Source organism: Paenibacillus sp. J22P277 (genome assembly GCF_059383675.1).
The window spans coordinates 1-114753 of the sequence record NZ_JBXENS010000009.1; the positions used below are offsets into that span (position 1 = coordinate 1).

The following is a 114753-nucleotide window of genomic DNA, read 5'->3' on the forward strand; positions in this document are numbered from 1 at the left end:
ATTGGCGATCGTGCCGACGCTCACGGTTCCCCCCGAGATCGCTACCGTACCTGCCGTGATCGTCGCGCCCATGACGCTCGTGATCGTTCCGTTCAGCAGGTTGGTCAGCGTGCCCGCCGTGATCGTTGCGCCAAGCACGCTCGTAATCGTTCCGTTCAACAGATTGGTCAGCGTGCCGGCCGTGATTGTCGCACCAAGCACGCTCGTGAGCGTCCCCGCCGTGATCGTCGCGCCCATGACGCTTGTTAATGTTCCGTCGAGCAGGTTATCGATCGTGCCCGCCGTAATCGTCGCGCCCATCACACTGGTCAGCGTGCCATCCAGCAAATTGGCGATCGTGCCGACGCTCACGGTTCCCCCCGAGATCGCTACCGTACCTGCCGTGATCGTCGCGCCCATGACGCTCGTGATCGTTCCGTTCAGCAGGTTGGTCAGCGTTCCCGCCGTGATCGTTGCGCCAAGCACGCTCGTTAGCGTTCCGTTCAACAGATTGGTCAGCGTGCCGGCCGTGATTGTCGCACCAAGCACGCTCGTGAGCGTCCCCGCCGTGATCGTCGCGCCCATGACGCTTGTTAATGTTCCATCCAGCAGGTTATCGATCGTGCCCGCCGTAATCGTCGCGCCCATCACACTGGTCAGCGTGCCATCCAGCAAATTGGCAATCGTGCCGACGCTCACGGTTCCCCCCGAGATCGCCACCGTACCGGCCGTGATCGTTGCGCCCATGACGCTCGTGATCGTTCCGTTCAGTAGGTTCGTCAGCGTGCCCGCCGTGATCGTCGCGCCAAGCACGCTAGTCAGCGTGCCATCCAGCAAATTGGCAATCGTGCCGACGCTCACGGTTCCCCCCGAGATCGCTACCGTACCGGCCGTGATCGTTGCGCCCATGACGCTGGTGATCGTACCGTTCAGCAAGTTCGTCAGCGTTCCCGCCGTGATTGTCGCGCCGAGCACGCTGGTCAATGTACCTGCCGTAATCGTCGCGCCCATCACGCTTGTCAATGTTCCATCGAGCAGGTTGTCGATCGTACCGACGCTTACCGTTCCGCCCGAGATCGCCACCGTACCAGCGGTGATCGTCGCTCCCATGACGCTCGTAATCGTACCGTTCAGCAGGTTCGTCAGCGTGCCCGCCGTAATCGTCGCGCCGAGCACGCTAGTCAACGTACCAGCCGTGATCGTCGCGCCCATCACGCTCGTGAGCGTTCCGTCCAGCAGGTTATCGAGCGTGCCCGCCGTAATCGTCGCTCCCATTACACTTGTTAATGTTCCATCCAGCAGGTTGTCGATCGTACCGACGCTTACCGTTCCGCCTGAGATCGCCACCGTACCGGCCGTGATCGTCGCGCCCATCACGCTCGTAATCGTTCCGTTCAGCAGGTTCGTCAGCGTTCCTGCCGTAATCGTTGCTCCGAGCACGCTGGTCAACGTTCCCGCCGTAATCGTCGCGCCCATCACGCTCGTAATCGTTCCGTTCAACAGATTGCCGATCGTGCCGACGGACACCGTTCCGCCCGTAATCGTCACGCCGGAGATGCTGCTGATCGTACCGTCCAGAATAATATTCAGTATATGGCCTGCCGTATCGGTTGCTACCGGCTGCGGCGTCAGCGTGTCGTCCTGCCCGAATATCAACGTGCGCAATTTGTCTGGATTCGGGTTAAAAGCTGAAAAATTCGGCATCTTTCCTCACTCTACTTTCACTAGATAGTTCGCTCACTTCCGGTTCTCATGGTTTAGGTGACCCTTTGCGACTGAAAATAAACGATGACTCCCGTCGGCTTGCCCTCGTGCATGGATTTCACGAGCAGCCGGGTAAACGCTTGAAAGCGTGCCGGAACGACCACGGCCGTTCCCCCATTCGGCACGATTTCCTCCACGTCGACCGTGTAATCCATGCCGTTCGGGCCGATTTCCACCTGCGCCAGCGCCGGCTCGCTTCCCCGATTGACGACGGCATACGAATACACGGATTTGTTCGAGGTATCCTGTGCGGGCAGCGCGACGAAATCATCCGTCGTGGAGACCTCCAGAAAAACCTGTTCCGAAAAGATGCTGCTTGCCGGGCGGTTTTTCTTTCTTTTGCAAGGATGCTTTGATGCGCCGTTCTTGTTGCAACGCAGGGGAAAGATGCTGCTTCTCTCCTGCTGGTGACAGCGCCGGGACTTTTTTTTCATATCATCTTCCCCTTAGCGTAACGCTTCTCTACTTTATGTTTTCAAGTCTTCCAAGGAAACGGCAGATGTCCGCGGGTTGAGAGGCCCCTTTTTGCCGAATTCCATACTTCCCCATGTCGGGAAAGGAGGCACGCCCCATATACTGCATAAGAACCGCCTTGCCCCGCGGCAAGCCCACTTGACGAATAAGAGGTGCTGCATGAACAATTACAACGTGTTTAATACCGAACATAATCCCGTCTATATGCAGCAAAACAACGTCTTTACCGCGCCCGGCATTAACGGCCCCCCTGAACTCGACGCCGCCAAGAGCGGCTTTCTCTTCCTATTGAATACCGGGAGCGTCGCCGTCGGCGCCGGCAACTCGCTGCTGCTTCAGGCGACCAATCCCTTAGGCAGCGGAAGAAGGCTCTATATCTCCCGCATATCCGGCGGCACCACCGCCGCGGCGACGCTGACGATCGCCTCCGGCGGCACGATCGCGGGCGGCACGACGCCCGTCCCGTTCAACGCTTTATTCGGCAGCGCCACGACGAGCGTCGCCACGACCAGGCAGAATACGGGAACGCTCGGCGGCACGCCCACGACGGTCATGCTCATGCAGATTACGTCGGGGATGTACGTAATCGACTTCGCGGGCGGCCTCGTCGTGCAGGCCAACCAGACGATTTCGATGACGCTCGGCACCGTCGCGATGACCGGGTCGATCAATCTCACCTGGTGGGAGGCGTAGCGCGTGCCGAACCATTTTATCTTCGACCAAAGCAACAGCAATTTCTTCGGGCGGTTGGTGAATACGTATGCCGCGCCGGGCGTGGTCGCTCCGCCCGACAACAACGCGACCGTCAACGCGCGGGAATTCATCTCCAGCTTCTCCACCTCGTCTTCGCTGGGACTGCTCGGCGGTTCCGTCGTCGCGGCCATGCAGGTCTCCAATCCGGCCGGAAGCGGCCGGACGCTCTACGTCTCCCGCATAACGGGCGGCGTCGGCATCTCGCTCAACCTGCTCTCATCCTTCAGCGGATCGCTGACGCTGACGCGCGCCGGAACGATCGCGTCCCCGTCGACGCTGACGCCGTTCAATACGCTGTTCAGCAGCGCCGCGACAAGCGTCATGACGGCGAGGTCCTCCACGAGCGCGATCACGGCCGGCACGAACTTTCTCGCGTTCCCGCTCAACCCGGGCATGTTCAGCTTCGATTACGGCGGCGGTCTCATCGTTCCGCCGAACCAAAGCATATCCATCACGGTCAGCGCTTCGCTCAGCATCGCCGGCGTGTTGGCGTGCTTCACCAACATAACTTGGTGGGAAGGCTGACGGCATTCTCCGGAAGCCAGCTTCGATATCCGCGCAAACAAACAGCGGCTGCCCCGTCGAACACGGAAGCAGCCGCTGTTTGTTTGCCATATGCGATTGGCGGCCGAAGCCTAAAGCCCGGCGTCGCAGGATTGCGTGTGCGCTTCGACCGTCAGCTTGCGCAGCTGGTCGCGCAGCGATTCGATCCCCTCCGGGGTCAGGCTCGTCTGGCAGAAGACGCGCTCCGGAATCTCCGCGGCCCGCTCCTTCAGTGCCCGCCCTTCGGGCGTCAAACGGACAATGACGCTGCGCTCGTCCTGCGGGTCGCGCTCGCGCCTGAGCAGCTTCAACCCTTCGAGCTTCTTGAGCAGCGGCGTCAGCGTGCCCGAATCCAGGTACAGCCTGCGCCCGAGCTCCTTCACGGCCACTTCGTCCTTCTCCCACAGCGCGAGCAGGGTGACATACTGCGTATACGTAATGCCAAGCTCATCCAGGAACGGACGGTACAACTTCGTCACCTCGCGCGAGCAGGCATAGAGGGCAAAACAGAGCTGATTGTCCAGCTCAAGCAGCGCGCTCTTATCCATCTTGTCTATCCCTCTTTCCGCGGCATTCATCTATCGACTAATAAATGCAATTTAATTGCATACAATTTATGTGGTTAGAATATCAGCTGACGGCAGGACTGTCAACTGTATTCCGCAGCGGTTTCCCGCTTCAATTTCATGAATTCCCGCAGCATCGCTACGCGCCACACGACGATCATGCCGAACGCGAGCACGAAGAACAAGGCCCCCGTCTGCGGAATCGACACCTTGGACTCCACCGCGTTATGGATCAGCAGCCGGAAGATCAGCAGGCCGAGCAGGATGAACACGAACATTTTAGACCGTTTCAGCACGATCTCGTCTCCGATCCGCTCCAGCTTGGATGTCCGGATCAGCGGATAAGCGAAGACCGTGGCGCCCGCGGCGAACGCGATCAGCGCCCACGTCCACGGCACGTGCGTCATCGGCACGACGAACATGAGAAACCCGGTGGACATGCCGAGCGGCGGGATGATGATTTTGCGCATCGTCGTGGGACGATTGCTGGCGCGGAGCCGCAGGAACAGGACCGCGACGCCGGAAAGCAGCGTGACGACGATCGACGCGACATGGCCGAATGATACCGAGTTCGGGAGAAAGCTCATCATGGCGCACTCCTTTAGAGCAATGGCTTGGTCGATTCGACGACTTCTCTCTTATCCTACCTATTTTGCGTCGCCGTTGCAAACGCCGCCATTCGCGGATCAATCGCCGGCGAGCGCGTCCCGGTGAATTTTCACGACCGCCTTGCGGATCGGCACGTCTTCTTCCGCGGAGCAGTTCGGACGGTGGATGTCCGTCGGGAACAGCACGACGAAATCGCCCGGCCGCAGATAGATCGCGTTCTCGCCCAGCACCTCGTCGTAGAACGCGATATCCTGCGCCTCGTAGCGGTCGTCCGTGACGATCTGATCCTCGGATACTTTGGCGACTCGCATCTGCTCGCGGCCCTGCAGCAGCAGTTGGATGTCCGTATGCAGCAGATGCGTCTCCGGCTTGATCTCCCGCCACGGCCGCGTGACCGGTTCATTGATCAGCAGATGCATGCCCGGCTCGCCGAATTCGTGCCGCCCTGCGGGCAGCGCGTCCAGATCCGTGCTTTGCAGCCGCTCGATCGCGCGCCTGACGGCCGCGGGAAACGTATGCTTTTCCCGTTCCCAATTGTTCATGTCGCTGAAAATCATCGCATTTAGCCTCCTTGGGGAATGATCGCCTTGACCCTGCCCACGTCGCCGCTCTGCAGGCGTACCTTGATGCCGTGCGGATGGTTCGGCGAATTGGTCAAAATGTCCTTGACGATGCCGCGGGTCAGACGGCCCGTCGCCTGGTCCTTCTTCAATACGATATCGACCGTCAAGCCCGGCCTAATGTTGGCGCGTTGTTGTCCGTTTAAGCTCATGGGGAGGGTACTCCTTCTCGTTTGCGTTTTTCTGCTCCCCATCATAAGCCAGCGGGCAAGGGAAGTAAAGGATGGGCAAGCGCGCCAATTTTCCGGTTGACAGTGAGAATGAGAATTACTATCATTAGAACTAGAAAAGCGCGCTTCAAGCAGAGAGGCAGGTTCCGGACGCATGAAGAAAATCAAATACTGCTGCCGCAACTTCAAGCATGGCTCCAAATCCGTGTTCAAGTCGCTGAAACAGGAGTTTCCCGATTTGAAGCAGAAGAAGAAGGACTGTCTCGGCAACTGCAGGCTGTGCGCAAAGCAATGCATGGTTCTGATCGGCAAAACCGAAGTCGTCGTCGCCCCGACCGCGGACGTTCTGTATGCGAAGCTGAAGCATCGGATAGGCTAATATGGCATAGTATGGTACGATAAGAGAAGAAGCGCCGGATCGCTGGGACTGGGATCGGGCAGTCTTCTTCTCTTTGCGTTTACCTGCGACCATATTTGAAAGGGAGGTGCGGCCGATGATGAACGAAACGCTCAGCGAGGCTTTGAACGAGCAGCTGAACTTCGAGTTTTATTCCGCGCACGTGTATCTGGCGATTGCCGCCTATTGCTCCGGCGAAAGCCTGGACGGCTTCGCGAACTTCTTTATCGTGCAAGCCGAGGAAGAACGTTTCCACGCGATGAAAATGTACAAGTATCTCAATGACCGCGGCAAGCGCGTCAAGCTGGACGGCATGGGCACACCCAACAATGACTATAGCTCCGTTCTAGAGGCGTTCGAGCACGCCTATCACCACGAGCAGGAAGTCACCAAGCGCATCTATCACCTGTCCGATCTCGCCATGAACGACCGCGAGCATGCGACGATCCAGTTTCTGAAATGGTTCATCGACGAACAGGTCGAGGAAGAAGCGATGTTCGACAGCATCATCAACAAGCTGAAGCGCATCGACACCGACAGCAACGCGTTCTTCATGCTCGATACCGAGTTCGCGGGGCGGACGTTCGTGCCGCCGACCAACGCGTAACGCTTCGAATCCCATGCGAAACGCACGAAAGGACAGCCCCCGGGGGCTGTCCTTTTTACATGCCGTTAGACGGTCCGGCCGCGGTCTCCCGGCCTGAAATTCCGCATCTATCCCGTAACGTTCAGCGGCGGCGGGTCGTCAGAATGGTAAGCGCGAACTTCGGCAGCACCAGCTGGCGGCGCCAGCGCGATGGCTGCTTCAGCAGCCGGTACAGCCACTCGACGTTCAGCTTCTGCCAGATGACGGGGGCGCGCTTCACCTTGCCCGCGATGACGTCGAGGCTGCCGCCGACGCCGAACGCGACCTTCGCCTTCAGCCGGCTCTTATGCTTGTAGATCCAGCGTTCGGCATTCGGCGCGCCGAGCGCCACGATCAAGAGATCCGGCTGCTTCCGTTCGATATCCGCCACGAGCGCCTCTTCCTGGGCGCCCTTGAAGTAGCCGTTCTGCCGGCCGACGATCTCCACGCCGGGGTACTTCGCCTCGATGATGCCGACGGCCTTCGCGTTCGTCTCTTCGTCCGCGCCGACGACGTACAGCGAGAAGCCGCGCGTCGCCGCTCCCTCCAGTAGACGAATCAGCAGATCGTAACCCGTTACGCGTTCAGGAATCTGCACGCCCTGCCACTTGGCCGCGAGCACGACGCCGATGCCGTCCGGGGTAATCAGGTCCGCCCCGTCGACGATCCGCTGCAGCTCCGGCTGCTGCTTTGCCGCCATCACGATCTCGGGATTGGCCGTAATCAGATGGAACGGTCCCGGCTGCGACCTATGTTCGCCCGCGAGCTTCCCCTGCAGCAGCTTCACCGTATCCGAAAGCGTCATTTTCGAGAATGGAACGCCCAGAATCTTGACGTTATCCATGCCTTCACCTTCCTCTTCACACTCATGCTGTCCCTTATTGTAGCATAAAGGCGGGATGGCTCGCATGCCGGCGCCCGTTCGCGCGCAAATCCGATCGCCCGTGTCGGAATAGCCCTACCGGAACCTATCCGCCAGCCAGCGGATGAAGTCCCCGATTATCGGCACGAGGCCGAAGCCGTGATCGCCGATGGCGACCAGGCCGTAAACGCGTTCGCCGATCGCCACCGCCCCGACGACATGCTCCCCGATGGCCACCGCGCCAAGGGCGTTCTCGCCGATCGCGACGGCGCCCAGCGCGGACTGCCCGATGGCCACAGCGCCGAGGGCCAGGTCGCCGATCGCTACCGCCCCGGCGGCAAGACCGCCCGAGAGCGCGACGGCCCCAAGCGCCAGCATGGCGCCGACCGCTACCGCGCCGAACGACAGGATGCCGACCGCCACCGCGCCGCCGGCGACCAGCCCGACCGCGATATCGCCGAACGCGACGAGACCGAAGGCGACTTTCGGTTTTCCCCTTCCCGCGCTGGTGCGGATGCTGATGACGGGGAACTTGGAGGTTGGCCATTGATAGTCGATCTCGTTACGTCCATTATTCCCCAAATAGCGGTTGAATCGAAGCAGCCGGCTCCACTCGAACATGACGCGCCATCACTCCCTCTCGGTCCCATGGGTGATTCAAACCTTTCTTTCAAGCGTATACTAAATGCAAGAGCGCAGGCAACCATAAGAGCCTGTCGATGAGAGATTTATTTCGCCGCGAATACGCGGATTCGCATTCCAGAAAGGCGGGTGGATGCTAGATGACAAGGAAACTTGCTTTGCCGATCGGCACGATCGTCCTCATGTTGGCTTTGACCGTTCTCGCGGGTTGTTCCGGCAAGCCGCGCGACGTCGCCGACGCCCCGGGCAGAGAACCTGCGGTCAATCATGAAAGCGGCGCCGAAGCGGCGACGGCCGCGCCCGATGCTTCGAGCGCGGGGCACGCCGACGATTCGGTCAGCAAAGCCGGACCGGGGGACGGCGGAACGTTCGCGAAGCCGCCGGAGCAGCCGGATAGTGGCGGAGTTTCCGGAGCCGAATCGTACTCCGGCGCTGGCGCAAATGCTGGTACGGGTGCTGCGAAGGATGCAGAGAAAAAAACGGGCACGAAGCCGGACAATGACGGTGCTGCCGGGACCGGATCGAACGCCGGCGCGGGCACAAATGCCGGAACAGGTGCGGCGAAGAATGCAAAGAAGAAACCGGACACGAAGCCGGGCAACGAAGGAGCTACCGGAGCCGTATCGAACGGCGGCGCGGGCGCAAATGCCGGAACAGGTGCGGCGAAGAATGCAAAGAAGAAACCAGACACGAAGCCGGGCAACGAAGGAGCTACCGGAGCCGTATCGAACGGCGGCGCGGGCGCAAATGCCGGAACAGGTGCGGCGAAGATTGCAGAGAAGAAGCCGGATACGAAGACGGAGAATGACGGCGCTGCCGAAACCGGATCGAACGCCGGCGCAGTCAGCGGGGAGCCGAAAATCGCCGTCGCTAACGAGGCGTTTCGCGTCTACGCGCCCGCGGAGGACAGCGTGGTCGGCCAATCGTTTACGGTCAAGGGAGAGGCGCGCGTATTCGAAGCGGCCTTCGGCTACACCTTCGAGGACGGGCACAACGTGCTGGCGGAGGGTCATGCAATGGCCGATCAGGGTGCGCCGGAATGGGGGAAATTCGAGCTCAAGATAGCGCTGAACGACCTGCCGACCAGCCCGACCGGCGTGCTGACGATCTACGAGTCAAGCGCCAAGGACGGCGCCCATGTCCACGAACTGCATATTGCCTATACTTTCGAGAAAGGGATATTGAATCTCGGGGAGTATGATGCGGCCTGACGGGGCGGACGAAGCTTTCCTGCCGCCGTTCCGCAGCTCCGTCCAATCTGTTCGATTAACGTTCCGCACCGCCGACGCAAGCGGTATCGGGACAACGACAAAGGCGGCTGCGCATCGGCGCAGCTAATCGGCGCCATGCAGCGCGTCGAGCGCCTCCGCGGTGTCGGCCAGGAAGAAGAACTGCTTCCCCTTATTGCACTCGTAAATGAAATCCCGCAGGCTCTTGCTCTCATACCCGCTGAAATCGCCGACGATCGCGAGCTTGACGCGGTAATTGGTATACTTCTGCAAAATATCCCCGGCAAGCTTCGTCCGCAGCTCGAAGAAATCCTCCGCAACGTTCTCTTTGCGGATAAGCAGCTTATGGGCGCCTTCGGCATAGTTGACCGAAGCCATCATATCCAGCGCGTCCTGCACGCCGCCGATGACGATGCCGTCGCTCGCGATGACGGCGACCTTGGACGCGCCCCTTTCATCGATCGTAATGTTCATCTTGCGCCTCCTTGTTCTGCAATGAAATATTCAGAAATTAAAGTTGTCCGGATCGGCCCCGAACCGCTTGTTTTGATTCAGCGCATCCAGCTTCGCCATGTCCTCGTCCGACAAGGCGAAATCGAAAATCGCCATGTTCTCGGCCATCCGATTCCGATTCGCGCTCTTGGGAATCGTCACCGCGCCGTGCTGGATGTCCCAGCGCAGGACAATCTGGGCGGCGGTTTTGCCGTATTTGCCGGCGAGCTCCGCTATCGCCGCCTGATGCAGATTGCCGGACAGGAGCGGACCCCATGCTTCGATCCGGGTTCCCGTCTCCGCCGAGAAGGCGCGCAGCTCCGATTGCGTCAGCAGCGGGTGGAATTCGACCTGGTTCACCATCGGGACGATGCTGCTATGCTCGAGCAGTTCGCGAAGATAGAAGGAAGCCATATCGACCGAGCGGTAGCCGACCTCAAGCGCCGTACGCACGGCCTCCGTCACCTCGGGTCCGTCCTGCAGCTGTCATACGCCGTAACCGAGCAGCGGCATCGCAACGCCGTTCCGTAGGCTGACCTGCCGATCCGATCCGCATATTCCCCACTCCTCATCCCTGCGAGTATGTTTCTATCATAGCGCCGGCGTCCGCCGGATGAAAGACGTATTTTCGCCCCGCTGTTTCGCGATTTGGCTGTCGGGCTTTCGACATCCGGCCTTTGCGGCGGTGCGCCGCTAGTGCCTAACCGGTAGGCAATAGCCGACGGTCCGGCCCGTATGGAAAAACAAAGACCGGCGATCGCTCGCCGGCCCTTTATCGTGTATCCGCGGCCGCACCGCCGGCATTCGCGCTTCGGACGTTCGCATTCCGTTTGCGCGGCTTCGCCGCCCTCTTCGGCAAGGACGCTCCGCTGACGTTGAAACGATCAGCCGCCGAGCAGCCCCGCTTCTTTCAAATTCAAATAGCTGGCCATGATCGTTTCGACCGGCGACAGGTTGCGCAGCCGATCCTGCTCGACGATCATCCATTCCACGCCGATCTCGCGGGCTTTATGAATCGCAGGCGCGATGCGGACGATGCCGGTGCCGACGGCCGTCCAGCGGTCCGGCTCTTCGGTCGTCGTCACGTCCTTCACGTGGATGGCGGGCACGCGGCCGGCCATGTTGCCCAGCACCCGCACGGGATCGGCCCCGCCCATCGTGATCCAGGCGATATCGAGCTCGAAATGGACCGCTTTCGGGTCGGTGTTCTCGGCCAATATATCCATCGCGCATATGCCGTTCCACGACGTCTTGAACTCATGGGCGTGGTTATGATAACAGAGCTTGATGCCTTCCGCGGCCAGCCTGGCTCCCGCCGCGTTGTACAGCTCGGCATCGCGCAGCAGCTCCTCCTCGGAGTCGCACGGCCCCCACCAGACGGAAACATGCGAGGTTTGGACCGCCGCGGCATTCGCGATCAGCTTGTCCAGCTCCCCGCGCAGCGACTCGCGGCTCGCGCTGAGCGTGACCGCATGCAGCCCGAGCGCCTGGAACCGCCGCATATTGCTGCCGACGTCGCCCTCCAGCAGCCATCGTTCGGCGCCTTCGATCCCCTGGTAGCCGATCGCGGCCGCCGTGCTCATCGCGCCCCAAAAGTCGGTCTTCGCCTCCTCGGTCAGGATCCCGATCAACCCAAGCTTCGGATTCGTCATTACGTCCTTCACGCTCCTCGCCCCGCTTCCGGCGCGGAGTGGCCGGCTTCCGGCAGCCCACGGAACGAATTGTCCGGCAGCGCCGCGTCGCGGGACAACGCTCTATTCCCGCATCCGATGCAGGCATCACGATCTATCGACAATTTCACAGCCTCCTCCGCATCATTCAAATAAGCGTATCACAAGATCGGGAAATGCCGGGTTAGACGGATGTACGCATGACGTAAGAATTCTGTACGATACGGCCACGCGAATATGGAAAACTTTCTCGAACGCATTGAAACTTTCATGTTCTCTATGTAGTCTAAATAGGTACATGGATGGCGCTACGAGGAGGTTTTTCGCGTGAAATTGCAATCGTTATTCGCGGCAGGGCTGACGGCGTTGATGACATTCGCCATCGGCGCTGCTCCCGCAGGGGCGACCGCGGCCGTACCGTTCGCGCATACGGTCTCGGCCACGCCGGCCGCGATCGACGCGGAGGCGGACGAAGCCGCCGTGCCGGCCGCGCCTGCCCTGCCCCCCGGCGGCATCGCGGCCGCCGACATCGCGCAGGTGCATTTCCAGCAGGCGGATGAGCTTTTCGTCCCGCTGTTCCGTTCGCGCGAGGCGGATTCGGCCGCCATCGCGAAGACGGCGGCGGTCGTGAACCGGTTGATCGGGAAAGCGGCGCTCACGAAAGAGCGGCTGGACGGCGACCAGCATTTTTTCGCCATGAGCGCGGACGTCGAGCTGGACGACGGCATGGACGTGTCGCTGGAATTCATGGACGGACAGAACGTGCTCTTGTATTACGGGCCCGACGTTTATTTGGCTACGGACAGCATGGCCATGGATGAGCTGAAGAAGCTGATGATCCTGCCGCCGCGCACGAAGATCAACACCTTGCGGCCCGCCATCGGGGGCGTGGTCGCCATCAAGGGCAGCGACGGATACGGGCAGAACGGCGTCGTCAACGTGTTCGTCGAGACGGCCGGTTCCTCCGGCGGCTACTCGACCCCGAAGGGCACGTATTTCCCGTCCAAACGGGCGCTGCTCGTCTATTCCGCGCCGCTCAGCGAGGCGCGGTACGATTTTCAATTCGTCATGCCGGCCTACGGAGAAGCCATCGACGGCACCTTCAAGCCGATCGCGCCGGGCCAATACGACCTGGACCTGATTTCCGACACGGGCGGTCCTACGTTCGACATCGACATTGCCGCCCCTTCGTCGCCGCAGCTCGCAATCAACGGCGTACCCGTCGCCAGCCCGGCCTTGAAGCCGATCATGCAAAACGGCGTCATGCTGCTGCCGATGCGCGCGCTCGCGGAAGCGTTCGCCTGGAACGTGACCTGGGACGCGGCGCATAAAGCGGCGATGATTACGTCCTTGCCGAAGACGCCGGACGTTCATCTTGACGGAGGCAGTTCCCTCGCGATCTGGGTCGACGGCAAGCGCCTCACCGGCGCGAACGCGGCTCCCGTCATCGTAAAAGGCAGCGTCTATCTGCCGCTGCGCGCGACGGCGCAAGCCCTCGGATTCCAACTGACGTGGACGCCGAGCGTGAACAGCGCGCTGCTCGCGTTCGAGCCGCGGCACCTCGACGAAAACGAATATGCGGGCGACGCGAAGAAGCTGGCTGCCGCGAAACTCGTCAACGACTACGTCATCGCGCTGAACGCGCGCGACGGCGCGGCGCTCGAGAAGCTGTTCGCCAAAGAAAGCGTGCCGGCTCCGCCGTTCGGCGCGATCGGACAGCGGCTTATCACGGGCATCCGCTCCGTGACGTTCCAGGACCGTCCCGGCGGCGCGCTGCTCGCAAACGCGACCTTCTCGTATCTGTTCGATCCGAACGGCAGCCGGACGGGCGGCGCCGGAATCGTGTTGACGCAGGAGAATGGCGGCTGGAAAATCGCGGACGTGGATTAAGCAGCGGATCGAGGATCGTTGGACCGCCGCGACGGCGGATTCGGGATTAACCTGTCCGGCGGACATGGCTTCCCTGCCGAGGAGCTCGCTTGAATAAGCGGCTCCTCTTTTTCATGGTTTGAATTCGGGCAAGATTTGGAAGGAAACGGAAGAACGTCATCGAATTCATTAGCATGGACCATAAACGACTCTTGGATCACTACAGCCTGCGAATAGCAGGCAGCCGCTGGGATGCGGAGGACCTCGCGCAGGAGGCTTGGCTGAAGCTGGCCGAGGCTATCCGCCGGCGCCCGGACCGGCCGGTCTCGCGGGCATTCCTGTACCGGATCGCGACGAATGCCTGGATCGATATGCAGCGAAGACGCCGGAACCGGACGATACCGTTCGGACCCGAACATGAAGCGGCGGCTCCGGATTCGATGCTGGCCGGCCGGGAACTGCTGGAACAGCTCGCGGAGCGGCTCGCGCCCAAGGCTGCCGTGATCCTGCTGCTGATGGACGTATTCGATTTCACGGCCAAGGAAACCGCCGCATTCGTCCATATGAAGGACTCCACGGTCCAAGTGACGCTAGGGCGCGCCCGCGCGAGGCTCAAGCAACTGGCGCAAAGCGGCTTCGCCGCGGAACCGCCGGCTGCCTCGAATCGGGACGACGGCACGGCTCCGGCCGATTTCGACGCCCTCGTGGACGCGTTCCGCAGACGCGACCCTCATGCGATATATCGTGCTTATGTCGGACTTGCCAAGGATGACATCCGGCTTACGCGGCTGCAGGCCGTCGGGGCGCGGCTGCAGTTTACGTTTCGGGACCCGGACGGCAATCTGTTCCGCATCGTATCCGATTAAATGTCCGGCGATTGTTTGATTCGGGGCCGCGGCTGCGTTACTTAGAGGAAACCCCACAATTAAGGAGATGATCCTCATGTCCGTATCGCGGAATGACGTTCAAGGCAATGCATTGAAGGCGGTCTGTTCGGTCTACGTGCCTGTCCGCAACCCGGTCGAGTCGGCGAAATGGTGGCAGCGCAATTTCGGATTAACGTACGCGGTGCCCTTCAATGCCGCGGAATCGCAGGCGATCCTGAAGCTCGCGGACGGGCAGTGGCTGCACCTGATCGAAACCGGGGGCGACGCGGACAATCAATTTCCCGACAAATCCGGCTACGAGATGTTCCGGTTCACGTTCGAGGTCCGGCAGATCGAAGTGCTGCACGATGATTTGAAGGCGAACGGCGTAGCCATCGAGAACCTGCAAGACCGCGGCTCCTGCGGCATTAATTTCGTCTTCTACGACCCGGACGGCAATAAATTCGACGTGAACGAAGTCGTTCGCGCGCATCGCACGCCGGAAGAAGCCGAGAAAGTCCGCGCGCATCTGTTCGGCGTAGCGAACTGACGAAAGAAGCGGCAGCCTTGGACGCGCGTGTCCGGGGCTGCCGCTTTGTTTTTGAAGACGCGACTATTAGGAAGTGGTTCCCTCGAATCGGCAAGGAATGGATATGCTCTGCCGATCGCGGTTAATGGCCCTCCGGCGCGGTGGCGATCTGCCAGCGCACGCCGTACGGGTCGATCAGCCGTCCGAACATGCTGCCCCAAAACATCCGCTCGAACGGCATAAGCACCTCTCCGCCCGCAGCCAGGTTGTCGAACGCCTGCTCCGCGGCTTCCGCAGTCTCGAACTCCAAAGTAAGATCCAGACCGTTGCCGCGCTCGACCGGCCCGGCATCGGCCAGGAAGAAGGTCAATCCCGCGGCTTGGAGTACCAAATGCATCACGCGTGCGTCGTCCGCCGGATTGCCGCCGGGCATATCGCCGAAAGTTTGCACGCTCACGATCTCGCCGCCCAGCGCCTTTACATAGAATTCCGCTTGCCGGCGGGCATTGCCGCTATACAGATAAGGGGTTAACTTGGCCATCGCGATCCGCTCCTTGTCCGTGTGGGTTCCTCGTGCGTCTTGCTGCCTTGGGCGCCGATGAAGGGGTATGCAGCCTGTCCGTTTCGAAACGCGGGCATCGGGTCCTGCGGCTGCGCAGTTAAAGCCGTCAGCCTCCCGGTTCCGTGCATCGGCCGATGTGCCTGCTTGGATATCCGGGGCTATGGCTCCCGGCGAATCCGGAAACGCTTGACGACATTGCCGTTCGCTTCGGTGAATTCGGAGTCGAACTGCCCGCCATTGCCGCGGATCGTCCGCTCGGACCCGATATTGCCGCGGTCGCAGACGACCAGCACCTCCCGAATGCCGAGCCGGTCCGTATGCCGGAGCGCCTGGGCGAGGATGGATTTGGCATAGCCCCTGCGTCTCTGCGACGGCACGATGCCATAGCCGATATGTCCGCCGCTCTCCTCCAGCTTCCGGTTCAGACGGTGACGGATATTGACCGCCCCGACGATTCGCCCCGCTTCGTCCGCGAGCCAATACGTCGAGTGCGGCACCCACCCTTCCTGCACATGCGCCTCGTCCTCCGCCTCCAGCAGAAAAGCGACGTAAGCCGGAAAATCGGACGGGTCCTTCTCGACGACCCAAGGCACGATGTCCTCGCCGCTTGCGATCCATTCCTCGTAGAAAGACATATAGGCGGGCCGCCACCCAATCTCCGGCCTCACCAGACGTACGCCGGCACTGCCGGCTGCCGTTTCAGATCCATCTGTCATCCCTGCTCATCCTCCTCGAAAAAAAAGGCAAGGCATCAGTACGTTCTCTGCTGCCTTGCCTTGTTTGCCTTTAACGCGTGCGGCTGCGCTGCGGCCTGCCGCCAGCACCCTGCTTGCCGCCCGGGCGGCCGCCCTTGAAGCCGCCGGACGGACGACCGCCGGAAGCCGGGCGGACGGACCCGCCGCCACGCGGAGCCGAAGCCCCGCGGCCGCGCGGAGCCGAGGCCCCGCGGCCGCGCGTTTCGCCGCCGCTGCGCGCGCCGTACTCCGCGTCTTGCCCTGCTCCGCCGCGGCTCTTATCGCCGCTGCCGGGGAACTGCGGCGCGCCTGCGCGCCCCGCTCCGCCGCGTGCCGGAGCCGATGCTCCGCGGCCGCGTGCCTCGCCGCCGCCGCGCGCGCCATACCCCGCTTCGCGGCCCGCTCCGCCGCGCGCGGAGGCCGATGCTCCGCGGCCGCGTGCCTCATCGCCGCCGCTGCGCGCGCCATACCCCGCTTCGCGGCCCGCTCCGCCGCGCGCGGAAGCCGTAGCTCCGCGGCCGCGCGGTTCGCCGGTCGCTTCGCCTGCCGGCGTGCTGTACCGCGTGCGTCCGCCCCGCGGAGCGTCCGCGCGGCCGGCGCCCCATTGCGGCTCATCCGTGCCGGAGCCGCGTTTCGCCGCGGCCGCATATGCACCGGCCGCCCTGCCGCCGCCTGCGGCGGTACGCCCGCCGCGGCCGGCTTGCCCGCTGCGGCCGCCCTGCGCGCCGCGCCCGAATCCGCCGCCGGGGCCCGCGCCTCGGCGGCCCGCGCCGCGGCCGCCGCTCGGACGGTCGCTATCCGGCCGTCCTCCCGATTCGCGCGAAGGACGAGCCGGCGCGCCGCCCGCGCGTCCTTCGCGCGGGATCGACATCTGGATGCCCCGTTCGATGGCAGCCAGCTCCAGACGGTCATGCGGCGAGACGAGCGTGATCGCGAGACCCGATTCGCCCGCGCGGCCCGTCCGTCCGATGCGGTGAATGTAGCTCTCCGCGTTTTCGGGAATGTCGTAGTTGAACACATGCGTCACGCCTTCGACGTCAAGCCCGCGCGCCGCCACGTCCGTCGCCACGAGCAGATGCAGCTTCGCGTCGCGGAACCGCTTCATGACCTGCTCCCGCTTCGCCTGCGACAAATCGCCGTGCAGCTCGTCGCTGTTGAAGCCGTTCTCCTGCAAATACTCGTTCAGCGCGCTCGCGCGCTTCTTCGTCCGGCAGAAGATCACGCCCAAATACGGGTTATGCTCCTCCAGCAGCCGTTTCAACTGCTCCTGCTTGTTCTTCGCGTCGACCTCGACCGACAGTTGGCGAATGCCCTTCACCGTCACCTGCGGCGCGCGTACCGTAATGTCTTTCGGCTCGATCATGAACCGCGCCGCGAGCGAGCGGACGCCTGCCGGCATCGTCGCCGAGAACAGCATCGTCTGTTTGCGGTACGGCATCTGCGTCAGAATTTCCTCGACCTCGGTCAGGAAGCCCATGTGCAGCATTTGATCCGCTTCGTCGAGCACGAGCATCTTCACCGCGCCGAGCGCGATCGTGCCTCTGCGGATATGGTCGAGCAGCCGTCCCGGCGTGGCCACGACGAGATGCACCCCGCGCTTCAGCTTGCGCAGCTGCGACTCGACGTCCTGACCGCCGTAAACCGCGAGCACGCTGAATTCTTCCTTGTCCGCGAGCCGGTTTTTCAGCTCCGTCGTAATTTGCAGCGCGAGCTCCCGCGTCGGCGTCAAAATCAGCCCCTGCACGTTGTCCCGGTCCGCGCGCGTCTTCTCGAGCATCGGCAGCAAGAACGCAAGCGTCTTCCCCGTCCCCGTCTGCGCCTGGCAGATAACGTCGCTGCCCTGCATGATGACCGGTATCGCGCCTTCCTGGATCGGCGTCGCTTCCGTAATGCCCTCGTTCCGGAGCGATTCCGCCCGTTCCTTCGCGATCCCTAACTGTTCAAAACTTGCCAATTCTTCCACCTCATTCAATTATAAAAGCCATCCCGTCTCTTCAACCGGTATTCCTATACTACCACATTCGCGCGCCTCTCATGTACCGAATGTTCCCAGCCGCCCCGCTCGGCCGGGATATCGCCCCGTTCTCTCCAGCTTCTATCGGCCTTCGCGCACATTCTCTCTACGCTTATTTTAACCAGATTATCGCATGCTTAAGTAGATAAGCCGCAGGAAAGCCGAAAATAGCCCAAAAGGGCATTTGACACCGTGTTCCCTTCCCCGGCTGTCCGCGTTGCCAGGTCCGTAAGATCCTGGCAAGAAAAACGAAAAAAGAGCTGCCGATCCGGTCATCTTGCCATGACCGGCGGCAGCTCCTGCTGGACTCGCGCGCGCATTTCCGATTCGCATTATAGGTTGCATCCGCCGACTATCGCATAGACCGGCAGTATCGCTCTATCCAACTCAGCCTTCGAATGGCGCCGGCTGGTAGAAATAGTTCGGCTTCTTCTCCGTATCGTCGTAACGCGTGTGGAAGACTCCCGTCGTGGCCGGCGACAGCGGCGGAATCAGCCACGACCAACGGCCCGTCGGCGTGCGGCCGCGCTGCCGCTCCTTCTCCGCGAACAGCGCGAATTGCTTGCTCGCCGTATGGTGGTCGACGATCGTCACGCCCTTCGCCTTGAACGAATGCAGTACCGCGACGTTCATCTCCACGAGCGCCCGGTCCCGCCACAAGGTGGCTTCGCGCGCCGTGTCCAAGCCCATTAGCGCGGCCAGCTTCGGCAGCAAGTCGTAGCGGAAAGGATCGGCCAGATTGCGCGCGCCGATCTCCGTGCCCATGTACCAGCCGTTGAACGGCGCCGCGGTATAATGCAGGCCGCCGATCTCGAGCCGCATCCCGGAAACGAACGGCACGGCGTACCATCGCAGCCCCAGTTCGCCGAAGGAAGGGAAATCCGGATGGACGAGCGGAACCTCGAGCACGATGTCTTTGGACACCTCGAACCAGCGCGGCGGGCGGCCGTCCGCCTGAATAACGAGCGGAAGCACGTCGAACGCCGTGCCTGCCCCGCGCCAGCCAAGCCCTTCGCAGGTTGCCGTCAGCTCCGCCGAGACCGGGTCTCCGATGACGGTGCCGTCCGACTGGCGATAGCCGGCGTACCGGATCAGCTGCTCGTTCCAGATCCGGATCCGCGGGCGCTCCGCATCGGCCGAAGGCGCGAAGATCGTGATCGTCGGCAATATTTTCCCGCCGTTGGTGGCGTAGTCGATATGGCGAAAGACGGCGTCCGCGATCTCTTCTTCCGTCACCGCCGCGCGCGCGTCCTGCACGATCAGCGACTCCCAGAACAGCCGCCCGATGCAGCGGTTGCTGTTGCGCCAAGCCAGCTTGGCGCCGTACGCCAGCTCCTCGGACGTATGCGAGTACGTTCCGGTTGCTTCGATCTCGGTCCTGACCTGCGCGATCCGCGCTTCGAGGTCAGCGTCCTTAACGCCAAGCTCGCTGCCGTACTGGCAGATAAAATTTTCGGCCTCTTGCAGCAGCGCGCGGCAGCTGACGGCCGTCGAATGACTTCGCATAGTTGTGATCCCTGCCCGCTTCGTTAATCATGAGATCTATTATACCGGATTCGCCGGAAGATTTCTCGGTAAGTAAGTGATTTAATTATTTATACTTTATATTAGTAAGTAACAAGGTTTATAATACCGGATAGGCGGCCCATGCTGCCATGCGAATAGAAATCGGGACGATAAAGGAGTGACGTGGTTTGAGTCGAAACCGGCTTTACACCCCCTATGAACTGAAAGGCTTGTCGCTGCGCAATCGAATCGTGATGGCGCCCATGTGCCAGTACGCGGTCGAGGCCAAGGACGGCATTCCGAACGAATGGCATTACGTGCATTATGTTTCCCGCGCCGTCGGCGGCGCCGGCCTAATATTAATAGAAATGACGGACATCGAGCCGGACGGCCGCATCACGGACAACTGTCTCGGCTTATGGTCGGACGCGCACACGCCGGCTTTCGCCCGCATCGTCTCGGAGGTCCACAAGCAGGGCGCCAAAGTCGGCATTCAGATCGCCCATGCCGGACGCAAAGCCCAGGATGCCCCGCAGCCGGTCGGCCCGTCCGACATCCCGTTCAGCGCCGCTTCGCGCAAGCCCCGCGCGCTGAGCACCGAGGAAGTCCGCGACATGGTCGGCAAGTATAAAGACGCCGCCGGCCGCGCGGTGGAAGCCGGCGTCGATACGATCGAGCTGCACGGCGCCCACGGCTACCTCATCCACCAATTCCATTCGCCGCTCGTCAATAACCGCACGGACGAATACGGCCGGGACCTCGCGCTGTTCGGCAGCGAAGTCATCCAAGCGGTCAAGAGCGTCATGCCGGCAGATATGCCCCTTATCATTCGCGTCTCCGCGGCGGAATACGCCGAGGGCGGCTACGACCTGGCCCGGGGCCTTGAAATTTTCCGGCGCTACCGGGACGCCGGCGCCGATCTGTTCCATGTCTCGAGCGGCGGCGAAGGACCGGTCGGCGCTCAAGGGTCGGCGGTTTATCCCGGCTATCAAGTACCGCTCGCCCGCGGGCTGAAGGCCGCGCTGGACGTGCCGGTCATCGCCGTCGGCCAGCTCGACGACGCGAAGCTCGCCGATGCCACGGTGGCCCACGGCGACGCGGATCTGGTCGCCGTCGCCCGCGGCATGCTGCGCGACCCCTACTGGCCGCTGCATGCCATCCAAGCGGTCGCGACGGACAAAGTCGCCGTCGCCGATGCGGCCGGACTTATTCCGGGCGCCTACAAGCGCGGATACTGATCGCGCCGGTAACCGGCCCCTTGCTCATGCCAAACGGGACGAAGCGGATATCTTCCGCCTCGTCCCGTTTTTTTCGAGTTGCTGGCTGCATGCGCCCTCGTGGCGTGGTGCATTCGCGAATCCGGGCTCGCCGATAGCCGCCCTCATAAGACAGACGAAGTTTGCGTACCGGACTTTTCGCGTGCCTATCCATGCGCGCTTTATGCCACCGAAGCGCCGTGCATCTGATCGCGGCACGATTGCGGCGGTCGCGACAGACGCCCGTTCGGTCAGCCTTAGCCGAAACGCTGGCGTCATCATTCCGGGCGGTATGTTCATTTATCTTTCGCAATCCGTCATGGCCGCGTAGCTCGCCGCGACCGCCCGGGCTTCTTCGGCGATTCGCTCTTGCAGCTCCTGCGGCGCGAGCGCTTTTGCCTGCCTCCCGTACCCGAGCATAATCTGCACGGCCGATTCCAGCGTATTGAATTCCGCCGCGGCTTCCACCCATTCGTCCCCGCCGTCCGCATGGGGCCCGATCGTAACGTACCTTTCTTGGCTGAACCGGTTCCACGCGGTGCCCGCGATGCGGACGTTCGCTTCGTATCGGGGCAGCCGATCGCGAAAACGAACCAGCGATGCGTTCCAAGCGGCCGCTAAGTCAAAGCCCTGCGGACGCTCGAACGATTCGGGCGACAGCCGCGCCTCCCGCATCCGGGAAACCCGGTACGTCCGCATCTCTTCCTCCGGCCCGGACAGCGCCATGACATACCAGACGCCCGATTTCGCGACGAGGCCTAGCGGCCGGACGAGCTTGTCCGTGCCGGGCTCCCCGTCGTTCGACCTGTAGACCATGTGCAGCTTTCTTGCCGCCCAGACCGCTTCCTGCACGACGGCCAGTTGCGCGCTTCCGGTATCCCGCGGCCCCGTATCCCGCCAACCCGCGCCGTCGACATGGATGCGCTCGCGGGCGATTTGCGCATCGCGGCGAATATCGGGCGGAAGCGCGGACATCAGCTTGTTCATCGCCGAACGCGTGCTTCCCGCCAGCCCGAGATCCTGTACGACGCTCGTCGTTTGCATGAACAGCAGCGACGATATTTCACCCGTCGTCATTCCCGTCAACCGGCTGCGATACCCCTCCGGCAGCGACCAGCCCCCGCCGTTCCCGCGGTCCGCGATCACCGGTATGCCGGCTACCCCGAGCGCCTGCATATCCCGGTGGATCGTCCGTTCGGACACCTCGAGTTCCTCCGCGATTTCCTTCGACGACATTTTGCCGTGCGCTTGAAGCAATGCCAGTACCGCCAACAGCCGATCCGCGCGCATGCTCCGCCTCCTCCCTGATTTTTCTCCATTGTAGCATGCAAATAAGACAATAGCTGTCATGTTTGAAGGCTATACTGAAAACGTCTTGAATATGTAAGGCATGCGGCAATTCCGAGCGGTTCATCGAGAAAAATTCATTGTTCCAAGGAGGCAGTTATTTATGCAAACATTAGCAGGCAAGGTCGCCGTCGTGGCGGGCGCGACGCGGGGCGCCGGAAGAGCGATCGCCATGATGCTGGGCGCCGCGGGCGCGACCGTATACGCCACGGGCAGGAGCGTGCGCGGCAATCCGTCCGATCTCGGGCGCGGAGAGACGATCGACGAAACGGCGGAGCTCGTAACTCAGCAGGGCGGACGCGGCATCGCGGTGCGCGTCGACCATACCGTCCCGGAGGACGTGAAGGCATTGTTCGAACGGGTGGACGCGGAGCAAGGCGGACGGTTGGATATTCTCGTCAACGACGTCTGGGGCGGCGAATCGCTGACCGAATGGGGAACGCCTTTCTGGGAGGGCTCGCTTGACAAAGCGCTGCTGATGCAGCGGCGGGCCGTGCATTCCCACATGATTACCAGCCGCTACGGCGTGCCGCTGATGGTCCGGCGCGGATCGGGGCTGGTCTTGGAAATCACGGACGGCTTCGACTACCGGTACCGCGGCAACCTGCCTTACAGCCTGGCCAAAATATCGGTCATCCATCTGGCCGAAGCCCAAGCGGCGGAGCTCCGGCCGCACGGGGTTGCGGCCGCGGCGGTCACGCCGGGCTTCCTGCGCTCGGAGGAAATGCTGGATCATTTCGGCGTCACCGAAGCGAATTGGCGGGACGCGGCGGCCAAGGAGCCGCACTTCCTCCAATCGGAGACCCCGTTCTTCGTCGGGCGCGGCATCGCCGCTTTGGCCGCGGACCCCGACTTGCTGAGCAAATCGGGGCGCATCTTCACTTCCTGGGGCCTGTCCGACGATTACGGCATCGAAGACGTCGACGGACGCAAGCCGCATTGGGGGCGCTATGCGGAAGAACAGGGATTTTATAAGTAAGGCGGGCGCCTGGAGGCTCTACGGTCATTTCGATCATGACCGCGGAGCCTTTTTCATCCCTCGGAGTCGATTCTCCTCCTTCCGGTCCTCGCCGACATTCGCATTGCCGGCAAAACATGATAAACTGGTGCTAATCACATCGAATCGGAAAGGCTGGGTATCGGATGGAACACAACTTTACGATCGAGCCGGGCGCCTTCACTGCTTTCGCGGACGAAGCGGCGCTGATCGAGCAATGCAAGGTATGGGGACTGCTGTCCGACAAGGCGGTCAAGTCCAAGGCGTTCGTCTATAAACGGGGCAGCGGCAGCATGCCCTGCGCCATCATCGGCTTCGTCGATTTCATGACGGCGGTCATTGAATTCGAAAACAAGCAGCGGCATCTCATCCACCCTTCGCTGCTGAAAGAAATGCAGGCGTCCACCTTCGGACAGCGCACGTCCTCGGCGACGGAACAGCGCAGCGCCGAACCGGATGAATCCGGCGCGATTTCGGAAGAAACGGCCGCAATCGCGGACGCCGTTACCTCGAGTGAAGCTAGCGCCCCCGCGGCTGCGGTTGCGGCGGCTCCGGCGGACAAGCCTCGCGCGGTCGCTCAGCCCGCGTCGCCCGCGGACAAGCCCGCCAAGAAAAAGTCGTCCAAGCCGCAGCTCCCCGAGGAGAAGGTCAAGCTGACCGCGGTCGTCAAGGAATTCACCACGGTGCCGAACCATTTCGCCGAGGAAGACGACGAAGTCATCATTTACGGGGACGTCGCGATGACGGAGCCGGAGCTCGAGCTAGGCGACGCCTGGTCCAGCTACAGCAACACGCTCAAGAAATTCGAGCTGGAAGTCGGCGATACGATCACGTTCGAAGCCAAGATCGTCGCGAAGAAGCTGACCAAGCACCCGGTGCCGTATAAGATCAATAACCCGAGCAAGATCGCGAAGATTTGACATGAGCTCGGCGCGGCCATCATTCGCGACCGAATAATACAGTAAAAAGCGACAGCCGAGGATGCCAGTTCATCCATTGCTGTCGCTTTTTACGTTGGTTCTGCGAGCACGCCTCCGCGAAAATGCTCGCTTAAACATACGGCATTCGTTCGCGTAACACCGCGCTGCCGGAACCCTTACCCGCTCATCGCATTGCGCACGGCCAGGATGTACTTCGCCTGGTCCAACGGGTTGACGCCGCGCCGTTGGCGCGAGACGTCGACGTCCGGCGGGCACTCGCGGTAGCCGGCGAAGAAGGTCGTGAGCGTGCCGCGACCCTTCGTCATCGCGCCGAGGCGAGCCGGGAAGTCCAGCGTCGTCGCGACGGGCAGCAGCCCTTCCAGCTCCATCCGCTCCCCGCGCAGCACCGGCGCCTCGAACTCGCCGCGCAGGACGACGAGCTCGTTCATGATCTTGCCGCCGAATTCCTCCGGCACCGACATGCGGAAGCGGAGCATCGGCTCCAGCAGCTTCGTGCCGACGTTCGCGAGCCCGTTCATGATGCCCATCGGCGTCGCGATGACGAAGTCGAGCGGATGGGTGTGCCAGACATGATGCTCGCCTTCCGCGAGCGTCACGGACAGGTCCGTTACCTCCCAGCCCCGCAGCCCCTGCTGCAGCGCCTCCGGCACGCGCCGCGCCACCTCGTTCTGGTAGCTTTCCAGCAAACGCTCGTTCCGCTCGAGCGATTTGTACACGAGGCCGCTGCCCCGCTCGCCGGGTTCGATGACGAACCGCAATATTGCCCAGCACGGCTTCGGCGCCAAGTACGCGACGAACCCTTCGCCTGCCGAGGCCGGCGTTTCCTTATAAATGACCGACGGCGCGCCGAAGGACACCGCGAGCTTGAAGCGGCTCAGCAGAATCGAGGTCAGCACCTCCATCTGAATCGGCCCCATTACCTTCAGATGCAGCTCCCGCTCGTCCTGCAGCCACTGCAGATCCAGCAGCGGATCCTCGTCCGCCAGCTCCTGGAAGGCCGCGACGACCGCGGGATAATCGGCCTCGCTGCCCCACTGCACCTGCACGGTCAACAGTGGCACCGCGAGCCGCTTCTCGCCGGGCACGCCCTCCGGCGCGCCCAGAACGTCGCCGATGCGCGCGCGGCTCAGCCCGTACACGGCCGCGATGTCGCCCGCTGACAGCACGCCGATATCCTCCGATTTCTGCCCGTGCACCCGGCGGATCTGCGTGATCTTGTCCTGTACGTCGCGCGAATGGTTATGCAGAATATCGCGGTTGCGGATAATGCCCTCGTACAGGCGCACGTACGCGATTTTGCCCATGACGGGATCCCGCTCCATCTTGAAAATGACGCCCGCGACCGGCGCCGACTCCGATCCCGAAGGCGCAGGCAGGTACGTGACCACCGCATCCATCAGCTCCCGTACGCCGATGCCGCGATTGGAAGCGCCGAAGAGCACCGGGAACAATGCCGAACCGCGCGCCCCCGCCGCGAGTGCCTCCGCGACTTGCCCGTTTTCCAAAGGACTGCCCTCCAGATAGGCTTCAAGCAGCGCCTCGTCTTGCTCCGCCGCCGCTGCCAGCGCTTCTTGCCGGTAGGACTCCACCCAAGGATTCGCGGCAATCGCCTGCGGATCCAGCAGGTCGACCGTCCCGGCGAAATCCGCTTCCGCGCCGATCGGCGCCGCGATCGGCACGGCCCCCGGCGACAGCAGCCGGCGCAGCTCGGCGAGCACGCGCGCGGCTTCCGCGCCGATGCGATCCATTTTGTTCACGTAGATCAAGGTCGGAATGCCGAGCTCGCGCAGCGCCTGCCAGATGATCTCCGTCTGCGCCTGCACCCCTTCCACCGCCGAGACGATGAGCACCGCGCCGTCCATCACGCGCAGCGAACGCTCCACCTCGGACAGAAAATCGACATGCCCCGGCGTATCCACCAGATTGATCGGCGTGTCCTTCCAAGCAAAACGCGTCACCGCCGCGCGCACCGAGATGCCCCGCTCCCGTTCCACGTCCATCCAATCCGTCTGCGCCGTGCCCGCGTCGACGCTGCCGAGCGCCCGGATATGCCCGCTCTGGTACAGCATCTGCTCGGTCGTCGTCGTCTTGCCCGCGTCGACATGGGCGAAGATCCCCACGTTGCGCAGCATTCCCGTATGTTCAGCTTTTATCGTCATAGTAGATGTGTTCCGCTTGAACCAGCCGGCCTCCCGTTATCGTAAAAATGCCGAAGGAATACTTCGGCTGCTTGCGCTTGTCCGCCGCCGACCCCGGATTGAACATCAGCACCCCGTCCCGCTCGCGCTTGACCGGCACGTGGGAATGGCCGAATACGATGACGTCGACGCTCCCGCGGGGAAACGATTTGAACGCGTTCGTCTCCGTATCCTCGCGCTTCCCCGTCCCGACATGCCCGTGCACGAGCCCAATCCGCACGCCGCCGAGCGTGACGATCTTGCGGTGGCCGAACTTCTTCTCGATGTCCGCCCCGTCGTTGTTGCCGGTCACGCCGTCCGTCTCCGCGTAATCGCGGAGCATGTCCCAGACCGCCATCGTCATCCAATCGCCCGCGTGCAAGACGGCATCCGCGTCCGCCAGCTCCCGAATGAGCCGATCGGGGAGCTTCTTGGCCATGCGCGTCATATGCGTGTCGGACACCACGACAACCTTCATGGCAGCTCAACTCCTTCGCCGTTTCGCCGTGAACCGCCGCTCCGATCCGGGCGGCAGCTCATGGCGCTTATAAGCTTCATTATTGTGCAAAACCGTCCCCGGTTCAATAGAAACCGCTCTCGCGGACACTACCTCACACGGATTTATCATCCACAGCGAACCGAACGCTTTTTAAGAGCGCGCATACGGAAAAACCATTCCCTCACGCGGTAGTATATGTTAGATTATATTACATAATATCGTATTCACCCATTCCGGCACAGTGAAGGAGAGATTGCGATGCTGAAAATCCGCCGCTATTCCACCGCGGACCACGATGACCTCTGGAGACTGCATCTGCTCGTGATTGCCGCCGCGGGCGTCGAGCCGACGCATCAGCATTACCACGATATTTTCCATATCGAGGAGCAATATTTATCGGGCGGCGGCGAGTTTCTCGTCGGCACGGCGCAGAACGGCATGGTCGTCGCCATGGGCGGCCTCAAGAAGCTCGACTTCGATACCGCCGAGATCAAACGGCTGCGCGTCCATCCCGATTTCCAGCAGCGCGGCCACGGCCAGCAGCTTCTCTCGAAGCTGGAGGAACGGGCAGGCGAGCTCGGCTTTCGCCACATCTACCTGGATGCGCTGACCAACCAGCTCGGCGCCAAGAAGCTGTTCATGAACAACGGCTACGCCCACAAAGGCGCCTCCGTCATCGACGGCTTCTGGGTCAACGTCTACGAGAAGTCGCTGACCGGAAGCGAGTAGCGGCTGCATGAAGCCTATGGGCGCCGCCCCTATACGATCGTGTAATCCAGCCATTCCTGCGGAAGCAGCCGCTTGTACGGGGTCTGCAGGTAGCGGTCGTCGATCAACAGCAGGACGCCCCGGTCCCGCTCCGAGCGAATGAGACGTCCGCCAGCCTGCAGCACCTTGTTCATGCCGGGAAACAGGAACGCGTAATCGAAGCCGTTTCGCCCCGTCCCGTCGAAATACGCCTTCATGATATCCCGCTCGAACCCGACCTGCGGCAGCCCGACGCCGACCACGGCGACGCCCGTCAGCCGGTCCCCGACCAGATCGATCCCCTCGGCGAATATGCCGCCCATCACCGCGAATCCGATCACCCGCTGCCCGGAGCCGCTTTGGAAGGCGGCCAGAAACCCTTCCCGTTCCTCCTCCGTCATGCGCGCGGCCTGAAGGATGATCTTCGTCCCTTCCCCGTCCCCGGCTTCCGGCCGCAGCGCCATGAACCGTTCGTAAGCATCCTCCATGTATGCGTAAGAAGGGAAAAACAGTAAATAGTTGCCCGCTCGCTCCGCCGTGATCCGGCCGAGCAACGCCACGATCGGCTCCTTCGTCCGTTCCCGGTCCTGATACCGCGTCGACATCGGGCTGATGAACACGTCCAGCTGCTCCCGCGAAAACGGCGACGGAATGACGACGGAATAGTCCGCCTCGCCGCTGCTCCCCAGCATGTCCATGTAGTAGGGCAAAGGCGTCAGCGTCGCCGAGAAAAACACCGTCGAGCGGTAGCCCTTGCCCATCGTCCGCAGCAGATGCGACGGATCCAGGCAGAACAGCTTGATCCGCGCCTCGCTTCGCGCGCATTCGACGTACGTTACGTACCGTTCGTCGTACAGCTTCGACGCGCGGACGAAATTCTGGCTGGCGAAGTACAGCTCCAGCAACTCCGGACCGCCCGGAACGGGACTTGCGCCGACGCCGACAGCCGACTGACCCGCTTCCGCGCTTGGGCCGACCGGGAAGCCGTCGGCATGACCAGCGCCCCCGCCAGCTCGAACCGGGGCATCGCCGCGATCGGCGGCGCCGGGAGCTCCGATCCGGATATGACTCGCATCGTCCGCTCCGCGGACGGAGATGCCTTCGGAGCGCGAGCCGCCGACACCGGTCCCCCCTGCGCGACCGCCGCCGCCCTCAAGCCCGTCGACACTGGCGGCATCGCCGGCCTCCAAGCGGCTCATGCTCTCCTCAGGCTCCAGTAAATCGCCTTGACTCATCGTCTCGAATACGCGCCCGGACGCACCGAAGTCCAAGGCGCCGCCAGTCCCGGAGCCGCCCGCTCCCGTCAGCACGCGCTCCGCCTCGGCGACGAATGCCTCCACCAGCGCCGCGAGCTCCGCCGGCTGCTCCGCGACCGCTTCCCTCTGCGCTTCTCCGATCCGCTTGCGCTGCGCGAGCAAATAATCGTTCACGGCCTTGGCCGAACGATGCACGCCGGCATGCACGCCCTTGCTCGCGCGCTGCACCTCCAGGAAGGCGCTCTTCTCCAGCTCGGCGGAATACATGTCCCTCGCCCGATCGACCAGGTTATGCGCCTCGTCGACGAGCACGGCCGTATGCCGCTTCTGCTCGTCGAACATGCGCTTCAGGTTGACGCGCGGATCGAAGACGTAATTGTAATCGCAGATGATCGCATCCGCTCCGTAAGCCGCGTCCAGCGAGAATTCGAAAGGGCATACCTGGTGCTTGCGCGCATAAGCCTCGATCACGCCCCGCGTGATCAGCGTCTCGTGCGCGCGCAAATCGAGCAGCGCCGCGTTGATCCGGTCGTAATACCCGTCGGCGAACGGACAATGCTCCTTGCTGCACCGGACCTCCTCCCGGAAGCAGATCTTCTCCTTGGCCGTCAGCGTAACGACCTGCAGGCGCAGCCCCTTGGCCTGCAACAGCGCATAGGCGTCCTCCGCGGCCGCGCGGGCAATCGTCTTTGCCGTCAGATACAAGACGCGCTGCAGCAATCCTTCCCCGATCGCCTTGACCGCGGGGAAGATCGTCGAGATCGTCTTGCCGATGCCCGTCGGCGCCTTCGCGAACAGCTTGTGGCCGTCCGCGATGCTCTGGTACACCGCGCCCGCCAGCTTGCGCTGCCCCTCGCGGTAAGCGTCGAACGGAAACGGCAGCTCCTTGATGCTGCGGTCTCTCGCCTCGGCATGGCGCACCTGCTGCAGCGCGCTGGCGTAATAGGCGCGGAGCATCTCGTCCACGAACCGCTCCAGCGCCTCCCGCGTCCAGTCCTGCCGGAAGCGGCGCTCTTCCTCGCTCTGCACCTGCACGTACGTCAGCTGCACGGTGACGGCATCGAGCCCCCGATCCGCCGCGATCATGTACGCGTAGCATTTGGCTTGCGCCCAATGGACAGGGTACGTCTCCGCCATCCCTTCCGGCAGCCGGCCGGAGGTGGACTTGATCTCGTCGACGACGACTTCGCCTTCCCCGTCGCCCGCGAGCAGCCCGTCGCAGCGGCCGTCCACGACAAAGAGGAGATCGTCCATGACGATCTCCGCGCTGACGTATACTTCCCGTTCGTCCTGCTCGCCGTACTGCTTCTGCACGCGCTGATGCGCCTTCGTGCCTTCGGTCAGCGCCGTGACCGCGCGGAAGCCGGATTCAATATCGCCGCTCCGGTGCGCGTATTCCACCAGCGCGCGCACCGAGAGCTGGATTCTAGCATTCATCGCGCGCTTCCACCTCCCGCCGGAACATTCGTTCCTCTATTGTACCAGCAATCGCGGCCGGGATGAAGTGCCGCCGTGTCTCGCCGCATGGCCGCAAGGCGCTTGGCGCCCAACCATTCCGACGGAGGCCGAGATTTACGTGTACAGCCATACTTTAAGCAGGGAAAGCAGCTTCTCGATGTCGATCGGCTTGCTGATGTAATCGGAGGCGCCGGCATCCAGACAGCGCTGGCGGTCTTCCTTCATCGCTTTAGCCGTAAGCGCGATAATCGGCAGCTTCTCGAAGCGCGGCATGGCGCGAATCGCCTTCATCGCCTCGTAGCCGTCCATGTCGGGCATCATGATATCCATCAGGATCAGATCGAAATCCGGCTCCCGCTCCAACAGCTCCAGCGCCTCGCGGCCGCTCTCGGCGAAGGAAATCCGCATGTTGTACGATTCCAGAACATTGGACAAAGCGAAAATATTCCGGATGTCGTCCTCCACCAACAGCAGCTTCTTGCCTTCGAAAGCCGTCTCGTTGTCGTACAGCCGCTCCAGGATTTGCCGGCGGTCCTCCGGCATGTTCGCTTTGACCCGGTGCAGGAACAGCGCCGTCTCGTCGAACAGCCGCTCCTGCGACCGGACGTTCTTGATGATGATGCTCTCCGCGTACTTCTTGAGCTCCAGCTCCTCGCGCATGTCCAGCTCTTTGCCGGTATAGATGATGATCGGCAGCTGCTTCAGATGCTCCGACTTGCGGATGGTGTCGAGCAGCTCGAAGCCCGAGATGTCGGACAAGCCCAGATCCAGCACCATGCAGTCGAAGTGCTCCCGTCCCAGCTCCGCGAGCGCCTCCGCGCCGGTCGCGACGGCGGTAATCAACACGTCGTCATGCCCGATCAACTCCACCATGCTGTTCCGCAGCACCACGTCGTCTTCGACGATGAGCAACCGTTTCAGATCGCGGTCCATGAACGATTCCACCCGCGAAAGCGCCTGTTCAATATGCGTCTTGTTCACCGGCTTCTTCAGGAACGCCAGCGCGCCCATCGTCAGCCCCTTCTGCGGCTCGTCGACCACGGTGATCACATGAACCGGAATATGCCGCAGCTCGGGATGTTGCTTCAGCCGCTCCAGAATGGACCAGCCGTCGATGACCGGCACCTGGATATCGAGCAGGATGGCATCCGGCTTGTACGCGTTGGCGAGCGCGAGGCCCTTGTCGCCTTCCAGCGCGACCAATGCCTTGAAATGGCGCGCGCGGGCCATCTCGAGCAGGATCTTCGCGAACCGGACATCATCCTCGATGATTAAGAGCACGCGGTCCCCCGTTCGAATCGCATCGCGGTCGTCCTCCAGCGAGGAAGGCGTCAGCAAGTCGGGACTTGTCCATTCGATGCTCGGCGCGAGGAGCTCCTCTTTCTTGGCGGCTTCCCGCTTGACCGCCGCCTCGCCCGTCTCGGATGCGGCTCCGGTTTCCGCCAGCTCCGCACGAACGCCGGACTCCGATTCTCCGAATCGTTCGGGCAGGTACAGCGTGAATTCGCTGCCCGCCCCTTCCTCGCTTTCGATCGCGATATGCCCGCCGATCAGCGCGGACAATTCGCGGCTGATCGTCAGCCCGAGTCCCGTCCCGCCGTATTTGCGGCTCGTCGAGCCGTCGGCCTGCTGGAACGCCTCGAAAATAATCTCTTTCTTCCCGGCGGGAATGCCGATCCCGCTGTCGATCACGGAGAAGGCGATCGCGCCGTTCCGTTCGTCCGAAACGTCAAGTCCGCCCGGCCGAATCGCAATATCCGGTACGGCGGTTCCTCGGATGCCTCCCGTGCCGCCCGCGGCTGACGCCGGCCTATCGTCCGCTTCCGGCCGGTGCATTCGCAGCGTTACATGGCCCTGATGCGTGAATTTGAACGCATTGGACAGCAGGTTCTTGAGAATTTGCTGCAGGCGGTGTCCGTCCGTGAAGACCGACGCCGGCATATCGCGCTCGATGTCAACATGGAAGGCGATGCCTTTCTTGGCGGCCAGCGGTTCGTAGGCGCGCCGCATGCTTTCCCGGATATCGCCCAGGAAGACCTGTTCCATCTCGATCTTCATCTGTCCGGCTTCCACCTTGGACAGATCAAGGATCTCGTCGATCAGGCGAAGCAGGTCGGTGCCGGAGGAATGGATCGTATGCGCGAATTCCACCTGCTTCGGCAGCAGATTGCCCGGCTTGTTGTCCGCCAGCATCTGGGACAAGATCAGCAGGCTGTTGAGCGGGGTCCGAAGCTCGTGCGACATGTTGGCCAGAAACTCCGATTTGTACCGGGACGCCGTCGCCAGCTCGTTCGCCTGCTTGGCCAGCGTCGAGTTCTGCTCCTCGATCTGGGAATTAAAAGCCTCTGCACGGCGCATCTGCGCCTCCAGGCGCCGCGAACGCCTCGCCAGCTCCGTATTGCTTTCCTCGAGCTCTTCCTGCTGGCGCTGCATCCGCTCCTCCGAGCGTATCAGCGCGTCGTTCGACGCGCGCAGCTCCTCCTGCTGCGCGAACATTTCCTCGGACTGCGTCTGCAGCTCCTCCGACTGCTGCTGCAGCTCTTCCGTCTGCGCCTGCAGTTCCTCGGTGAGCAGCTGCGACTCCAGCAGCAGCCGCGCCACTTCCATCTGCGCCTTGACGTTGTTCAACGCCGTGCCGACGTTGTCCCTGCTCCGTTCGATCAGCTGCACGTGCAGCGGCGAGAACGGCTGCAGCGAAGCGAGCTCCACCACGCCCTCGACCCGTCCCTCGAATTCGATCGGAAAGACGAGAATGCTCGCCGGCTCGGAGTCGCCGAGCCCCGTCGTAATCCGCACGTGACGTTCCGGCAGCCCGTCCAGCATAAATACCCGCTTCTCGAGCGCGCTTTGGCCGACGATGCCTTCGCCCATGGCAAACTGTTCGGCGCCGAGCCGCGAGCCGTCCGCGGCGTACGACGCACCCCGGACCAGCTTGTCGCCCTCGCGGACGTAGAAGACGCCGTAGCTGGCGCCCAGCAGCAGCGCCGTCCGCGCCATGAACGCCTGGGCCAGCTCGCTCACGTGCGAGGCGCCTTGGCTGGCGACGGCAATCTCGGCGATGCCGGATTGCAGCCAGTTCGCTTTCTCCTGCGTCTCCAGCAGCCCGTTCGTCGCCTCGCACAGATCCCGTACTTCGTCGCGCGTCCTGACCTCGATCCGGTTAAGCTCCTGCCTGCTGTCGGAGGCCGCGATATCGTTGATCGCCTTGATGACCTGCTTGATGCTCCGCACGATCGTGCCGGAGATCACGAGCGACACGGCGACGGCCAGCACGGTCACGATCAACAGCACGATGTACAAACCGATTTTGAAGCTGCGGTTCTTCTCGTCCAGGTCGTCGATCCGTTGCTGCGTCAGCCCCTTCTCGACGTTCAGGAAATCGCCCAGTTGAAAACGCAGCGCGTCGATGATCTTCTTGCCCTCGTCCAGCTTGAAAAATTGCGCGACCTGTGCCGTGTCGCCTTCCTTCTTCGCCGCGATGACGGGGTCGCCGGCGACCTCGATCCATTTCTCCACGTTCGCCTTGATATCCCGCAAATTCGCCTGCTGGCCCGGGTTATCGGCAACCAACTGGTACAGCTGGCTGTAGATCTCCATCCACTCCGCGCGGGACGTCGTGTATGGATCGAGATAGGAATCGTCTCCCGTAATGACATAACCGCGCTGACCCGTCTCCATATCCAGCACGCGGCTGTCGATCTGATTCGCCAGATCATGCACCGCCATGTCGTGGCTGTTGATGAAATCGATCTCCCTGTCCATCGAGTTCATTCGTCCGTCCAGAATCGCAATCGATATCCCCACGCTGATCAGCACGACGAGATAGCCGAGAATGATTTTGGATCTAACCGTAAATCTGATCTTGTTCCACATTACCGTCGCCCTCCAACGTCTTCAGCGCAACTAGCATGGCTATTGTTTAATATGCTATCAATTCTAGCACAATCGATTCTAGCGGAATACAAGCCAAAAGAAGGCTTGCTCCCTCTCTCGCGCTTGCCCGCCCCGTCTCAGATCGCGGCCTTCGTCGCCTCGGCCGGGCGCAGCAAAAAAAGACGTAGATTCGCTCAGCGTCTTCATCCTTGTTCAACCATATGTGACGATCATGCTTCAATAGGAAGCTGACCCGTAAACGAATCAGCGAACTACCGGAAGGCTCCGCGTCGTTCGCAAAAAAGCAACGGTTCATTCATCGTACAATGAACCGTCGCTACCCGTTGCTGCAAATGGCGCTAATCGACCAACTCTTCTACTTTCTCTGCCAAAAATAGCCGATAGACGCGCACCACGATGATTTTGACGACCATGTACGCCGGAATCGCCAAAATGATGCCGAGGAAGCCGGCGACCTCGCCCGCCACCAAGAGCAGCACGATCGTCGTCAGCGGGTGAATGTCGAGCCGTCTGCCGTAGATGCTCGGCGACAGGACGTTTCCTTCGATCTGCTGCGCGATCAGCGTCACCACGACGACCCAGAACACCATCGTCGGCGACACGGTGAAGGCGACGATGATCGTCGGGATCGCGCCCAAGAACTGCCCGATATACGGAATGATGTTGAGGAAGAACGCCGCGATCGCCAGCAGCAGCGAATACGGCAGCCCGATGATCAGAAATCCGACGTACAGCATGATCGCGAGCAGGCACGTAATGATGACGCGTCCGACGATGAAGCCGCTGAGCGCCGAGTCGATATCGGCCAGCACGTCCTTCCCGTCCTTCCGGTACCGCCGCGGAATGACATGCAGGATCGAAGTCGGGATATGGTCGCTTTCCTTCAGCATATAGTAAAGGATGATCGGCACGGTCGCGATGATGATGAAGAAATTCGTCACGATCGAAACGATGTTCGACACGTAATTGGAAGCCGCCGTAATCGCGTCGTTCAAGTACTCCGACAGCTTCGCGCTGACGTCCGTATCCTTGTCGACGAACGAGGAGAGCATGCGGTTGTCCTGCAAACGGTTCAACTGCCTCTGGAAGCTCTCGATCAGATCCGGCGCGCCTTTCACGAAATTCTCTACCTGCGTCTGCAGCGTCGGCCATACGACCGCGACGAACAAACCCAGAATCGCGGCGACCAGCACGTAGATAAGCAAAATCGAGAACACTTTGTTCAACCGCCGCCGCACCATCGCGTTCACGATCGGGCGCAGCAAATAATAACAGAAGCCCGCCAGCATGAACGGCACGATCAGGATGTTGAAGATCGTCAGCAGCGGGTGAAAGATAAAACTGATCTTCGCCGTCAAATATACGATGAGCAGCAGGGCGATAATCCCCAGGCATACCCGGAAAAACCCTTTCTGAACCGACATGGCCAAACCTCCCGGCATCTATCCCCACGGACTGCAATGCATTACCCCTTTATTAAACGCGTAGGCAATTGGTTGAATCAGGGAATGGCCATCCGTCGAATATTTTTTGTGGAGGTTCATTCTATGCGGTTTCGGAACGGATCATGTCCGGGCAAAACAAAAAGCCCTGCGCAAGCGCAGGGCTTTTCGAAAGAAAACGGTAAAACTACAGTTTTACAACGTTTTCTGCTTGTGGTCCACGGTTGCCTTGAACAACGTTGAACTCAACGCGTTGGCCTTCGTCAAGCGTTTTGAAACCGTCGCCTACGATTGCGGAGAAATGTACGAATACATCGTTGCCGCCTTCAACTTCGATGAAACCGAAGCCTTTTTCTGCGTTAAACCATTTAACTGTTCCTGTTTGCATGGGGAATTACCTCCAAAATTAAATTAACATGTACTTTTTATTCGTGTTTGCGAAATAAAAAAATCACACATTGAAAAAGGTACCATTCACAAAATGACAACCCTTTTCAATATGTGAATTCAGGTTCTTTTATGACTAAGGCCATAGTATCATATCTAATTTTGAATTGCAATGAGCTTACAAGACTTTACATAAATTTGATGTTTCTTCCGTTATTCGCACGGAAGCCAACGACCGCTTGCTTCTGCTATTATACACGACCGTTGGCATTTATATACACCATTCGCCAAAATTTGAATCACGAGCCGATGTAACGATCGTACAGCGACTGCGCGCGCGCCAGGTCCTCCGTGCCCTGCACGAGCACGCGCCCGTCGGGGAAGATCACGAGCCGCTCGCCTTCGGGCAGCTCCGCCCGCAGCAGGTACGGATTCGAGGTCAGCGCGCAGGAACGCGCCAGCTTCTCCTTCAATGCATCCAGATCAAGCCCCCGGCGTCCGCCGATCTGCACCGTCTCCCGGCCGCACAGCGTGACGGGCAGCGCGGCGTCCGCCGCGTTCAGGGACGGATACTGCTTGAGCCCGCACGTGGGGCAGGTCGGGCTGGGCGGCGGCAGCTTCATGTCGAGCGTGCCGTTCCGCCAGACGTCGATGGACAGCAGGCCTTGCCGCCGCGCGGAATCGGCGCCGACGAGGATCTTCAGCGCCTCCACCGCCTGCAGGGAGGCGACGATGTCGACGATCGGCGAGATCACGCCCGCCGTGTCGCACGTGTCCCCCGCGCTGTCGCCGCTGCCGAGCAGGCAGCGCAGGCAGGAGGTCTCGCCGGGAACGAACACCGCGCTCATCCCGTTCGAGCTGACGGCTCCGCCGTAGATGAACGGAATGCCGTGCTTGAAGCAGACGTCGTTCAGCAGCAGGCGCGTGCCGAAGTTGTCCGTGCCGTCGAGGACGAGATCAGCACCGGCCAGAAGCTCCTCGGCATTGGCGGCCGTTAGATGCGAGACGATCGGCTCGACGGCGATGCCGCCGTTGATCCGCTTCAGTCTCCGCTCCGCGGCGATGACTTTGGGCCGAACCTCCAGCACGTCGTCCTCGTCGTACAGCATTTGCCGCTGCAGATTGCTCCGCTCGACGTAATCCCGGTCGATGATCCGCAGCCGCCCTACGCCAGCCCGGGCCAAATGATTGGCGATGACGGTGCCGAGCGCGCCCATGCCCACGATCGCGACCTGCGCGGCTTCGATCCGGCGCTGCCCGCTCTCGCCGATCGGCGCGAACAGCATTTGCCGCGAATAGCGTTCCCGCCGCTCCCGATCCGCCTGTTCCTGGCTTTCCCGCAGCTCCGCAGCGGATGTATCCATGCTCATCTTTTCCGCAGCTCCTCTCCCTCGCCTGACCGGGCGTTCCGGCCAGACCGAATGGTCGTCTTCCGTAAGTATAAGGGAGAAACGCGCTTGAAGTCGACCGGACGGGGTTACGCCTATGATTACCGTTACGCTCACGCGGCACGCGCTGCCGCTTCATGCTATAAGTTCAACGCCGCCAGGTCCGCGTCGATGCGCCGCATCAGCGCTTTTTTCTCCGTGTCCCCCAGGAACGCCGCTCCCGCTCCGTTGCGGATCAGAACGGCCAGCTCCCTGTCGGTGAAGCCGAATTTCTCGGCGACGATGCGGTATTCCCGCGTGATATCCGTCCCGGAGACGCTCGGATTGTCCGTGTTCAACGTAATCGACAGCCCTTGCTCGAAGTACTCCCGGATCGGATAGTCGTCCCAGCCGGATACCGCCTTGGTCTGGATGTTGCTGACCGGGCACATTTCGAGCGGAATGCGCTGCTCCTGCACCATCCGCAAAATGTCCGGATTCTCCCGCAGGCGGACGCCGTGCCCGATGCGCGACGCGCCGAGATGCTTGACCGCCTCGTAGACGTTGGCCGCTCCGCCCGCTTCGCCCGCATGGATGGTGACCGGCAACCCGCGCTTATGCGCGAGCGCGAAGACGTCGCGGAACAGCTCCGGCGGATACGAGGACTCGTCGCCCGCCAGGTCGACCGCCGCCAAGCCGCGCCCGGCGTATCGGGCCGCCGCTTCGATCACGGCCAAATTATCCGCGCGGTCGTGGTTGCGCATGCAGATCGCGATCGCCCGGCCTTGAATATCGAACTGCCGCTCCGCGCGCTTCAATCCCTCGATGACATGATGGATGGCTTCTTCCGCATGCAGCCCCTTAAGCCGGTGCAGCTGAGGCGCGAATCGCACCTCGATATAGCGGCAATTGTGCGCGGCCGCCTGCTCCAGCGTCTCGAACGCCACGCGCTCCAGCGCCGCGCCGGACTGCAGGAAACGGGTCGTAAACGCGAATTTGCTCAAATATTCAGGCAGGCTGCGGCAATCGTCGTCCACCTGCATGTAGGGAATGAGCTCCGCCTCGGTCGAGACCGGCAGCCCGATGCCTTCGGCCTCGGCGATCGCGAGAGCCGTATCCGGCCGCAGGCTTCCGTCGAGATGGACATGAAGGTCGACTTTGGGCAGCAAATGCCATGGATTCATTGGCGGCTCACTCCTTTATTCGCGAAGATTACCTCTTGTATTCGCCCGCGGGACGGCGGAAACCTGCCGGGAATCTTTCCCGGCCCCAGCCGTTAGTGTAGCCGCGGACGGCTTTTTCAACTCACGCTGGCCGTTTCTAGCAATCCTTGGAGGAATTTGTCGATTTATGCCGAAATACTACCAGGAGCCGATCATTTCCAGAACCTTCCGTCGTTTGTGAAAGGAGCCCGCACATGCACGATTGGCCCAAGAAGTCCCATGCACGCTTCACGCATCCCCGCAAAATCCGATTGATTTTGCTCGTTGTCACGCTCGTCGTCGGCGTCTGTTTCTGGTGGATTACGGACGCTTATAACCATATGCTGCACAAGGAGGACCGGCAAGAGACCTCCGCCATGCTGAATACGCATGCCGCTTCGCTCAAGCTTACCTTGGAACGGCGCCTGCTGCTCGCGGACGGCCTCAAGGCGTACGTCGACGCCACGCTCGCGGAAGGGCGGACCTTGGATCAAGCCTGCTTCGACACCTTTGCCGGCAGCTTCATCGGCTCGACGACCGGCGTGCGGTATTTAGCCGTGTATCCGGACGGCATCGCGAAGTTCATCTACCCGCTCGGGTCGAACGAATCGGTTCTCGGCATGAACCTGTTCGCGAGCGCGGATCCCGCCATCCGCCGAAACGCGGAGCAGACCAAGGATAGGGGCGGCCAGTCCATACTCGGCCCCATGACATTGAAAAACGGCGGTCTCGGCATGATTTCCCGCCAGGCCGTCTTCGACGAGGGCCGGTTCTGGGGCTTCGTCTCCGTCGTGCTGGATATTCCGCCGATGCTGGACGACGCCGGGCTTGCGGGCGACGGCGGCATCGACATGGCCGTCCGAGCAGGCGGCCGACAGGTGTTCGGGCGGAGCGATCTGTTCGCCGATTCGTCCGTACATGCGGCGATCGGCGTGGCCGGCAGCCGCTGGGAGCTCGCCGCGCGGCCGGGCAAGGCCAAGCTGAACGCCATCGATGCGCGCGTGCGATTAACCGCGCTGAGCGGTTTGCTCGTGCTCGTTTTGCTGAATTATTTGCTGTATGTGCTGCTGACCAAGCGCCAAAACCTGCAGAGGATGGTCAAGGACCGTACCGTCCACCTCACCGAGGCCAATCAACGGCTGGAAGCCACCCACGGAGCGCTGATCGCGACGGAGGACGAGCTCCGCCAACAGAATACGCTGCTCGAGCACAGCGAACGGAAGCTGCGGCAGGTCGCTTACCGCGATGCGGTGACGGGGCTGTACAACCGGACGTACTTTCAGGAGCGGCTCGAGGAGACGATCGCGCTGGCCCGCAGCCGCGGCCAATCGTTCGCGTTGCTGTTCCTCGATCTGGATCAATTCAAGCTGATCAACGACACGCTCGGCCATGCATGCGGCGATTTGCTGCTGCAGGAGGTCGGCAGCCGGCTGGCGGGCTTGCTGCACGAGGACGAGCTGTTCTCGCGCATCGGCGGCGATGAATTCACGATCATTGTGCCGGCGATCGCGGACGCCGCCCAGCTGCAGGAGGCCGCGCAGCAGGTCGTCGACCTGTTCCAGCAGCCTTTCGTCCTGAACGAAATCGACTACTTCGTCACGGCCAGCATCGGCGTCACGCTCTTCCCCGACCATGGGGAAGACGCCGCCCAGCTGATGAAATACGCGGATGCCGCGATGTACCGGGCCAAAGAAGAAGGCAAGAACAATTACCGCCTCTACGACGACTCGCTGATCGCGAACGCCGACGAGAAGATCTACATCAAGAATAGCCTGCGGCGCGCGCTCGACAACGGCGAATTCGAGGTCCACTACCAGCCCCAAATCGAGATCGAGAGCAAACGCATCGTCGGCTTGGAGGCGCTCATTCGCTGGAACCATCCCAAGCGCGGCAGCATCCCGCCATCGCTGTTCATCCCGATCGCCGAGGAAAGCGGGCTTATGGAGCCGATCGGCGAATGGGTGCTCCGCAGCGTATGCCACCAGAACAAAGCGTGGCAGGACGCCGGGCTGCCGCCCGTGCGGACCGCGGTCAACCTGTCCGCGCGCCAGTTCAGCCGGCGCAACCGGCTCTCCGACCAGATCAAGGGGATTCTCGCCGAGAGCGGACTCGATCCCGTCTATCTGGAGCTGGAGATCACGGAGAACACCGCGATGCGCGACGACAACTCCCTGACGCTGCAGGAGCTGCGCAATTTGGCGATCACGATCTCCATCGACGACTTCGGCACCCATTATTCGTCGCTCAACTACTTGAAGCGGCTGCCTGTCGACAAAATCAAAATCGACCGCTCGTTCGTGAACGGCATCCGCAAGGAACCGAAGGACGAGGCGATCATTCTCGCCATGCTGCTGATGGCAAGCCATCTGAACCTGACCATCGTCGCGGAAGGCGTCGAGACGCAGGAGCAGCTCGATTTCCTGCAGGACAACCGCTGCAACGACATTCAAGGCTACCTGTACTATCCGCCCCAACCGGCAGCCGCGATGGCGCGCATTCTCCGCGAGCATGGGCCGGACGCGGCGTAAGGACGGGAGCCCGGGCGAAGCGACTGGCCTCCTCCCGGGACGGCGGAATTACTTGGAGTCATATAATAGAAGAAGCTTCGGCAAGAACAAGAAACCGCCCTTTCGTGGGGCGGTTTTTTTCATGCGTTGCGGCAGGTTCAGGCGAGCTGCGTCTGCGGACTCTCCGTCAGCAGCTGGATGAGGTATTTCATCGACGGCGTCATATATTTGCGCTTGCGATAGATCAGCTGCGTGTAGAAGGAGAGCCCCTCCATGCAGAGCGGCACCGTGCAGAGCATATCCTTCTCCAGCTCGGACAGGATCGCGATCCTCGGGATAAGGGCGATGCCGAGGCCGTAGTATACGCACTGCTTGATCGCCTCCATGCTGCCGAGCTCGAAGGCGAGCCGGTACGGAATCCGCCGCGCCCGCAGCTCCCGCTCGAACGCGCCGCGATAGGTGCAGTCCTGCTCCGTCATGATAAAGGACTCCCCGCTCAGCTGCCCCCACTCCACGACGTCGAGTCCCGCGAACGGATGGTCCTTGTTCGCCGCGATGACCATTTCCTCCTGACGAATGATGATGCTGTCCAGCTCCGGATCCGACAGCGGTTCGTCGAGTATGATGCCCATGTCCGCCTCCCCGTCCCGGATCGTCTGCTTCACCTGTTCCTCCTGGGCCGGTTCGAGCATGACCTGGATATGGGGAAACACCTGCCGAAACCGGTGCAGATACTTGGGCAGGAAAAAGGCCGCCATCGTTTCGATCGTCGACAAGCACAGCGTCCCGCCTTCCTGATTCCCGATGACGGCCTTGGATTCCTGGAAGAGGTCGGCGATCTGATTCGCGTAGAGCAGCATCTGCTCGCCGGATTGGGTCAGCCGCATCCTGCGCCCGAACCGTTCGAACAAGACGACGCCGTATTCTTGTTCCAGCTTCTGGATTTGCGTCGTAACGCTCGACTGCGCATAGCCGAGCCGTTCTGCCGCTTTCGTGAAGTTCTGCCACTTGGCCACCTCGCGAAACGTGAGGAAATGCTGAATGTCTATGCCCGTCACACCCTTTTGCATCGAAAAAACCGATTGTAGTTATCGAATATTATAGATAACTGAGAAGTCGAAGTACATGATAAACTTTCACTCAAGCAGCGAAAGGGAATGAGTACCAGAACTGCAATAAAAGAGGCAACGGAGTGATCCACGATGTTAAATCATTACGAGCAGCAAAAGCTGGCGGAATTCAAGGAAGAGGAGCTTCGCAAACGCGCGGTCGAACAATGGATGTTCGAAAAGGAAATCCCAACGGCCGCCAAGCCGAAAGGCCTTCTCAAGCGGATACGGACCGCGCTGGCGGCGTTCTTCGCATGAGGGCGGGCCGACGCGCAAGCCGTAGAACCAGCCGACGATTCCACACAGACCGCTAACGCCGCTTTCCTGTACAAGACGTACACGGGAGGCGGCGTTTTCTGCATAAATAATGGGATTCCATGCAACTTTTCGGAGAAGGCAAGCGTTTGAAAGGGCATACCCGGTGCAGCAAGCTCGGAGCCTTAACCACAACCTATGGAAACGGAAGGTGCCTTATGCAAACTAAACGTCGCCTCGTCATCAAATCTTTCGCCGCGCTCGGCCTTGCCGCAGCCGTCGCCATCGCCTCGCTGCCGGCCGGCGGATCGCCGGCGCATGCGGAGACATCCGTCTTGACCAGCTCGACGCCGATCTACGGCGCGGTATCCGCGCCTGCGGCGAAGCCGCTGTGGCAGGTGAAGCTTGCGCAATTCGAACAGGACGGCAGACCCTTCACGTCGGCGATCGCCGAGGAAGGCCGCGTGTTCGCGCTCGCGACCGGCGGGCAGCTCGCCGCCTACGACGGCGCAGGCGGGCGGAAGCTGTGGACATACGGCGCCGCCCTCAAACCGCTGCTCGTCTACGGGCAAGGCGTCCTCTACGGCCAGACGAAGGACGGCGCGATCTATGCGGTCGGCACGAACGGCAGCAAGAAATGGACGGCGCCCATCCGCGCGGACAAGGCGGAAAGCATCGCGCCCATCGGCGATACGGTCTACGTGACGCAGAATCTGACGCTCTTCGCGCTGGACCGGGCGACCGGCAAGCTGCTCTGGAAAACGACCGAGACCGCTCCCCAATACGAAGGCGGCTTGAACGGCGTGACGGAGACGGACGGCGTCGTGCTGCGCGGCTACGTGGTGCAAGGCGCGCTGTCGTCGACGCAGATCAATGCCTACGACAAGAAGACCGGCAAGCAGCTGTGGACCTCGTTCCACCAGCTCGCGCCTCTCGCCGTCAGGGACGGGCTGGTCTACTCCGTCATCGATGAATTCATGGTCGGCGACAATGATCCCGCCAACAAACGGCTGCGCATCGCCGTGTTGAGCTTGAAAACCGGCGCCAAGAAGGGCGAGCGCGTGTACGCTTGGACGAACACGCCCGATACGCCCGGCCACTACCAGTTCGGCGGCGCGAGCGGCTCCGCGTTCCTGGACGGCAACGACCTCTATATCTATCAGGATCAAGCCGTCGCCAAATACGACTTCGCCGCCTACAGCGCGAACGGCAAACCCGCGCAGCGCTGGGCTGCCCCGAACGCGAGGGATTACCAGCCGCTCTATACGGTCCACGGCGGACGGCTGCTCTATCAGAACATCCACGACAACGGCATCGGGGTGCTCAAGACGGCGAATGGCCAATTCGCGGAATTCCCGAACGGCGTCCAACCGGTGCAGACCGACCTGTACGGCAACGGCCTCTACGTCGCCCGCGCCGACAGTACGATGGACGCCTACGATTTCGCGTCGTTCAAGCCGGCATTCAGCGTCAAGCTCGGTTCTCGCGCGTTCGAATCCACGCTGAAATCAGGCGGGATGATCTATATCCGCTCCGGCGGGACGCTGTACGGCGTGAAGCTGCCGGCAAGCTTGAAGTAATCCGGTCGGTTGCCGCGGCTTCGCCAAAAAACCGCTACGCTCATGCCAAAGAAGACCCTCCGCGTTCCGCCTGCCGGCGGCCGTGGAGGGTCTTCTCGTCTGTCGGCGCGAATCGGGCTGCTCTTCAGCCATTCGCGATAAAGCAACGCCGTTCAGGAGCAGCTTGCCCTGCAGCGCTTCACTTAACGGCGTGCGTCCGTTCGAGCGGCGGCTGCGTCGACGCCCGCACGACCAGCTCCGGCAGCAGCACGACCCGCTGGCGGGCCGGCTCTTCCCCGCTCATCTGCTTGTGCAGCAGATCCACCGCCTGGCGTCCCAGCTCGCGGATCGGCTGGCCGACCGTCGTGAGCGCGGGATCGATGATGCCGCACAGGAACGTATTGTCGAAGCCGACGACGGACAGCTCGGCCGGCACCGGAATTCCGCGGGAACGGGCGGCCTGGATCGTGCCGATGGCCAGCAGGTCGTTGCAGGCGAACACCGCCGTCGGGCGGTCCGGCGCGTCCAGGATGCCGCCGGCGATTTCCATCCCCGAGGCGACCGTGAAGTCGCTGACCGCGACCCGCTTGGCGTCGAACGCGCAGTCATGCTCCTCGAGCGCCGCCCGGTAGCCCTTCAGCCGTTGGCGGGAGCTTTCGAGGTCCATGCTCTCGACGATGATCGCGATCTCCCGGTGGCCGAGCTCCAGCAGATGCGACGTCGCCAGGAAGCCGCCCATGAAATCGTCGACGAGCACGGTGTTCACCGGCGTACGCGGCACTTCGCGGGCAATGACGGTGATCGGCAGCTGCCGGTCCGTGACCAGGCCGAGCGACTCCGGGTGGGCAAGCCCGGTCGCGAGCAGGATGCCGTCGACCCCTTTCTGCTGGAGAAAGGTCAAGTATTCGCGTTCCTTGTCCACGTGATTGTCGGTGTTGCAGATGACGATATTGTAACTCAGCTCATGCGCCCGATCCTCGATATTGCGCGCGAGCTCGGCGAAATAAGGGTTCGATATGTCCGGAAGCAGCAGGCCGATCATGAACGTCTTCTTGCTCGAAAGCGCCGTCGCCACGAGATTGGGCGCATAGCCCATCTCGACCATGATGGCGGAGATGCGTTCTCTCGTTTTCTCGCTGATTTTGCCGGTCCGATTGATGACCTTGGACACTGTGGCGATGGATACGCCCGCCTCCCGGGCAACGTCGTAAATCGTCGGCTTCATGCTCATGTCTCCCGCTTTTTTATGCCCATCGTATCATAACCCGGATACGGTCTGCTACGACTAGTAACGGGCCACGATCATTTTCTTGCGCGTGTAGAACTCGACGCCGTCCTTGCCGTTCGCGTGCAGATCGCCGTAGAACGACTTCTTGAAGCCGGAGAACGGGAAGAACGCCATCGGCGCCGGAACGCCGACGTTGATGCCGAGCATGCCCGCGTCGATCGTCTCGCGGAACTGGCGCACGGCTTGGCCGCTGCCCGTGAACAGGCAGGCGCCGTTCGCGAATTCGGACGCGTTCGCCCAGGCGATCGCCTCCTCCAGCGTATCGACGCGCACGATCTGCAGCACCGGCGCGAAGATTTCGTCCTGCCAAATCGCCATGTCCTTCGTCACGCCGTCGAAGATCGTCGGCCCGACGAAATAGCCCGCGCCCTGCGCCGCGGCGGCTTCCCGGCCGTCCAGCACGAGGTTCGCGCCCTGCTCGATGCCTTTCTGGATATAACCGAGCGTCCGGTCCTTATGCGCGCCGCGAATGACCGGGCCGAGGAAGACGCCTTCGTCCAGGCCGTTGCCGATGCTCAGGCTCTCGGCGCGTTCCTTCAGCTTGGCGACGAGCGCGTCGCCCGCGCCGCCGACGGCGACCACGACGGAGCACGCCATGCAGCGTTCCCCGGCGGAGCCGAACGCGGCGTTCGTGATTTCCTTGACCGTCAGGTCCAGATCCGCGTCCGGCAGGACGATGGAATGGTTCTTCGCGCCGCCGAGCGCCTGCACGCGCTTGCCGTGGGCGGCGGCGGTTTTGTACACGTATTCCGCGACGGGCTGGGAGCCGACGAAGGAGATCGCTTTGACGTCGCCATGCTCCAGCAGGCCGTTCACGACGTCATGCGCGCCGTGGACGACGTTGAAGACGCCGTCCGGCAGGCCGGCTTCCGTGAACAGCTCCGCCAGGCGGTTCGCCGTGAGCGGCGTGCGCTCGGACGGCTTCAGCACGAACGTGTTGCCGCAGGCGATCGCGAGCGGGAACATCCAGGACGGCACCATCATCGGGAAGTTGAACGGCGCGATGCCGCCGATGACGCCGATCGGATAGCGGTACATCGCGGATTCGATGCCCGTCGCGATGTCCGGCAGCACGCTGCCCATCATGAGCGTCGGCGCGCCCGCCGCGAATTCCACGCATTCGATGCCGCGCTGCACTTCGCCGTACGCTTCGCCGTAGCTCTTGCCGTTCTCCAGCGTGACCAGCTTCGCTAGCTCTTCCCAATGCTCCACGAGCAGCTGCTGGTATTTGAACAGGATGCGCGCCCGGCGCGGCACCGGCGTCTGGCTCCAGGCCGGATAGGCCGCCTGCGCCGCTTGCACCGCCGCTTCGAGATCGCCGCGGGTGGACAGCGGCACCTTCACGAGCGTCTCGCCCGTCGCCGGGTTCGGCACGTCCTCCGTGCGTTCGGATCGGGACGGGACGAAGCGCCCGCCGATGAAGTTGGATACCGTTTGAATGTCAGCCATTAGTCTTCACTCCTAGTTTCGGGATGTCGTTCATGCATGATGGATGAGGTCAGGCTTCCAAAGCGCCGACCGACCGCAGGACGTCCTCGACCTGCGCCCGCGTCGGCATGGCGTCCGAGCAGCTGTGGCTCGATACGACGATATGCGCGGCCGCCGCGCCGTAATCCTGGCAGCGGGGCACGTCCCAGCCTTGCAGCAGGCCGTACAGGAACGCGCCGGCGAAGGAATCGCCCGCGCCGAACGTTTTGACGACGTTCGCGGGGAACGTGCGTCCCGGATACGCGGAGCCGTCCGCGGTATACGCGACCGAGCCGTCGCCGCCGCGTTTCACGACGACCAGCTGCGCCTTGCAGCCGAGCCAGCGGGCGGCGACGGCCGCTTCGTCGAACGGCGCGTCCGTCTGCGGCTCGAGCAGCGAGAACTCCTCGATGCCGCCGAAAATCACGTCCGCCTGCTCCGCCGCGAGCGCGCAGTACACCTGGATCTCGTCGCGGTTCGCCCAAGTATACGGACGGTAATCGATATCGTAGATGATCTTCGTGCCATGCTTGCGGGCATAGCCGATGGCGGCGAACACCGCTTCGCGGGAAGGGCTGGCGGCCAGCGCCGTGCCCGACACGACGAGCGCCTTGGCGGAGGCGATCAGCGATTCGCTGACCTCGCCCGGCTCGAGCTTCAGGTCCGCGACGTTGTCGCGGTACATCAGGATGCTGCAATCCGTCGGCGACTTGATCTCCGTGAACGCAAGCCCGGTCACCGCGCCCGTCGTATCGTCCACGACCGATGTCGCGTCGATGCCCGTTTCTTCCAGATAGCGCCGAATGAAGCGGCCGAAGCCGTCATTCGCGATTTTCCCGATAAAGCCCGTCTTCGCGCCCAACCTGGCCAGCGCGACCGTGATGTTCGCGGGCGAACCGCCCAAGTAGCGGGTAAACGTAACCGTCTCCTCGAGCGGACGATGGATCTCGTTGGCGTTTAAATCGATGCATAACCGTCCGATGCTGACGAAATCCAGCGCGCGATCGGCCGGGAAGCTCACTCCGTTGCCCATGGTTTACGCCTCCTCCTTCGGTTTCGGGAACAGCCATTCATGCGCCGGATCGTTGTGGAACTTCCACGTGCGGACCGGACCGGCCATGACGTTCAGGTAGTAGCTGTCGTACCCCGGCGCCGCGGATACGGGATGGTAGCCGCGCGGCACCAAGACCGCTTCCCCGTCGCGCACCGTCAGCGTCTCGTCGAGCGACAGATCGTCCGTATAGACGCGCTGCACGGCGAAGCCTTTGCCGGGATTGACCCGGTGATAGTAGGTTTCCTCGAGGTACGACTCCTCCGGCAGGTTGTTCTCGTCATGCTTGTGCGGCGGGTAGCTGGACCAGTTGCCGGCCGGCGTGAACACTTCCACGACCAAGAGGCTGTCCGCGGCTTCGCCTTCCGGCAAAATGTTCTGCACCCGTCGCGTCATGCTGCCGTAGCCGCGAGGCTCGACGCCGACTTGTTCCGGCGCGATCAGCCGGGCTGGATGCCCGCCGCCGAGTCCCGGGGCCGAGCATACCGCCAGCTCCACGTCCGTCAGCGCCGTGATGCGATAGCTTTGCCGTTCGGGCACGTACACCGAATACGGCGGGGTGCCTTCGAAGACGTTCATGCGGCCGCCGATGCGGCTCCAGCTGGAGCCGCCCGCTTCCGCGTCGGCCAGTCCGCTCAACAGTACGAGGCATGCCTCCATGCCTTCCGTCTGCCGCTCCAATGTTTGTCCCGGCTTCAACCGGTAGACCTCGAAGCCGACATACTGCCAGCCCGCGGATGCCGGCGTGATGCGCAGCACGTTGCCTTCGCCGTCGGGAAGCGACGGCCGTACGATCAAGTCGCTCATGCGGGCACGCCTCCTTCGCCGAACAGGGCCAGCAAATGCGCTTTGCCCTTCGTCGCGTAGCCGACGGGTTCGGCCACGGACGGATCCTGCTCCGCTTCGAGAATCATCCAGCCTTCGTAGCCGTTCTCGTCCAGCTGTCCGAGCACCGCGGCAAAGTCGACGCAGCCGTCGCCCGGCACCGTGAACACGCCTTGCTTGACGCGCGTGAGGAAGTCCCAGTTCTCGCGGCGCGCCTGCTCGAGCACGTCCATGCGGACGTCCTTCAGATGCACGTAGGCGATGCGATCCTTGTACTGCTTCGCATAGACCGCCGGATCGCCGCCGCCGTACACGGCATGCCCCGTATCGAGCAGCAGGTTCACGAGCGCCGGATCCGTCATCGCCATCAGGCGTTCGATCTCCTGCGGGGCCTCCACGACCGTGCCCGCGTGGTAATGGTAAACGAGCTTCATGCCGAGCTCGCGCGCGATCTCGCCGGCGGCGTTCAAGCCCTCGGCCAGATGGCCCCATTGCTCGTCGTTCAGGATGACGCGTTCCCGGAAGGCGGGATCCGCATGCGGCGCGCCCCAAACTTCGCAGGTCACGATATGGCTCGCGCCCGCTTCCTTCAGAAACTCCGCGTGGCTGCGGTATGCCGCGAGCTCTTCCTCGCGGAAAGCCGGGTCCGAGAACCGGACGCCGCGCCACCAGGAACCCAGCTGCAGGCCGTGCGAGCCCAGCGCCTCGCGGACGCCGGATGCCGTTTGCGGAAATTTGCGGCACATCTCCGTGCCTTCGAATCCGAGCGACGTGAAGTCGCGCATCAAATCCTCGAATGTGTAATGGTCGCCAAGCTCGTGCATGTCCTCGTTCACCCAATTGATGGCGGAAATGCCGAGCCGTACCCGTTCTGCGATCGGACGCATGTATCCCTCTCCCTTGTCGTATGCGGAATGTAGGCGCCGCGGCGGTTATGGCTCGCGGCGCGGCGTATGGACGGTTAGCTTCGCGCGGCTCCCCGAGCGAGACGCTTGGGCGGCGCGTGATTGCGATTGCTGCCGACCGCGATGGACGGCAGGCTTACTTGGAAATCTTGGCGTTTCCAGCTACGCGGCGCACAGCCCCAAGCCGCAGCGAACCTTAGATCGGCCGCGCGGTTTCGCGGATCTGCGCGTTGGCCTTGGCCGCTTCGACGACCTTCGGACTGACGGACACCGTCGCGCCGTCGACGCGCCACCAGGATTCGTAGCCGTCCGTGTTCGTGCCCGGCAGCACCGCGATGTGCACGAGCGACGAGCGCTCCTCCGCCGCGGCTTTCCCGAGCGCTTCGCGGAGCGACTCCGCGTCCGTCGCGGAGAAGGACGCGCAGCCGAGGCTCGCGGCCAGTCCGCGGAAATCGATCGGCAGCGAATCGCCGGCGAGGACGCCGTCCTGCTTATAGCGGAATTCGTTGCCGAAGCCGTCGCTGCCATGGCCGCGCTGCAGGTTGTGAATGCATTGGAAGCCGTGGTTGTCGAACAGCAGCACGGTGATCTTGCGGCGCTCCTGCAGGCTCGTCACGAGCTCGGAATGCAGCATCAGGAAGCTGCCGTCGCCGACCAGCGCGTAGACTTCGCCTTCCTTGCGGGCCAGCTTCGCGCCGAACGCGCCGGACACCTCGTAGCCCATGCAGGAGAAGCCGTATTCCATATGGTAGGTTTGCGGCTTGCCGGGACGCCACAGGCGATGCAGGTCGCCGGGCAGGCTGCCCGCCGCGCACACGACGACGTCGTCCTCGCCGATGAAATCGTTGATGACGCCGAGCACGCGGGTCTGCGTCAACCCGTCCTCGCGCTCCAGCGCGTACAGCGCATCCACTTCCGCGTTCCACTCCGCTTTGCGCGCGGCGAGTCCCGTGCTGTCGTGGTCGGCGCGGTAGCCTTGCTGCGCGAGCGCCCCCGTCAAGCTTTCGAGCGCGAGCTTTGCGTCGGCGATCAGCGGCGCGCCTTCGAGCTTATGGGCGTCGAGCGCCGCGACGTTGATGCAGAGCAGCTCCGCATCCGGGTTCGCGAACGCCGTCTTGGACGCGGTCGTGAAATCCGACAGCCGCGTGCCGACCGCGATGACGAGATCGGCTTCGGCTGCGGTGCGGTTCGCCGCGAGCGTGCCGGTGACGCCGACGGCGCCCAGGTTCAGCGGGTGGTTCCACGGCAGGGCGCTCTTGCCCGCCTGCGTCTCCGTCACCGGGATGCCGAATTGCTCCGCGAACTTGCGCAGCGTATCCGTCGCGAGGGAGTAATGAACGCCGCCGCCCGCCACGATGACCGGACGCTTCTTGCCCGCGATCAGCTTCGCGGCCCGCGCCAGCGCCGAGGCTGCCGGCGGACGGCGGTCGATGCCGTGCACCCGCTTGCGGAAGAAGGCTTCCGGGTAGTCGTACGCTTCGGCCTGCACGTCCTGCGGCAGCGCGATCGTGACCGCGCCCGTGTCGGCGGGGTCCGTCAGCACGCGCATCGCCTGCGCCATGGCGCTCATCAGCTGCTCGGGACGGGTAATCCGGTCCCAATACCGGCTGACCGGCTTGAAGGCGTCGTTGGCCGAGATCGTGTAATCCATCGGATGCTCGAGCTGCTGCAGCACGGGATCCGGCTGGCGGTCGGCGAAGATATCGCCCGGCAGCAGCAGCAGCGGAATCCGGTTGACCGTCGCCGTCGCGGCGGCCGTGATCATATTGAGCGCGCCGGGTCCGATGGACGAGGTGCAGGCGTAGATCGCGAGCCGGGAGCTCTGCTTGGCATAAGCCGCGGCGGCATGCGCCATGCCCTGCTCGCTCTTGCCTTGAATGAAGTCGAGCGAGCCTCGGCCGCGCTCCAGCGCTTCGCCGATGCCCGTCACGTTGCCGTGGCCGAAGATGCCCATGACCCCCGTGACGAATTTCCGTTCTTCGCCGTCGATCTCCACGTACTGGGCGTCCAGGTAGCGCAGCAGCGCTTGCGCCATCGTTAAACGAATCGTGCTCATTGGGCAGAAGCCTCCTTCAGGGATTCGGTCACTTCCGAGATCGTCACGGGACGGCCTTCCAGCAGGGAAATGCGCGCGGCGTGCGCCGCCAGCTCCGCCTGCAGCCCGTCGCGTCCTTGAACGGGCACTTCGCGTTCGCCGCGGACCGCGGCGATGAAATCTTCGATCTCCTGCACGTAAGAGGCGCTGTAGCGCTCCAGGAAGAAATATTTCGGTTTCTCGCTGTGAATGCCCGTGCCGTCGGAGACCCGGACGTTGTTCGGGTATTCGTTGTCCGCCGTCAGGCTGCCGCCGGCGCCGAACACTTCCACGCGCTGGTCGTAGCCGTAGCAGGCCTTGCGGCTGTTGTCGATGCTGCCGAAAGCGCCGTTCGCGAACTTCAACGAAATCATCGCGGTGTCGATGTCGCCCATCTCGCCGATCGCCGGATCGATGAGCACGCCTCCCATCGCGTATACTTCCGTGATCTCGCTGCCGCTCAGGTAGCGGGCCATGTCGAAATCGTGAATCGCCATGTCGAGGAACAGGCCGCCGGACGTCTTCACGTAATCCGGGGTCGGCGGATTCGGGTCGCGGGACGTGATCTTGACGGAGTGGACGGCGCCGATGCGTCCTTCTTCGATAAAGTCCTTCACTTTGCGGAAGTTCGGGTCGAAGCGGCGGTTAAAGCCGATCTGCAGCGGCACGCCCGCGCGCTCCGCCGCTTCGATGGCGGCGTACGTGCGCTCCAGCTCCAGCGATACGGGCTTCTCGCAGAAGATCGCCTTGCCGGCCTGCGCCGCTTCGGTGATAATGTCCACGTGCGTGCCCGTCGGCGAACAGATCAGCACCGCGTCGATCGACGCGTCCTGCAGCAGCTCGCGGTAATCCCCGCTTACTTTGGGAATGCCGATGGAGGCCGCCCATTCTCTTGCCGGCTCCGGGAACAAATCCGAGATCGCCGCGATCCGGACGCCGTTCATCCGGACCAGATTTTCCGCGTGCAGGCGGCCGATGCGCCCTGCGCCGATAATGCCGATTTCAATCGGTTTCATGTTGTTTACCGCACCTCTCATAAGTAGTGTCGCGAGTCGTACTCGCGTTAGGCCCTTAGGACCGGCAAAGCTTCAATGTCACGATTTCGAATGGCCGGACAGCAAACGTCACGCGGCCGTCACGCACCTCCAAGGGCGCGAGCTCCCGCTCGACGCCGCTGCAGCGGATGACCGCCGCGTAGTCGCCGTTCAGCGCCAGCGTCGTCTCCCGGCACTCGTCGGTCGCGTTCATCCAGCGGATCACGACCGCGTCCTCCCCGCTCTCGGCAGGCTTGACCGCGAGCCAGCGCACGTCGCGGAGCGGCTCGCGCAGCAGCGGCCGGTTCGCCGCGGCTTCACCGAGCGCCGCGACCAGCGGACGGCGGAGCTCCTCCGCGTCCGCTTCGAGGCCGGCCGTTTTCCAATCGCCGGCATGAGGCCGCAGGCGGAAACGGTACGCCAGATCGCCGCCGATCCATTGCGGGAAGTTCGTGCCCCACTGGTTGTTGAACAAATTGAAGAACAGGATGGGCTCCTCCGGCATGTATTCCTCATCGTACTGGAAGATGCCCGGCTCGCCGATGGAGCAAAGCGGCGTATCCAGCGGGAACACCGCGAAGCCGTTGCCGTCTTCTCCGGTCACGTCGATCCATTGATCGACGCAATGCAGCCGGACGTTCGCGCCGCGGGCGATGTCCCGGACGGGATCGACGACCGCTCCGAGCTTCTGCAGCCGGTACTGCGGACCGCTAACGTTCAGCGGGAGCACGAAATATCCCGCCTCCGCGAAAGCCGTCTCCCGCTTGCCGTCGAGCTTCCACTCGAAATCGGCGTGGGGCGCATCGCCGTCCAGCGTCACGACGAGCTCGGCCGCCGCCGCGTTGCCGAATTCTTCGCGGCTCTCGGGATCCGTGCCGTAGAGAATCCGGATCTGCTGCCTGCCGCCCTCGCGGACCAGCTCCGTGCGCGCTTCGCCGTTCTCGAACAAGCGCCCGCCGATGCGCGGATAGCCCGGCTTGCCGAAGTCGTTGACGTACCAGTCGCGCAGGTCGTACGCGTAGCGCTTCACGAAGCGCAAAATATCCGATTTGCCGAATACCTCGTACTGATAGTCGCCGAAGCCGCCTTCGGCCGCCCACTCCTTGCCGGCGCGCTTGTCGTAGAAGCTGACGATCCGGCCGCTCGCGCCATCCACTCGGATACGCAGCGCTTCGTTCTCGATGACCGCTTCGGCTGCCCCGACGCGCTCGCGGAACGCCGTATCGCATGCCGGCCGCCGGATCTCGCCGGCAGCTTCCGCCTGCCACGTCAGCGCGCGCGTCTCCAGCGGCGCGATCTCGTCGATGACCGCGCGCCCCGCGGCATCGACCGGGTACTGCTTCTCCGTCGCCGGATCGACCAACCGGCCGCCGGCCAGCGCAGCGCCCAGGTCAACGGCAGCCGCCTGCCGGACCCGCGGCAGCGGGTTATGCACGGCGATCGTCACGCCGTCCGCCGCAGCCGCGCCGGGAGCCGGCATCGCCGCGGCCAACTCGCGCCGGGCCGTCCGCACGTAGTCCCGCTGCTCCTCCCAGGATTGCTCCGCTTTCCGGTAGCTGTCCGGGAACGTCGCCCGGTCCTTCGCGATGTCCTTCGCCCAGAACGCGCGGCCGTCGGGACGTCCGGGCAGCAGATTGGACTTCACGTCGATGCCCCACGTATGCTCGCCGAAGAGCAGCGTCTGCTCGTACCCCTTGGCGATGTGCCGCACGGCTTCCGCGCCGCCCGGCTTCCGCTGCGTCGCGAGCAGGCTCTCGGCCGACGCCAGGTCGTACCGAAGGCCGCGCACCTGCGCGACCTCCGGCGGATACGTGCCGACGCCGTGTATCCACGAATCCGCCAAATCCTTGGCGATGACCGGGATGTCGTCGTAGCCTCGCGCGATGAAGTCGCGGGCGAAATCGTCCATCGTGCCGATATGAACCTCGGCATCGGGGTATTTCGCGGCCACGTCGTCCAACAGCTCCTGCACGACGACGCTGCTTTGCGGCCCGATGTTGTCGTGCGTCTGCAGGAGCGCGAACCAGATCGGATAATTCCAATCGTCCGACGGCAGCAGGCTCGTGCCGTATTCGCCGGCGGAATACCACGTGAGCACGCGGCTGCCGTCCGGCCCTTCCCACCAGAACAGGCGGGGCAGATCGACCGGCGCCGAGCACGCGTTGACGCCCAGGTGTAAGAACCGGACGCCCGCTTGGGCGAGCAGCGACGGCAGCATCCAAGCGTGGCCCGGCACGTCCGTCATCTTGGCCGCGATGACTTCCTTGCCGTACTTCCGGTTCAGCTCCTCGCTCATGTACAGGCCGCGCACGTATTCCTCCACGCCGCAAAATTCCGTATGCGTGGTGAAGGGCAGCGCGTGCCAGCTCAGCTGGCCGGCTTGAACGAGCTGCTCCAGGCGCGCGCGGCGCTCCGCGTCCGGTTCGTCCAGGCACTGCTGCAGCATCCAGGCGGGCAGCGTCCACACGTACCGGTGGCCGGGCGGATTCGCCGACGTCGCCTCGCACACGTTCAGCACGTCCTCCATCATGCGTTCCTTGTACTGGCGGACAACCCCGCTCGGCAGATCCGTAAAGCCCAGATCGACATGCGTTTTGAACACGACGTAAATTTTCTCGGGTTTCATCGTCAACGAAGTTCCTCCCCGGGCGTAGAGCCCACGCCCCAGATGATGCGATACTAAGAGAAAACGGTTTCCTTTCTAATGCCATAAATCCAGCCAATTCGATGAACGGCGCGCCTTGGGTACATTTCCCTAGCAAGCGATAATAAGTGCTGAAAATGTCGAATAATCAGCGTTTTTTTTGAACCCGCCGGACAAAGCGTTCTTGCGCTCAACATAAGGTTAAGCGCTTACCCTATTATTCAAACATGAAAGCCCTTTCGCTGTCAATGACTTCTCCGACTGCTTTCCTCTTTTTCTCGAAATGCCGCATGCCGCCTTCCGGCTCAAGCCCCTCCTCCCCGATGGCTTCGATCTCCGGCGCCGACTCCGAAAGCCAATCGACGTCCGCATAAGCCGCCCGTCCCGGCGATGCCGACCGGGCATGCGAAAAACGCCCTTGCCAACAAGGCAAGGGCGTTCGATTCGTTTCGAAATCCGAACCGCCTCCGCTGATTAGCCAAAGCGCCGCCCGGGTAATACATTCCTGCAAGCCATGGCCTAACAGGCCGTAAAAGGAGTCGTTTCACGCATGAATTACAAGGATTTTGCGTTTGTCGTGCATTTCAACCATATGATGACCTTCGGTACGCTGACGCCGCTCGTTCAGAGCCGCGGCGCGGTGCTCGAGCTGATGAAGGACCGCCTTCAGCGGGCTGCCGGCGCATGCGCGCTTCAATCGCGCCCACCCCATACAGGACGCGCGATCGGAACGGCTTGCAGGCCGATATCGTAACCGCCGTCCGGCATACGAAAAGCCGCATCCCCGAAAGGATGCGGCTTTTCGGCATTCATAGGCTCCGCTCCATGATCAGCGACAGGAACTGCCGGGTCCTCGCCTCGCGGGGCTGTTCGAACAGCTGCTCCGGCGGCCCTTCCTCCACGATGACGCCGCCGTCGAGCAGGATGACGCGGTCGGCCACCTCGCGGGCGAACTTCATCTCGTGTGTGACGATCATCATCGTCCGTCCTTCCTCCGCCAGTTCGCGGATGACCTTCAGCACCTCGCGCACGAGCTCGGGGTCGAGCGCCGAGGTCGGCTCGTCGAACAGGAGCAGCTCGGGGTCGATCGACATCGCCCGCGCGATGCCGACCCGCTGCTGCTGGCCGCCGGAGAGCTGATGCGGGTAAACGTCGGCCCGGTCGGCCAACCCTACTTTCGCGAGCAGCTGCATCGCCTTCGCCCGCGCCTCGCGCTTGGGCGTGCGCCGCACCGTGAGCTGCCCCTCCATCACGTTCTGAAGCGCGGTGAAATGCGGAAACAGATGATAGGCTTGGAATACCATGCCCGATTGGCGCCGCAGCGCGAGCACGTCGGCCAGGCGCGGCTTCGCGTCCGGCCGGAATTCCAGCCGCGCCTTCCCGATCGCCACCGTGCCCGAGGTCGGAACCTCAAGCACGTTCAGGCAGCGCAGCAGCGTCGACTTGCCGGACCCGGACGGGCCGATCACGACGAGGACGCTGCCCTTCTCCAGCGTCAGGTCGATGCCGCGAAGCACGGACGTTTCGCCGAAGGCTTTGGTCAAGCGGCGGACTTCGATCATGCGGGCTTATCCTCCTCCTTTCGCTAAGCTCTCCCCTAAACTTTCGCTCCGTTCGGAAGGCTTTTTCCGGGCCGCCGTGCGCCGGCCGGTCGCAACCGGCTGCGGACCCGGCTTCGCGCGTCCGCTAGACCGCGGAATACCGGTCGAAATACCGTTCCAGCTGACGCTGAAGCGCCGCCAGCACCGTGCAGAAGATCAAATAAACGAGCCCGACCTCGCTGTAGACCAGCAGCGGCTCGTAGACCGCCGCCGTGATTTGCTGCCCCTTCTGGAACAGCTCCGTGACGGTCACCGTCGCCGCCAGCGACGTATCCTTCACCAGCGAGATGAACGAATTGGACAGCGGCGGCACCGAGACGCGCGCCGCCTGGGGCAGGATGATCCGGCGCAGCGCCTGCAGCCGCGTCTCTCCCAGCGCGTACGCCGCTTCCCACTGCCCTTTGGGAATCGAGACGATCGCCGCGCGGATGATCTCCGACCCGTAGGCGCCGACGCTGAGCGTAAAGCCGATGACCGCCGCCGGGAACGCGTCGATGAGGATGCCGAGGCTCGGCAGCCCGTAGAAAATGATGAACAGCTGGAGCAGCAGCGGCGTTCCGCGGATGATCCAGACGTAGAACCCCGCGACCCAGGCCAGCGGGCGGAATTCCGACAGCCGCGCGAGCGCCGTGAGCAGCGCCAGCGCCAGCCCCAGCGCGAACGAGATCAGCGTGAGCGGGACGGTAAACAGGATTCCCGCTTTCAACAGCGGCAGGAAGGAATCGGTGAAAATATCCAGGTTCGTTCGTTCGCTCATGATGCCAACCCGCCTTCTTTACTTCGAGACATCCTCGCCGAAATAGGTTTTGGAGATTTCCAGGTACCTGCCGTCCGCCTTCATGTCCGCCAACGCCTTATTGGCCGCGGCGACGAGCTCCGGGTTCCCTTTGCGGAAAAGCAGGCCGCTCTGCGACACGTTGTCCGTCTCCGCCACCACCTTGATCGGCACGTCGGGACGCGCTTTCTTCAGGTCCAGGAAGGACAGCTTGTCGTTGATGGTCGCGTCGATCCGCCCGGACGCGAGCAGGTCGATCGCTTGGTTGAAGCCATCGACCTGGACGAGCTGCGCGCCGTTCGCCTTCGCGATGTCGCCGAGATCGCTCGTGAGCGACTGGCCGGATTTTTTGCCTTTGAGATCGGCCAGACTCTTGATGCTGGTGTTGTTCTGCTTCACGATCAGCACCGCTTTCGAGAGAATGTACGGCTCGGAGAAATCGTATTTCGCCTTCCGGTCGTCCCGAATCGTCACTTCGTTGGCGACCATGTCGAAGCGCTTCGCGTCCAGGCCCGCAAGCATGCCGTCCCACTTCGTCTCCATGAATTTCGCCTTGACTCCGATCCGCTTGGCGACCTCCTCCGCGACGTCCACGTCAAAGCCGGTCAGCTTGCCGCTCTTGTCGTGGAACGTGAACGGCGCGTACGTGCCTTCCGTGCCGATCGTAATCTCGCCGGCCGACTTGATCGCCGCGAGCGAATCGCCGGAAGCCGCATTGCCGCCGCCTGTCGTCGCGTTGCCCCCGCCTGCGCCAGCGTTGCCCGCACCGTTACCCGCGTTGCCGGTGTTGCCCGTGCCGGTGCCGGCATTGTCGGTGCCGGCATTAGTGCCGTTGTCGTTATTTTTGGCGCCGCATGCCGTTCCCGCGAGCAGAATCGCCGCGGACAGCATCGTGACGCCGATGCCTCGCTGCCAAGTGTGCATGGCAAATCCCTCCTTTTATTCGAGGCTAGTATGCCGGCTTTTCCCTTGGGCTATCCGCCCGGCGCGGCGCATAGTCGCGCGCCCGGCCTCCGCGCGCGAGAAAATCCCCTCGGGCGCCGCCCAAGGGGATCGATTCGATGCAATAACGCGGTTATCGTCTGCCGCTCACGAGCGCGGCTCGTTCGAGCGCTCGCGCTCGCCTTCTTGGTTTCGCCATTCGTTCAAGCCTTTGTAATTCAATTCGCGCCCCCCGTCAATTCACGGGTTCCCTCGCGATGCGAACGCCGTAGACCGCGCCGGCCGCCTTGCCCGCCTCCGAGGAGAACCGCACCTCGACCCGCGTCTTGCCTGCCGTCAATTCGCGCGGAATGGCATAGCAGACGTCCACCGTGCCGTCGCCCGCCTCCCCGTCGAGCCGGGGACTCGCGATAACCGCGCCGTCCACGGCGATGACGAATTCCCGGCGGTAGAACAGGCCGTCGGCATGGAACGCTTTATCCCGGCCGTGGTAAGCGACGAGCAGATACATCGGCCGATCCGGCTCCACGGCCATCCGGTAAGCGAAAAAGCCTTCTCCCCGGCTATCCCGCCAGCCCCGCTGCGCCACGTTGTAGTAACCCGCATTCGACCCCGCGCTCGCGATTCCGTGCTCGACTTCGGGCTGCTGCTCGTTCGGCTGCACCTCGTCGACCGTGATCGCCCGGAGCCGGTCGAGGGCGGCCTGTTCCCGGTCCTCGAAGGTCGCGTACGCCGCCTCGTCCATCAGCTTCCAATACAAGGCGTACCGCTGATGATGCAACGCGTAGAACGGAATGAGCGTCAGCCGGACCCCGCCCGGCTGTCCGATCGCCTCCGTCTCGAAGGTAAGCGGCTTCCCGCCCGCCGCGGGCTTCAGCCATTCTCCGAGCCGGTCCCGCTCCGCCACCAGCGTCGGCACGTCGACGAGCGGGTGATTGTTCAGCTTCAGATGGTCTCCCAGCACGTCGCTCTCCGGAAAACCCTTCGTCCCGAGCGCGCCTGCCAGCACGACGGGTCCGTACAGGAACCCGACCTTGCGGGGGTCGTCCTTCGCCTCGTACAGGCGCAGCTCCATCGGAAGATGCACGCGCACGGTATCTCCGGCGCTCCACTTCCTGGCGATCGCAAGGTAACCTCCGCCCGCAGGACCGATCAGCTCCTCGTGCCCGTTGATGACAGCCGTCACCGCGCCAGCCGCCCATTCCGGTACGCGGATATGCAAGGTCAGCTCCTCGCCGTCCGCTTCGTCGACGACCAGCGTCGTCCGGTCCTCCTCCGGAAAAGCCGTCGCCTGCCGAAGCGCGAACGCGCGGTCCTCGAGCTTCAGCTCCGAGGCGATGAACAGATTCACGTAGACATCGTTCCCGTCCCGGTAGTAGATGTTTCGCGCATACCGCGCCGGATTCTCCATGCCCGTGCCCGTGCAGCACCAGAACGAATCGTCGTGCGAGCAGTACACTTTGAAATGCCCGGGCTGCGTCGAGACGAAGTACGTCTTCATCCCGGAATCCGGGTCCTGCGAGGCGAGGATATGGTTGTACAGCGCCCGCTCGTAGTAATCCATGTACGCCGCCTCGCGCGACCAGCGGTACAAGTGCTCGGTCAGCTTCAGCATGTTGTACGTATTGCAGGTTTCCGTCGTCGTGATGCCGAGCCGTTCCTGGCCGGCGGGTCCGAAATGCTCTCCGATGCTGTTGCCGCCGATGATGTAAGAACGGCGCTTCGTCACTTCGTCCCAGAAGAACAGCGCCATGTTCTTGTACGCTTCCCGCCCCGTCAGCTCGTACAGCCTCGCCGCCCCGACGACCTTGGGAATCTGCGTGTTGGCATGCTTGCCCTCCAGCTCGTCCGCGCCGGCCGCGAGCGGCTCCAGGATCGCCCGGTGGCAGAAACGCTCGGCCAGCGCCAGATACTCCGCCCTGCCCGTAACGGCGTAGAGCTCGGCCAGCGCGTCGTTCATGCCGCCGTGCTCGCAGACCAACATCCGCTGGAACTGTTCGTCGGTCAGCCGGTCGGTGCCGCGCTTCGCCCAGTCGGCGAGCTTCGTCACCGCGTCCAGCGCCTGCCCGTTCCCCGTGATCCTGTAGGCGTCGAGCAACCCGGCATAAATTTTATGAATGCTGTACCAAGGCACCCAGGCGCCCGACAGGCTGAAGGGCTCCACCTCGAACTCTCCCGTGAATACTTGGTCGAAGCAAGCGCGCGGGAAGCCGCTGACGTACCCTTCCGAATCGAGCGACTGGATGCGCGCAAGCTCGTCCACCGCATAATCCAGCTTCCGCTTGAGCGCCTCGTTCCCCGTCGCGTCGTACATGGCCGCCGCGGCGGATAGCCAATGGCCGATGGAATGCCCGCTGATTGGCGTGGACTCCCATCCGCCGTAGCGCGGCTTCTTCGCCTCATGCCCGGCCGCTTCCCAGCACGGGGCCGCCAGCCTGTCCACGTCCAAGGACAACAAAAATTGCTGCCCGATCATCTGCGATCGTTCGAACATGCCTTCCGTCAGCATTACCCCATCCATGCCCATCACTCCTTCGAATTCAATGCTTGATCATTTATTAATAGAAATATATATTATTAATACAATAATTAACTTTCAGGCAACCGATTACGGAGGTACACGATGAATCTCGACGTAAGCGAAAACTCGCTGCCCTTCTACGAAGCCATGGCGAGCAGCGTCCGGCTGGAGCTGATCCAGCTTCTGGCCAAGCAGCCGATGAACATCCGCCAGCTGGCGGAAGCGGTCGGCCTCAGCAGCGCCATCATGTCGATGCACGTGAAGAAGCTGGTCAAGGGCGGCATCGTGCGGACCGACATGCAGCCCGGACGCGGCGGCATGCAAAAGCTGTGCACGCTCATGATCGATCACGCGGACATCATCTTCCCGAACAAAATGGAGCATATCCGCGAATACCATCAAAGCTTCATCCCGGTCGGCCATTACACGGATTTCACCGTGGAGCCGACCTGCGGCCTCGCGACGACGGAGAAGATCATCGGCGAGCTCGACGATCCGCGGTATTTCCTCGACGCGGAGCGGTTCCAGGCGAACATACTCTGGTTCAGCGAAGGCTTTGTCGAGTACAAGATCCCGAACTTCCTGCTCGCCACGGAGAACCCCCAGGAGTTGCTCATCTCGATGGAAATTTCCTCGGAAGCGCCGCTTACCGACGAGAACTGGTCCTCCGACATCTCGTTCTACCTGAACGGGGTCAAGCTCGGCACGTGGACGAGCCCGGGCGACTACGGCGACAAGCGGGGCAAATTCAACCCTTCCTGGTGGCCGGACGACGTGAACCAATACGGCCTGCTGAAGCATCTGACCATCACGAACCAGGGCACGCGCGTCGACGGCAAACCGATCTCCGACGTGACGCTCGAGCAGATCAACGTCCGGGACAAGCAGTGGACGTTCCGCATCGCCAGCGAGAAGGACGCCCGCAACGTCGGCGGCGTCACGCTGTTCGGGAAGGGCTTCGGCAACTACAATCAGGACATCGCGCTGCGGCTCTATTACGACAAGGTCGTGCCCGCCGTCCACGCCGCCCGAAGGTAAGAACGGAACGGCCGCAGGGCAAGAAAAGAACCGCCGAAGACGCGATGAACGCGTCTTCAGCGGTTTTTTCTATGACGCAGCCGCTATCAGCCTTTGACGGAGCCGATCAGCACGCCTTTCTCGAAATACTTCTGCATGAACGGGTAGACGAGCAGAATCGGCAGCGTCGAGACGATGATGACGCCGTATTTGATCTGATCCGCGTATTTCTGCGCGTAGCCGCCCGCCGCGCCGCCGGCCCCCGCCCCTTGGGAGAACACCTGGTTGGAGAGCAGGATGTCCCGCAGGACGATCTGGAGCGGCTGCAGGGCGTTGTCGCGGATATAGATCAACCCGGTGAAGAAATCGTTCCAGTGCGCCACCAGATAATACAGCCCGATGACCGAGATGACGGCTTTGGACAACGGCAGCGCCACCTTCCAGAAGAAGCCGAAATGCGTGCAGCCGTCGATCGACGCCGCCTCGTACAGCTCCTTGGGCAGCGAATTCTCGAAGAACGTCCGCGTGATGATCAGGTTGTACACGTTGACCGAGAACGGCAGGATGAACACCCACATGTTGTTCGTGAGGTGCAGGTCCTTCATCAGCAGGTAGGTCGGAATGAGGCCGCCGCTGAAGAACATCGTGACGACGAAGACGAACATGAGGAACCGTCTCGCCCGGAATTCCGGACGCGACAGCACGTACGCCGCCGGCAGCGTGAACAGCAGGTTGACGAAAGTGCCCAGCACCGTGTAGAGCACGGTATTCCGGTAACCCACCCAGATGCGCGCGTCCTTGAAAATCTCCTCGTAGCCGAACGTGCTGAAGCCCCGCGGGAACAGCGTGACTTTGCCGGTCGAGACGAGCGTCGAATCGCTGACGGACGCGATGACGACGAAATAAAGCGGATACGCGACGGCCAGGAACACGAGGACGCACAGAACGAGAATGACCAGATCGAACGCGCGATCGCCGCGGCTGCTGCCTTTTGCGGTTAGCGGACCCATAAGCTTACGACCTCCTCTCTACCATAGGCTGATGTTCGAGAACCGTCTCGACAAAGTATTCATCGCGAACAGGAAGACGAAGTTGATGAGCGTGTTGAACAGCCCGATCGCGGATGAATAGCTGAATTGGTTGGATATGATCCCGATCTTGTAGACATACGTCGCGATGACCTCGGAGACCGGCAGATTGAGCGTGTTTTGCATCAGGAACACTTTCTCGAAGCCCGTGCCGAGCACGCTGCCCATGCTCAGGATGAACAAAATGATGATCGTCGGGATGATCGCCGGAATGTCCACGTACCAGATCGTCTGCCACCTGCTCGCGCCGTCGATCTTGGCGGAATCGTACATCTGCGGATCGACCGTGGAGAGCGCGGCCAGGTAGATGATGCTGTTCCAGCCGCAGTGCTGCCAGATATCCGAGACGACGTACACCGGCACGAACGACTTCGTCGAAGCGAGCAGGTTGAGATCGTCGTAGCCGAGCGACTTGACGATATGGCCGATGATTCCCGTGTTCGGGGACAGCAGGACGTTCAGCAGGCCGACCATGACGACGATGGAGATGAAATGCGGCAAATACACGGTCGTCTGCAGCGTCTTCTTGGCCCGCCTCGACTTGACCTGGTTCAGGATGAGCGCGAGCAGGATCGGCGCCGGGAAGCCCAGCACGATGGTCGCGAGGCTGATGACGACGGTGTTCTTCATCAGATCCTTGAACTGGAAGCTGTGGATGAATTGGGAGAAATAATGAAGCCCGCGCCACTCCCCACCGGTCAACCCCTTCGTGAAATCGAATTCGCGGAAGGCCAGCTGGATGCCGTACATCGGCACGAAGTTGAACAGCACGATCACGACGATCGCGGGCAAAATCATGATCCATAGCTGATAATCGCGAACGAACGTGTTGAGGACGGTCGGTTTTTTCGCTGCCGGGAGACGGATGCCGGCTTCGCTGCGGGCAGGCGGAGGATTGGAATGCATCGGGTTCTCCTTACTGGTGAAGATGCCGTATCCCGCTTAGGGATACAGCATCTTCGCCCGTGGATTTGAGTTTATTGGACCTTCGCTTTGTAGTCGTCGTAGTACTTCTGCATCGTGTCGAGGTTCTGCTGCAGGCCGATCTTGCCGACGTTGCCGACGTAAGCGTCCCACTCCTTGTCCACGCCGCCTTTGATGATCCATTGCGAGAATTTGGCCATCGCCAGGTTCATCAGGTTCGTGTTGACGAGGCTCATCGCGTTGTTGTCGTCCTTGCTGTACTTCATGAACATGCTCGGCAACACGCTGTTCGCCTTGTCGATCGCGTCGATGGCGGGCATGAGCGGATCCGTCTGCTTCCCGACGGACTGCATGTCGCTGCCGAGCGTCAGGTTCACGGAATCGGCGATGTACATCGGCCCGTTGTCCGCCCAGGTGGACGTCCATTTCCACGTGCCGGGATCCATGGAAGCGTCGGCCGGCGGGAGCACCTTGAAGCTGCCGTCGCCATTGTCGCCGATGTTGGTGCTGAGGGAGCCGAACAGCACCTGCATGCTCACGTTCGGATCGTACAGCTCGTTGATGAACTTCATCGCCGCGTCCTTGTTCTTCGTCGCCGCCGACATCGTCACCATGTTGGCGCCGTAGTTAAGGGAATTGTAGTCGTAATCCCATGAAGGCTGCACGGTCGAGCCCGCGGATTCCTTAAGCGGCGCCATCGAAGCGTACTGCGGCGCGAGCGCGTTGCCGAAGCGGTCCGTCACTTCCCAGCCCCACGTGAAGCCGACCTTGGCCGTGTCGCCCGTGCCGCGGGAGACGGATTGGAACTTGGTGTAATCCTGCGTGAATACCTCCGGATTGATCAGCCCGGCCGCATAGCATTTGTTCAGGAATTCGACCATCTTCTTGTAGCGGTCGTCCGTCAGGAAGTTTTTCACTTTGCCGTCTTCCACGAAATAACCCTGTCCGCTGCCGTCCGTCAGCGTAATGCCTTCGCTGCCCAGCAGCACCGTCGGCTGGAAGTAGCCGAATCCGCCCGTGCCGACCGGCGCGAAATCCATCGGAATCTCGTCGTTCGCGTCGCCGTTGCCGTTCGCGTCCTTGTCCTTGAACGCTTTCAACACGTCGAAGAGCTCGTCCCAGTTCGTCGGCATCTTCAGGCCCAAGTCGTCAAGCCATTGCTGGTTGATGAACTGGCGGGTCGCGGTGGCCGGCCAGAAACGCTGGTATTTGGGCAGCCCGAAGATTTTGCCGTCCGTTTGGGACGCGATCACTTTCGTCTCCGGCTTATCCGCGAACATCGCCTGCACGTTCGGCGCGTCCTTGGCGATCAGATCCGTCATATCCGCGAACAGGCCGGGGAACTGCGCAAAGTCCGCGTCCGTGATGGCGTTGGGTCCGACGATCAGATCCGGGACGTCCCCGCCCGCCAGCATCGCGCCTTTCTTCTGATCCCAGTCCGCGGTCACTTCCTGCCATTCGATGTCGACGCCCGCGCGGTCTTCGGCGTCCTGCAGCCATTTCATCTTCGCCAGCTCCTGCGTCAAGGGATGCTTGGTAATCAGGGCCGTCAGCTTCACTTTGGCTCCGCTCGCGCCTTCGCCGGCGCTGCCCGCGGCGGATTCTCCGCCCGCGTTTACCCCTGCATTCCCGCTCCCGCCGTTGCCGCCGTTATTGTCGTTGCCGCTGCACCCCGCGGCCAACACCGCGCCCAAACTGCATACCAGAAGAACCGACAGCACCTTTTTCATTTCGTTTTCCTCCATGTTCTCATTTAGTGAAAACGGTATTCGCGACCCCCTCCGTCCGGAGGCTTTCAGCTCTGTTCATATTGATAATAAAAACGTTAACCATACTCCCACCTATTTTTGTTAATGAGAAGCTTTTTTGTTAATGAGTTAACTCGATAGACCTAATATAAACGCTTTCATAGGGGTTTGTAAAGGGATTTTCGGCTGACTTGGCATTATTTTCTTTTCATTTAATTAATATTTATATTAATAAAAGAAGGTTAATTGACCGAATACCGGGCAACGACGAAAAAGGGCGCCGCCGGCATAACCCGGCAACGCCCCTTGCGAATTATGCCCTGCGCCTCCGCGCGTCGTCAGCCGCGTCCCAACGGCCCTCCGTTCGTTGACAGTTCCGCCGCGTCGTCCCTATAATGATGACAGCTTTTCAACGACGCCTGCGGAACGCGCGATGACGCCGCTTCCGCGGAAAGGAATTCCCATGCCTTCATCCTCCGATTCCGGACTATCATCCGCGATGCCGCGTTCCAGAAGGCTCTGGACGGCCGGCATGCTCGGCTCGCTCAGCGCGTTCGGCCCGCTCTCGCTGGATATGTACCTGCCGGCGCTGCCCAAGCTCGCCGACGATCTGCATGCCGGCACGTCGCTCGCGCAGCTCAGCCTGACGGCCTGCATGATCGGCCTCGCGATCGGCCAGCTGTTCGCGGGCCCGATCAGCGACGTGCGCGGACGCCGCGGCCCGCTGCTGATCGGGCTGCTGCTCTATACCGTCTCTTCGCTGCTCTGCGCGCTGGTGCCGTCCATCGGCGCGTTCATCGCGCTGCGGTTCATTCAAGGCCTCGCCGGCTCGGCGGGCATCGTCATCTCGAGAGCCGTCGTCCGCGATCTCTACAGCGGGACGGAGCTGACGAAATTCTTCGCGCAGCTCATGCTGGTGAACGGCATCGCGCCGATCGCCGCGCCGATCGTCGGCGGGCAGCTGCTTCATTTCACGGACTGGCACGGCGTATTCTTCGTGCTCGCCGCGATCGGCCTCGCCATGTTCGTCGCGGTGCTGTTCGGTCTCCCCGAGACGCTGCCGGCGGTCCGCCGCTCCGAGGGCGGCATCGGCAACACGCTGAAGACCTTCCGCGGACTGCTGACCGACCGCGCGTTCATGGGCTACGCCCTCGCGCAGGGCTTCGTCATGGCGGCGATGTTCGCCTACATCGCCGGCTCGCCGTTCGTGCTGCAGGACGTGTACGGCGTCTCGCCGCAGACGTTCAGCCTCTGCTTCGCCGTCAACGGTCTCGGCATTATATGCGCCAGCCAGCTCGCGGGGCGCCTGGCCGGACGCTTCGACGAAACGAAGCTGCTCGTGACAGGCCTCGGGATCGCGGCTGCCGGAGGCGTCTCGCTGCTCGTCATGCTGCTGCTGCATGCGCCGCTCGGCTTCGTGCTGCCGCCGCTGTTCTTCGTGGTCTCCAGCGTCGGCATGGTGTCCACCATGGGCTTCTCGCTCGCGATGCGCAACCAGGGCAGCAACGCGGGCAGCGCTTCCGCGCTGCAAGGTCTCATGTCGTTCATCTTCGGCTCCGTCGTGGCTCCGTTCGTCGGCATCGCCGGCAGCGGCACGGCCGTGCCGATGGGCATCATCATCGCCGCGCTCGACGTCGGGGCGATTCTGCTGTTCGCGCTGCTCGTCGGCCGCGGACGCGGCGCGGCTCCGGCGGAATCGCGGACGCATTGATGTTCCGCGGCTTGCGCCGGAAGGCATCCCCGCGGACGCGCGAACGGTTAGCCCAATGCAATGGCAAGCTCGCTTCAAACTGCGTCGATTCTCTGCCGCTCGATATGCCGATAATGCCACCGAACCTCCTGCGGGAGGTTTTTTTGTATCCGCTATTGCGAACATATGTTCGATCATATATACTGGGTTTGTGGCGATACTGGATAGGATTGCGCACCTTAGAGGCCCATACCAATCTCAAGATCAGAGGAGCTGTTTAATGATGTCCTTGCGCCTGACCCCGTATTTCGTAATGAACGGCAATACCCAAGAGGCAATCGAATTCTACGAGCGCGCGCTTGGCGCTTCGCTGCTGTTCAAGCAATCGTTCGGCGAGATGCCGTCCAATCCCGACTTCCCGCTTCCGGACTCGGCGAAGAACTTGATCGGACACGCCATGATCCGGATCGGCGATTCCGACTTGATGTTCTCGGATACGTACCCCGGCCAAGACGTCCAAAGCGGCAACCAAGTGACGGTCTGCATCACCACGAACGACGTCGAAGAAGCGCATCGCATCTTCAACGCGTTGTCCGACGGCGGCAAGATCGACATGCCGATTCAAGATACGCATTTCAGCCCTGCATACGGCACCCTGACGGATAAATTCGGCATTCCGTTCCAAATTTTCTCCGAAGGCAAGATGTAAGCACGCGCACAATAGACAATAGGGGCTGTCCACGTCATCTGGCATGACCGTGGACAGCCCCTTCGCATATCGGATTCCCTGCGCCATGTTATACATAGCCGGGAACTCCGGTTTATTGATATCGCTCCCGCTGCGCGGCTTCGAACCCATGGGCAGGCATTTCGCCCGCAAGCAACTTCCACTCGGGCGGTTAGGCTCCGAAAACCCCCTTGATCGCCTCCAAGTAGGCCAAGCCGTGCTTCGTGTCCGGCTCCAGATAGCTGCCTTCCGTCCATTCGTTCCAGGCGTTGACCGTGAATGCGCGGAAGCCGTTAATATCCCGCTCCAGGAACCGCTTCATCCGCTCCAGCGCCAACCGGAACTGCTCCGGCGTATTCCCCGAGAGCATGCCCATGAACGGATAACCGAGGTTGTCGAACCGATCCGACTGCACGGTGCGCGGCGAGGAATCCCAGCCCATCGTCACGTTCGGCAGGTACGGCAGCTCGTACCGGCGGGAGAACTTCTCCCAATCCTCCGCCGATCTCGTGCTGACGTCGGCATAAGGCGTCTCCGGAAACGACGGCAGCTCCTGATGGTGAATCCAGACGTACGAGGACACGCTGTCGATGCCGAGCTCGGCCAGCAGCTCGCCCTCGTTGGCGATCTTCTGCTCGCCCGGCAGAATCTGCACGCCCCAGACGACGGCGTTGACATGCAGCTCGCCCAATCCCGCCGCGCGCACCCGCGCCCGGAAATCCTCCAGCGCCTCGCGCGTCGCCGCCACCCCGCCCAATCCCTTCACCAGGCTCATCAGCTCATACACGGAGAAGTACAGCTTGCCGTCGATCCGCCAGTAGTTCGGACGTGTGAAATACGCCGCGATCATATGGTCCGTCGCCCGCGTGAACGCCTCGCGGCTTACCGTGCCCTGCGCCAGCGCGTTGTACGGTTTGTTTCTCGGCGCCGGATGGATGTCGATCCAATCATGGTTGGCCCACATCAGCGAGAACTTCAGCCGCTCGTTGTTGGCAGCCCCGAGGAAGCCCTCCTCCAACGCGCGCTCCAGATACGGACCGTCCTCATACCAGTACCAGTCGAAAATAAACGCGTCCACGCCATGATCCGCCGCCGCATCGATCTTCTGCGCCATCGCGGCCGGATCCGCTTCATCCGTATACCCCCACAGCGGCACCTTCGGAAGATCGTGGCCGGCGAAGCGCGGCGTAGCCCGCTTCACCAGCTCCCATTCCGTCCAGCCCTCGCCGTGCCAAGCTTCGTTGCGTTTATCGACATGATAATTGGGAAAATAATAGACCGCGACTTCATACGGCTTGTTCGTTTGCGTCATTTGCTGCCAGCCTCCCGGGGATTGGATTCAACCTGTCAGCTTCATCCTACCCCGGCGACGGCGGTCTTGTATTTGGAGCGGAGGCGCCGGCTTTTGCACAAACAGCGAAAGCAGAGCGTGCACGCCTAACGCCGGAAAAGCCGAATGCGATCGCATCGGCCTGTGCCTATGACGAGCCCCGCAAGGAATCGCCGTACGCCCGCGGCGGCAGACCCTCCAGCTTCTTGAACAGCCGGCTGAAATAATGGAGATCCTCGTAGCCGCACCGCTCCGCGATCTCGGCGATGGACAAGCCGCCCTCGCGCAGCAGCTCCTTCGCCCGTTCCATGCGCAGCCCGGTCAGATAGCGCGTCCATGACAGGCCCGTCGCCTGCTTGAACAGCGCGCGCGCATACTTCAGCGTCATGCCGTACCGGCGCACGACGAGCTCCAATTCCGTCTCCGGCTCCCCGCCGCCGTGCAGGATCGCGATCATGTCCGTAATCATCGGCTTATGCGGACTGTCCTGGCGGATGCCCTCCGCCGTATGCGTCTCCTCGAGCAGCAAACCGACGATATCGAGCAGGCAGGCGCGCATCCGGGCCTGATAACCGAACGGCCGGCGTTCGAACAGCGCCAGCAGGTCGGCGAAGCGCTCGCCGTACTTATGCGAGGCCACCGCGCGAACGAACGAGGGCAGCTCGAAATCCGCGAACGTCTGCACCGGCCGCTCCAGCAGTTCCTCCTGAACGGGCACCTCGGGCAAATTCGCGTAGTCCACCCGCACGTAGACGTCGTCGGAGAAATCCAGCTCCAGCCCCATATAGAGCAGATCGAAGTGGCAGGCGTAATACGCGAACGAGCCGCCCTCCGGCACCCGGCAGGCATTCGGCGTCAGCGGCGGAATGACATGCAGATCGCCCGCTTTCAGCAGCGTTTCTTCCTCGCCGAGCGTAAACAGCGCGCTTCCGCGCACGATGTAGATAAATTCGTAGTCGTAAATGATCCGGCGCGGCACGCGGTAACGCTCGTCGCCTTCGTTGTAATGAACGTACCTCACGTAGGGGGCCAACTGCTGAAGCCCGATCGGAATCGTCGCGGACATGCCCTGCCGCCTCCCTTCAGGTGATGATCATCCGGAGCGCGAACAGCAGCAGCGCCCCGCACATGATGCGGATCAGCAGCACGCTGCCGATGCGCCGCGAGACGCGCGCGCCGATCCAGCCGCCGAGCAGCGCGCCCGGCGCCAGCGCCAGCACGAGCAGCCAGTCCCACTCGCCGCGCACGAGATGCATGCCGCTGCCGAACAGCGCCGAGACGAAGATGACCGCCATCGACGTCGCGGAGGCGATATGCGGCGGGAAGCGGAACAGCAGCACCATGGCCGGAATGAGCAGCACCCCGCCTCCGATGCCGAGCAGGCCGGCAATCAATCCGACGATGCCGCCGATGACCAGCGCGGGCAGCGCGTTAAACCCGTATTCCTGCTGAACGCCGGCGGCATCCGCATACGTCCGCACGTACCGCCATTTGCCCTGATACGGCTTGATCCGGTTGCGGAACAGCAGCAGGACGACCATGAACAGCATGAAATACCCGAACGCCTTGCGAAAAACGTCCGGATCGAAGAGCGAGGTCATGCTCGCGCCGACGACCGACAGCGGACCGCTCGAAATCGAGAAAAACAGCGCGCTGCGCAGATCCGCCTTGCCCTCCCGGACGAACGTCAGCGTCGAGGTAAGCGACGTAAATACGAGCGCGCCGAGCGAGACGCCGACCGCCAGCGTCGTATCGATCTCCATGCCGAGCATGGAAGGGCCGAGCAGCAGCAGCGCCGGCACGATGATGACCCCGCCGCCGAGGCCGACGATGGCGCCGAATGTCGAAGCGGCCAAACCTAGCGCGAACATCACAAGCAATGCGGGAGCATCCCACGTCATAACCGCTGGAAACAATTTTCTTGCACCTCATGTCGCATTTGAATGAAAGCCGTTGATTTCCGTCAAATTCCGTTCCTTTATGTACATGTCCCATTATAGCGAACCCGGCCTCCGGTTTCACGGGGGCCCCGGAAGATTCCCGTCCCGCCCGGATCCGCGCGTCGCCGCCTGCCCAATCGTCTGCCCAACTAAAACAAGGGCCTCCCGCGTCTTCTTCAGACATCGGGAAAGCCCTCACCGTTTATGCGAAATGATGTTTATCATGATTCCGATTCATCTTCCTCCGCCTCCTCGGCGGCCTCTTCGGACGCTTCCGAATCGTCGGCTTCTTCAGCTGCTTCTTCGGATTCGTCCGCTTGGATGGCTTCCTCTTCGGACGCTTCCGCGTCTTCCGCTGCTTCTTCCGACGCTTCTTCCGCTTCCTCGGCGGCTTCTTCGGCGTCCTCGGATGCTTCCGCGTCTTCCGCTGCTTCTTCGCTTGCCGCGGCGATCTCTTCCACCGCTTCCAGCTCGTCCGAAGCGGCCTCGGCGTTCACCTCGACAATCTCCTCTTCATGGCTCATAGTACTCACCTCCTAGGCTGTGATTACTATAATTGTAGCGCTTTCATAACAGGAAGCAAGAGTGTAAAATGTCGTAAAATGCAGCTTGCGAACTTTATTTTTCGACTTCCCGCCCGTTCGCCGAAACACGGCAGAATACGACAAAAAACCGCCCAGAGGGCCTGCCGGCATGCGGTTCCCGCACTCGCGAAACAACGTTCCGACTGCCCCGATGGCGTGCGCCCGATCATTCATGCAGAACGCCCGTGCCCGGAAGAATGCAAAAAAAGGACAGCATCCCTGCTGTCCTCCATGCAAAACCCGTGCAATCCTCAGTCGATGTAGCCCGCGACGCCTTTGTCCATCAGATAATCCATTTCCGCTTCCAAAATGTTCTCCACGGTCAGCTCGTCCGACTTGAGGCCCGGGCGGCTCAGGATATAGTCCGTCAGCTCGTCGCTGTCGATGTTCACTTCGCCGTTCTTGTCTTCTTGCGCGTTGTTGATGAACGCCTGTTCATGCTTCAGCACCTGCTCGATCAGCTTGGCATCCGCGTTCGTCTTGCCGGCGATGAACTGCACCAGCTCGATCATGTTGATTTGCTCGCTCACTTCGGTTACACCCCTATGCTCGTAGTTACGTAAGGCCATTGTAACATAGAGACGCCCGCGCACTCAAAAAGCTTACGGTATCAGCAAAATCTTGCCCGTGCTCGCCCGGCTCTCGATCCACCGATGCGCCTCTGCCCCTTCCGCAAGCGGAAACGTCCTAGGCGGTTCCAGCTTCAATCTGCCCGCCCGGATATCCGCGAACAGCGACTCCGACCGCCGGATGCGCTCGTCCGCCGTCGTGACGTGGTTCCACAGGTCGCCGCCGGTCAGCGTCTTGCTCGTATCCATCAGCATGCGCGGATCCACGGGAGGCGGATCGCCGCCGGCCATGCCGAAGAACACGACAGCCCCGCGCGTCCGGACCGCCATGAAGCTGTCCGGCAGCGTCGCGCCCACGGAATCGTAGGCAACGTCCACGCCGGCGTCCGCGCCGGATTGACCGCTGCCGGCAACGGCCTCGGACCAGCGCAGAACGCCGCTCACCCAGTCGCCGCCGTACAGCAGCACCTCGTCCGCGCCGGCGGCGAGCGCCGCTTCGCGCTTCGCCGCGCTCGAGGTCAGCCCGATCACGCGGGCGCCCTTGGCCCGGCACAGCTGAACAAGCAGCTGGCCGACTCCGCCAGCGGCCGCATGGACCAGTACCTTGTCGCCCGGCCGGACCTTGTAGCTGTCGTTCGCCAGGTAATGCGCGGTCAACCCTTGCAGCAGCACCGAAGCGGCCGTCTCGAACCCGATGCCGTCCGGCAGCGGAACGATCCGGTCCGCCGGGACGACCACGAGCTCCGCGTTCGCATGCGGCGCATCCGCGAAGCCGACGCGGTCGCCGGCCTTGACGCCCTGCACGTCCGGCGCCGTTTCCTCCACGATGCCCGCGCCCTCGTAGCCGAGAATGTACGGCGGCGAGCCGTCCAGATGGTAGCCGCCGCGCCGCCGGTAGACATCCGCGTAATTGAGTCCGATCGCCCGCATGCGGACTTTGACGGAGCCCGGCGTAAGAACAGGATCGGCAATCTCCGCGAGCTTCAGCACCTCCGGGCCGCCGAACGTATGGAATACCAATGCCTTCATAATCGTCATCCTTCCCTTCGCATCCTTCCTAGTTTAACCGATTTCGGCGGAAGGAACGTCCGGGGCGCATCGATTACTTCGAAGCGGCAAGAAGCGCTTCGATATCGGATGCCATCGACATCGGCTCGACCGTCGACTCGTAACGTCCGACGACTTGGCCTTGGCGGTTCACGAGGAATTTCGTGAAGTTCCATTTGACGGAGTCGTCTCCGAGCCAATGCGGCAGCTTCTCGCTCAGGAAGGAGTGAAGCATTTTGCCGCTCGCCTCGTCGGTGTCGAAGCCGCGAAACGGCGCTTGCTCCGTCAGATAGCGGAATACCGGATTGGCGGTCTCGTCGCGCACGTCGGATTTGGCGAACAGCGGGAAGGTCACGCCATAGTTGATTTGGCAAAAGCTTTGCACGTCGGAATCGGTGCCGGGCTCCTGCTCGCCGAATTGGTTGGACGGGAAACCGAGCACGCGCAAGCCTTGATCGGCGTACTGCTCGTGCAGCTTTTGCAATTCCGCGTATTGCGGCGTGAACCCGCATTTGCTGGCGGTATTGACGATGAGCATCACGTCGCCCGCGTAGTCGGACAAAGCTTTGTTCGCGCCTTGGACGGTCGCGGCTTGCAGGTCGTATAACGTTGTCATGGATAATTTCCCTCCGATTTTTAAACAATTTAATTGCATACAATTTAAATATAATTTATCAGTCCGGCTTCCATTCGTCAACCTCGAATTTCCGGCTCCCGCCGGGCGGAACGGCTCTGCAGGTTGAATGTGTCGTAGGACAGCGGTACAATAACTAACGATTAAGCGACTAGGCGAGTACGTGCGGAACCTTGCCCGGCCCCGTCAAGCCGCGCATCCTCGACCGGCAGGATCGCGGACGGACGGACAAGCCGCAAAGCAAACAACCGCAATGGATGCACGCGTGATTGTACGCTTCACTATGCAAAGGAGGCTGCGCTATGAGGCTTACGGAGAACATCATCCGCGGTCGCGTGCTGATCGTGACCGCGGTCGACGCGGAACGCGAAGCCGTGCTGCGCGGATTGGGGGATGACGACAGGTTTCATGTCGTCGCCGCAGGGGTCGGACCGGCGGCGGCGGCGGCGGGTACAGCCTTGGCGCTGGCGAAGGGCGGTTCCGCCGCTGCCGACGCGGCTGCCCCGGCCGAGGATCGCTCGGGCGTGGAATGGCTGCTCGGCAGCACGGCCTTCTCGAGCCTCGAGGCCGCCGGCCTGGCCTCTCCCGCAAGCGCCGATACGGGCGCCGTCCACGCGCAAGCAGGCGCGGGGTACGCGCTCGTGGTCAGCGCCGGCATCGCGGGCGGCTTCGCCGGGCGGGCGCCCGTGGGGTCGCTCGTCGTGGCCGGCGAGATCATCGCCGCCGACCTGGGCGCCGAGACCCCGGACGGCTTCGCGAGCGTGGACGAGCTCGGCTTCGGCTCGGCCCGCGTCGGGGTCGACGCCCGCCTCGCTGGCGCTCTGGCCGCGGGAATCGCCGCGGCCGGGCTGAAGGTGAGCACGGGACCCGTGCTCACCGTAACGACCGCGACGGGCTCCGCCGCGACCGCCGCGGAGCATGAACGGCGCGTGCCGGGCGCGGCGGCCGAAGCCATGGAGGGCTTCGGCGTCGCGACGGCCGCGAAACAATTCGGCCTGCCCGCGCTGGAGCTGCGGGCCATCTCCAACGTCGTCGGCCCGCGCAACCGCGACGCGTGGCGGATCGGCGACGCGCTCAAGGCGCTGGAAAGCGCAAGCCAGATTTTGAAAGAGGTGCTCTGATGAAAATCGCGTTTTCCCCTTGTCCGAACGATACGTTCGTTTTCCACGCGCTGGTTCACGGGCTCGTGCCCGGCGCGCCGGCGTTCGACGTGACCTATGCCGATATCGACATTACGAATAACTGGGCCGCTGCCGTCGAAGGTCCGGAGGTGCTGAAAATCTCCTTCGCCGCCCTGCCATGGGTCATGGACGACTACGCGCTGCTGCCCTGCGGCGGCGCGCTCGGCCGCGGCTGCGGGCCGCTCGTGCTGACCAAAAACAAGATCGCGAATCCCGCCGAGCTTGCGGGCAAGCGGGTTGCCGTGCCGAGCGAACGGTCCACCGCTTACCTGCTCTTCCGCCTCTGGGCGGCGCAAAACATCCCGGACGGCAATCTCGACATCGTCGTCATGCCGTTCCATGAGATCATGCCCGCCGTGCGGGACGGCGCCATCGATGCCGGCCTCGTCATCCACGAAGCCCGCTTTACGTACCAGAACTACGGCCTCAACCTGCAAACCGACCTCGGGAGCTGGTGGGAATCCGATACGTGCCTGCCGATTCCGCTCGGCGCCATCATCGCCCGCCGGTCCTTGGACGCCGCTTCGCTGACGACTTGGATCCGCGCCTCCGTGGAGTATGCCTGGGCCAATCCCGAGGTCTCGCAAGCCTACGTCATGGAGCACGCGCAGGAAATGTCGCCGGACGTCGCCAGGCAGCATATCGCGCTGTACGTCAACGAATTCAGCGCCAACCTCGGCGCCAGCGGCTACGCGGCGATCGATGCGCTGCTCGGCCGCGCGATGAAGGAAGGCCTCGTCCCGGAATTCGATCTCGCCAAGCTGCGCGCATAAGCGCCTATCCGAGCCGGCATCGCTTCTTCAGAAGCTTTCAGCGCAAAACGCCAAAAAGAAGGGGATACGTTGCCCCTTCTTTTTGGCGTTTCCGTCCTGTCGGCCGATGCGCTTCCCTAGGCAACGCCGCGCGTTCACTTCCCCGCGGCCAGCTCCCGTTCGAACAGCGCCTGGTTCCCCCGATGGAACTTCCGCAGATTGCGCGGGAACCGGCAGCCCTCGATCAAGGCGTCGATCGCCGTCTGGTCGCCCGCCCGCACGGCCGCCCGCATCGCGGCGATATAGGCGTAATCCGCGGCCTGGCGCCGCTTCATCTCCGCCTCGTCCGTCGTCGACGCGCCATGCCCCGGGATGAGCCGCGCGATGTCATGCGCGCCCAGCATCGTGTCGAGCTTCGCGAGCGCGGTTTCGTACAGGACGCTGCTGTGGTAAATATACGGGAACTCGATGTCCGACCAATAGTCGCCGGCCAGCAGGATTCCGAGCGGTTCCACGACGGTGAAGAAGCCGTCGTCATTGTGGCCGGGCGACTGGTAGCAGGTCAGCCGCATGGACCCGGAAGCGCCGAGCAGGAGCTGCTGGCCGTCCCGTTCCACGCGGTGCGCGACCTCCGGATAACGAATCTCGTAATGCCGCTCCAAATAATAATCGTCGTCGAACGCGAGGATCTGTTCCACGATCTTCGCCTTAGCGTCCTCGTCTTTGTCCGCGAATGCGGCCGACGCGATGATTTCCGCATCCGGAAATGCGCCGTATCCAATGATATGGTCATAGTCCGAGTGCGTGAACAGCACGTATTTGCGTTTTCCGTTCACGGCTGCGTCGTCGGCGTATCGCCGGATCTCCTGTACCTCGTGGGGCAGCCAGCAGGGGTCGACGATCAGCACGGCATCCTCGCTTTGGATGACCGTCGACGTCGTTTTGTAGAGGGCGCTTTCGAACACCGTCAGCGCGCCTTTTCGCAATTTGATCATAAGTTGCCGCAGCCTCCGTACGCTTGAATGATTGCGATGCGATTCCGAATCCGCGAAAGGATCGACTTCCGCCTTCCGCGCTTACTTACACCTTACCGCTACCGTTTCGAAAATGCCAGAGCCGCCTGCCGGCAGCATGGATAACGAAGGCCTCCGACAGCCGTCAGCGTCCGCGGCAGCCCGCTGCACGGACAAGCCGCCGCAGCCGAAGGCCAATCCCGCGCGCAGCACATAGAACGGCGGTTTCCCGCCAAACTAGAGGAGTGGAGCCCGCATGGAAAAATACGCAAATCCCGCCACTTCAGAGAAAAAGGAGTTCCCTATGACCTACGACTGCATCATCGTCGGCGGAGGCCTCGCCGGCATGCAGGCGGGCATCCAGCTCGGCCGGTACGCCGCGCACAAGGTGCTCGTCGTCGATTCCGAGGACGGCCGTTCCACGCTGTGCCTCAATTACCGCAACCTGCTCGGGTATCCCGACGGCGTGTCGGGCGAAGCCATCCGGCAAGCCGGCCGCAAGCAGCTCGGCGACTATGGCATCGAGCTCGTGCGCGACCGGATCACGGACGCCGAACATCTGGCGCAAAACGCCGGTTTCCGGTTCCATGGCGCGGACGGCGCGATCTACGAGACGCGCGCGGCGCTGCTGGCCACCGGGGTCATGGACCGGCTGCCCGACTGGCCCGGCCTGCTCCCCTGCCTGGGGTTGAGCGTCTTCGTTTGCCCCGACTGCGACGGCTACGAGATCCGCGGCCGCGAGACGCTCGTGCTCGGCTCCGGCGACGTCGGCGCCAACATGGCGCTTACGCTGCTGCAATGGACGGACCGTCTGCTCTATCTGCGCCAAGAAGACGACGAACATCCGCTCAGCCCGGAGCTGGAACACCGGCTCGCCGCCGCCGGCATCCCGCACCGGGTCGCGCCGGTTCGTTCCATCATGGCCGCGGATGACGGCGCCATGACCGGCGTTGTCCTGCAGGATGGCACGGAGCTCGCTGCCGGCCGCGCGTTCGTTGCCTTCGGCGGCAACGAGGTACGCTCGCAGCTGGCCGGCCGGCTCGGCGCCCGGCTGCACGAGAACCGCCATGTATGGACCGATCCCCGCACCAAAATGACCAGCGTGCCGCGGCTCTGGGCCGCCGGGGACATCGCCTTCCACTCCGAGCAGGCTACCGTCGCCATGGGCGAAGGCGCGCAGGCCGCGATCTGGATCCACAAGTCGCTGCTGGAAGCAAACGAAGCAGCGAAAAAGGAGCGGGGGTAATCTTTTATTAACCTGCGTCGGGCGACGGGGGGATTGTATGCGCGGAGTTTGGAAAAACGGAGCGCTCGAAAGAGCATCCATAGTATGGCATCCAAGCATATTTTCAACGTTACACGTAAATCCGCACGATCGAAGAGAATATGAAACTCGCTTGTTATGTCAACTCAACAAAAAAACCGGCAATACAAAGGGCTTTTCCGCCCTCTGTATTGCCGGTTGTGTTGGGATCGATCTTATTTTGCGAGCTGTGGATAAATCGCGGCCACGCCACCGGAGAGCACGCTTTGAATCCCGCGGCTCATGTCGTCTGCAACAATTTCGAAGCTATCGGACTCTATGCCGTCAATGGCAATTTTGGCAATATCAGCAGGACTGGACTTCGGAGCTTCGATCCCCGCCGTCATGTCGGTCTCCATATAGCCAACGTGCAAGCCGGCCACTCTCACATTTTTAGGGTACAGATTTAAACGCAAATCATTCGTCAGTGCCCATTCTGCCGACTTGGCAGCCGTATAAGCGCCTGCACCTCCCACACTAAACCAGGATAATATGGAGAGAATATTTAGAATGGTTCCTCCCCCATTATTAATGAGAACAGGTGCGAAAGCGCGAACCATGGATAGCGTGCCAAAGAAATGCGTATTCAATTCCAACTGAATTTTATCGAAATCGCCCTCGAGCAAGGAAGCGCCCGTAGACGAACCTGCGTTGTTAATCAGAATCGTAACGTCCTTAGCGGCCGCTGCCGCTGCAGCTACCTCTTGAGGGTTGGTAATATCGAGCTTTATCGGGATTACGCCCGGAATGTTAATGGATTCCGGATTTCTTGCGGCGGCATATACCTTAACCCCTCTGGATACAAGTTCCTGCGCAAGGTGAAGACCTAGACCTCGATTCGCGCCAGTGACCAGTGCGGCCTGTTCAGAAAGTTTCATATTTAATTGCTCCTTTTTGGGGTATTTGGGTTGGTTACCTATATAGAATTCTCTTCTATGGCTACAGGATTCATGCGCAATTTAAGAACGATCGTTCCAAAATTAGCGCAAGACAGCGATTTATTCTTTATCGTTCCCTCCTGGCATCAATATAACATATTGAGAACGATCGGTAAAGAATAAAAATAACCGGTTTTTTATTACGCTGCGCTCCACCGTTCACGCTCGAACAGCTCCTGCTGCCGACGCCGCCATGGCAAAGGCGCGCAGGCCGCGATCTGAATCCGCATGTCGCTGCTGGAACAATCGAAGCAGCAGAAAAGGAGCGGGGATGATCGCCCGCTCCTCTTTACGTTTACTATTCGGATTGCCGGCTCTGCTGCCTATGCCTCTGCTTAGGCCTTCGTGCGCTTCATTTCATAGTAATTCCCATCCCACAAGAAGATCGCGGTTCGATCGTCCTTCATGATCAAGGAGCTGCCCGCATGCGTCCAGTTGCCGATCGTGACCGTTTTAACCGAATCGGCGTCAATGCCGATGTCGCTTAATTGAATTCTGTATCCGCTCAAGAATTCTTCTTTCGTCATGTCCTGCTCTTTGTATTCGGGACTTTGAGTTTCGTCTTTGCCGAACGTCGCTTTGTCGGCCGCGTAGGACGCTTTCGTTCCGATCATGCTTTTATCCGGCTCTGTCGAGACGGGTGAAGAACCGACCATATCTCCTACCGTCCAATCCCCAATATAGAACGGCGGCGTCGAAGTTGCGTCGGAAGCTGCATTCGGCGTATTCGCGGTATTCGACTCGTTCGAAGCATTCGCATTACCCGGCGCGTCGTCGGAGGCATCCGAGGCATTCGTAGTGTTCGAACCATTGGAGGCATTCGACTCATTCGCTGCGTTCGAAGCAATATTGGAATTTGCGTTGCCGCAAGAACTGAGCACCAGGACGATCGCGAGCACGGCGGAATAACAGCACCATTTTTTCATCATTGACAACCTCCATTTAATAACTCCCGCAATCTAAGAACAAAGCGGACCGCGATAAAGTTGCAGCCGCGGCAGGAGAACGAAAGTCCCCGTTCCTAACACGCCGGATCATTTATTCGCTTCATGCACCTTGAGCAGCTTGCCCTTGACCGTCGTCGTCTTCATGGCGCGCAGGACGAGCGGGCCTTTGCCGTTCAGAATCTCCACGAACGTCGCGTTGTCCTGCATCGCGATAATCCCGATATCCTCCGCCGCTACGCCTTCCAGCTTCGCGATCGTGCCGACGAAATCCACGGCGCGCAGCTTCTTCTTTTTGCCGCCGTTGAAATACAGCTTCATGATGTCCCGGCTGAGCAGCTCCCGATTGTCCGGCCGCGGCGCCTCGGCGGTCTCCAGCTTCCGTAGAAAGGCCTCGCGTGCCGCTTCCACCGTCTCTGCGGAAGGCGCCTCCGCGCGAGGCAGCTCGAAGCCGAGGTAATGCTCGATCTCGGCCAGCCGCCGTTCCTCGCGCGGCTCCGCGAACGTGACGGCTTCGCCGGTCAGACCCGCGCGGGCCGTACGCCCGATGCGGTGGACGAATTTCTCGCTGTCCATCGGCAGGTCGTAGTTGATCACATGCGTCACCCGCTCGATGTCGATGCCCCGCGCCGCGAGATCCGTCGCGACCAGAAAGCGGAACTCTCCCCGCCGAAAAGCGCGCATGACGCCGAAGCGGTCGTCCTGCTCCATGCCGCCGTGGATTTTGTCGCACGGATAGCCGCTGCGCCGCAGCTCGCGGTTGACCGTGTCGACGGCTTCCTGCGTAGAGCAGAACACGATGCAGCTGTCCGGATTCTCCGTCGCCGTCACTGCCTTGAGCAGCGCAAGCTTGTTTCGCTCCTCCACGACGTAGAGCTTGTGCGCGATCCGGTCCACTGCCACCCCCGTCGATTCGATGTCGATATGCAGCGGGTCCCGCAAATGCTTCCGGCACAGCCCCTCTACGTCAGGCGGCAGCGTAGCGGAGAACAGCAGCGTCACCCGCTCCTTCGGCAGCGCGTCGATGATAGCTTCCACTTGCTCGATAAAACCGCGGTTCAGCATCTCATCGGCCTCGTCGATGACGAGGAACCGAATCCGCTCCACGTCCAGCGTACCGCGCCGGATATGATCCAGCACGCGGCCCGGTGTCCCCGCGACGGCGTGAACCTTCTGATTCAGCTCGAACTTCTGCGCGGCAAACGGCTGCTGGCCATAAATCGCGACCGTCCGGAGGCGCTTGAAGCGGCCGATGTTGATCAGATCCTCCTTGACCTGTCCCGCCAGCTCCCGCGTCGGCGTCAGCACGAGCGCCTGCGGACGGTTCTCCGCCCAATCGATCAGCTCGCAGAGCGGAATGCCGAACGCCGCCGTCTTCCCGCTGCCCGTATGCGCGCGCACGGTCAAATCCCGGTGCGCCAGCACCTGCGGAATGACCTCCCGCTGCACCGGGGTAGGGTCCTCGTAACCGAGGCTGCCGATCGCGCGAACGATCTCCTCGCTGAGCCCGTAAGCACGAAATTGCCCCTCTTGTTTTTCCGTTGCCATCGCATGCCAATCTCCTTCACGCGCTCGCTTGCGCCTTTTCGCTTTGCCTCTATAATAACAAAAGCCGAGTCTTGTATCGTACCAAGATCGGCTTTTGGCTCAGAAGTTAAACGTTATCCGTTTTTTCCCGGCGCGCGCGATCAACCTGCGTAGATTTTGAATGTCGTTTCTTCCTTGAAGCCGACCTTCGGATACACGCTTGCCCCCATGGAAGTCGCGTGGATAACCGCCCATTTGGCGCCCTTCGCCTGCACGTCGCGCACGACATGGTCAAGCGTCGCCCGGGCGAAGCCGCGTCTGCGGTAAGCCTCCGGCGTCGCGATATTATAGATGCCCGCCACGTCCCCCTGCGTGAAGGTCGTGATCGTCGTGACCGGCTCCCCGTTCATGTAAGCCAGATAATGCTGAATAACGGCCGTATCCTGATTGGGTCCGTCCACGAAAACCTTGGAAAAGAGCTCGGCCATCGGCTCGGGAATCCCGAAGCCCGCCAAGATCACCTCGCGGTACTGCGCGATCTCGCGCGGTTCCCGGATCGCCCTAACCTCAAGACCCGGAATGCCGGCTTCCGCGGAAGTCCAGTCCTCCAGCGAAAGCGCCATGCCCGCGATGCTGTCCACCTGCTTGAAATCATTGGCGGCCAGCGCCCGGTCGATGACCTCGTCCGGCTCGTGCGAATACGTCACCCAGGCCAATTTCCGGCCGCGTTCGCGATACAGGGACGCCAGAGACTTCATCTCCTCGGCCGGATCCGCATCGGCCGAATAGTTGTACGCAAACACGCTGTTGAACAGACCGAAAGGGATATCGGATTCGAATCTTTGAACGCGATCCGTCTGCACGAACGCGGACATTCCGCTTAATGCGCCCAGCCTTTCGTAAGCCAAAATCATATTGCCCCGAATCTTATCTTGAATGGTCGACATGAATAATCCTCCACTTTGTGAAATTTTTCCCATAATAGTCCATACCTCGCTGCAGCACATGCCCAGCCTATGCTTCGGTCCGGGTATATGTCCATTTTAACGTATAGGGCAGACTTCGTGTCAAGCGGCCGCGGACCCCTTTAAATTAAGGAAAGGCTCCGTCCCTCCCCTGCAAGGAAGTCCGGAGCCCGCCGCATAACCGCCACTCGTTTATCGCCTATAAATGCACTTTCACCGTCTTGATCTCGAACGGCGCGAAGCGCAGCTCATAACCGCCGCCCGCTTCCGCGGCCAACGCTTCCGTCTCGCGTTCCATCAGGTCCGCCAAGGCAGCCGATGCATGGGGCAAATTGACCTGCAGCGACACCGCGGCGCTTGCGCCCGACGTCTCGTACAGGCGCACGATGAGCGCGTTCTCGTCCTCCGCTTTCTTCACGGCCTCGATCATGACGCCGGCGCCTTCCAGCGCGATCGCCGAGAACCGCTCGGCCGGCAGCTTGCCGCCCTGCGTACCGGTCGTTTCGACGACGGCAAGCGGCGTATTGAATTCATAACCCGCTTTGTACACCTCCGCGGCGATGAAATCCCCCTCGTGCGGCAGCAGCGCGTAATTGAATTGATGCTGCGCGCGATCGCAGGCCGGATCCGGGTACGACGGGCTGCGCAGCAGATGCACGCTGATCGTATGCCCGTTCGCGCTGTAGCCGTATTTGCAGTCGTTCAGGATCGCGGCGCCGAAGTCCGGCTGAGACAGGTCGATCCATTGATGCGCGGCAATCTCGTCCTTCGCGTAATCCCACATCGTATTGCGGTGCGTCGGGCGTCTCAGATGCCCGAATTGGATCTCGCAGTTGACCGCGTCCGCGTAGACGTTCAGCGGGAAGATCGCCCGCAGCATGCGTTCGTCCTCCTGCCAATCCGCTTCCGTGGCGAAGGCGACCTGCTTGCTGCCCGCCGTCACCGAGATGCGCTGGGTCAAGGTCGATCGGCCGTACGCGTAGCGCTGCTCGACGACGGCTTGCGGCCCGTCGATATACGCATGCGATTCGGTCAGCGTCATCTGCGCGTAGCCCGCCGCGGCGTAATCCTCGGGGAAGTCCCACGCATCCCCGTCGTCGTGATAGATCGCCAGCACGTTAGCCCGCTCGCCCGGAACCAGCACGTCGCGGCGAAGCGCCTTGTCGTAGACGGATCCGATGCTGCCGTCGGCGAGGAACGTCACCTGCACGAGGTCGTTTTCCAAGAGCTCCGCGGACGACTTCAGCCCGAAATCCGGCAGCGCCGGCCGCGAAGCCGTATCGATCACCGCGTAGCCCGCGGCGGGAACGGCGACCTCCCGCCAAGCCCCGTCCGCCGCGTTGATCCATTCCTTGCGCTCCCAAGGGAGCGAGTTGAACAGTACCGTCGGCCGTTCCGCGCCGGATGAAGCCATGGCGGACGCCGCGTCCTTGTATGCAACGGCCGTCAGTTCGTTCACCCGGCCCAGCAGCGCCTCGTACCGCGCCAGCGATTCGTCGAAGACGCGCGTGATCGACGAGCCCGGCAAAATGTCATGGAACTGGTAAAGCAGCATTTCTTTCCAGATCGCATCCAATTCCTGCGCCGGGTAGCTGCCCGTTCCCGCGGCAAACGCGAGCGAAGCCGCGAACTCCAGCTCGCGCAGCGCCTTCTCGAGCTTTCGGTTGAATCGCTTGTTGCGCGCCTGGCTCGTGAGCGTGCCTTGATGCTTCTCCAGGTAAAGCTCGCCTTTCCACGTCTTGTACCGGGCGGCGTTCGCGTTCAGCTTGTCGAAGAAGTCGATGGCATGCTCCTGCTTTACGGGCATGAGACCCTGCAGGTTCTTCACCCGCGCGAGCCGTTCCAGATGCTCCTCGCCCGGACCGCCGCCGCCGTCGCCGATGCCGAATACGACGAGCGCGTGGTCGGAGACGTTCTTATCGTAATAATCCCGTTCCGCCTTCAGGATGGATCGCGGCAAAGCCGGGCCGTTGTACGTGTCCTCGGGCGGCAAATGCGTCAGCACGCGGCTGCCGTCAAGCCCTTCCCAGAAGAACGTATGATGCGGATGGTCGTTATGCACGCTCCAGGACAGCTTCTGCGTCATGACGTAATCGACGCCGGACTGCTTGAGCAGCTGCGGCAGGGCCGCCGAGTAACCGAAAATATCCGGTACCCACAGCATCCGCATGTCAAGGCCGAACTCCTGCTCGAAAAACCGCTTGCCGTGCAGGATCTGACGAACGAGCGCCTCGCCTCCGGCGATATTGGAATCCGGCTCGACCCACATCGCGCCCTGCACTTCCCAGCGCCCTTCCGCGACGCGCTGCTTGATCTGCGCGTACAGCTTCGGATGCTGCTCCTTTACCCATTGGTACAGCTGCGGCTGGCTGGCGCCGAATACGTAGTCGGGGTATTGCTCCATGTTGCGGAGCACGGTCGCGAACGTCCGCGCGCCCTTGCGGTACGTCTCGCGGATCGGCCACAGCCAGGCGAGATCGATATGCGCATGGCCGACCGCCGACGCCGTCATCGTCGGATCGCCGCCCCGCTTCGCGAGCTCCGCGCCCAGCAAGCGCCGCGATTCGGCGACCGTCTCGTCCGACGGGTTGCGCAGCAGCAGATGAACCTCGTAGAGCGCCTGTTGGATCCGCGCCGTGCGCGCCGACTGATCGCCGATATGCTCGGCATAATCGAGCAGCACTTCGTAGTCGTAATACAATTGCCGGATCTCCTCATGGCAAATCGCGACGTCCGCTTCCTTGACCGTTCCGCTGCGGTAGAAGCCGAACAAATCGTTGTTGCCGGCATCGGCCCACAGGTCGATCGTCTCTCCGCCGGCCGCCCGTTCAGCGAACGGAAATACGCGCTTGCCAGGCAGACCCAGCGTCAAGTCGAACTCCGAATTGACGTTCGTCAAGCCCCGCACGGGCGTTCCTTCCTCGTCGAACACGCACAGCTCGCCGTTCACGTCGATCAGCAGCACGACCTTGCGGCCGGCCGCGGATTCCGGCACCCGCCCGCGGAAGTGAAACCATGCGCAGTCCCACCGCTCGCCCCATTTGTCGCCGGCTTGCAGCTCCAGCCGTTCGCCGGACTGCCGTTCGGCGAAAACGACCGGTTCTTTCGTGGCGTAAGCCGTCATGTCAAGCGACGCAATCGTTGTATAGATTCGCGACTCGATCCCTCGCAGCGTTTTGCGGAGGACGTCCATTTTAATCGGGGTATGCGGCATCTTATTCCGTCACCATCCTTCAGCTCTAAGTAGATATGACATAATAATATATTATATATGTACAATAGATCAATTGATTTACGAAAATAAAAACATGCCCCGCCCGGAGCATGTTCCTTCGTTCCCTCTATCGACCTTCATAAGTCGCGCCTTCACTCAAGGGGAATCCGCGGTCTTTTCCTTCTCGGTCGCCGGCGCTTTCTTGGAGACGGCGTCCGGCACCGCCGCCGTCGTTCCGCGCACGACCAGCCGCGGCTCCATCACGATCCGTTTGTACGGCACGGGCCCGTTCTTCTCCCCGTTCAGGATTTCCAGGATCAGCTCGCCGGCATGGCGCCCGATCCCGCCTTCGTTCTGGTCGATATACGTAAACGTTCCTTGCTCGTCCAGCAAGCCCCGACTCGGATTATCGAACGTCACGATGGACAAATCCCGCGGCACCTCGAGGCCGGCCGCCTTGGCATGCGCGGCGATATGCAGGCCGAGCGTGCTGTTCAGCGCGATATACGCCGTCGCCGCGCGGCTCGCGATGGTGCGCACGAGCGGATGCCCGGGACCGGCTTCGGCGCCGTTCACCTTGAAATCCGTCAGCAGCAGCGCCGGATTGATCATCGCGCCCTTTGCGGCCAGCGCCGCCATGAACCCATTGACCCGGTCGTCGACCGAAGCCGTCGATACCGGCGTGTCCGCGCAGATCGCGATGCTCCGGTGTCCGAGCGCCCACAGATGCTCGACGGCCAGCTTCGCGGCCAGCGCGCCGTCCGCGTGCACGGTGTTCGTCTCGACGCCGGGCAGATACCGGTCGATCAGCACGAAGGGGTAGCCGTTCATCTTGAGCGCGATGATCTCCTCGTTGTAGACGTCCGCGTCCACCGGGAAAATGATCAGCGCCGCCACCATGTCCCTCAATTCGCGGATCAGCTCCTTCTCCCGCACCTTGTCGTTGAAGGTAAACATCGCGAGCAGCGTATAGCCGGCCTTCTGCAGCGCTTCCTTCACGCCCGTGAGCAGCCGTATCGCGAAATAATCGCCGATGAACGGAATAACGAGGCCGATTCTCGGCCGCACGTCCCCGTCCGTTCCCTCCGGCCCCGGCTCCGGCACGGCCGCGGCGGCCTGGGCGTCCGCGACGAGCTCGGCGACGTCGGCGTCGGCTTGGAAGCTCCCGCCAATCTCGCCAGGGATACCGCGCACATAAGTGCCGCGGCCGGGGATGCGGTGGATCCACCCCTCCCGCGCCAGCTCGCCGAGCGCGTTGGCCACCGTGATCCGGCTCACGTCGAACTGTTCCAGCAGCACTTTCTCCGTCGGAATTTTATCGCCTTCGCGCAGTCGCCCCGCGCGGATGGCATCCTTGAAATGATTCTGAATGCGTACATATAACGGCTCTCTATCCATGCTCATGGTCGTTATCCTCCGCGATTATTTGATCATATTCAATATATCATATATGTAATAATTTTGTTTGCCAATTTATTTCCATCCAAATTGTGACAAGACGCCGTCGCGGGATGTAGAAACAACGCATAAATCAGCGAAAAAGAGGGAGGGCATGTCAGGTTTTGCGCGAAGCCACGATTGAACAGCAGTAAAAAGACCGCCGATGGGTGATCGGCGGTCTGAAGATCGATAGTGTCGAGGCCGGGCGTAAGACGAAGGCCGCGGCCGGGAGAGGAAGAAGGACGGTATAAGTCGGATAACCCGGCCGGCGTACGTTGGATGCTGGGTGGACCGGCGAGCCAGTGTACGTTGAATAGCGATGAACCGCTGCGAACTGATGGAGGAGTTGGCTGGTTGACGATAAGACAGCCCGAACAGCCGAGATCGCAGGATCGGACCGCCTTGTCCAGGACATCCAATACGCGCAGAACGCTACTTGATTTCCAGCAGCTTGTATTCGATGACGCCCATCGGCGCATTGACGCTGACACGGTCGCCGATCCGTTTGTCGAGCAATTCCTTGCCGAGCGGACTCTCGTACGATATTTTATTGGCCGCTACGTCCGCTTCGGCCGGCGCCACGATTTGATACTCGATTTTCTCGTCGAACTCGACATCGTGCACGACGACGGTCGTCCCGATCTGCACATGATCCAGGCTGCCGCCCTCCGCGACGCGCGCGGTGGCGAGCATTTTCTCGAGAATGATGACGCGCGTCTCCATGAACGCCTGATCTTCTTTCGCCGAGTGATATTCGCTGTTTTCCTTCAGATCCCCGTAGCTGATCGCCAGCTTGATCCGCGCCGCCAATTCCTTGCGTTTGACGTACTTCAGGTCGTCCAGCTCTTCCTGCAGCTTGTCAAATCCTTCTCTCGTTAAAATCACTTGCTCTTTCGACATCTTCAACCGCTCCCATTTCTTACGCTAAGATAGCTCTATCTTACCTTACTTCCGGCCATATGTCCGGGAAATCCCAACATTTACTTTCATTCAGCAAACAGTGTTGACCAAAACGCGGCGGCCTATAAGAACGCCATGCAAAAAAGGCATCCGCGGCGGATGCCTTTCTTCCCGTTCAAGCGCGCCGACCGGCACGGCTTAAATATCCTTCGCCGGATGCGGGACCGCCCGGCCGTCAGCCGGAGGCTTTCATCTGCTTGCTTCGCAGCTGGCCGCACGCCGCGTCGATGTCGGTACCGTGCTCCAGGCGGACGCTGACGCTGACGTTCTGCTTCTTCAGCGTATCGTAGAAATCCCGGATGGCGGTCTGTTCGCTTCGCTGGTACTGACTATGCTCGTCGACCGGGTTGTACGGGATGAGGTTCACGTTCACGCTCGGGCGGCGACCGCCGATCAGCTCGGCCAGCTCCAGCGCATGCTCCTGCCGATCGTTCACGTCCCGCAGCAAAATATATTCCAGCGTGATGCGGCGCTTGTTCTTGCTGATGTAATAGTCGATCGCGGCCATCAGCTTCTCGATCGGAATCGCCCGGTTGATCTTCATGATCCGCGTGCGCAGCTCGTTGTTCGGCGCATGCAGCGAGATCGCGAGGTTGACGCCGAGACCGCGGTCGGTGAAAGCGATGATCTTGTCCGCGAGTCCGCTCGTCGAGACGGTAATATGCTTGGCGCCGATCGCCAGTCCCTTGTGGTCCTTGATGATGTCCAGGAAATCCACGAGGTTCTCGAAATTATCGAACGGCTCGCCGATGCCCATGACGACCACATGGCTGACGCGCTCGCCTTGGCCGGCGGCATCCAGGTAGAACTGCACCTTCATGATCTGCTCGGCGATCTCGCCCGCCGAGAGGTCCCGGCTCTTGCTGATCAGCCCGCTCGCGCAGAAGCTGCAGCCGATGTTGCAGCCGACCTGCGTCGTCACGCAGACGGACAAGCCGAACTTGTGCCGCATCAGCACGGTCTCGATCAGATTGCCGTCGTGCAGCCGGAACAGGAATTTCACCGTGCCGTCCGAAGACTCCTGCTTCGTATGCTCGGTCAGCGTCTCGAGCGCGTAATGGTCGGCGAGCAGCGCGAGGCATTCCCCGTTCACGTCGGTCATCGCTTCGAACGAGGCGGCCCGCTTCCGGTACAGCCAATCCCACGCCTGCAGCGCCCGCGATTTCTTATGTCCGCGCTCCTGCAGCCATGCGGTCAGCTGCGCAAGCGTCAATCCGTATATGGAAGGTTTGATCATGTTCATGGTAAGGTCCTCTTTTCGCGTGCGATACTTCCGTACGACTACCCTTCATTCTCCCAAAATTCTTGCGGGAATACAAGTTCAATGCTAATTTGCCGCCGGCATGACCGATATGGTATGGTTAACTTATCCATTAATTGAATAAAGTAACTTTAATCAAAAGAAGAAAGCCGGTGAGTTTCAATGCGGCAAAACAAATTACAGCTGGGCGTACCTCAGCATGAAGGTCAGCTAGCAATGAATTTCGCGAAAGGAGGGCCTCGGGAAGGAGCCGGGCGCAAAGGAATGGGGCAAACGAGAAAGGTTTCCATCACGCTTCCCGAAGCGACCTGGAATCTATTCGATGCCGAGTGCCAAAGCCTCGATTATTCGAAATCCGAATTGCTGCGAATCTTGGTTCAGACTTATTTATCTGCTAAAGAATAGAGGCGGTGAGTACCTTGCTGGTTGATATCCCCCGGATAGCCTTTCATAAAGCCGTGCAACGGCTTGCTCCCGCCTTTTCGGCCAAAGCCCATGCCTCCGGATCATCGGATATTCTTCTGCGCGCCGTTTCCGAAGGAGTAACACTGACAAGCGCCGGATCCGGAATTACGATGGGTATCTCCCTGCCTGCCGATACCAAAGACCTGATCGTTTATCGCGCGGGAAGCATCCTGGTTCCGTCCCGTTATCTGCTGTCGGTCTTGCGCGCTTTGCCGGACAACGGTGTCGCGCTGGAAAGACGCGATGGCTTCAACCTCGGCATCAAGGGCCGCAGCGCGTCCATCCAACTGTGCGGCAAGGATCCCGGCGACGAATACTCGGAAGCTGCCGGCCCGCAGACCGGCCGTCTGTTTCATTTCTCGAATCGGCAGCTTAAGACGCTTGTCAAACGCCTTGCTTGCGCGGCATCAACCTCCGATAGCCGTCCCGTCCTGACGGGCATTTCCTGCAGGATCGGTCCTGACAGCGTTACCTTTACCGCAACGGACGGCATCCGGCTCTCCGTGCAGACGCTTAAAAGGCCGATAGCGGAAGAAGAATCGGCTTTCGACCTTCTTCATATCGTCATGCCCTGCAAGCCGATTCGAGAATTCGCCGGCGGGCTGGAGGAAGAAGGATTCACCGCCATGCAAGTAAATGCCAACAGCGTCCGGTTCCAAACCGGCCAGCTGTGGATGCAAGCGGCACTGCTCGAAGGCGCTTTTCCGTCGTTGGAACGCGTCGTATCCCAGCCCGTCACCGGCTTCGTCGAATTGGAAGCCCTCTCCTTCCTTCTTGCCCTGGACAGAGTATCCTTGCTCGCGGGCAAACAACGCTTGGTGAAATTAACCATTAGCGGCCAAGCTGCCTTGAGGCTATCCGCGCAATCGGAAAGCGCGGGCCATGTCGAAGAAGACGTTCCGGTTCTCGCTCATGACGGGCAGCGGCTCTCCATCGCATTTAACGGCGGCTATATGAAGGATATTATGCGGGCCGCAGGCGACTGCCGCCTTCGCATTGCGTTCTCCGGACCGAGCAAGCCTATTCAAATCATGCCTATTGGTGACAGCGATGCGTTATTTGCGATTTCCCCGATCCAAACCGCGTAGAGATTCCGGACGTAGCCAGGACTGTCTTATTTACTTCGCCGAGGCTTCCGTCCCGCCTGCTGCCTTTTCGGACGGGGACGATCAATCGGATTACGGGCCGAAGTGCCGGGAAAACGCGCCCAGCGTTCGGCCGGCCAGCCCGGCGAACACCGCAAAAGCCCCTGAACCGGCATCCTCCCTGCCCGGCTCAAGGGCTTCTCTTCATCATATGGGCCGATGCCCGAAATAGTACGGGTATTCCATCTTCTCCGCCACGCGCCGCGCGAATTCGCGGTCGGTCAGCGACTCCACCACGAACACGCCGAGATCGAGCGAGGACGATACGCCGCCGCCCGTGAACACGTCGCCGTCCCGGACGCAGCGCTCCCGGGCAACCTCGCCGCAATACGGCGCCAGCAACTCGTAGGCGGAAGCGTTCGTAGTCGCCCGCCTGCCCCGCAGGAAGCCCGCCGCGCCGAGCAGCAGCGCCCCCGTGCAGACGGACGCCTTATACCGCGCGCGCTCCGCCGTTCGCAGCCAGGCGACGTACTCCTCGTCGAACCGCAATTGCCGCGTCGGCCAACCGCCCGGCACGAACACAAGGTCATAGCCGGACAGGTCCGGCTTCACGCGCGCGATGTTCATCGAGAGCCCGCGATCGTCCGCGATTTGCGCCTTGTCCGCGCAGAAATCCCACGTCAGGCTCTCGTCCGCGCCGAGCATTTTCATCCAGGTCACCGCTTCGTAGAACCCCGAGAAATCCAGCAAGGTCATGCCGTCGAACATAATGAACGCGATCTTCATCCCGCAGCCCCGTCCTCTCCATAGCTCGTTTATGATAGCATTCGTATTTCGACATCAGGAAGAAAAACCCTTTTCGTATCGGCAACCGAGCGGGAACCGTCTGAAATTATGGTACATTAAGGATACGAACGCCGCGGATCGAACCGCGAAATTTTTTTTGGAAACTGTCACAGCCGCCCGCCCCTCCCCGTCTTGTAGGTAACTTGAACAAGAGGAGGCGGTTGCCATGCAACGCGCGGAAACAATCGTGATCGGCGGCGGATTGTCGGGACTACTGGCATCGATCGAGGTGGCGCAAGCCGGAAGGAAGGTCGTCCTGCTCGAAAAGTCGTCTCATGTGGGCGGACGGGGAATATCGGTCCGAAAGAACGGCGCGCTGCTGAATCTCGGCGGGCATGCGTTATATCGCGGCGGTACGGCTTTCGCCACGCTTCGGCGGCTCGGCGTTCGGCTCGACGGCAGCGTCCCGGGCACCTCGGGGACGGTTATCTGGAAGAACGGACTCTCCCCGCTGCCGGCCGACCCGCTGCGGCTGATCACCTCGAAGCTGTTCCGGTTCTCCGGCAAAGTCGAACTCGGACGTCTGCTCGGGCGTCTCGGCAAAACCGATTTCTCGGCGATCGGCGACGTGTCGCTGCGCGAATGGGCCGAGCAAGAGGTGCATGACCCGATGGTCCGCCATCTGTTCTATGCGCTCAGCAGGACGGCCACCTACAGCTGCGACATCGATTACCAGCTCGCCTCGCCCGTCCTCAAGCAGGTGCAGCTCGCGCTGAAGGACGGCGTGCTTTACCTGGACGGCGGCTGGCAGCGTATCGTTGATCAGCTTCGCGATCTGGCGGTGCGAAGCGGCGTCGAGATCCGGACCGGCGCGGGCGCAACCGCCATCGCGCATGAAGACGGCGCGGTGCAGGGCGTGCTTCTCGGCGACGGGGAGCTGCTGCGCTCGGGAAGCGTCATCAGCACGCTGCCGCCGGGCGACAGCTTCCGGCTCACGGCCGGTGCGGAACGCACTTCCCTGCTGCGATGGAAAGAAGACGCGCGCCCCGTTACGGCGGCTACCCTCGATTTGGCGTTGAACCGGCTGCCCGTGCCGGGGCGGGATTTCGTCCTCGGCCTCGACCGGCCGATCCTCTTCTCGAATCATTCGCGGGCGGCGAAGCTGAGCGATGACGGCAGCATCGTGACGCATTTGATCCAGTACCACGTTCCCGGCGAGAACCGGGCCGACGAAGCGCTGCTCGCGCGAACGATGGATTTGCTGCACCCGGGCTGGCTGCAGGCGGCCGCGGCCAAGCAGTTCCTGCCGAGCATCACGGTCGTGCACGACTACCCGCACAGAGGCCGTCGGGACCGCAAGCCCGGACCTGCCGTGCCGGAAATTCGCGGCTTGTACGTCGCCGGCGACTGGGCCAGCCACGGCGAGATGCTCGCCGACGCGGCGGCGGCCAGCGCGGTCCGCGCCGCCGCCCAAGCGATCCGGGACGCCAAAGCGGTCCCCGGCGCCGAGCCTGCGCTGGCCGGGCATGCAAGCCGCGCTTAATCGTATCCGTGCCGCGAGCGAACGCGGCCATGGACTTCAAGGAGGCGCTCCGACGCATGGAGAACGAGAAGATCTTGATAACGGAAGAGCTGTACGCGTCGTACAAGACGCTGTTATTCACGCTCGCCTACCGCATGCTCGGCAGCGTCATGGATGCCGAGGACATCGTCCAGGAAGCCTTCCTCTCCCTGCAGGGCAAGGAAGCGGAACGGATCTCGAACGTGAAGGCGTACCTGTGCAAAATCGCCACGAACCGCTGCATCGACCGGCTTCGTTCCGCGCAGAGGCAGCGCGAGGTCTACGTCGGTCCCTGGCTGCCGGAGCCGCTCGTCGCGGATTGGGCGGGCGACGTGGAAGTTTTCGCCGGCTCCGGCTTCGGCTCTAGCAGCCTGGAGGACGATCCCTACCAGGCCTATGCCCGGCATGAATCGGTCTCCACGGCGTATTTGCTGCTCCTGCAGCAGCTGTCCTCGGTCGAGCGCGCCGTGTTCCTGCTGCGCGAGGTGCTGCAGTACGACTACGACGAGATCGCGGACATCGTCGGCAAGAGCAGCGCGAATTGCCGCCAGATCTTCCGCCGCGCCAAGCGCGGCATCCAGCCGGAGGACGAACGGAACTCGCCTTCGGCCGGAGTGCCCGCCGCGCCCGGCCATCAGCAGCTGGTCGAGCAGTTTACGGCGGCGCTGACGAATGGCGATATCGGCAAGCTCTTGCACCTGCTCTCGCCGGGCGCCGCCCTATTTTCCGACGGCGGCGGCAAGGTAACCGCGGCCGTCAACCCGATCATCGGCGCGGCGCGCATCTCCGGCTTCCTGCAAGGCGTGCTGAAGAAGCTGGATCCCGCCAGCTTGTCCTACAGGCTCGCCCTTGTCGGCGGGCAGCTCGGCCTCGTCACGTACACGGACGGAACGCCATCCGGCGTCTTCTCGTTCCGTGCCGAGCAAGGCCGCATCGCGAATATCTATGTCGTCGTGAATCCCGACAAATTGACCGGCGTGACCTGAGGCTGCCCGCGGGAACGCCGAAGCGTCAGCCGGACCGAGCCCGAAGCCGCATGTGGATTCGCTCCTATCCGAACCGGGCTAACCCCGCGCAAAGTCCGAACCGGGCCAAGTCCGCGTAAGGAGCCGCCTTGCGTTCAATGATCGCGTCATGCGCCGAACAACAACAAGAAGCCTCCGAACCACGGTCAACGTGGATTCGGAGGCTTCTTTATCATTGCGACAGGATTAGAACCGTTTAAAAATCCGCGCCGGCTCCGGAGACCGCACGCTTCCCGCCGCCATCGCCGCAACGGCGACCAACCCTGCCGGCGCGGGACAGCCTCCGCTATACCTTGAACCGCGACACGGCCTGCTGCAGCTCGCCGGATATCCCGCCTAGGCCGTCGGCGGTGCGGGATACCTGCGCCATCGCGCCCTTCTGCGTGGCGGCTGCCGCCGTAATCGTCTCGGCCAGCTCCGTCGTCTGCCGCGACAGCTCCGCCAGCTCGGCGATGGAAGCCGATACCTCCTGCGAGCTCGCCGACATCTGCTCGGAGATGGAATAGACGTCCAGCATCTGCTCGGCGACCTGCTGCACGGAGCCGGACAAATCCCGGAACGTGCCGCCCGTCCGTTCGGCTCCCAGCTGCAGCGCCGTGACCTCGCCCAAGCCATGGTCGATCGCGGTCACGGCCGATCGCGTCTCGAGCTGCACGCGTTCGATCAGATCCGCGATGCGCTCGGTGGACAGCTTGGACTGTTCGGCCAGCTTGCGGATCTCGCCCGACACGACGGCGAAGCCGCGGCCGTGCTCGCCCGCGCGCGCCGCTTCGATGGACGCGTTCAGCGCGAGCAGGTTCGTCTGCTTCGACACCGTCGCGATCATCACCGTCACGTCCCCGATCTCCTCGGACATGACGCGCAGGCGTTCCATCGCTTCGACGGCCCGCTCGACCGTGGCCACGACGTCCGCGATTTGCGCCATGCTGCCCTGCATCTGCTCGTTGCCTTCTCCCGCGCGCGTCCGCGCGAGTCCGGACGCGTCCGACGCATGGCCGGCCGATTCCGCCACACGGCCGATGCCGGCGGCCATCTCCTCCATCGCCCGGCTGCTTTCCTGCGTGCCATGGTATTGACGGGCCGAATGGCTGGACAACCGTTCCATCGCGCCGGAGATCGACCGGGAGGATTCCTCCGAGGCGTGCACGCCCGACTGCAGCGTCTCCGAAGCCGCGGTCACCTGGCGCGAGGTCTCGGCGATATGCTCGATCAGCGCGCGCAAATTGCCGGTCATGTGGTTGAAATGCTGCGCCAGCAGTCCGATCTCGTTGCGCGAGCGAATCTCGAGCGTTCCGGAGAGATCCCCTTCGGCGGCTTTCTCCGCCAGCGCGCCGATGCGGCGAAGCGGACGCAGGAACAGGCGAACCGACGCCGCGATCACGGAGATGCCGACGAGCGCGGCCAGCAATCCGATGAGCGAGCTGCGGTACAGGTCGCGCTTCAGCGTCTTGGTAATGAACGCGTTGTTGAAGTCCAGTCCCGCGTAGGCGACCAGCTTGCCGTCGGCATCCTTGATGGCGCTGACGACGCTGATCCACACGCCGAAATCGTCTTTATAGGCGTCCGTGCTGCTGACGCCGTCTTTCTCCGCCCGCTCGAGCGCTTCGCGCAGCGCTTTCTTCGGCACATACGGCGTGGCCGGCTTTTCGTCCGCGTACAATTCCGCGTTGGACAGCAGGTTGAGCAGCGCGGGCTCGCCGTCCTGCTGGGTCCAGTCCGGATAGAACAAGTACGCGTTCTCCACGAGCTCGGAAGCCGCGGCGCGGTCCATCTCTTCCTGCACGTGCATGACGCCCGGAACCGTTTTGTACGCTTCATCGTCGTTCTTCAGCGCCGTCTTGGACGTCTCGATCTCGTCCAGTTCGAGCATCAGCGGCGAATGGAACATGCTCTCGAGCGCCAGCAGCTCGTCCATGACATGCCGCTTCTGCTGAGAATAAGATACCGCCGTAAGCATCACGCATAATGCCAAATAACAAACGCCGGCGATAAAAGAAATTCTGAAGGCCAACGAGCGGAAATAGCCGACGGACGTTTGGCTGCGCTTAATCTGCTGCGAGTATGACATGGTACGAAAGCACCTCCGGGTATCGAATGATCTGAGTCTTGCCTACTATTCGAAAGATACCCGATAATGGTAAGTTGGTCAATTATACCAGAATAATTTGTCGAAAATAGCAAAATACTGCCGAATTTCGACAGCGAAAATCAATCGGGTCAACGACCGACGGAACAAAAAAAACGCACCGGCGCCCGACGGAACGAAAGTCCGGCGAAGCCCGATGCGTCCTAGCGGCAAGCGCCGCGATTCCCTGCTGCCGCTAATCCCCGAAACGGTACGTCCGCGACCAGGCCAGCGTCTCTCCCGGCGCGATCCGGACGGGAGCGAACATCTCCGGCGACACGTTGTGCGCCATGCCCCAGACGGCGATCAGCTCCACGCCGAAGCCGCAGGCCTCGCTCATCCGCAGGCCCGACGGTCGATGCGTCAACGTCCAGCCGCCCGGCATCGGTGCGCCTTCCCCGCCCGGATGCAGGCGCGCGTAGAAATCGCGCTCCGGCACGCTGCCCCATTCCAACCGGTCCGCTTCCGCCCGGATATCGCCGACCTGTACCTTGAATGCCGAAGAGCGCTCTCCGGCAAAGGCAAGCGTGTAGTCCGGTCCGACCGTCTCCCTGTCGAGGCAGACGAAATTATGCGCGTATTCGTTGGTCGCGATCGGACGCGAGCCCGTATTGACCAGCTCGTAATCCACGCGCAGCGTCCGGTGCTCGGCCGTCAGCCGTTTACGGTACCGCACCGCATAGCCTAGGCATTCCTCCGGATGGACGGTGAATGTTACGCTGTTTGCGTCCGTTTGCTCGACGTCGATGCGATAAGGCCGCACCTCGTACACCTTCATGAACTGATACGGCGCCTCCGATTCGCGGCGCAGCAGCCCCACGCCCAGCTTCGGAAACCATTCCCCCGGCTTCGCTTCGTCGTAACCCAGCTTCATCTGGTTGTCGAATTCGCCGCACAGGCCGGCTCCCTTGGTGGGATCCCCTATCCCCGGCAGCTCGTACGCGCAAAACGTATGCGCATCGTCCAGCGTAACGCCCGTGACGAACCCCGTCCGGTCGAACCGGGCACCGCCAACCTCGCTTGGATGCTTGACGGCTACGGCCAGCCGATCGCTGCGCAGCATAATGTCCTCCATCATGAATCGCTCCCCCTTTTCCGGTCATCCTAAGAACAATCGATTCGCGGGAAATGTTCCGATTCCTGCCGGGCGGGAGGCTCTCGGACGCAAAAAACTCCATTCCGCCGAAACGGAATGGAGTAGAATCAGAATAAAATTGAACCGGAATGGAGCGAAACCCGCGCAATTTGCTATACTGAAGCCATTCATGCTCGACTGCGAAGGAGTTTCTGTCCATGCTGTTAAACAAAGGCGAAATTCTCTTTCGCCAAGGGGAATCCGGTCCGCTCTTCCGCCTGCGCGGCGGGCTGCTCAAGATCCTTCGCATTCACGCGGACGGCACGCCGTTCCTCGTCAATCTCATCACGCCGGGGGAAACGATCCCCCATCATTCCCTCATCAGCCCGAATCCGTACTTCGGCACGGCCGTCGCGCTCGTGCCTTCGGAAGCGGAGGTCATCTCCGCGCCCGAATGGTACCGGCAGATTGAGGACGATCCCGCAAAGTGCCGGGACATCGCCCTGCAGCTGCAGGACAAGCTGCGCATGATGCAGCAGCGCATCGACCAGCTCACGCAGGTGGCGCCCGCCGATAAGCTGCGCAAGCTGCAAGCGTGGCTCCGCCTCTATATCGGGCCGGCCGAGCTGACCGACGTGCTGACGCAGGACGAGATCGGCCAGCTGATCGGCCTGCGCCGCGAGACCGTCAACCGGCTGCTTCGTGCGCAGCGAGCCGAAGGCTGAGCAGGGCACGTTCCGGCAAGTTTCCGGCGGGCCGGCCAGCGCCGCGATGCCGCTAGGCGCGATACCCGCGAATCAGTCCAATCCCCCGGCCGGACCGAAGAATTCGAAATGAATATCCTCGGCCGGCACCCCCCACTCCTTCAGCGCCAGGTTGACCGTCCGCATGAACGGCTCCGGACCGCAGAAGTAGAACCCCGCATCGCGCATCCCCGCTGTCTGCTTCAGCCACGGCAGGTCGACATATCCTTCTTTGTGGAACGCGCCCGCTTCCCTGTCCCGCTCCGTCGGATTCGCGTATACCCAGTATGCCTCGAAGTTCGGCCGATCTTGCACGAGGCCGTCCACCTCGTCCTTGAGCGCGTGCATGCCGCCGTGCTGCGCCGCATGGATAAACGTCACCTTGCGCTCCGGCTGCGTCTCCGCGATGGTGCGCAGCATGCTCACCATCGGCGTCAAGCCGACGCCGCCGCTGATCAGGACGACGGGGCGCGAATCGCTGCGGTCGAGCGTGAAGCTGCCGGCCGGTGCCGAGACCGGCAGAACGGCGCCTTCCTCGATCTCTTCGTGCAGATAGACCGAGACCCTGCCGGCCGGACGGTCCGGCACGGTATTCTCCCGCTTCACGGAGATCCGGTAATGTCCTGCGCCCGGCGAGCCCGACAAGCTGTACTGGCGGATGTGCGTATGCTCTTCGCCCGGAATGGCCAGCTTCACGCTGATATACTGCCCGGGCTCGAATGCCGCGATCTCCCCGCCGTCCGCCGGCACCAGATAGAACGACGTAATGACCTCGCTCTCGCGCTCCTTGCGCGCGACTTTGAATGCGCGGAAACCTTCCCAGCCGCCCCGCTGCTTCTCCGCTTGCTCGTACATCTCCTTCTCGACGCCGATGAACGCGCCGGCGATCACGCCGTAGGCTTCGCCCCAAGCGCCGATGATCTCGTCCGTCGCGGCGTCGCCGAGCACTTCCTTGATCGCGCCGAGCAGATGCTCGCCGACGATGGGGTAATGCTCCGGCTTGACGCCCAAGCTGCGGTGCTTGTGCGCGATGCCCCTCACGACCGGCAGGATCGACTCCAGCTTATCGATATTGGCCGCGGCCGCGTATACCGCGTTCGCGAGCGCCGTCTGCTGCCTGCCCTGCTTTTGATTGGCGTGATTGAATATATTCAGCAGCTCCGGATGGCTTTCGAACAACCGCTCGTAGAAGCGCTTCGTGATCGTTGTGCCGTGAATCTCCAACACCGGTACCGTGGATTTGATAATGGCGATCGTTTCTTGTTTTAGCATCGTGATTCCTCGCTTTCTTGTCGCTTGGATTTGATGTCTCCAGTATACGGTTCGGGAGATCGATCCCGGTGTGATTGCAATCACAGCGATTAGGGCGAATGTGTGACTATACTGGATAAATCTTCCCGCGAGGGAGAACCAGCGTAAATATTTTCCATTCGCACAGGAAACGACGCGGTTTTTGTCGAATTAAGCGGGTAAAGATTAGCGACCTCATAGCCCAAGGAGAATGCAGCGATGATCCAAGTAAACGAAGCGCGCAGGAAACAAATCACGTACACCGGCATCACGGAGCAGGACCTGGCTTATTTGCGGAGCAACCGGCCGCTCTTCGAGCAGATCACGAGCCTGGTCGTCGACCAGCTCTACGAGAAAGTCGCGGCGATACCCGAGCTGCGGGCCATCATCGACAAGCACAGCACGCTGGAGCGGCTGAAGGAAACGCAGCGCCGGTACTTCCTGTCCATGACGGACGGCGTCATCGACGACGCGTTCATCGAACGCCGGATCGCGATCGGCCATATCCACTCGCGGATCGGCCTGACGACCGACTGGTACCTCGGCACCTACATGCTCTATCTCGATACGGCGGTACAGAATTTCCAACGCATCGCGCCGGACTCGTGGATGACCATCATCCTCGCGTTGTCCAAAATGTTCAATCTCGACTCCCAGCTGGTGCTCGAAGCGTACGAGAAGGACGAGAAGGATAAAATCCAATCGCTCTCGGACGCCAGGCAGTCGACGCTGACGACGATCAGCCGCATCGTCCAGGAGCTCTCGGCCATGATCGTGGAGCTCGGCAGCAGCAGCCAATCCGTCGCGGATTCGGCCAGCCATACGGCGGACATCCAGGATCAGGCGAACCTCAAGGTGCGCGAGCTGCAGTCCAAGATCGGCGAGATCGACGGCATCGGCTCGCTGCTGCAGGAAATCTCCGACCAGAGCCAGCTGCTCGGCATCAACGCCGCCATCGAAGCGGCGCATGCCGCGGACCACGGCCGCGGCTTCGGCGTCGTCGCCGGCGAGATTCGCAAGCTCGCCAGCCATTCCAAGGATTCGCTCGTCACCGTGCGGGCGAAGCTGCAGGAGATCTCGGGGGTCATCGGCGAAGTCATGCGCGACGCCGAGCGGACGTCGATGCTGGCGCGCGACCAGGCGGCCAGCTCGCAGGAGCTGACGTCCTTCGTGCAGATGATCGAGACGATCACGCTGGAGCTGGAAAGCATCCGGTAGCGCTGGAAAGCTTCCAGCAGCTCTGGAAAGCTTCCAGCAGCCGTGCTATAGTAAGGCTAACCGAATACCTTGTTTATTCACTAGGGGAGTCTGACGACTGAGACGCGGAACCGATCCGCGGACCCTTGGAACCTGATCTGGGTGATGCCAGCGTAGGGAAGTGGATGGAAACCGACCAAGACGCGCCATGCCGCGTTTCGAGGCGCCCGCCCCTTTCCTTATTCGGAAACGGGAGCGGGCTTTTTCTATTGCATCATAAGGAGGTGCGCTTATGGCGGCGTTATTGTCCCTGCACGATGTCTCGTTCGCGTTCGGCCGCGGCCGCGCGGGCGGCGACCGGCTGTTCGACGGCCTCTCGCTGGAGGTGCGCGAAGGCGAATTCGTCTCCGTCGTCGGCGCCAGCGGATCGGGCAAGAGCACGCTGTTCAAGCTGATCGCCGGGCTGCTGGAGCCGGCCGGCGGCGAGATTTCCCTATACGGCGAGCGCGCGCCGCGCCGCCTCGGCCGGATTGCCTACATGCCGCAGCAGGATCTGCTGCTGCCGTGGCGCACGGTCATGGACAACTGCCTTCTGCCGCTGGAGCTGACGCCTCAAGGCCGGAGCGCGGACGGCAGGAGCGAGGTCCTGAAGCTGCTGAAGCTGCTCGGACTCGAGGGCTGCGAGGACGCGTATCCCGCCGAGCTGTCCGGCGGCATGAAGCAGCGCGCCGCATTCCTGCGCACGCTCATGGCCGGGCAGCCGCTCCTGCTGCTCGACGAGCCGTTCGGCGCGCTCGACGCCATGACCAAGCGCGAGCTGCACCGCTGGCTGCTGGGGTTGTGGGGCGATCTGAACAAGAGCGTCCTGTTCATCACGCACGATCTCGAGGAAGCCATCCTGCTGAGCGACCGCATCTACCTCATGCCCGTGGCCGGCAGCGGCGAACCGGCGCGGGAGCTGCGCGTCGAACTTCCGCGGCCGCGGGATTCCCGGATGAAATACGAGCCTGCCTTTATTCGGTTCAGGCAAGAATTGGAGCGGCTGCTGGATGACCAAACGCAAACCGCTACTTAACGCGCTGCTCGCGCAGTACGGACTGTTTCTGCTCCTGCTGCTCGCGCTGCTCGGCGCCTGGGAATGCGGCGTCCGGCTGGGCTGGGTGCCGTTCTTCATCCTCCCCGCCCCGACGTCCGTCGCGGAAGCGCTCGGCGAGGACGCGCATCTGCTGTTCGGCCGGCATCTGGCCGCCACCGTCACGGAATCCGCCCTCGGCTTCCTGCTCTCCGTCTGCGTCGGCTCGCTGCTCGCGACCTTGATGCATATGTACCGGACGCTCGACAAGGCGCTGTATCCGTTCATTATCGTAAGCCAGACGATTCCGCTCATCGCGCTCTCGCCGGTCTTCATCCTCTGGTTCGGCTACTCGATCTGGAGCAAGGTCGCCGTCGTGTTCCTGACCGCCTTCTTCCCGATCGTCGTCGGCGCGTACGACGGACTCGGCAAGGGCGATGCCGGCTACAGGGACCTGCTGCTCACGATGGGCGCCGGCCGGTGGGCGATCTTCCGCAAGGTGCAGGTGCCGCTGGCGCTGCCTTCCTTCTTCTCCGGACTCAAGCTGTCGGTCGTCTACAGCGTCGTCGGCGCGACGATCGGCGAATGGCTCGGAGGCAGCGAAGGACTCGGGTATTTCACCCGCCGCATGTCCGGCAGCCTGCAGACGGATGCCATGTTCGCATCGGTATTCCTCCTGTCCGCGCTCGGCGTCGTGTATTTCTTGCTCATCGTAGGGCTGGAATATTGGCTGGTTCGCAGGAAGCGGCGGCGATCCGCTTTTCGATAAACCGCAGCGAAGATTTTCCCATTCTTAGGCAAGGGAAGGATGCTTCGAGAAGCTCCTTGCCGCGCTTTCAAAAAGAAGGACGGATCGCATATGAAGAAGCACTCCTCTCTACCCGTATTGCTTGCCGCATCGCTGTTCGCGCTGCTGCTCGGCGGCTGCGGCTCGTCGAACGGCAATGCCGGGACGAATGCCGGCGCCGGCGATAACGCCGCCAACGCGCCGCTGCAGAAAATCACGCTTATGCTGGACTGGTATCCGAACGCGGTCCATTCGTTCCTCTACGCCGCGCAGGAACAAGGGTACTTCGAGAAGGCCGGCCTCGATGTCGACATTCAGATGCCCGCCGACACGAACGACGCGCTCAAGCTCGTCGCCGCCGGCAAAATCGACCTCGCGCTCACGTATCAGCCGCAGGTGCTGATGGCGCGCGGCGAGAACATTCCCGTGAAATCCATCGCCGCGATCGTGCGGCATCCGCTCAACCACCTGATGATCCCGGCGGGCAGCGGCGTGCATTCGCCGAAGGATCTGGCCGGCAAAACGGTCGGCTTCTCGTCCATCCCGCTTTACGAAGCCATGGCGCGCACCATGATCAAGCAGGACGGCGGCGATCCCGACAAGGCGAAGATGATCGACGTCGGCTACGACCTCATCCCTGCCGTCTCGACGGGCAAAGTGGACGCCATCATCGGCGGCTTCATCAATCACGAGCAGCTGATCCTGGACAAAGAAGGCCATCCCGTCGATTCGCTGGATCCCGCCGCTTACGGCGTGCCCGATTATTACGAGCTCGTGCTCGCCGCCAGCGACGACGGGCTGAAGGCCAAACGGGACGTCTTCGCCAAATTCGCGGAAGCGGCGGCCGAAGGACAGCAGTACGTGACGGAGCATCCGGATGACGCGCTCAAGACGCTGCTCGACCACGAGGACGGTAACTCTCCGCTCGATGCGGATATCGAGGCGAAGAGCCTTCGGATTCTGCTGCCGCTCATGACCGACAAGGACCAGCCGTTCGGCTCGCAGGATCCCGCGTCCTGGGACCGCGTGAAGGCGTGGCTCGTCGATAACGACCTGCTTCCCGCCGACGTAAAGGCCGAAGATGCCTATCTGAGTTTGACCCCCTAAGGAGGAAGAAGAAGATGTCCTATCTTGATCAGGTTCGTTCCCGCAATCCGCTCGTGCATAACATCACCAACTGGGTGGTGACCAACTTCACCGCCAATGGACTGCTCGCCTTGGGCGCTTCGCCCATCATGGCTTACGCGCACGAGGAAGTCGAAGACGTGGCGCGGATCTCCGGCGCCGTGCTGCTGAACATGGGCACGCTCGACGCGGCCGTCGTGCAGGCGATCCTGCTTGCCGGCAAGGCGGCCAACGCGCAGGGCGTGCCGGTCGTCTTCGATCCCGTCGGCGCCGGCGCGACGCCGTACCGGACCGATTCGGCGCGCCGGATCGCGCAGGAGGTGCGGTTGACCGCGCTGCGCGGCAACGTGGCGGAGGTCGCCAACGTCGTCGGCGAGAGCTGGTCGATCAAAGGCGTGGATGCCGGCGCGGGCGAAGGCGACGCCGTTGCCCTCGCCGTGCGCGCGGCGCGGAAGCTCGGCTGCCTGGTCGTCGTGACCGGCAAGGACGATATCGTCACGGACGGCGAGACGACGCAGGTCGTCAGCAACGGCCACCCGATCCTGACCCAAGTCACCGGCGCCGGCTGCCTGCTGGGCTCCGTGATCGCCGCGTTCCTGGCCGTCGCCGGGGATGGCCGCGAAGCGCAGGTCGCGGCCGCCGCCGAAGCGCTCGCCTTCTACGGCGTCGCGGCGGAGCTCGCATTTGCGGCGACGGAAGGCCGCGGGCCCGGCAGCTTCCAGATCGAGTTTCTGAACCAGCTGGCGCTGGTATCGTCCGATACGCTGCGGCAGCGGGCGAATATCGCGCAGCCGGTTTGATGAACTTCGGGCGGGATAAAGGGTGCTTGCGGAACGATTGGTTGATTGAATGGCCCGTCGCGCTTTGAAGGGCGAAGCATCAAAGGAGGAACCTCATGAGCACCATGTATAAAGCTTTGACGATCGCGGGTTCGGACAGCGGCGGCGGCGCCGGGATTCAAGCCGACCTGAAGACGTTTCAGGAGCTCGGCGTCTACGGCATGTCCGCGCTGACCGCGGTTACCGCGCAGAATACGCTCGGCGTCCATGGCGTCTACCCGATGGCGCCCGCCGCCGTCGCCGCGCAGCTCGACGCGCTCGGCGACGATTTGCCGCCGGACGCGGTGAAGACCGGCATGCTGTTCAGCTCCGAGATCATCCGCGTCGTGGCGGAGAAAGCGGCGCAATACGAATGGCGCCGCCTCGTCATCGATCCCGTGATGGTCGCCAAGGGCGGCTCGCGGCTCCTGCTGCGCGAGGCGGTCGACGCCCTCGTCGCGCATCTGCTTCCGCTCGCGCTCGTGACGACGCCGAACATTCCCGAGGCTGAAATGCTGACGGGCATGCGGATCGCGAGCCTGCAGGACCGCGAGGTCGCCGCGAAGACGCTCGTGGAGATGGGTTCCCGCTATGCGCTCGTCAAAGGCGGCCACGGCGCGCCGGACGAACCGATGGTGGATCTGCTCTACGACGGCAAGGCGTTCCGCTACCTCGAAAGCAGGCGGATCGATACCCGGCACACGCACGGAACGGGCTGCACGTATTCCGCCGCGCTTGCGGCCGGGCTCGCGCAGGGCCGGACCGTCGAGGAAGCGACGGACACGGCCAAGGCTTTCATTCAGGCGGCGATCGAGGACGGGCTGGGGATCGGCGCCGGGCACGGACCGACGAATCATTTCGCTTATCAACGCAGAAGAAGGGGCGGGAACGCATGATGCCGCGCAGGCTTGAAGAGGACGTTCGTCGGGCTCTGCGGGCGTACCTGATCATGGGCAGCACGAATTGCCCTGCGGGCGTCGACCCCGCGGAGCTGCTGCGCGAAGCGATCGAAGGCGGGGTCACCTGCTTCCAATTCCGCGAGAAAGGCCCCGGCTCCCTTGCCGGCGAGGCCAGGCTTGCGCTGGCCAAGCGGCTTCAGGCGGTCTGCCGGGCGCACGGCGTCCCCTTCATCGTCAACGACGACGTCAGCCTGGCGGCCGCGATCGGCGCCGACGGGATCCATGTCGGGCAGGACGACGAACCTGCCGCGTCCGTTCGTGCGCGGATCGGTACCGACGCGATATTCGGCGTATCCGCGCATACCGTGGAAGAAGCGCGCCGGGCGCTCGCGGACGGCGCCGATTATCTCGGCATCGGGCCGATCTTCCCGACCGGCTCCAAGCCCGACGCCGCAGCGCCGCAGGGCACGCGGCTGCTCGAGGAGCTGCGCGCCGCCGGCATCGCGGCGCCGCTCGTCGGCATCGGCGGCATCGCGCCGGGCAATGCCGGTTCCGTGCTGGCCGCCGGCGCCGACGGCGTGTCGGTCATCTCGGCGATCACGCGCGCGCCTTCGCCGAGGGAAGCCGCGCGGCTGCTGGCTGGCGCCGGGACGGCGTAACCGAGCAGCCGCTGCCCCGGCGGGCTATCGACCAGAACGGCCTGCAAGCACGCGCGGGCTCGCCGGCCTTTTTCTGGTTTATTGCGTTTAACCGTCCCGCACATGGTGCCGCGTTTCACGGCACACTCGCTACGCATTACATAATAAGATTGAACTCCTACATCGCATGAAATCGCTAAATACCGCTAAATGGATGTACATTTGCAGCACTTCCGGCCGCAATCAAGACCGGTCACGTAAATGACTGCACATTTGCAGTAATTCCACTCCTACATCGCATGAAATCGCTAAATACCGCTAAATGGATGTATATATGCAGCTTTTCCACCCGTAATCCAGACCGGCCACGTAAATGACTGCACATTTGCAGTAATTCCACGCTAACGCAACCATGGCTGCCCCCGCCGGCGGCCATCCCCGCGTATTCCGCCGAATCGACGGGAAACCGCACAATCGCGAACGATCCTAGCCTCGACAAAAACAGCCCCGGCCGCATTCCGCGCCGGGGCTATCCATACCGCTACTATTCATCAGGCGCCGAACGCCCTACTTCATCAATTGCTTCACCAGCTCGCGGTTGCGTTCCTTGAACCGCTCGTTGTGGGACGACACCATCCCGTATTTTTCGGCGTCCGGCTGGATGAACTGCTTCGCCTTGTTCACGGCGTTCGCCGCGTCCTGGAAAGCCCCGGCGATCAGATGGAGCTTGCCGTCGTGCATCAGGATATCGCCCGCCGCATACAATCCCGGCACGGACGACTCGCTGGTGACGCTGCCGGATACGTAGAAATCCTCCAGCATCTCGATGTTCAGCTCGCTCGACTGCAGCAGCGTCGAATCGCGGTCGTAGCCGTGATTGATGACGATCTCGTCGGCCTCCAAGGTGGAGATCTCGCCGGTCTCGTGGTTCGTCAGCTCCACGCGTTCGATCGTCTCGTGATTGCCGCTCGCGAACAGCTTCGTGATCGAGGAGTGGAACACGCACGCCGCGGAGCTGTTCAGCAGCTGCTGCACCTGCGCTTCATGCCCGGACAGCGTGCCTTTGCGGTGGACGACGACAACCTGCTTGGCGATCGGCTCCAGCTCGTTGGCCCAATCGACGGCGGAATTGCCGCCGCCGGACACGATGACGGTCTTGTCTTTGAACGTGCGCAGCGATTTGACCGTATAGTGCAGGTTGCCGACCTCGTACCGCTCCGCGCCCTCGATCGCGAGCTTCGTCGGCTTCAGGATGCCGCTGCCCACCGCGACGATGACGGTCTTCGAATAATGCACGGTTCCGGAAGCCGCGCGCAGCTCGAAGATCCCCGCTTCATTGCGCCCGATGGCCTCCACCTTCTCGTTCAGCACGACCTCGGGGCCGAAGGTCAGTCCTTGCTCGACGATTTGCTCGATCAGCTTCGCGCCGGGAAGCGGCGTCAGCCCGCCGATATCCCAGATCATTTTCTCCGGATAGACATGCACCTTCCCGCCGAGCTGCGGCTGAAATTCGATGATTTTCGTTTTCATTTCCCGAAGTCCGCTATAGAAAGCCGAGTATAGCCCCGCCGGGCCGCCTCCGATAATCGTCAAATCGTATAAATCCGCTGCATTCATGGCCGATCGCCCCTTTGCTATGTACTGACGGTGATAATCATTCTCAGTTACTATAAATATACACGGCCCAGCCGCTTATTTCAAGACGCTATTGACAACCATTCTCAATGACCGTATCTTTATCAATGGCGATAGTGATAATCGTTATCAATGAAATCTCACCATATTCTATTTAAAGGGGTTTATTCTATCATGAAAAAAGCTTTATTCCCGGTTCTCGCACTGCTTCTCCTCCTCCTCAGCGCTTGCGGCAATTCCGCGAACAACGCCAACAATGCCGCCGAGGGGAACGGCGCCGCCACGAACAACGCGGCAACCGATACCGCGCCTAGCGGCAATAACGCAGCGGCGGATAATGCCGCGGCGAACGATACGGCTGCTTCCGGCACGATCACGTACCAATCCCAGACCGGACCCGTCGAAGTGCCGGCCAACCCGCAGCGCGTCGTCGTGCTCGCTTCTTACGCGGGCGACCTCATCCAGCTCGGCGTCAACGTCGTCGGCGCGGATGCCTGGTCCATGAAGAACCCCCGTTTCGCGGACGCGCTGAAAGGCGCGAAGGAAGTGACCGACGAGGATCTGGAGAAAATCATCGAGCTTAATCCCGACCTGATCATCGGTCTCGATAACGTCAAGAACCTCGATAAACTCAAAGAAATCGCGCCTACCGTCGTCTATACGTACGGCAAAGTCGACTACCTGACCCAGCATCTCGAGATCGGCAAAGCGGTCAACAAAGAGAAGGAAGCGCAAGCCTGGATCGACGACTTCAAGACGCGCGCCGCGGAAGCCGGCAAAGAAATCAAAGCCAAAATCGGCGAAAAAGCAACCGTATCCGTTATCGAAAACTACGACAAGCAGCTGTACGTCTACGGCGACAACTGGGGCCGCGGCACCGAAATCCTGTACCAGGCGATGGGCCTGAACATGCCCCAGAAGGTCAAAGACACGGCGCTGAAACCGGGTTACTACGCGCTGTCCACGGAAGTGCTGCCGCAATTCGCGGGCGACTACGTCATCCTGAGCAAATTCAGCGATACCGACAATTCGTTCCAAAATACCGACACGTACAAGAACATTCCGGCCGTGAAGAACGGACACGTGTTCGAAGTGAACGCCAATGAATTCTATTTCAACGATGCCGACACGCTGGACTTCCAGCTTGATTTCTTCAAGAAGAGCTTCTTGGGACAATAAGGCGATGGCTGGCAATCCCTCGCGCTCCATTCCTTTTGCCTACAAACTGGCGGCGGCCATCCTCGTCCTCATCGCGATGTTCGTCGTCGCCATGGCGTTCGGGGCCGCCCATACTTCATTGAACGACGTCTGGCTCGCGCTCACGACCGACCGGTCGGGAGAGAACCTCTCCGTCCTCCGCGAGATCAGGCTGCCGCGCGAGATCGCGGCGATCTTCGTGGGCGCGGCGCTCGCCGTGTCCGGATCGGTCATGCAGGGGATGACGCGCAACCCGCTCGCCGATCCAGGCCTGGTGGGCCTTACGGCCGGTGCTAACGCAGCACTGGCTATTACTATCGCTATCGTGCCGTCGGCCAACTATTTCTGGATCACGATCGCCTGCTTCATCGGCGCGGCCGTCGGTTCGCTGCTCGTGCTCGGCGTCGGGGCCGCCAAGAAGGGCGGCTTCTCGCCGCTTCGCATCGTCCTGGCCGGCTCGGCCATCTCGGCGTTCCTGTATGCGGTCGCGAGCGGCATCGGCCTCGTATTCAAGATCTCGAAGGACGTCTCCATGTGGACGGCCGGCGGCATGATCGGGACCGATTGGGGACAGCTTCAAGTGATCATCCCGTTCATCTCCGCCGGCATCCTGATCGCGCTGGCGCTGTCCCGGCAGCTGACGATTCTGAGCCTGAGCGAGGACGTCGCCGTCGGGCTCGGCCAGAAGACCGCCGCCATCAAGGCGGTGCTCTTCCTCGTCACCGTGCTGCTCGCCGGCGCTTCCGTGGCGCTGGTCGGCAACCTGACGTTCCTCGGGCTGATGATTCCGCATATCGTGCGGGCGATCGTCGGCACGGACTACCGGTTCGTCGTCCCGATGTCGGCCGTATCCGGCGCTACGTTCATGCTGCTTGCCGATACGCTCGCCCGGACGTTGAACGCGCCGTACGAAACGCCCGTGGCCGCGATCGTCGCCGTCGCGGGACTGCCCTTCTTCCTCTACATCATGCGCAGAGGAGGTCTGGCGATCAAATGATCCGTTCCGCACTCCTCCGCAAGCAGCGGATCATCCTGCTCGCGCTGGTCGCGCTGATCCTGCTGACCGTCTTCGCCGGCATGGGGCTCGGCTATTCCAAGCTCTCGTACGGCCGCCTGCTGCCGACGCTCTTCGGGCACGGGACGTTCAAGGAGCATTTCGTCCTGTACGACGTCCGCCTGCCGCGCATCATCATCACGCTGCTTGCGGGCATGGCGCTGGCGCTGGCCGGCTCCATCCTGCAGAGCGTAACGCGCAACGACCTGGCCGATCCCGGCATCATCGGCATCAACTCCGGCGCCGGCGTCGGGGTCGCCCTGTTCTTCCTGTTCATGCCGATCGACGCGGGCTCGTTCGCGTACGTGCTGCCGATGGTCGCGTTCGGCGGGGCCTTGCTCACGTCGGCGCTGATCTACCTCTTCGCCTACAAGCGGCATGCGGGCCTGCAGCCCGTGCGGCTCGTCCTGACCGGCGTCGGCTTCGCGATGGCGCTCGACGGCGTCATGATCGTGCTGATCTCGTCCGCCGATCGGGAGAAGGTCGACTTTATCTCGAAATGGCTGGCCGGCAGCATCTGGGGCACGGACTGGCCGTTCATCTGGGCGCTCGCGCCGTGGCTGGCCGTGCTGATCCCGTTCGTGCTTTATAAGGCGAACAAACTGAACCTCCTGGCCATGGACGATGCCGTCGCCGTCGGCGTCGGCGTCTCCCTGACCAAGGAACGCCTCGTGCTGCTGCTCGCGGCCGTCGCGCTGGCAGCCTCCGCCGTGTCCGTGGCGGGCAGCATCGCCTTCGTCGGACTGATGGCGCCGCATATCGCGAAAGCGCTGGTCGGGCCGCGCAACCAGCTGTTCGTTCCCGTCGCCGTGCTGATCGGAGGCTGGCTGCTCGTGCTGGCCGACACGATCGGCCGCAACGTGGTCGGCCCGAGCGGATTACCCGCGGGTATCGTCGTCGCGCTGATCGGCGCGCCGTACTTCGTATACCTGCTGCTGAAGAAAATATAAGCGGGTTTCGCCGCGCAACCGGTATGCCGCGCCGCATGGCCATGCGGCGATGCAAGCCGAACAAGCACTTCGCCTCCGATGCCGAAGTGCTTGTTTCGCGTTAAGCCGATCGGTTGCGGCAGCATCCGTCTTTCCGATCCGCAGACTCCGGCCGACGCGCAAAAAGGCTGTCCGAAAGGACGGTCGTCGAGCCGGCAGCGGGCCCGAACCGCCTTTATCACCCCCGCCCGCTTCCCGGCCTTGCCGGAAAGATAAGCGTTCCGGCTGTTCAAACCTCCGGTAATTCCATATACTTGAAGGACCTGGACTTCAACGAAGGGAGATCGCGGAACCATGGAAGGATCTTCGTTTTATCTCTATATCGTCCTGATCGCGGCACTCATTCTCTGGCGCCGGACGCGGGCCATGTACCGCCCGATCAAGGGGAACGGACTGCGGCTGCTGCTTCCGGCGGTCTACATTGCGGTGATCAGTATCCCCATCGCGGCCGGTCCGAAAGTCGAGGCCGACGCCTGGGAGTTCGTCGTCGCGTTCCTGATCGGCGCCGTGCTCTCGATTCCGCTTATCCTGACCACGAACTACGAACGCCGCGAGGACGGGCAAATCTATGCCGCGAAGAACCGCAGCTTCGTCATCGCGTTCCTGGCGATTTTCGTCGTTCGCTTTGCGCTTCGGGACTACTTCGCGTTCATCGGGCCCGAGACGGAGGCGGCGCTGTTCGTCATCGTGGCGGCCGGCTACGCGGTACCTTGGCGGATCGCGTCGTATATGAAGTACCGCAAGCTGCTCGTGGACCGCATCGCGGCGCCATAGACGATTAATGGACACCATGCGAATGGTGTCTTTTCTTGTTGCCGCCGAAGCGGCGGCAGCCATCAATATAAATGATTTCGGGTATCGCTTACTTCCATTAGGCAAACGCCCGTCCCGGAATTACAATGGGAACATATCGGCAAACCAAGCGAGGTTCATCCTCGCAAAAGGAGTGGGAACGACATGGAGTTGAAGCATAAAACCGCGATCGTGACAGGCGGCGGCACCGGAATCGGCAGGGCGGCCAGCCTGCTGCTCGCTAGCAAAGGAGCCAAGGTGTGCGTCAATTACTCGCGCTCGCGGGAAGAGGCGGAAGCCGTCGTGCGGCTGATCCGCGAACAAGGCGGCCAAGCGATCGCGGTTCAGGCCGACGTCTCCCGGGACGAGGAGGTGCGCGCCATGGTCGAACGCGCGGCGGAAGCCTTCGACGGCGTGCAGCTGCTCGTCAATAACGCCAGCTTCACCCATCATATCGCCTTGAACGACCTGGAGGCCGTCACGGACGAGGTCTGGGACTCGCTGTTCGACGTGAACGTGAAGGGCATGTTCCGCTGCGCCCGAGCGGCCGCGCCTTGGATGAAGAAGGCGGGCCAAGGCGCCGTCGTCAACGTCGGCAGCGTCTCGGGACAGACCGGTCTCGGCTCCTCCCTGCCTTACGCCGTCTCCAAAGCGGCGGTTCACGGGCTGACCAAATCGCTCGCCCGCGCCCTGTCGCCCGACATTCGGGTGAATGCCGTCGTGCCGGGCGCCGTCGCGACGAGATGGTGGGCGGGACGCGAGGAGCAGATGAAGCGGCTCGCCCCGAACCTGCTGCTGCAGCGCATCTCCGCGCCCGAAGACGTTGCGCAGCTGATCTGCGCCGCCCTGGAGCAGGAAGCGATGACCGGCCAGTTGATCACCGTGGACAGCGGGCAGACGCTGTAAGCAAGCGCAACAGGCCAGCCGCCCCATTTCCCGGTTGTCGGTCGGGGCGATCAACGGTTCCGGTGTCCTCCAAACGCCAAAATCCCGGCCAACTTCCGGCCGGGCGTCATGCATGTCCATCTCCCAGGCACGAACGTGTCGGGCTTATTCCATTTCCTTCCTCCGGGTAAAGCCAAACGTGCCGGGCGGGGACATGCGCGCCCCATAACTCGCACGCGACGACAAGACCCTCGTATCCATTCTCCAATGAATGCCGAGGGTCTTGTCGCATGGCCTCTGCTTTTGTGCGTGTATCAATCGAAAAATCGAAAGGGAACGATTAACCCTTCATCGCGATCCGCGAAGGGACAGCTCCGTTCCTATCTTATGCCCGGCTCTATTTGAACCGCTGCGGGAACTGCTTCACGATTCCGTCCGTCAGAAAATCGGCCAGGATGACGATATGGTCCTCGCCCTTGTCGAGCGCCGTCATGTCCCCTGCCCGGTCCTGTTTCAGGCGGGCCGTGAGCGCGTCGGCAACCATGCCCAAAAATGTCGGTAGAACAAGTCGTGCAGTTCCTTCTCCGATAATTTCGGATTCGCCTTGGTTAGGAACGCAACGATGTCGTCCCCGTTTCGGTACCACAGCTTGCTCTGCTTCTCCGCTTCGGCCGTATCTCCGGCCTTGGAAGCGACCAAAATCTTGCCCGCGAGCCGGATATGCTCCTTCAGCAGCGCCGCCAGCTTATTGCCCGCCTCTTCGCCGTAGAACGGCTTGACGGCATTGCCGATGTCCTGCTGGTTTTGCAGCAAACGGGCCAGTATCGCCTCTTGATCGGGCGTGCCCGCGACGGCGCTGACGATATAATCGCGCGTCAAATTCACGTGATCGAGCCACTATCTGCGCATATCCCCCTGCGGCTTGACCGCGGCGGGACTGAGGCATGGCGCATGCGCAGCCGAATGGTCCAGCTGGCGCGCCTGGTGTCCGGTTCCGGCAGCCCCTGCCGACAGCGGCGCCGCGCCGAGCGCAAGCCAAGCAAGCTCGCGTTCAGAAATCGACTTCTCATGATGGTGGGAGAACATTCGTGCATTAGTGTTAGCACTCCCGCCCGAATCATGCATGAAGCCTTAGGTTGTCATGTCTGGATGATGTACCGGAAGTTCTCGACCGCCGAATCCCGGGGATAGTCGTCCGCGCGGCGCAAATGATCGTAGAAGCTGCAGGGGAATTTGAACGCATGACCGAAATCCCAATCCTCCGCGGCGCGGTCCTCGGTCCAGTACGCTTCCTCCGTCGGCAGCCATTCCGCCCGCGGCGCGAGGCGGAGCGGCAGCCGGTCCACCGGGGAGACGAGTTGCACGCCGCCGCCCATGTCCGGCTCGCGGCTTGCCCGAAGCACCTTGACCATCGCGAGCAGCTGAGGCAGCCCGGCCCGAAACAGTTCGCCGTAACCGAAATCATGCAGCAGGTTGAGCGCATGCGAGAACGTCAGCGTATGGCCGATCAAATCATGATGCGCCTCCGCCCGGTAGATCCGTTTGAAGGCGGCAATCTCCGACAACACCAGCCCGGAGAGCCGCGTCGGACTGCCGACTCCCTCCGTCTCGGTATCCGCTTCCCGCGCCAGACGCTTCACCTCGGATACCCGGAAGCCGATCCAGGACCGCCCGGGAATCGTGCCCTTGAACGACCGGACCAAAGCCGCGAT

Annotated in this window: 102 protein-coding genes and 1 riboswitch (1 of these 103 only partly in view); of the genes, 38 read left to right on the forward strand and 64 right to left on the reverse strand. The window is 62.1% G+C overall.

The genetic code is table 11. The features are described from left to right. A partial coding sequence (locus tag AC50YL_RS29525) for a beta strand repeat-containing protein (protein WP_494836748.1) occupies positions 1-1683 on the reverse strand: 1683 nt, incomplete at its 3' end. 53 nt (positions 1684-1736) lie between these two features. Continuing rightward, positions 1737-2177 (reverse strand): DUF6385 domain-containing protein, encoded by a 441-nt coding sequence (locus tag AC50YL_RS29530; protein WP_494836750.1) that lies wholly within the window; start codon positions 2175-2177, stop codon positions 1737-1739. Positions 2178-2376: 199 nt separating this feature from the next. On the opposite strand from AC50YL_RS29530, the gene AC50YL_RS29535 reads away from it, so the two are divergent. Together AC50YL_RS29535 and AC50YL_RS29540 are read left to right on the forward strand one after the other, a co-directional pair. Then, the gene (locus AC50YL_RS29535) at positions 2377-2910 is read left to right on the forward strand and encodes a hypothetical protein (RefSeq protein ID WP_494836752.1); all 534 of its coding nucleotides are present in this window, start codon (positions 2377-2379) and stop codon (positions 2908-2910) included. A gap of 3 nt (positions 2911-2913) precedes the next feature. After that, positions 2914-3495 (forward strand): hypothetical protein, encoded by a 582-nt coding sequence (locus AC50YL_RS29540; RefSeq protein ID WP_494836754.1) that lies wholly within the window; start codon positions 2914-2916, stop codon positions 3493-3495. 110 nt (positions 3496-3605) lie between these two features. On the opposite strand, the gene AC50YL_RS29545 is transcribed toward AC50YL_RS29540, so the two are convergent. The 4 genes from AC50YL_RS29545 to AC50YL_RS29560 all read right to left on the reverse strand — a co-directional run bounded on the left by AC50YL_RS29545 (position 3606) and on the right by AC50YL_RS29560 (position 5460). Beyond that, positions 3606-4061, reverse strand: a complete 456-nt coding sequence (locus AC50YL_RS29545) for a MarR family winged helix-turn-helix transcriptional regulator (RefSeq protein WP_161744122.1) — start codon at positions 4059-4061, stop codon at positions 3606-3608. 101 nt (positions 4062-4162) lie between these two features. Further along, positions 4163-4669, reverse strand: a complete 507-nt coding sequence (locus tag AC50YL_RS29550) for a CcdC family protein (RefSeq protein ID WP_494836756.1) — start codon at positions 4667-4669, stop codon at positions 4163-4165. Positions 4670-4765: 96 nt separating this feature from the next. Continuing rightward, positions 4766-5245 carry a NanQ anomerase/TabA/YiaL family protein gene (locus tag AC50YL_RS29555; protein ID WP_494836758.1) on the reverse strand — a complete coding sequence of 160 codons (480 nt, stop codon included), beginning with the start codon at positions 5243-5245 and terminating at the stop codon, positions 4766-4768. Between the two features lie 5 nt (positions 5246-5250). After that, the gene (locus tag AC50YL_RS29560; protein WP_494836759.1) at positions 5251-5460 is read right to left on the reverse strand and encodes a YwbE family protein; all 210 of its coding nucleotides are present in this window, start codon (positions 5458-5460) and stop codon (positions 5251-5253) included. A 172-nt stretch (positions 5461-5632) separates the two neighbouring features. On the opposite strand from AC50YL_RS29560, the gene AC50YL_RS29565 reads away from it, so the two are divergent. Then, positions 5633-5857 (forward strand): DUF1450 domain-containing protein, encoded by a 225-nt coding sequence (locus tag AC50YL_RS29565; RefSeq protein ID WP_161744119.1) that lies wholly within the window; start codon positions 5633-5635, stop codon positions 5855-5857. A 118-nt stretch (positions 5858-5975) separates the two neighbouring features. Continuing rightward, positions 5976-6482, forward strand: a complete 507-nt coding sequence (locus AC50YL_RS29570) for a ferritin (protein WP_161744140.1) — start codon at positions 5976-5978, stop codon at positions 6480-6482. A gap of 121 nt (positions 6483-6603) precedes the next feature. Here AC50YL_RS29570 and AC50YL_RS29575 read toward each other — a convergent pair whose 3' ends face one another. Both AC50YL_RS29575 and AC50YL_RS29580 read right to left on the reverse strand, forming a co-directional pair. Then, positions 6604-7344: a WecB/TagA/CpsF family glycosyltransferase gene (locus AC50YL_RS29575; RefSeq protein WP_494836761.1), complete on the reverse strand. Its 741-nt coding sequence runs from the start codon at positions 7342-7344 to the stop codon at positions 6604-6606. Between the two features lie 114 nt (positions 7345-7458). Then, positions 7459-7983 carry a hypothetical protein gene (locus tag AC50YL_RS29580; protein ID WP_494836762.1) on the reverse strand — a complete coding sequence of 175 codons (525 nt, stop codon included), beginning with the start codon at positions 7981-7983 and terminating at the stop codon, positions 7459-7461. A gap of 161 nt (positions 7984-8144) precedes the next feature. On the opposite strand from AC50YL_RS29580, the gene AC50YL_RS29585 reads away from it, so the two are divergent. Next, positions 8145-9215: a Gmad2 immunoglobulin-like domain-containing protein gene (locus AC50YL_RS29585; protein ID WP_494836763.1), complete on the forward strand. Its 1071-nt coding sequence runs from the start codon at positions 8145-8147 to the stop codon at positions 9213-9215. 123 nt (positions 9216-9338) lie between these two features. Here the strand turns inward: AC50YL_RS29585 and AC50YL_RS29590 are convergent, their stop codons facing one another. From AC50YL_RS29590 to AC50YL_RS29605, 4 genes are all read right to left on the reverse strand, one after another. Further along, on the reverse strand, positions 9339-9707 hold the full coding sequence (locus tag AC50YL_RS29590; RefSeq protein ID WP_494836764.1) for a DUF4180 domain-containing protein: 369 nt from the start codon (positions 9705-9707) through the stop codon (positions 9339-9341). A 30-nt stretch (positions 9708-9737) separates the two neighbouring features. Then, positions 9738-10190, reverse strand: coding sequence for an aldo/keto reductase (locus AC50YL_RS29595; RefSeq protein ID WP_494836765.1), 453 nt, complete (start codon positions 10188-10190; stop codon positions 9738-9740). Between the two features lie 419 nt (positions 10191-10609). After that, on the reverse strand, positions 10610-11377 hold the full coding sequence (locus tag AC50YL_RS29600; protein ID WP_494836767.1) for a sugar phosphate isomerase/epimerase family protein: 768 nt from the start codon (positions 11375-11377) through the stop codon (positions 10610-10612). An 8-nt stretch (positions 11378-11385) separates the two neighbouring features. After that, entirely contained in the window at positions 11386-11520 is a 135-nt protein-coding gene (locus AC50YL_RS29605; RefSeq protein WP_494836768.1) for a hypothetical protein, read from the reverse strand. Positions 11521-11722: 202 nt separating this feature from the next. Here AC50YL_RS29605 and AC50YL_RS29610 point away from each other — a divergent pair, with 202 nt between their 5' ends. The 3 genes from AC50YL_RS29610 (at position 11723) to AC50YL_RS29620 (ending at position 14680) form a co-directional block, all read left to right on the forward strand. Continuing rightward, positions 11723-13285: a copper amine oxidase N-terminal domain-containing protein gene (locus tag AC50YL_RS29610; RefSeq protein WP_494836769.1), complete on the forward strand. Its 1563-nt coding sequence runs from the start codon at positions 11723-11725 to the stop codon at positions 13283-13285. 173 nt (positions 13286-13458) lie between these two features. Then, positions 13459-14130 (forward strand): RNA polymerase sigma factor, encoded by a 672-nt coding sequence (locus AC50YL_RS29615; protein ID WP_494836770.1) that lies wholly within the window; start codon positions 13459-13461, stop codon positions 14128-14130. A gap of 76 nt (positions 14131-14206) precedes the next feature. Beyond that, entirely contained in the window at positions 14207-14680 is a 474-nt protein-coding gene (locus AC50YL_RS29620; protein ID WP_494836771.1) for a VOC family protein, read from the forward strand. A gap of 121 nt (positions 14681-14801) precedes the next feature. Here the strand turns inward: AC50YL_RS29620 and AC50YL_RS29625 are convergent, their stop codons facing one another. The 4 genes from AC50YL_RS29625 to AC50YL_RS29640 form a co-directional block, all read right to left on the reverse strand. Further along, entirely contained in the window at positions 14802-15200 is a 399-nt protein-coding gene (locus AC50YL_RS29625) for a VOC family protein (RefSeq protein ID WP_494836773.1), read from the reverse strand. A gap of 179 nt (positions 15201-15379) precedes the next feature. Beyond that, the gene (locus tag AC50YL_RS29630) at positions 15380-15937 is read right to left on the reverse strand and encodes a GNAT family N-acetyltransferase (RefSeq protein WP_494836775.1); all 558 of its coding nucleotides are present in this window, start codon (positions 15935-15937) and stop codon (positions 15380-15382) included. 70 nt (positions 15938-16007) lie between these two features. Next, entirely contained in the window at positions 16008-17909 is a 1902-nt protein-coding gene (locus AC50YL_RS29635) for a DEAD/DEAH box helicase (RefSeq protein ID WP_494836776.1), read from the reverse strand. Between the two features lie 447 nt (positions 17910-18356). Further along, the gene (locus tag AC50YL_RS29640; protein ID WP_494836778.1) at positions 18357-19475 is read right to left on the reverse strand and encodes a nitric oxide synthase oxygenase; all 1119 of its coding nucleotides are present in this window, start codon (positions 19473-19475) and stop codon (positions 18357-18359) included. 188 nt (positions 19476-19663) lie between these two features. On the opposite strand from AC50YL_RS29640, the gene AC50YL_RS29645 reads away from it, so the two are divergent. After that, positions 19664-20713: an NADH:flavin oxidoreductase/NADH oxidase gene (locus AC50YL_RS29645; protein WP_494836780.1), complete on the forward strand. Its 1050-nt coding sequence runs from the start codon at positions 19664-19666 to the stop codon at positions 20711-20713. 318 nt (positions 20714-21031) lie between these two features. Here the strand turns inward: AC50YL_RS29645 and AC50YL_RS29650 are convergent, their stop codons facing one another. Next, positions 21032-22021 carry a helix-turn-helix transcriptional regulator gene (locus AC50YL_RS29650; RefSeq protein WP_494836781.1) on the reverse strand — a complete coding sequence of 330 codons (990 nt, stop codon included), beginning with the start codon at positions 22019-22021 and terminating at the stop codon, positions 21032-21034. A 160-nt stretch (positions 22022-22181) separates the two neighbouring features. Here AC50YL_RS29650 and AC50YL_RS29655 point away from each other — a divergent pair, with 160 nt between their 5' ends. Together AC50YL_RS29655 and AC50YL_RS29660 are read left to right on the forward strand one after the other, a co-directional pair. Further along, on the forward strand, positions 22182-23057 hold the full coding sequence (locus tag AC50YL_RS29655; protein WP_494836782.1) for an SDR family oxidoreductase: 876 nt from the start codon (positions 22182-22184) through the stop codon (positions 23055-23057). A 164-nt stretch (positions 23058-23221) separates the two neighbouring features. Continuing rightward, a complete protein-coding gene (locus AC50YL_RS29660) occupies positions 23222-23995 on the forward strand; it encodes a hypothetical protein (RefSeq protein ID WP_494836783.1) in 774 nt (257 codons plus the stop codon). Positions 23996-24171: 176 nt separating this feature from the next. Here the strand turns inward: AC50YL_RS29660 and AC50YL_RS29665 are convergent, their stop codons facing one another. Together AC50YL_RS29665 and AC50YL_RS29670 are read right to left on the reverse strand one after the other, a co-directional pair. Beyond that, positions 24172-26175: a GTP-binding protein gene (locus AC50YL_RS29665; protein ID WP_494836785.1), complete on the reverse strand. Its 2004-nt coding sequence runs from the start codon at positions 26173-26175 to the stop codon at positions 24172-24174. Beyond that, positions 26159-26671: a metallophosphoesterase family protein gene (locus tag AC50YL_RS29670; protein WP_494836786.1), complete on the reverse strand. Its 513-nt coding sequence runs from the start codon at positions 26669-26671 to the stop codon at positions 26159-26161. Before AC50YL_RS29670 ends, AC50YL_RS29665 begins: the two co-directional genes overlap by 17 nt. A gap of 279 nt (positions 26672-26950) precedes the next feature. Here AC50YL_RS29670 and AC50YL_RS29675 point away from each other — a divergent pair, with 279 nt between their 5' ends. After that, a complete protein-coding gene (locus AC50YL_RS29675; protein WP_494836787.1) occupies positions 26951-27421 on the forward strand; it encodes a GNAT family N-acetyltransferase in 471 nt (156 codons plus the stop codon). 29 nt (positions 27422-27450) lie between these two features. Here the strand turns inward: AC50YL_RS29675 and AC50YL_RS29680 are convergent, their stop codons facing one another. The 6 genes from AC50YL_RS29680 to add all read right to left on the reverse strand — a co-directional run bounded on the left by AC50YL_RS29680 (position 27451) and on the right by add (position 38427). After that, entirely contained in the window at positions 27451-30132 is a 2682-nt protein-coding gene (locus AC50YL_RS29680; RefSeq protein ID WP_494836788.1) for a helicase C-terminal domain-containing protein, read from the reverse strand. Positions 30133-30267: 135 nt separating this feature from the next. Continuing rightward, positions 30268-34026: a response regulator gene (locus AC50YL_RS29685; protein WP_494836789.1), complete on the reverse strand. Its 3759-nt coding sequence runs from the start codon at positions 34024-34026 to the stop codon at positions 30268-30270. Between the two features lie 359 nt (positions 34027-34385). Continuing rightward, positions 34386-35471: an AI-2E family transporter gene (locus AC50YL_RS29690; protein WP_494836790.1), complete on the reverse strand. Its 1086-nt coding sequence runs from the start codon at positions 35469-35471 to the stop codon at positions 34386-34388. 205 nt (positions 35472-35676) lie between these two features. Beyond that, on the reverse strand, positions 35677-35877 hold the full coding sequence (locus AC50YL_RS29695) for a cold-shock protein (protein ID WP_025692494.1): 201 nt from the start codon (positions 35875-35877) through the stop codon (positions 35677-35679). 298 nt (positions 35878-36175) lie between these two features. Next, the gene (locus tag AC50YL_RS29700) at positions 36176-37240 is read right to left on the reverse strand and encodes a ThiF family adenylyltransferase (protein WP_494837140.1); all 1065 of its coding nucleotides are present in this window, start codon (positions 37238-37240) and stop codon (positions 36176-36178) included. Positions 37241-37404: 164 nt separating this feature from the next. Beyond that, positions 37405-38427: an adenosine deaminase gene (add, locus tag AC50YL_RS29705; RefSeq protein ID WP_494836791.1), complete on the reverse strand. Its 1023-nt coding sequence runs from the start codon at positions 38425-38427 to the stop codon at positions 37405-37407. A gap of 233 nt (positions 38428-38660) precedes the next feature. Here add and AC50YL_RS29710 point away from each other — a divergent pair, with 233 nt between their 5' ends. Further along, positions 38661-40973 carry a putative bifunctional diguanylate cyclase/phosphodiesterase gene (locus tag AC50YL_RS29710; protein ID WP_494836792.1) on the forward strand — a complete coding sequence of 771 codons (2313 nt, stop codon included), beginning with the start codon at positions 38661-38663 and terminating at the stop codon, positions 40971-40973. A 137-nt stretch (positions 40974-41110) separates the two neighbouring features. On the opposite strand, the gene AC50YL_RS29715 is transcribed toward AC50YL_RS29710, so the two are convergent. Beyond that, complete coding sequence (locus tag AC50YL_RS29715; protein ID WP_494836793.1) at positions 41111-42010, reverse strand: LysR family transcriptional regulator; 900 nt, start codon at positions 42008-42010, stop codon at positions 41111-41113. Positions 42011-42154: 144 nt separating this feature from the next. Between AC50YL_RS29715 and AC50YL_RS29720 the strand changes: the two genes are divergently transcribed. Continuing rightward, the gene (locus AC50YL_RS29720) at positions 42155-42319 is read left to right on the forward strand and encodes a hypothetical protein (RefSeq protein ID WP_494836794.1); all 165 of its coding nucleotides are present in this window, start codon (positions 42155-42157) and stop codon (positions 42317-42319) included. Between the two features lie 215 nt (positions 42320-42534). After that, a complete protein-coding gene (locus AC50YL_RS29725) occupies positions 42535-43896 on the forward strand; it encodes an outer membrane protein assembly factor BamB family protein (protein ID WP_494836795.1) in 1362 nt (453 codons plus the stop codon). A 178-nt stretch (positions 43897-44074) separates the two neighbouring features. On the opposite strand, the gene AC50YL_RS29730 is transcribed toward AC50YL_RS29725, so the two are convergent. The 8 genes from AC50YL_RS29730 to AC50YL_RS29765 all read right to left on the reverse strand — a co-directional run bounded on the left by AC50YL_RS29730 (position 44075) and on the right by AC50YL_RS29765 (position 55145). Then, positions 44075-45100, reverse strand: coding sequence for a LacI family DNA-binding transcriptional regulator (locus AC50YL_RS29730; protein WP_494836796.1), 1026 nt, complete (start codon positions 45098-45100; stop codon positions 44075-44077). 60 nt (positions 45101-45160) lie between these two features. Beyond that, positions 45161-46612 carry a CoA-acylating methylmalonate-semialdehyde dehydrogenase gene (locus AC50YL_RS29735; RefSeq protein ID WP_494836797.1) on the reverse strand — a complete coding sequence of 484 codons (1452 nt, stop codon included), beginning with the start codon at positions 46610-46612 and terminating at the stop codon, positions 45161-45163. Positions 46613-46661: 49 nt separating this feature from the next. Continuing rightward, on the reverse strand, positions 46662-47663 hold the full coding sequence (iolC, locus tag AC50YL_RS29740) for a 5-dehydro-2-deoxygluconokinase (protein WP_494836799.1): 1002 nt from the start codon (positions 47661-47663) through the stop codon (positions 46662-46664). Positions 47664-47666: 3 nt separating this feature from the next. Continuing rightward, positions 47667-48488: a 5-deoxy-glucuronate isomerase gene (iolB, locus tag AC50YL_RS29745; protein ID WP_494836801.1), complete on the reverse strand. Its 822-nt coding sequence runs from the start codon at positions 48486-48488 to the stop codon at positions 47667-47669. Beyond that, complete coding sequence (gene iolE, locus AC50YL_RS29750) at positions 48485-49393, reverse strand: myo-inosose-2 dehydratase (protein ID WP_494836802.1); 909 nt, start codon at positions 49391-49393, stop codon at positions 48485-48487. Before iolE ends, iolB begins: the two co-directional genes overlap by 4 nt. Positions 49394-49607: 214 nt before the next feature. Then, positions 49608-51467 carry a 3D-(3,5/4)-trihydroxycyclohexane-1,2-dione acylhydrolase (decyclizing) gene (gene iolD, locus AC50YL_RS29755; protein WP_494836803.1) on the reverse strand — a complete coding sequence of 620 codons (1860 nt, stop codon included), beginning with the start codon at positions 51465-51467 and terminating at the stop codon, positions 49608-49610. After that, on the reverse strand, positions 51464-52501 hold the full coding sequence (gene iolG / locus AC50YL_RS29760) for an inositol 2-dehydrogenase (RefSeq protein ID WP_494836805.1): 1038 nt from the start codon (positions 52499-52501) through the stop codon (positions 51464-51466). Before iolG ends, iolD begins: the two co-directional genes overlap by 4 nt. 55 nt (positions 52502-52556) lie before the next feature. Then, a complete protein-coding gene (locus AC50YL_RS29765; RefSeq protein WP_494837141.1) occupies positions 52557-55145 on the reverse strand; it encodes a DUF5054 domain-containing protein in 2589 nt (862 codons plus the stop codon). A 568-nt stretch (positions 55146-55713) separates the two neighbouring features. Between AC50YL_RS29765 and AC50YL_RS29770 the strand changes: the two genes are divergently transcribed. Further along, positions 55714-55917, forward strand: coding sequence for a hypothetical protein (locus AC50YL_RS29770; RefSeq protein ID WP_494836806.1), 204 nt, complete (start codon positions 55714-55716; stop codon positions 55915-55917). 55 nt (positions 55918-55972) lie between these two features. Here AC50YL_RS29770 and AC50YL_RS29775 read toward each other — a convergent pair whose 3' ends face one another. The 4 genes from AC50YL_RS29775 to AC50YL_RS29790 form a co-directional block, all read right to left on the reverse strand. Next, on the reverse strand, positions 55973-56725 hold the full coding sequence (locus tag AC50YL_RS29775; RefSeq protein WP_494836807.1) for an amino acid ABC transporter ATP-binding protein: 753 nt from the start codon (positions 56723-56725) through the stop codon (positions 55973-55975). Positions 56726-56849: 124 nt separating this feature from the next. Further along, a complete protein-coding gene (locus AC50YL_RS29780; RefSeq protein ID WP_494836809.1) occupies positions 56850-57521 on the reverse strand; it encodes an amino acid ABC transporter permease in 672 nt (223 codons plus the stop codon). A gap of 18 nt (positions 57522-57539) precedes the next feature. Further along, positions 57540-58463, reverse strand: coding sequence for an amino acid ABC transporter substrate-binding protein (locus tag AC50YL_RS29785; protein WP_494836811.1), 924 nt, complete (start codon positions 58461-58463; stop codon positions 57540-57542). A 253-nt stretch (positions 58464-58716) separates the two neighbouring features. Further along, positions 58717-61002: a beta-L-arabinofuranosidase domain-containing protein gene (locus AC50YL_RS29790; protein WP_494836812.1), complete on the reverse strand. Its 2286-nt coding sequence runs from the start codon at positions 61000-61002 to the stop codon at positions 58717-58719. A 102-nt stretch (positions 61003-61104) separates the two neighbouring features. Here AC50YL_RS29790 and AC50YL_RS29795 point away from each other — a divergent pair, with 102 nt between their 5' ends. After that, on the forward strand, positions 61105-62040 hold the full coding sequence (locus AC50YL_RS29795) for an ArsR/SmtB family transcription factor (RefSeq protein WP_494836814.1): 936 nt from the start codon (positions 61105-61107) through the stop codon (positions 62038-62040). An 86-nt stretch (positions 62041-62126) separates the two neighbouring features. Here AC50YL_RS29795 and AC50YL_RS29800 read toward each other — a convergent pair whose 3' ends face one another. From AC50YL_RS29800 to AC50YL_RS29810, 3 genes are all read right to left on the reverse strand, one after another. Next, positions 62127-63029, reverse strand: coding sequence for a carbohydrate ABC transporter permease (locus AC50YL_RS29800; RefSeq protein ID WP_494836816.1), 903 nt, complete (start codon positions 63027-63029; stop codon positions 62127-62129). Between the two features lie 18 nt (positions 63030-63047). After that, entirely contained in the window at positions 63048-63905 is an 858-nt protein-coding gene (locus AC50YL_RS29805; RefSeq protein WP_494837143.1) for an ABC transporter permease, read from the reverse strand. Between the two features lie 179 nt (positions 63906-64084). After that, the gene (locus AC50YL_RS29810; protein ID WP_494836818.1) at positions 64085-65761 is read right to left on the reverse strand and encodes a type 2 periplasmic-binding domain-containing protein; all 1677 of its coding nucleotides are present in this window, start codon (positions 65759-65761) and stop codon (positions 64085-64087) included. Positions 65762-66242: 481 nt separating this feature from the next. Here AC50YL_RS29810 and AC50YL_RS29815 point away from each other — a divergent pair, with 481 nt between their 5' ends. Beyond that, positions 66243-67490 (forward strand): multidrug effflux MFS transporter, encoded by a 1248-nt coding sequence (locus AC50YL_RS29815; RefSeq protein WP_494836819.1) that lies wholly within the window; start codon positions 66243-66245, stop codon positions 67488-67490. A gap of 262 nt (positions 67491-67752) precedes the next feature. Continuing rightward, positions 67753-68178 (forward strand): VOC family protein, encoded by a 426-nt coding sequence (locus AC50YL_RS29820; RefSeq protein WP_494837144.1) that lies wholly within the window; start codon positions 67753-67755, stop codon positions 68176-68178. 190 nt (positions 68179-68368) lie between these two features. On the opposite strand, the gene AC50YL_RS29825 is transcribed toward AC50YL_RS29820, so the two are convergent. From AC50YL_RS29825 to AC50YL_RS29855, 7 genes are all read right to left on the reverse strand, one after another. Next, positions 68369-69508, reverse strand: coding sequence for a glycosyltransferase WbsX family protein (locus tag AC50YL_RS29825; RefSeq protein WP_494836821.1), 1140 nt, complete (start codon positions 69506-69508; stop codon positions 68369-68371). Positions 69509-69674: 166 nt separating this feature from the next. Continuing rightward, positions 69675-70592 (reverse strand): helix-turn-helix domain-containing protein, encoded by a 918-nt coding sequence (locus AC50YL_RS29830; protein ID WP_494836822.1) that lies wholly within the window; start codon positions 70590-70592, stop codon positions 69675-69677. Positions 70593-70608: 16 nt separating this feature from the next. Then, positions 70609-71397 carry a sulfite exporter TauE/SafE family protein gene (locus AC50YL_RS29835; protein ID WP_494837145.1) on the reverse strand — a complete coding sequence of 263 codons (789 nt, stop codon included), beginning with the start codon at positions 71395-71397 and terminating at the stop codon, positions 70609-70611. A gap of 290 nt (positions 71398-71687) precedes the next feature. Then, positions 71688-71990, reverse strand: a complete 303-nt coding sequence (locus AC50YL_RS29840) for a hypothetical protein (protein ID WP_494836824.1) — start codon at positions 71988-71990, stop codon at positions 71688-71690. Between the two features lie 311 nt (positions 71991-72301). Then, positions 72302-72580: a hypothetical protein gene (locus AC50YL_RS29845; protein ID WP_494836825.1), complete on the reverse strand. Its 279-nt coding sequence runs from the start codon at positions 72578-72580 to the stop codon at positions 72302-72304. Positions 72581-72652: 72 nt separating this feature from the next. Then, positions 72653-73648, reverse strand: a complete 996-nt coding sequence (locus tag AC50YL_RS29850) for a quinone oxidoreductase family protein (RefSeq protein WP_494836827.1) — start codon at positions 73646-73648, stop codon at positions 72653-72655. A gap of 73 nt (positions 73649-73721) precedes the next feature. Further along, positions 73722-74282: a glutathione peroxidase gene (locus AC50YL_RS29855; protein ID WP_494836828.1), complete on the reverse strand. Its 561-nt coding sequence runs from the start codon at positions 74280-74282 to the stop codon at positions 73722-73724. Between the two features lie 320 nt (positions 74283-74602). Between AC50YL_RS29855 and AC50YL_RS29860 the strand changes: the two genes are divergently transcribed. Both AC50YL_RS29860 and AC50YL_RS29865 read left to right on the forward strand, forming a co-directional pair. Beyond that, positions 74603-75421 (forward strand): futalosine hydrolase, encoded by an 819-nt coding sequence (locus AC50YL_RS29860; RefSeq protein ID WP_494836830.1) that lies wholly within the window; start codon positions 74603-74605, stop codon positions 75419-75421. Then, positions 75421-76254, forward strand: a complete 834-nt coding sequence (locus tag AC50YL_RS29865; protein WP_494836832.1) for a 1,4-dihydroxy-6-naphtoate synthase — start codon at positions 75421-75423, stop codon at positions 76252-76254. Before AC50YL_RS29860 ends, AC50YL_RS29865 begins: the two co-directional genes overlap by 1 nt. 134 nt (positions 76255-76388) lie before the next feature. Here AC50YL_RS29865 and AC50YL_RS29870 read toward each other — a convergent pair whose 3' ends face one another. Beyond that, positions 76389-77228, reverse strand: a complete 840-nt coding sequence (locus AC50YL_RS29870) for an MBL fold metallo-hydrolase (protein WP_494836833.1) — start codon at positions 77226-77228, stop codon at positions 76389-76391. A gap of 274 nt (positions 77229-77502) precedes the next feature. Here AC50YL_RS29870 and AC50YL_RS29875 point away from each other — a divergent pair, with 274 nt between their 5' ends. Next, positions 77503-78492, forward strand: a complete 990-nt coding sequence (locus AC50YL_RS29875) for an NAD(P)/FAD-dependent oxidoreductase (RefSeq protein ID WP_494836834.1) — start codon at positions 77503-77505, stop codon at positions 78490-78492. Between the two features lie 233 nt (positions 78493-78725). On the opposite strand, the gene AC50YL_RS29880 is transcribed toward AC50YL_RS29875, so the two are convergent. The 8 genes from AC50YL_RS29880 to rlmN all read right to left on the reverse strand — a co-directional run bounded on the left by AC50YL_RS29880 (position 78726) and on the right by rlmN (position 89774). Next, on the reverse strand, positions 78726-79427 hold the full coding sequence (locus AC50YL_RS29880) for an SDR family oxidoreductase (protein WP_494836835.1): 702 nt from the start codon (positions 79425-79427) through the stop codon (positions 78726-78728). A 395-nt stretch (positions 79428-79822) separates the two neighbouring features. Beyond that, positions 79823-80416, reverse strand: coding sequence for a hypothetical protein (locus tag AC50YL_RS29885; RefSeq protein ID WP_494836837.1), 594 nt, complete (start codon positions 80414-80416; stop codon positions 79823-79825). Positions 80417-80521: 105 nt separating this feature from the next. Then, the gene (locus tag AC50YL_RS29890) at positions 80522-81979 is read right to left on the reverse strand and encodes a DEAD/DEAH box helicase (RefSeq protein ID WP_494836839.1); all 1458 of its coding nucleotides are present in this window, start codon (positions 81977-81979) and stop codon (positions 80522-80524) included. A 140-nt stretch (positions 81980-82119) separates the two neighbouring features. Next, positions 82120-82905: a GNAT family N-acetyltransferase gene (locus AC50YL_RS29895; protein WP_494836840.1), complete on the reverse strand. Its 786-nt coding sequence runs from the start codon at positions 82903-82905 to the stop codon at positions 82120-82122. Between the two features lie 217 nt (positions 82906-83122). Next, the gene (locus tag AC50YL_RS29900) at positions 83123-86137 is read right to left on the reverse strand and encodes an alpha-mannosidase (RefSeq protein WP_494836842.1); all 3015 of its coding nucleotides are present in this window, start codon (positions 86135-86137) and stop codon (positions 83123-83125) included. A 156-nt stretch (positions 86138-86293) separates the two neighbouring features. Next, complete coding sequence (locus AC50YL_RS29905) at positions 86294-87541, reverse strand: GntR family transcriptional regulator (RefSeq protein ID WP_494836844.1); 1248 nt, start codon at positions 87539-87541, stop codon at positions 86294-86296. 468 nt (positions 87542-88009) lie between these two features. Next, on the reverse strand, positions 88010-88477 hold the full coding sequence (gene greA / locus AC50YL_RS29910; RefSeq protein WP_494836845.1) for a transcription elongation factor GreA: 468 nt from the start codon (positions 88475-88477) through the stop codon (positions 88010-88012). Between the two features lie 235 nt (positions 88478-88712). After that, the gene (gene rlmN, locus AC50YL_RS29915) at positions 88713-89774 is read right to left on the reverse strand and encodes a dual-specificity RNA methyltransferase RlmN (RefSeq protein WP_494837146.1); all 1062 of its coding nucleotides are present in this window, start codon (positions 89772-89774) and stop codon (positions 88713-88715) included. Between the two features lie 434 nt (positions 89775-90208). Between rlmN and dnaN the strand changes: the two genes are divergently transcribed. Continuing rightward, on the forward strand, positions 90209-91351 hold the full coding sequence (dnaN, locus tag AC50YL_RS29920) for a DNA polymerase III subunit beta (protein WP_494836847.1): 1143 nt from the start codon (positions 90209-90211) through the stop codon (positions 91349-91351). 204 nt (positions 91352-91555) lie between these two features. Here the strand turns inward: dnaN and AC50YL_RS29925 are convergent, their stop codons facing one another. Beyond that, complete coding sequence (locus AC50YL_RS29925; RefSeq protein ID WP_494836848.1) at positions 91556-92134, reverse strand: DJ-1/PfpI family protein; 579 nt, start codon at positions 92132-92134, stop codon at positions 91556-91558. Positions 92135-92360: 226 nt separating this feature from the next. Between AC50YL_RS29925 and AC50YL_RS29930 the strand changes: the two genes are divergently transcribed. Both AC50YL_RS29930 and sigJ read left to right on the forward strand, forming a co-directional pair. Then, a complete protein-coding gene (locus AC50YL_RS29930) occupies positions 92361-93677 on the forward strand; it encodes a phytoene desaturase family protein (RefSeq protein ID WP_494836849.1) in 1317 nt (438 codons plus the stop codon). A 56-nt stretch (positions 93678-93733) separates the two neighbouring features. Beyond that, entirely contained in the window at positions 93734-94681 is a 948-nt protein-coding gene (sigJ, locus tag AC50YL_RS29935) for an RNA polymerase sigma factor SigJ (RefSeq protein WP_494836851.1), read from the forward strand. 325 nt (positions 94682-95006) lie between these two features. Here sigJ and AC50YL_RS29940 read toward each other — a convergent pair whose 3' ends face one another. Both AC50YL_RS29940 and AC50YL_RS29945 read right to left on the reverse strand, forming a co-directional pair. Continuing rightward, complete coding sequence (locus AC50YL_RS29940; RefSeq protein WP_494836852.1) at positions 95007-96788, reverse strand: methyl-accepting chemotaxis protein; 1782 nt, start codon at positions 96786-96788, stop codon at positions 95007-95009. Between the two features lie 253 nt (positions 96789-97041). After that, entirely contained in the window at positions 97042-97923 is an 882-nt protein-coding gene (locus tag AC50YL_RS29945) for a hypothetical protein (RefSeq protein ID WP_494836853.1), read from the reverse strand. Between the two features lie 215 nt (positions 97924-98138). On the opposite strand from AC50YL_RS29945, the gene AC50YL_RS29950 reads away from it, so the two are divergent. Further along, positions 98139-98645 carry a Crp/Fnr family transcriptional regulator gene (locus AC50YL_RS29950; RefSeq protein ID WP_494836855.1) on the forward strand — a complete coding sequence of 169 codons (507 nt, stop codon included), beginning with the start codon at positions 98139-98141 and terminating at the stop codon, positions 98643-98645. Between the two features lie 72 nt (positions 98646-98717). Here AC50YL_RS29950 and hmpA read toward each other — a convergent pair whose 3' ends face one another. Beyond that, positions 98718-99935 carry an NO-inducible flavohemoprotein gene (gene hmpA, locus AC50YL_RS29955; RefSeq protein WP_494836857.1) on the reverse strand — a complete coding sequence of 406 codons (1218 nt, stop codon included), beginning with the start codon at positions 99933-99935 and terminating at the stop codon, positions 98718-98720. A gap of 237 nt (positions 99936-100172) precedes the next feature. On the opposite strand from hmpA, the gene AC50YL_RS29960 reads away from it, so the two are divergent. The 7 genes from AC50YL_RS29960 (at position 100173) to thiE (ending at position 106510) form a co-directional block, all read left to right on the forward strand. Continuing rightward, complete coding sequence (locus tag AC50YL_RS29960; RefSeq protein WP_494836858.1) at positions 100173-101171, forward strand: protoglobin domain-containing protein; 999 nt, start codon at positions 100173-100175, stop codon at positions 101169-101171. Between the two features lie 72 nt (positions 101172-101243). Next, positions 101244-101347, forward strand: a riboswitch (TPP riboswitch). A gap of 95 nt (positions 101348-101442) precedes the next feature. Continuing rightward, positions 101443-102225 carry an ABC transporter ATP-binding protein gene (locus tag AC50YL_RS29965; RefSeq protein ID WP_494836860.1) on the forward strand — a complete coding sequence of 261 codons (783 nt, stop codon included), beginning with the start codon at positions 101443-101445 and terminating at the stop codon, positions 102223-102225. Continuing rightward, positions 102200-102991: an ABC transporter permease gene (locus AC50YL_RS29970; RefSeq protein WP_494836861.1), complete on the forward strand. Its 792-nt coding sequence runs from the start codon at positions 102200-102202 to the stop codon at positions 102989-102991. Before AC50YL_RS29965 ends, AC50YL_RS29970 begins: the two co-directional genes overlap by 26 nt. 90 nt (positions 102992-103081) lie before the next feature. Then, positions 103082-104116, forward strand: coding sequence for an ABC transporter substrate-binding protein (locus AC50YL_RS29975; protein ID WP_494836862.1), 1035 nt, complete (start codon positions 103082-103084; stop codon positions 104114-104116). A 14-nt stretch (positions 104117-104130) separates the two neighbouring features. After that, positions 104131-104934 carry a hydroxyethylthiazole kinase gene (gene thiM, locus AC50YL_RS29980; RefSeq protein WP_494836864.1) on the forward strand — a complete coding sequence of 268 codons (804 nt, stop codon included), beginning with the start codon at positions 104131-104133 and terminating at the stop codon, positions 104932-104934. 95 nt (positions 104935-105029) lie between these two features. Beyond that, positions 105030-105848 (forward strand): bifunctional hydroxymethylpyrimidine kinase/phosphomethylpyrimidine kinase, encoded by an 819-nt coding sequence (thiD, locus tag AC50YL_RS29985; protein ID WP_494836866.1) that lies wholly within the window; start codon positions 105030-105032, stop codon positions 105846-105848. Further along, on the forward strand, positions 105848-106510 hold the full coding sequence (gene thiE, locus AC50YL_RS29990; RefSeq protein ID WP_494837147.1) for a thiamine phosphate synthase: 663 nt from the start codon (positions 105848-105850) through the stop codon (positions 106508-106510). Before thiD ends, thiE begins: the two co-directional genes overlap by 1 nt. Before the next feature lie 546 nt (positions 106511-107056). On the opposite strand, the gene AC50YL_RS29995 is transcribed toward thiE, so the two are convergent. Further along, complete coding sequence (locus AC50YL_RS29995) at positions 107057-108106, reverse strand: NAD(P)/FAD-dependent oxidoreductase (RefSeq protein WP_494836867.1); 1050 nt, start codon at positions 108104-108106, stop codon at positions 107057-107059. A gap of 192 nt (positions 108107-108298) precedes the next feature. Between AC50YL_RS29995 and AC50YL_RS30000 the strand changes: the two genes are divergently transcribed. From AC50YL_RS30000 to AC50YL_RS30020, 5 genes are all read left to right on the forward strand, one after another. Further along, positions 108299-109303 carry an iron-hydroxamate ABC transporter substrate-binding protein gene (locus tag AC50YL_RS30000; protein ID WP_494836868.1) on the forward strand — a complete coding sequence of 335 codons (1005 nt, stop codon included), beginning with the start codon at positions 108299-108301 and terminating at the stop codon, positions 109301-109303. Positions 109304-109307: 4 nt separating this feature from the next. After that, complete coding sequence (locus AC50YL_RS30005) at positions 109308-110318, forward strand: FecCD family ABC transporter permease (protein ID WP_494836869.1); 1011 nt, start codon at positions 109308-109310, stop codon at positions 110316-110318. Continuing rightward, complete coding sequence (locus tag AC50YL_RS30010) at positions 110315-111325, forward strand: FecCD family ABC transporter permease (protein WP_494836870.1); 1011 nt, start codon at positions 110315-110317, stop codon at positions 111323-111325. The genes AC50YL_RS30005 and AC50YL_RS30010 overlap by 4 nt, the downstream gene beginning before the upstream one ends. A gap of 333 nt (positions 111326-111658) precedes the next feature. After that, a complete protein-coding gene (locus AC50YL_RS30015; RefSeq protein WP_494836871.1) occupies positions 111659-112138 on the forward strand; it encodes a CcdC protein domain-containing protein in 480 nt (159 codons plus the stop codon). 183 nt (positions 112139-112321) lie between these two features. After that, complete coding sequence (locus AC50YL_RS30020; RefSeq protein ID WP_494836872.1) at positions 112322-113062, forward strand: SDR family NAD(P)-dependent oxidoreductase; 741 nt, start codon at positions 112322-112324, stop codon at positions 113060-113062. A gap of 492 nt (positions 113063-113554) precedes the next feature. Here AC50YL_RS30020 and AC50YL_RS30025 read toward each other — a convergent pair whose 3' ends face one another. Together AC50YL_RS30025 and AC50YL_RS30030 are read right to left on the reverse strand one after the other, a co-directional pair. After that, positions 113555-113926: a hypothetical protein gene (locus AC50YL_RS30025; protein WP_494836874.1), complete on the reverse strand. Its 372-nt coding sequence runs from the start codon at positions 113924-113926 to the stop codon at positions 113555-113557. A 254-nt stretch (positions 113927-114180) separates the two neighbouring features. Further along, positions 114181-114753 carry the 3' portion of a hypothetical protein gene (locus AC50YL_RS30030; RefSeq protein ID WP_494836875.1) on the reverse strand. 402 nt of this gene lie beyond the right edge of the window, so the window shows 573 of its 975 coding nt (coding positions 403-975); its start codon lies beyond the right edge, outside the window — the gene reads right to left on this strand; its stop codon occupies positions 114181-114183.

Coding starts and splice junctions, on each gene's coding strand:
- AC50YL_RS29630 (WP_494836775.1), bottom strand. CDS start 15,937: ATGACAGATGGATCTGAAACGGCAGCCGGCAGTGCCGGCGTACGTCTG.
- rlmN (WP_494837146.1), bottom strand. CDS start 89,774: ATGATCAAACCTTCCATATACGGATTGACGCTTGCGCAGCTGACCGCA.
- iolD (WP_494836803.1), bottom strand. CDS start 51,467: ATGAGCACGATTCGTTTAACGATGGCGCAAGCGCTGCTGCGCTACCTG.
- AC50YL_RS29765 (WP_494837141.1), bottom strand. CDS start 55,145: ATGAAACCCGAGAAAATTTACGTCGTGTTCAAAACGCATGTCGATCTG.
- AC50YL_RS29840 (WP_494836824.1), bottom strand. CDS start 71,990: ATGAGCCATGAAGAGGAGATTGTCGAGGTGAACGCCGAGGCCGCTTCG.
- iolE (WP_494836802.1), bottom strand. CDS start 49,393: ATGCGTCCGATCGCAGAACGGGTACGGCTCGGCATTTCCGCCATCAAT.
- AC50YL_RS29790 (WP_494836812.1), bottom strand. CDS start 61,002: ATGGATGGGGTAATGCTGACGGAAGGCATGTTCGAACGATCGCAGATG.
- AC50YL_RS29620 (WP_494836771.1), top strand. CDS start 14,207: ATGTCCGTATCGCGGAATGACGTTCAAGGCAATGCATTGAAGGCGGTC.
- AC50YL_RS29535 (WP_494836752.1), top strand. CDS start 2,377: ATGAACAATTACAACGTGTTTAATACCGAACATAATCCCGTCTATATG.
- AC50YL_RS29685 (WP_494836789.1), bottom strand. CDS start 34,026: ATGTGGAACAAGATCAGATTTACGGTTAGATCCAAAATCATTCTCGGC.
- AC50YL_RS29695 (WP_025692494.1), bottom strand. CDS start 35,877: ATGCAAACAGGAACAGTTAAATGGTTTAACGCAGAAAAAGGCTTCGGT.
- AC50YL_RS29640 (WP_494836778.1), bottom strand. CDS start 19,475: ATGCGAAGTCATTCGACGGCCGTCAGCTGCCGCGCGCTGCTGCAAGAG.
- AC50YL_RS29905 (WP_494836844.1), bottom strand. CDS start 87,541: ATGAGCATGGATAGAGAGCCGTTATATGTACGCATTCAGAATCATTTC.
- AC50YL_RS29975 (WP_494836862.1), top strand. CDS start 103,082: ATGAAGAAGCACTCCTCTCTACCCGTATTGCTTGCCGCATCGCTGTTC.
- AC50YL_RS29775 (WP_494836807.1), bottom strand. CDS start 56,725: ATGATCGAAGTCCGCCGCTTGACCAAAGCCTTCGGCGAAACGTCCGTG.
- AC50YL_RS29875 (WP_494836834.1), top strand. CDS start 77,503: ATGGAAAAATACGCAAATCCCGCCACTTCAGAGAAAAAGGAGTTCCCT.
- AC50YL_RS29800 (WP_494836816.1), bottom strand. CDS start 63,029: ATGGGTCCGCTAACCGCAAAAGGCAGCAGCCGCGGCGATCGCGCGTTC.
- AC50YL_RS29725 (WP_494836795.1), top strand. CDS start 42,535: ATGCAAACTAAACGTCGCCTCGTCATCAAATCTTTCGCCGCGCTCGGC.
- iolG (WP_494836805.1), bottom strand. CDS start 52,501: ATGAAACCGATTGAAATCGGCATTATCGGCGCAGGGCGCATCGGCCGC.
- AC50YL_RS29810 (WP_494836818.1), bottom strand. CDS start 65,761: ATGAAAAAGGTGCTGTCGGTTCTTCTGGTATGCAGTTTGGGCGCGGTG.
- AC50YL_RS29965 (WP_494836860.1), top strand. CDS start 101,443: ATGGCGGCGTTATTGTCCCTGCACGATGTCTCGTTCGCGTTCGGCCGC.
- AC50YL_RS29930 (WP_494836849.1), top strand. CDS start 92,361: ATGCAACGCGCGGAAACAATCGTGATCGGCGGCGGATTGTCGGGACTA.
- AC50YL_RS29585 (WP_494836763.1), top strand. CDS start 8,145: ATGACAAGGAAACTTGCTTTGCCGATCGGCACGATCGTCCTCATGTTG.
- AC50YL_RS29835 (WP_494837145.1), bottom strand. CDS start 71,397: ATGTTCGCGCTAGGTTTGGCCGCTTCGACATTCGGCGCCATCGTCGGC.
- thiD (WP_494836866.1), top strand. CDS start 105,030: ATGAGCACCATGTATAAAGCTTTGACGATCGCGGGTTCGGACAGCGGC.
- AC50YL_RS29730 (WP_494836796.1), bottom strand. CDS start 45,100: ATGAAGCCGACGATTTACGACGTTGCCCGGGAGGCGGGCGTATCCATC.
- sigJ (WP_494836851.1), top strand. CDS start 93,734: ATGGAGAACGAGAAGATCTTGATAACGGAAGAGCTGTACGCGTCGTAC.
- AC50YL_RS29830 (WP_494836822.1), bottom strand. CDS start 70,592: ATGTCCGCGACGATTCCGATCGGGCTTCAGCAGTTGGCCCCCTACGTG.
- AC50YL_RS29880 (WP_494836835.1), bottom strand. CDS start 79,427: ATGAAACTTTCTGAACAGGCCGCACTGGTCACTGGCGCGAATCGAGGT.
- AC50YL_RS29895 (WP_494836840.1), bottom strand. CDS start 82,905: ATGTCGACCATTCAAGATAAGATTCGGGGCAATATGATTTTGGCTTAC.
- AC50YL_RS30005 (WP_494836869.1), top strand. CDS start 109,308: ATGGCTGGCAATCCCTCGCGCTCCATTCCTTTTGCCTACAAACTGGCG.
- greA (WP_494836845.1), bottom strand. CDS start 88,477: ATGTCGAAAGAGCAAGTGATTTTAACGAGAGAAGGATTTGACAAGCTG.
- AC50YL_RS29660 (WP_494836783.1), top strand. CDS start 23,222: ATGGAACACAACTTTACGATCGAGCCGGGCGCCTTCACTGCTTTCGCG.
- AC50YL_RS29615 (WP_494836770.1), top strand. CDS start 13,459: ATGGACCATAAACGACTCTTGGATCACTACAGCCTGCGAATAGCAGGC.
- AC50YL_RS29995 (WP_494836867.1), bottom strand. CDS start 108,106: ATGAATGCAGCGGATTTATACGATTTGACGATTATCGGAGGCGGCCCG.
- AC50YL_RS29565 (WP_161744119.1), top strand. CDS start 5,633: ATGAAGAAAATCAAATACTGCTGCCGCAACTTCAAGCATGGCTCCAAA.
- AC50YL_RS29675 (WP_494836787.1), top strand. CDS start 26,951: ATGCTGAAAATCCGCCGCTATTCCACCGCGGACCACGATGACCTCTGG.
- AC50YL_RS29960 (WP_494836858.1), top strand. CDS start 100,173: ATGATCCAAGTAAACGAAGCGCGCAGGAAACAAATCACGTACACCGGC.
- thiM (WP_494836864.1), top strand. CDS start 104,131: ATGTCCTATCTTGATCAGGTTCGTTCCCGCAATCCGCTCGTGCATAAC.
- AC50YL_RS29785 (WP_494836811.1), bottom strand. CDS start 58,463: ATGCACACTTGGCAGCGAGGCATCGGCGTCACGATGCTGTCCGCGGCG.
- AC50YL_RS29945 (WP_494836853.1), bottom strand. CDS start 97,923: ATGATGGAGGACATTATGCTGCGCAGCGATCGGCTGGCCGTAGCCGTC.
- AC50YL_RS29820 (WP_494837144.1), top strand. CDS start 67,753: ATGTCCTTGCGCCTGACCCCGTATTTCGTAATGAACGGCAATACCCAA.
- iolC (WP_494836799.1), bottom strand. CDS start 47,663: ATGGGCAACGGAGTGAGCTTCCCGGCCGATCGCGCGCTGGATTTCGTC.
- AC50YL_RS29530 (WP_494836750.1), bottom strand. CDS start 2,177: ATGAAAAAAAAGTCCCGGCGCTGTCACCAGCAGGAGAGAAGCAGCATC.
- AC50YL_RS30020 (WP_494836872.1), top strand. CDS start 112,322: ATGGAGTTGAAGCATAAAACCGCGATCGTGACAGGCGGCGGCACCGGA.
- AC50YL_RS30010 (WP_494836870.1), top strand. CDS start 110,315: ATGATCCGTTCCGCACTCCTCCGCAAGCAGCGGATCATCCTGCTCGCG.
- AC50YL_RS29885 (WP_494836837.1), bottom strand. CDS start 80,416: ATGATGAAAAAATGGTGCTGTTATTCCGCCGTGCTCGCGATCGTCCTG.
- AC50YL_RS29710 (WP_494836792.1), top strand. CDS start 38,661: ATGCACGATTGGCCCAAGAAGTCCCATGCACGCTTCACGCATCCCCGC.
- AC50YL_RS29925 (WP_494836848.1), bottom strand. CDS start 92,134: ATGAAGATCGCGTTCATTATGTTCGACGGCATGACCTTGCTGGATTTC.
- AC50YL_RS29655 (WP_494836782.1), top strand. CDS start 22,182: ATGCAAACATTAGCAGGCAAGGTCGCCGTCGTGGCGGGCGCGACGCGG.
- AC50YL_RS29690 (WP_494836790.1), bottom strand. CDS start 35,471: ATGTCGGTTCAGAAAGGGTTTTTCCGGGTATGCCTGGGGATTATCGCC.
- AC50YL_RS29795 (WP_494836814.1), top strand. CDS start 61,105: ATGAATCTCGACGTAAGCGAAAACTCGCTGCCCTTCTACGAAGCCATG.
- AC50YL_RS29570 (WP_161744140.1), top strand. CDS start 5,976: ATGAACGAAACGCTCAGCGAGGCTTTGAACGAGCAGCTGAACTTCGAG.
- iolB (WP_494836801.1), bottom strand. CDS start 48,488: ATGAGCGACTTGATCGTACGGCCGTCGCTTCCCGACGGCGAAGGCAAC.
- AC50YL_RS29855 (WP_494836828.1), bottom strand. CDS start 74,282: ATGACAACGTTATACGACCTGCAAGCCGCGACCGTCCAAGGCGCGAAC.
- AC50YL_RS29860 (WP_494836830.1), top strand. CDS start 74,603: ATGAGGCTTACGGAGAACATCATCCGCGGTCGCGTGCTGATCGTGACC.
- AC50YL_RS30000 (WP_494836868.1), top strand. CDS start 108,299: ATGAAAAAAGCTTTATTCCCGGTTCTCGCACTGCTTCTCCTCCTCCTC.
- AC50YL_RS29650 (WP_494836781.1), bottom strand. CDS start 22,021: ATGCGCGCGGATCGGCTGTTGGCGGTACTGGCATTGCTTCAAGCGCAC.
- AC50YL_RS30015 (WP_494836871.1), top strand. CDS start 111,659: ATGGAAGGATCTTCGTTTTATCTCTATATCGTCCTGATCGCGGCACTC.
- AC50YL_RS29590 (WP_494836764.1), bottom strand. CDS start 9,707: ATGAACATTACGATCGATGAAAGGGGCGCGTCCAAGGTCGCCGTCATC.
- AC50YL_RS29580 (WP_494836762.1), bottom strand. CDS start 7,983: ATGTTCGAGTGGAGCCGGCTGCTTCGATTCAACCGCTATTTGGGGAAT.
- AC50YL_RS29670 (WP_494836786.1), bottom strand. CDS start 26,671: ATGAAGGTTGTCGTGGTGTCCGACACGCATATGACGCGCATGGCCAAG.
- AC50YL_RS29770 (WP_494836806.1), top strand. CDS start 55,714: ATGAATTACAAGGATTTTGCGTTTGTCGTGCATTTCAACCATATGATG.
- AC50YL_RS29600 (WP_494836767.1), bottom strand. CDS start 11,377: ATGACGAATCCGAAGCTTGGGTTGATCGGGATCCTGACCGAGGAGGCG.
- AC50YL_RS29555 (WP_494836758.1), bottom strand. CDS start 5,245: ATGATTTTCAGCGACATGAACAATTGGGAACGGGAAAAGCATACGTTT.
- AC50YL_RS29700 (WP_494837140.1), bottom strand. CDS start 37,240: ATGGATACATCCGCTGCGGAGCTGCGGGAAAGCCAGGAACAGGCGGAT.
- AC50YL_RS29720 (WP_494836794.1), top strand. CDS start 42,155: ATGTTAAATCATTACGAGCAGCAAAAGCTGGCGGAATTCAAGGAAGAG.
- AC50YL_RS29545 (WP_161744122.1), bottom strand. CDS start 4,061: ATGGATAAGAGCGCGCTGCTTGAGCTGGACAATCAGCTCTGTTTTGCC.
- AC50YL_RS29680 (WP_494836788.1), bottom strand. CDS start 30,132: ATGAATGCTAGAATCCAGCTCTCGGTGCGCGCGCTGGTGGAATACGCG.
- AC50YL_RS29870 (WP_494836833.1), bottom strand. CDS start 77,228: ATGATCAAATTGCGAAAAGGCGCGCTGACGGTGTTCGAAAGCGCCCTC.
- AC50YL_RS29805 (WP_494837143.1), bottom strand. CDS start 63,905: ATGATTTTGCCCGCGATCGTCGTGATCGTGCTGTTCAACTTCGTGCCG.
- add (WP_494836791.1), bottom strand. CDS start 38,427: ATGAATCCATGGCATTTGCTGCCCAAAGTCGACCTTCATGTCCATCTC.
- AC50YL_RS29550 (WP_494836756.1), bottom strand. CDS start 4,669: ATGATGAGCTTTCTCCCGAACTCGGTATCATTCGGCCATGTCGCGTCG.
- hmpA (WP_494836857.1), bottom strand. CDS start 99,935: ATGCTAAAACAAGAAACGATCGCCATTATCAAATCCACGGTACCGGTG.
- AC50YL_RS29665 (WP_494836785.1), bottom strand. CDS start 26,175: ATGACGATAAAAGCTGAACATACGGGAATGCTGCGCAACGTGGGGATC.
- AC50YL_RS29780 (WP_494836809.1), bottom strand. CDS start 57,521: ATGAGCGAACGAACGAACCTGGATATTTTCACCGATTCCTTCCTGCCG.
- AC50YL_RS29575 (WP_494836761.1), bottom strand. CDS start 7,344: ATGGATAACGTCAAGATTCTGGGCGTTCCATTCTCGAAAATGACGCTT.
- AC50YL_RS29850 (WP_494836827.1), bottom strand. CDS start 73,648: ATGAAGGCATTGGTATTCCATACGTTCGGCGGCCCGGAGGTGCTGAAG.
- thiE (WP_494837147.1), top strand. CDS start 105,848: ATGCCGCGCAGGCTTGAAGAGGACGTTCGTCGGGCTCTGCGGGCGTAC.
- AC50YL_RS29900 (WP_494836842.1), bottom strand. CDS start 86,137: ATGCCGCATACCCCGATTAAAATGGACGTCCTCCGCAAAACGCTGCGA.
- AC50YL_RS29865 (WP_494836832.1), top strand. CDS start 75,421: ATGAAAATCGCGTTTTCCCCTTGTCCGAACGATACGTTCGTTTTCCAC.
- AC50YL_RS29890 (WP_494836839.1), bottom strand. CDS start 81,979: ATGGCAACGGAAAAACAAGAGGGGCAATTTCGTGCTTACGGGCTCAGC.
- AC50YL_RS29815 (WP_494836819.1), top strand. CDS start 66,243: ATGCCTTCATCCTCCGATTCCGGACTATCATCCGCGATGCCGCGTTCC.
- AC50YL_RS29625 (WP_494836773.1), bottom strand. CDS start 15,200: ATGGCCAAGTTAACCCCTTATCTGTATAGCGGCAATGCCCGCCGGCAA.
- AC50YL_RS29560 (WP_494836759.1), bottom strand. CDS start 5,460: ATGAGCTTAAACGGACAACAACGCGCCAACATTAGGCCGGGCTTGACG.
- AC50YL_RS29825 (WP_494836821.1), bottom strand. CDS start 69,508: ATGACGCAAACGAACAAGCCGTATGAAGTCGCGGTCTATTATTTTCCC.
- AC50YL_RS29970 (WP_494836861.1), top strand. CDS start 102,200: ATGACCAAACGCAAACCGCTACTTAACGCGCTGCTCGCGCAGTACGGA.
- AC50YL_RS29940 (WP_494836852.1), bottom strand. CDS start 96,788: ATGTCATACTCGCAGCAGATTAAGCGCAGCCAAACGTCCGTCGGCTAT.
- AC50YL_RS29735 (WP_494836797.1), bottom strand. CDS start 46,612: ATGGCTGACATTCAAACGGTATCCAACTTCATCGGCGGGCGCTTCGTC.
- AC50YL_RS29950 (WP_494836855.1), top strand. CDS start 98,139: ATGCTGTTAAACAAAGGCGAAATTCTCTTTCGCCAAGGGGAATCCGGT.